Annotated in this window: 108 protein-coding genes and 2 pseudogenes; 61 read left to right on the forward strand and 49 right to left on the reverse strand. The window is 71.6% G+C overall.

Annotated elements, in window-relative coordinates; genetic code table 11:
- The first annotated feature begins 105 nt into the window (after positions 1-105).
- On the forward strand, positions 106-675 hold the full coding sequence (locus AB0E90_RS05235) for a GNAT family N-acetyltransferase (protein ID WP_360399522.1): 570 nt from the start codon (positions 106-108) through the stop codon (positions 673-675).
- Here the strand turns inward: AB0E90_RS05235 and AB0E90_RS05240 are convergent.
- Entirely contained in the window at positions 672-1,502 is an 831-nt protein-coding gene (locus tag AB0E90_RS05240; RefSeq protein ID WP_360399525.1) for a DUF1028 domain-containing protein, read from the reverse strand. The two genes, AB0E90_RS05235 and AB0E90_RS05240, sit on opposite strands and share 4 nt — an antisense overlap.
- A 39-nt stretch (positions 1,503-1,541) precedes the next feature.
- Between AB0E90_RS05240 and AB0E90_RS05245 the strand changes: the two genes are divergently transcribed.
- On the forward strand, positions 1,542-2,744 hold the full coding sequence (locus tag AB0E90_RS05245) for a Rieske 2Fe-2S domain-containing protein (protein ID WP_360399528.1): 1,203 nt from the start codon (positions 1,542-1,544) through the stop codon (positions 2,742-2,744).
- Between the two features lie 99 nt (positions 2,745-2,843).
- Here AB0E90_RS05245 and AB0E90_RS05250 read toward each other — a convergent pair whose 3' ends face one another.
- Positions 2,844-4,661: a nucleoside-diphosphate sugar epimerase/dehydratase gene (locus AB0E90_RS05250; RefSeq protein ID WP_360399531.1), complete on the reverse strand. Its 1,818-nt coding sequence runs from the start codon at positions 4,659-4,661 to the stop codon at positions 2,844-2,846.
- Between the two features lie 153 nt (positions 4,662-4,814).
- Here AB0E90_RS05250 and AB0E90_RS05255 point away from each other — a divergent pair, with 153 nt between their 5' ends.
- The 5 genes from AB0E90_RS05255 to AB0E90_RS05275 are packed head-to-tail and all read left to right on the forward strand — an operon-like array spanning position 4,815 to position 10,476.
- Positions 4,815-6,215, forward strand: coding sequence for a polysaccharide biosynthesis tyrosine autokinase (locus tag AB0E90_RS05255; protein ID WP_360399534.1), 1,401 nt, complete (start codon positions 4,815-4,817; stop codon positions 6,213-6,215).
- A complete protein-coding gene (locus AB0E90_RS05260; protein WP_360399537.1) occupies positions 6,212-7,222 on the forward strand; it encodes a glycosyltransferase family 2 protein in 1,011 nt (336 codons plus the stop codon). Before AB0E90_RS05255 ends, AB0E90_RS05260 begins: the two co-directional genes overlap by 4 nt.
- Positions 7,219-7,929 carry a sugar transferase gene (locus tag AB0E90_RS05265; protein WP_360399540.1) on the forward strand — a complete coding sequence of 237 codons (711 nt, stop codon included), beginning with the start codon at positions 7,219-7,221 and terminating at the stop codon, positions 7,927-7,929. The genes AB0E90_RS05260 and AB0E90_RS05265 overlap by 4 nt, the downstream gene beginning before the upstream one ends.
- A gap of 4 nt (positions 7,930-7,933) precedes the next feature.
- Positions 7,934-9,235 carry a hypothetical protein gene (locus AB0E90_RS05270; protein ID WP_360399543.1) on the forward strand — a complete coding sequence of 434 codons (1,302 nt, stop codon included), beginning with the start codon at positions 7,934-7,936 and terminating at the stop codon, positions 9,233-9,235.
- Complete coding sequence (locus AB0E90_RS05275; RefSeq protein WP_360399546.1) at positions 9,232-10,476, forward strand: O-antigen ligase family protein; 1,245 nt, start codon at positions 9,232-9,234, stop codon at positions 10,474-10,476. Before AB0E90_RS05270 ends, AB0E90_RS05275 begins: the two co-directional genes overlap by 4 nt.
- On the opposite strand, the gene AB0E90_RS05280 is transcribed toward AB0E90_RS05275, so the two are convergent.
- On the reverse strand, positions 10,400-11,041 hold the full coding sequence (locus AB0E90_RS05280; RefSeq protein WP_360399549.1) for a response regulator transcription factor: 642 nt from the start codon (positions 11,039-11,041) through the stop codon (positions 10,400-10,402). The two genes, AB0E90_RS05275 and AB0E90_RS05280, sit on opposite strands and share 77 nt — an antisense overlap.
- Before the next feature lie 94 nt (positions 11,042-11,135).
- Between AB0E90_RS05280 and AB0E90_RS05285 the strand changes: the two genes are divergently transcribed.
- Positions 11,136-11,720 carry a DUF6582 domain-containing protein gene (locus tag AB0E90_RS05285; RefSeq protein WP_360399552.1) on the forward strand — a complete coding sequence of 195 codons (585 nt, stop codon included), beginning with the start codon at positions 11,136-11,138 and terminating at the stop codon, positions 11,718-11,720.
- Here AB0E90_RS05285 and AB0E90_RS05290 read toward each other — a convergent pair.
- Both AB0E90_RS05290 and AB0E90_RS05295 read right to left on the reverse strand, forming a co-directional pair.
- Positions 11,698-12,387, reverse strand: a complete 690-nt coding sequence (locus AB0E90_RS05290) for a histidine kinase (RefSeq protein ID WP_360399555.1) — start codon at positions 12,385-12,387, stop codon at positions 11,698-11,700. The genes AB0E90_RS05285 and AB0E90_RS05290 overlap by 23 nt on opposite strands.
- Before the next feature lie 73 nt (positions 12,388-12,460).
- Positions 12,461-12,955 (reverse strand): annotated as a pseudogene (locus AB0E90_RS05295) (sensor domain-containing protein); the annotation flags it as partial.
- Between the two features lie 110 nt (positions 12,956-13,065).
- Here AB0E90_RS05295 and AB0E90_RS05300 point away from each other — a divergent pair.
- The 10 genes from AB0E90_RS05300 (at position 13,066) to AB0E90_RS05345 (ending at position 26,605) form a co-directional block, all read left to right on the forward strand.
- Entirely contained in the window at positions 13,066-13,857 is a 792-nt protein-coding gene (locus AB0E90_RS05300; protein ID WP_360399558.1) for an ABC transporter ATP-binding protein, read from the forward strand.
- Positions 13,854-16,184, forward strand: a complete 2,331-nt coding sequence (locus AB0E90_RS05305; RefSeq protein WP_360399561.1) for an ABC transporter permease — start codon at positions 13,854-13,856, stop codon at positions 16,182-16,184. The genes AB0E90_RS05300 and AB0E90_RS05305 overlap by 4 nt, the downstream gene beginning before the upstream one ends.
- A gap of 87 nt (positions 16,185-16,271) precedes the next feature.
- On the forward strand, positions 16,272-17,837 hold the full coding sequence (locus AB0E90_RS05310; RefSeq protein WP_360399564.1) for a long-chain fatty acid--CoA ligase: 1,566 nt from the start codon (positions 16,272-16,274) through the stop codon (positions 17,835-17,837).
- 175 nt (positions 17,838-18,012) lie between these two features.
- The gene (locus tag AB0E90_RS05315) at positions 18,013-19,338 is read left to right on the forward strand and encodes a hypothetical protein (RefSeq protein ID WP_360399567.1); all 1,326 of its coding nucleotides are present in this window, start codon (positions 18,013-18,015) and stop codon (positions 19,336-19,338) included.
- Positions 19,338-20,288 (forward strand): glutamate ABC transporter substrate-binding protein, encoded by a 951-nt coding sequence (locus AB0E90_RS05320; RefSeq protein ID WP_360399570.1) that lies wholly within the window; start codon positions 19,338-19,340, stop codon positions 20,286-20,288. The genes AB0E90_RS05315 and AB0E90_RS05320 overlap by 1 nt, the downstream gene beginning before the upstream one ends.
- Positions 20,285-21,469 (forward strand): hypothetical protein, encoded by a 1,185-nt coding sequence (locus tag AB0E90_RS05325; RefSeq protein ID WP_360399573.1) that lies wholly within the window; start codon positions 20,285-20,287, stop codon positions 21,467-21,469. The genes AB0E90_RS05320 and AB0E90_RS05325 overlap by 4 nt, the downstream gene beginning before the upstream one ends.
- Positions 21,466-23,631 carry a tetratricopeptide repeat protein gene (locus AB0E90_RS05330; RefSeq protein WP_360399576.1) on the forward strand — a complete coding sequence of 722 codons (2,166 nt, stop codon included), beginning with the start codon at positions 21,466-21,468 and terminating at the stop codon, positions 23,629-23,631. The genes AB0E90_RS05325 and AB0E90_RS05330 overlap by 4 nt, the downstream gene beginning before the upstream one ends.
- A 15-nt stretch (positions 23,632-23,646) precedes the next feature.
- A complete protein-coding gene (locus AB0E90_RS05335) occupies positions 23,647-24,681 on the forward strand; it encodes a PP2C family serine/threonine-protein phosphatase (protein ID WP_360399579.1) in 1,035 nt (344 codons plus the stop codon).
- Between the two features lie 2 nt (positions 24,682-24,683).
- The gene (locus tag AB0E90_RS05340) at positions 24,684-25,949 is read left to right on the forward strand and encodes a VWA domain-containing protein (RefSeq protein WP_360399582.1); all 1,266 of its coding nucleotides are present in this window, start codon (positions 24,684-24,686) and stop codon (positions 25,947-25,949) included.
- Positions 25,946-26,605 carry an FHA domain-containing protein gene (locus AB0E90_RS05345; RefSeq protein WP_360399585.1) on the forward strand — a complete coding sequence of 220 codons (660 nt, stop codon included), beginning with the start codon at positions 25,946-25,948 and terminating at the stop codon, positions 26,603-26,605. The genes AB0E90_RS05340 and AB0E90_RS05345 overlap by 4 nt, the downstream gene beginning before the upstream one ends.
- A 10-nt stretch (positions 26,606-26,615) precedes the next feature.
- On the opposite strand, the gene AB0E90_RS05350 is transcribed toward AB0E90_RS05345, so the two are convergent.
- Positions 26,616-27,221: a TetR/AcrR family transcriptional regulator gene (locus tag AB0E90_RS05350; protein ID WP_360399588.1), complete on the reverse strand. Its 606-nt coding sequence runs from the start codon at positions 27,219-27,221 to the stop codon at positions 26,616-26,618.
- A 47-nt stretch (positions 27,222-27,268) separates the two neighbouring features.
- On the opposite strand from AB0E90_RS05350, the gene AB0E90_RS05355 reads away from it, so the two are divergent.
- Positions 27,269-28,147, forward strand: coding sequence for an alpha/beta fold hydrolase (locus tag AB0E90_RS05355; RefSeq protein WP_360399590.1), 879 nt, complete (start codon positions 27,269-27,271; stop codon positions 28,145-28,147).
- A 47-nt stretch (positions 28,148-28,194) separates the two neighbouring features.
- On the opposite strand, the gene AB0E90_RS05360 is transcribed toward AB0E90_RS05355, so the two are convergent.
- From AB0E90_RS05360 to AB0E90_RS05370, 3 genes are all read right to left on the reverse strand, one after another.
- A complete protein-coding gene (locus tag AB0E90_RS05360; RefSeq protein WP_360399593.1) occupies positions 28,195-29,040 on the reverse strand; it encodes an inositol monophosphatase in 846 nt (281 codons plus the stop codon).
- A 76-nt stretch (positions 29,041-29,116) separates the two neighbouring features.
- Positions 29,117-29,386 carry a hypothetical protein gene (locus tag AB0E90_RS05365; RefSeq protein ID WP_360399596.1) on the reverse strand — a complete coding sequence of 90 codons (270 nt, stop codon included), beginning with the start codon at positions 29,384-29,386 and terminating at the stop codon, positions 29,117-29,119.
- 104 nt (positions 29,387-29,490) lie between these two features.
- The gene (locus AB0E90_RS05370) at positions 29,491-30,231 is read right to left on the reverse strand and encodes a dienelactone hydrolase family protein (protein ID WP_360399599.1); all 741 of its coding nucleotides are present in this window, start codon (positions 30,229-30,231) and stop codon (positions 29,491-29,493) included.
- 53 nt (positions 30,232-30,284) lie between these two features.
- Between AB0E90_RS05370 and AB0E90_RS05375 the strand changes: the two genes are divergently transcribed.
- Both AB0E90_RS05375 and AB0E90_RS05380 read left to right on the forward strand, forming a co-directional pair.
- Positions 30,285-31,058 (forward strand): alpha/beta hydrolase-fold protein, encoded by a 774-nt coding sequence (locus tag AB0E90_RS05375; protein ID WP_360399602.1) that lies wholly within the window; start codon positions 30,285-30,287, stop codon positions 31,056-31,058.
- A 57-nt stretch (positions 31,059-31,115) separates the two neighbouring features.
- Positions 31,116-31,487 (forward strand): hypothetical protein, encoded by a 372-nt coding sequence (locus AB0E90_RS05380; RefSeq protein ID WP_360399605.1) that lies wholly within the window; start codon positions 31,116-31,118, stop codon positions 31,485-31,487.
- Here AB0E90_RS05380 and AB0E90_RS05385 read toward each other — a convergent pair.
- On the reverse strand, positions 31,462-31,725 hold the full coding sequence (locus tag AB0E90_RS05385; protein WP_360399608.1) for a hypothetical protein: 264 nt from the start codon (positions 31,723-31,725) through the stop codon (positions 31,462-31,464). The genes AB0E90_RS05380 and AB0E90_RS05385 overlap by 26 nt on opposite strands.
- A gap of 191 nt (positions 31,726-31,916) precedes the next feature.
- Between AB0E90_RS05385 and AB0E90_RS05390 the strand changes: the two genes are divergently transcribed.
- On the forward strand, positions 31,917-32,789 hold the full coding sequence (locus tag AB0E90_RS05390) for an alpha/beta hydrolase (RefSeq protein ID WP_360399611.1): 873 nt from the start codon (positions 31,917-31,919) through the stop codon (positions 32,787-32,789).
- A 7-nt stretch (positions 32,790-32,796) separates the two neighbouring features.
- Here the strand turns inward: AB0E90_RS05390 and AB0E90_RS05395 are convergent, their stop codons facing one another.
- Entirely contained in the window at positions 32,797-33,408 is a 612-nt protein-coding gene (locus AB0E90_RS05395; protein WP_360399614.1) for a hypothetical protein, read from the reverse strand.
- Between the two features lie 219 nt (positions 33,409-33,627).
- On the opposite strand from AB0E90_RS05395, the gene AB0E90_RS05400 reads away from it, so the two are divergent.
- Positions 33,628-34,512: an ABC transporter substrate-binding protein gene (locus tag AB0E90_RS05400; protein WP_360399617.1), complete on the forward strand. Its 885-nt coding sequence runs from the start codon at positions 33,628-33,630 to the stop codon at positions 34,510-34,512.
- On the opposite strand, the gene AB0E90_RS05405 is transcribed toward AB0E90_RS05400, so the two are convergent.
- Both AB0E90_RS05405 and AB0E90_RS05410 read right to left on the reverse strand, forming a co-directional pair.
- Positions 34,509-37,724: a P-loop NTPase fold protein gene (locus AB0E90_RS05405; RefSeq protein ID WP_360399620.1), complete on the reverse strand. Its 3,216-nt coding sequence runs from the start codon at positions 37,722-37,724 to the stop codon at positions 34,509-34,511. The two genes, AB0E90_RS05400 and AB0E90_RS05405, sit on opposite strands and share 4 nt — an antisense overlap.
- A 363-nt stretch (positions 37,725-38,087) precedes the next feature.
- A complete protein-coding gene (locus AB0E90_RS05410; protein WP_360399623.1) occupies positions 38,088-38,855 on the reverse strand; it encodes a CDP-alcohol phosphatidyltransferase family protein in 768 nt (255 codons plus the stop codon).
- A gap of 97 nt (positions 38,856-38,952) precedes the next feature.
- On the opposite strand from AB0E90_RS05410, the gene AB0E90_RS05415 reads away from it, so the two are divergent.
- From AB0E90_RS05415 to AB0E90_RS05440, 6 genes and pseudogenes are all read left to right on the forward strand, one after another.
- Positions 38,953-39,927, forward strand: a complete 975-nt coding sequence (locus tag AB0E90_RS05415) for a zinc-binding alcohol dehydrogenase (RefSeq protein WP_360399626.1) — start codon at positions 38,953-38,955, stop codon at positions 39,925-39,927.
- Between the two features lie 5 nt (positions 39,928-39,932).
- Positions 39,933-40,331: a 6-carboxytetrahydropterin synthase gene (locus AB0E90_RS05420; protein ID WP_360399629.1), complete on the forward strand. Its 399-nt coding sequence runs from the start codon at positions 39,933-39,935 to the stop codon at positions 40,329-40,331.
- Positions 40,328-40,435 (forward strand): annotated as a pseudogene (locus AB0E90_RS05425) (glycosyltransferase family 1 protein); the annotation flags it as partial. The gene AB0E90_RS05420 and the pseudogene AB0E90_RS05425, both read left to right, overlap by 4 nt.
- A gap of 786 nt (positions 40,436-41,221) precedes the next feature.
- Positions 41,222-42,088 carry a glycosyltransferase gene (locus AB0E90_RS05430; protein ID WP_360401305.1) on the forward strand — a complete coding sequence of 289 codons (867 nt, stop codon included), beginning with the start codon at positions 41,222-41,224 and terminating at the stop codon, positions 42,086-42,088.
- A gap of 56 nt (positions 42,089-42,144) precedes the next feature.
- Positions 42,145-42,912 (forward strand): class I SAM-dependent methyltransferase, encoded by a 768-nt coding sequence (locus AB0E90_RS05435; RefSeq protein WP_360399632.1) that lies wholly within the window; start codon positions 42,145-42,147, stop codon positions 42,910-42,912.
- A gap of 60 nt (positions 42,913-42,972) precedes the next feature.
- Positions 42,973-43,998 (forward strand): lysylphosphatidylglycerol synthase transmembrane domain-containing protein, encoded by a 1,026-nt coding sequence (locus tag AB0E90_RS05440; protein WP_360399635.1) that lies wholly within the window; start codon positions 42,973-42,975, stop codon positions 43,996-43,998.
- Positions 43,999-44,010: 12 nt separating this feature from the next.
- Here AB0E90_RS05440 and AB0E90_RS05445 read toward each other — a convergent pair whose 3' ends face one another.
- Entirely contained in the window at positions 44,011-44,703 is a 693-nt protein-coding gene (locus AB0E90_RS05445; RefSeq protein ID WP_360399638.1) for a dihydrofolate reductase family protein, read from the reverse strand.
- 164 nt (positions 44,704-44,867) lie between these two features.
- Between AB0E90_RS05445 and ribA the strand changes: the two genes are divergently transcribed.
- The 4 genes from ribA to AB0E90_RS05465 are packed head-to-tail and all read left to right on the forward strand — an operon-like array spanning position 44,868 to position 50,021.
- Positions 44,868-45,509 (forward strand): GTP cyclohydrolase II, encoded by a 642-nt coding sequence (gene ribA, locus AB0E90_RS05450; RefSeq protein WP_360399641.1) that lies wholly within the window; start codon positions 44,868-44,870, stop codon positions 45,507-45,509.
- A gap of 33 nt (positions 45,510-45,542) precedes the next feature.
- Positions 45,543-47,474, forward strand: coding sequence for a SpoIIE family protein phosphatase (locus AB0E90_RS05455; RefSeq protein ID WP_360399644.1), 1,932 nt, complete (start codon positions 45,543-45,545; stop codon positions 47,472-47,474).
- A gap of 20 nt (positions 47,475-47,494) precedes the next feature.
- Complete coding sequence (gene recQ / locus AB0E90_RS05460; protein WP_360401308.1) at positions 47,495-49,546, forward strand: DNA helicase RecQ; 2,052 nt, start codon at positions 47,495-47,497, stop codon at positions 49,544-49,546.
- Between the two features lie 16 nt (positions 49,547-49,562).
- Positions 49,563-50,021, forward strand: coding sequence for a hypothetical protein (locus tag AB0E90_RS05465; protein ID WP_360399647.1), 459 nt, complete (start codon positions 49,563-49,565; stop codon positions 50,019-50,021).
- A gap of 10 nt (positions 50,022-50,031) precedes the next feature.
- On the opposite strand, the gene AB0E90_RS05470 is transcribed toward AB0E90_RS05465, so the two are convergent.
- The 9 genes from AB0E90_RS05470 to AB0E90_RS05510 all read right to left on the reverse strand — a co-directional run bounded on the left by AB0E90_RS05470 (position 50,032) and on the right by AB0E90_RS05510 (position 59,477).
- Positions 50,032-50,244, reverse strand: a complete 213-nt coding sequence (locus tag AB0E90_RS05470; RefSeq protein WP_360399650.1) for a hypothetical protein — start codon at positions 50,242-50,244, stop codon at positions 50,032-50,034.
- 234 nt (positions 50,245-50,478) lie between these two features.
- Positions 50,479-51,828: a hypothetical protein gene (locus AB0E90_RS05475; RefSeq protein ID WP_360401311.1), complete on the reverse strand. Its 1,350-nt coding sequence runs from the start codon at positions 51,826-51,828 to the stop codon at positions 50,479-50,481.
- A 62-nt stretch (positions 51,829-51,890) separates the two neighbouring features.
- Complete coding sequence (locus AB0E90_RS05480) at positions 51,891-52,940, reverse strand: DUF3500 domain-containing protein (protein WP_360399653.1); 1,050 nt, start codon at positions 52,938-52,940, stop codon at positions 51,891-51,893.
- Between the two features lie 279 nt (positions 52,941-53,219).
- The gene (locus AB0E90_RS05485; protein WP_360399656.1) at positions 53,220-54,545 is read right to left on the reverse strand and encodes an MATE family efflux transporter; all 1,326 of its coding nucleotides are present in this window, start codon (positions 54,543-54,545) and stop codon (positions 53,220-53,222) included.
- 40 nt (positions 54,546-54,585) lie between these two features.
- Positions 54,586-54,747, reverse strand: a complete 162-nt coding sequence (locus AB0E90_RS05490; protein ID WP_360399659.1) for a hypothetical protein — start codon at positions 54,745-54,747, stop codon at positions 54,586-54,588.
- 2 nt (positions 54,748-54,749) lie between these two features.
- Positions 54,750-56,252, reverse strand: coding sequence for a bifunctional 3-(3-hydroxy-phenyl)propionate/3-hydroxycinnamic acid hydroxylase (locus AB0E90_RS05495; RefSeq protein WP_360399662.1), 1,503 nt, complete (start codon positions 56,250-56,252; stop codon positions 54,750-54,752).
- On the reverse strand, positions 56,249-57,199 hold the full coding sequence (locus tag AB0E90_RS05500; RefSeq protein ID WP_360399665.1) for a fumarylacetoacetate hydrolase family protein: 951 nt from the start codon (positions 57,197-57,199) through the stop codon (positions 56,249-56,251). Before AB0E90_RS05500 ends, AB0E90_RS05495 begins: the two co-directional genes overlap by 4 nt.
- Entirely contained in the window at positions 57,196-58,350 is a 1,155-nt protein-coding gene (locus AB0E90_RS05505) for a VOC family protein (RefSeq protein WP_360399668.1), read from the reverse strand. Before AB0E90_RS05505 ends, AB0E90_RS05500 begins: the two co-directional genes overlap by 4 nt.
- The gene (locus AB0E90_RS05510; protein ID WP_360399671.1) at positions 58,347-59,477 is read right to left on the reverse strand and encodes an alpha/beta hydrolase; all 1,131 of its coding nucleotides are present in this window, start codon (positions 59,475-59,477) and stop codon (positions 58,347-58,349) included. Before AB0E90_RS05510 ends, AB0E90_RS05505 begins: the two co-directional genes overlap by 4 nt.
- Positions 59,478-59,606: 129 nt before the next feature.
- Between AB0E90_RS05510 and AB0E90_RS05515 the strand changes: the two genes are divergently transcribed.
- The 3 genes from AB0E90_RS05515 to AB0E90_RS05525 are packed head-to-tail and all read left to right on the forward strand — an operon-like array spanning position 59,607 to position 62,328.
- Positions 59,607-60,266, forward strand: a complete 660-nt coding sequence (locus AB0E90_RS05515; protein WP_360399674.1) for a GntR family transcriptional regulator — start codon at positions 59,607-59,609, stop codon at positions 60,264-60,266.
- A 14-nt stretch (positions 60,267-60,280) separates the two neighbouring features.
- Positions 60,281-61,384: an MBL fold metallo-hydrolase gene (locus tag AB0E90_RS05520; protein WP_360399677.1), complete on the forward strand. Its 1,104-nt coding sequence runs from the start codon at positions 60,281-60,283 to the stop codon at positions 61,382-61,384.
- On the forward strand, positions 61,381-62,328 hold the full coding sequence (locus AB0E90_RS05525; RefSeq protein ID WP_360399680.1) for an amidohydrolase family protein: 948 nt from the start codon (positions 61,381-61,383) through the stop codon (positions 62,326-62,328). Before AB0E90_RS05520 ends, AB0E90_RS05525 begins: the two co-directional genes overlap by 4 nt.
- A gap of 82 nt (positions 62,329-62,410) precedes the next feature.
- Here AB0E90_RS05525 and AB0E90_RS05530 read toward each other — a convergent pair whose 3' ends face one another.
- Positions 62,411-63,205 (reverse strand): GNAT family N-acetyltransferase, encoded by a 795-nt coding sequence (locus AB0E90_RS05530; RefSeq protein ID WP_360399683.1) that lies wholly within the window; start codon positions 63,203-63,205, stop codon positions 62,411-62,413.
- Positions 63,160-63,621 carry a carboxymuconolactone decarboxylase family protein gene (locus AB0E90_RS05535; RefSeq protein ID WP_360399686.1) on the reverse strand — a complete coding sequence of 154 codons (462 nt, stop codon included), beginning with the start codon at positions 63,619-63,621 and terminating at the stop codon, positions 63,160-63,162. The genes AB0E90_RS05530 and AB0E90_RS05535 overlap by 46 nt, the downstream gene beginning before the upstream one ends.
- Before the next feature lie 46 nt (positions 63,622-63,667).
- Here AB0E90_RS05535 and AB0E90_RS05540 point away from each other — a divergent pair, with 46 nt between their 5' ends.
- Positions 63,668-65,038, forward strand: a complete 1,371-nt coding sequence (locus tag AB0E90_RS05540) for a PLP-dependent aminotransferase family protein (protein WP_360399689.1) — start codon at positions 63,668-63,670, stop codon at positions 65,036-65,038.
- Positions 65,039-65,056: 18 nt separating this feature from the next.
- Here AB0E90_RS05540 and AB0E90_RS05545 read toward each other — a convergent pair whose 3' ends face one another.
- Both AB0E90_RS05545 and AB0E90_RS05550 read right to left on the reverse strand, forming a co-directional pair.
- Positions 65,057-65,383 (reverse strand): hypothetical protein, encoded by a 327-nt coding sequence (locus AB0E90_RS05545; protein WP_360399692.1) that lies wholly within the window; start codon positions 65,381-65,383, stop codon positions 65,057-65,059.
- Between the two features lie 307 nt (positions 65,384-65,690).
- Positions 65,691-68,285 carry an AAA family ATPase gene (locus AB0E90_RS05550; RefSeq protein ID WP_360399695.1) on the reverse strand — a complete coding sequence of 865 codons (2,595 nt, stop codon included), beginning with the start codon at positions 68,283-68,285 and terminating at the stop codon, positions 65,691-65,693.
- Between the two features lie 110 nt (positions 68,286-68,395).
- Here AB0E90_RS05550 and AB0E90_RS05555 point away from each other — a divergent pair, with 110 nt between their 5' ends.
- The 3 genes from AB0E90_RS05555 to AB0E90_RS05565 all read left to right on the forward strand — a co-directional run bounded on the left by AB0E90_RS05555 (position 68,396) and on the right by AB0E90_RS05565 (position 70,733).
- Positions 68,396-69,085 (forward strand): alpha/beta hydrolase, encoded by a 690-nt coding sequence (locus AB0E90_RS05555; protein WP_360399698.1) that lies wholly within the window; start codon positions 68,396-68,398, stop codon positions 69,083-69,085.
- A gap of 9 nt (positions 69,086-69,094) precedes the next feature.
- On the forward strand, positions 69,095-69,874 hold the full coding sequence (locus tag AB0E90_RS05560) for an LLM class F420-dependent oxidoreductase (protein ID WP_360399701.1): 780 nt from the start codon (positions 69,095-69,097) through the stop codon (positions 69,872-69,874).
- A gap of 64 nt (positions 69,875-69,938) precedes the next feature.
- Complete coding sequence (locus tag AB0E90_RS05565; RefSeq protein ID WP_360399704.1) at positions 69,939-70,733, forward strand: SAM-dependent methyltransferase; 795 nt, start codon at positions 69,939-69,941, stop codon at positions 70,731-70,733.
- Here the strand turns inward: AB0E90_RS05565 and AB0E90_RS05570 are convergent.
- From AB0E90_RS05570 to AB0E90_RS05615, 10 genes are all read right to left on the reverse strand, one after another.
- Positions 70,714-71,664 (reverse strand): Gfo/Idh/MocA family oxidoreductase, encoded by a 951-nt coding sequence (locus tag AB0E90_RS05570; protein WP_360399707.1) that lies wholly within the window; start codon positions 71,662-71,664, stop codon positions 70,714-70,716. The genes AB0E90_RS05565 and AB0E90_RS05570 overlap by 20 nt on opposite strands.
- A gap of 31 nt (positions 71,665-71,695) precedes the next feature.
- A complete protein-coding gene (locus AB0E90_RS05575) occupies positions 71,696-73,210 on the reverse strand; it encodes a HAMP domain-containing sensor histidine kinase (protein ID WP_360399709.1) in 1,515 nt (504 codons plus the stop codon).
- A gap of 123 nt (positions 73,211-73,333) precedes the next feature.
- Positions 73,334-74,821 (reverse strand): arabinofuranosidase catalytic domain-containing protein, encoded by a 1,488-nt coding sequence (locus AB0E90_RS05580; RefSeq protein WP_360399712.1) that lies wholly within the window; start codon positions 74,819-74,821, stop codon positions 73,334-73,336.
- A gap of 233 nt (positions 74,822-75,054) precedes the next feature.
- Positions 75,055-75,972, reverse strand: a complete 918-nt coding sequence (locus AB0E90_RS05585; protein WP_360399715.1) for a universal stress protein — start codon at positions 75,970-75,972, stop codon at positions 75,055-75,057.
- A gap of 70 nt (positions 75,973-76,042) precedes the next feature.
- Positions 76,043-76,345, reverse strand: a complete 303-nt coding sequence (locus AB0E90_RS05590; protein WP_360399718.1) for a hypothetical protein — start codon at positions 76,343-76,345, stop codon at positions 76,043-76,045.
- Positions 76,346-76,531: 186 nt separating this feature from the next.
- Positions 76,532-77,008: a CBS domain-containing protein gene (locus tag AB0E90_RS05595; RefSeq protein WP_360399721.1), complete on the reverse strand. Its 477-nt coding sequence runs from the start codon at positions 77,006-77,008 to the stop codon at positions 76,532-76,534.
- 25 nt (positions 77,009-77,033) lie between these two features.
- On the reverse strand, positions 77,034-77,990 hold the full coding sequence (locus AB0E90_RS05600; protein WP_360399724.1) for a nitroreductase family protein: 957 nt from the start codon (positions 77,988-77,990) through the stop codon (positions 77,034-77,036).
- Positions 77,991-78,103: 113 nt separating this feature from the next.
- Positions 78,104-78,583 carry an SRPBCC family protein gene (locus AB0E90_RS05605; protein ID WP_360399727.1) on the reverse strand — a complete coding sequence of 160 codons (480 nt, stop codon included), beginning with the start codon at positions 78,581-78,583 and terminating at the stop codon, positions 78,104-78,106.
- Between the two features lie 144 nt (positions 78,584-78,727).
- Positions 78,728-79,231, reverse strand: coding sequence for a pyridoxamine 5'-phosphate oxidase family protein (locus AB0E90_RS05610; protein ID WP_360399730.1), 504 nt, complete (start codon positions 79,229-79,231; stop codon positions 78,728-78,730).
- A gap of 2 nt (positions 79,232-79,233) precedes the next feature.
- Positions 79,234-80,115, reverse strand: coding sequence for a universal stress protein (locus AB0E90_RS05615; RefSeq protein ID WP_360399733.1), 882 nt, complete (start codon positions 80,113-80,115; stop codon positions 79,234-79,236).
- A gap of 309 nt (positions 80,116-80,424) precedes the next feature.
- Between AB0E90_RS05615 and AB0E90_RS05620 the strand changes: the two genes are divergently transcribed.
- Entirely contained in the window at positions 80,425-81,228 is an 804-nt protein-coding gene (locus AB0E90_RS05620) for an SGNH/GDSL hydrolase family protein (protein ID WP_360399736.1), read from the forward strand.
- 71 nt (positions 81,229-81,299) lie between these two features.
- Positions 81,300-81,665 (forward strand): nuclear transport factor 2 family protein, encoded by a 366-nt coding sequence (locus AB0E90_RS05625; protein WP_360399739.1) that lies wholly within the window; start codon positions 81,300-81,302, stop codon positions 81,663-81,665.
- Between the two features lie 39 nt (positions 81,666-81,704).
- Here the strand turns inward: AB0E90_RS05625 and AB0E90_RS05630 are convergent, their stop codons facing one another.
- Positions 81,705-82,112 carry a VOC family protein gene (locus tag AB0E90_RS05630; protein ID WP_360399742.1) on the reverse strand — a complete coding sequence of 136 codons (408 nt, stop codon included), beginning with the start codon at positions 82,110-82,112 and terminating at the stop codon, positions 81,705-81,707.
- Between the two features lie 69 nt (positions 82,113-82,181).
- Between AB0E90_RS05630 and AB0E90_RS05635 the strand changes: the two genes are divergently transcribed.
- Positions 82,182-82,622 (forward strand): hypothetical protein, encoded by a 441-nt coding sequence (locus tag AB0E90_RS05635; protein WP_360399745.1) that lies wholly within the window; start codon positions 82,182-82,184, stop codon positions 82,620-82,622.
- A gap of 88 nt (positions 82,623-82,710) precedes the next feature.
- Here the strand turns inward: AB0E90_RS05635 and ppdK are convergent, their stop codons facing one another.
- A complete protein-coding gene (gene ppdK / locus AB0E90_RS05640; RefSeq protein WP_360399748.1) occupies positions 82,711-85,392 on the reverse strand; it encodes a pyruvate, phosphate dikinase in 2,682 nt (893 codons plus the stop codon).
- Positions 85,393-85,581: 189 nt separating this feature from the next.
- Between ppdK and AB0E90_RS05645 the strand changes: the two genes are divergently transcribed.
- Positions 85,582-86,070 carry a hypothetical protein gene (locus AB0E90_RS05645; protein ID WP_360399751.1) on the forward strand — a complete coding sequence of 163 codons (489 nt, stop codon included), beginning with the start codon at positions 85,582-85,584 and terminating at the stop codon, positions 86,068-86,070.
- Entirely contained in the window at positions 86,070-87,140 is a 1,071-nt protein-coding gene (locus tag AB0E90_RS05650; protein ID WP_360399754.1) for an MAB_1171c family putative transporter, read from the forward strand. The genes AB0E90_RS05645 and AB0E90_RS05650 overlap by 1 nt, the downstream gene beginning before the upstream one ends.
- Here AB0E90_RS05650 and AB0E90_RS05655 read toward each other — a convergent pair.
- Positions 87,091-87,495 carry a helix-turn-helix domain-containing protein gene (locus tag AB0E90_RS05655; protein WP_360399757.1) on the reverse strand — a complete coding sequence of 135 codons (405 nt, stop codon included), beginning with the start codon at positions 87,493-87,495 and terminating at the stop codon, positions 87,091-87,093. The genes AB0E90_RS05650 and AB0E90_RS05655 overlap by 50 nt on opposite strands.
- 196 nt (positions 87,496-87,691) lie before the next feature.
- Here AB0E90_RS05655 and AB0E90_RS05660 point away from each other — a divergent pair, with 196 nt between their 5' ends.
- Positions 87,692-88,900 (forward strand): cytochrome P450, encoded by a 1,209-nt coding sequence (locus AB0E90_RS05660; protein ID WP_360399760.1) that lies wholly within the window; start codon positions 87,692-87,694, stop codon positions 88,898-88,900.
- Positions 88,901-88,977: 77 nt separating this feature from the next.
- On the opposite strand, the gene AB0E90_RS05665 is transcribed toward AB0E90_RS05660, so the two are convergent.
- Positions 88,978-89,661, reverse strand: a complete 684-nt coding sequence (locus AB0E90_RS05665; protein WP_360399763.1) for a hypothetical protein — start codon at positions 89,659-89,661, stop codon at positions 88,978-88,980.
- Between the two features lie 111 nt (positions 89,662-89,772).
- On the opposite strand from AB0E90_RS05665, the gene AB0E90_RS05670 reads away from it, so the two are divergent.
- Genes AB0E90_RS05670 through AB0E90_RS05680 form a run of 3 tightly spaced genes read left to right on the forward strand, consistent with a single transcriptional unit; the run spans position 89,773 to position 93,712 of the window.
- The gene (locus AB0E90_RS05670; RefSeq protein WP_360399766.1) at positions 89,773-91,227 is read left to right on the forward strand and encodes an FAD-linked oxidase C-terminal domain-containing protein; all 1,455 of its coding nucleotides are present in this window, start codon (positions 89,773-89,775) and stop codon (positions 91,225-91,227) included.
- A complete protein-coding gene (locus AB0E90_RS05675; RefSeq protein WP_360399769.1) occupies positions 91,227-92,345 on the forward strand; it encodes an FAD-binding protein in 1,119 nt (372 codons plus the stop codon). The genes AB0E90_RS05670 and AB0E90_RS05675 overlap by 1 nt, the downstream gene beginning before the upstream one ends.
- Positions 92,345-93,712, forward strand: coding sequence for a heterodisulfide reductase-related iron-sulfur binding cluster (locus AB0E90_RS05680; RefSeq protein ID WP_360399772.1), 1,368 nt, complete (start codon positions 92,345-92,347; stop codon positions 93,710-93,712). Before AB0E90_RS05675 ends, AB0E90_RS05680 begins: the two co-directional genes overlap by 1 nt.
- Here the strand turns inward: AB0E90_RS05680 and AB0E90_RS05685 are convergent.
- On the reverse strand, positions 93,706-94,815 hold the full coding sequence (locus AB0E90_RS05685) for a hypothetical protein (RefSeq protein WP_360399775.1): 1,110 nt from the start codon (positions 94,813-94,815) through the stop codon (positions 93,706-93,708). The two genes, AB0E90_RS05680 and AB0E90_RS05685, sit on opposite strands and share 7 nt — an antisense overlap.
- Before the next feature lie 226 nt (positions 94,816-95,041).
- Between AB0E90_RS05685 and AB0E90_RS05690 the strand changes: the two genes are divergently transcribed.
- Together AB0E90_RS05690 and AB0E90_RS05695 are read left to right on the forward strand one after the other, a co-directional pair.
- A complete protein-coding gene (locus AB0E90_RS05690; protein ID WP_360399778.1) occupies positions 95,042-96,046 on the forward strand; it encodes an SRPBCC family protein in 1,005 nt (334 codons plus the stop codon).
- Positions 96,043-97,218, forward strand: a complete 1,176-nt coding sequence (locus tag AB0E90_RS05695; RefSeq protein WP_360399780.1) for a zinc-dependent alcohol dehydrogenase — start codon at positions 96,043-96,045, stop codon at positions 97,216-97,218. Before AB0E90_RS05690 ends, AB0E90_RS05695 begins: the two co-directional genes overlap by 4 nt.
- Before the next feature lie 66 nt (positions 97,219-97,284).
- On the opposite strand, the gene AB0E90_RS05700 is transcribed toward AB0E90_RS05695, so the two are convergent.
- Positions 97,285-99,474: a cellulose binding domain-containing protein gene (locus tag AB0E90_RS05700; protein ID WP_360399783.1), complete on the reverse strand. Its 2,190-nt coding sequence runs from the start codon at positions 99,472-99,474 to the stop codon at positions 97,285-97,287.
- A 124-nt stretch (positions 99,475-99,598) separates the two neighbouring features.
- On the opposite strand from AB0E90_RS05700, the gene AB0E90_RS05705 reads away from it, so the two are divergent.
- Entirely contained in the window at positions 99,599-100,699 is a 1,101-nt protein-coding gene (locus tag AB0E90_RS05705) for a cellulose binding domain-containing protein (RefSeq protein WP_360399786.1), read from the forward strand.
- 134 nt (positions 100,700-100,833) lie between these two features.
- Positions 100,834-103,101 carry an EAL domain-containing protein gene (locus tag AB0E90_RS05710; protein WP_360399789.1) on the forward strand — a complete coding sequence of 756 codons (2,268 nt, stop codon included), beginning with the start codon at positions 100,834-100,836 and terminating at the stop codon, positions 103,099-103,101.
- Between the two features lie 2 nt (positions 103,102-103,103).
- On the opposite strand, the gene AB0E90_RS05715 is transcribed toward AB0E90_RS05710, so the two are convergent.
- A complete protein-coding gene (locus AB0E90_RS05715) occupies positions 103,104-103,295 on the reverse strand; it encodes a hypothetical protein (protein WP_360399792.1) in 192 nt (63 codons plus the stop codon).
- Between the two features lie 77 nt (positions 103,296-103,372).
- Between AB0E90_RS05715 and AB0E90_RS05720 the strand changes: the two genes are divergently transcribed.
- Entirely contained in the window at positions 103,373-104,125 is a 753-nt protein-coding gene (locus AB0E90_RS05720; protein WP_360399795.1) for a dienelactone hydrolase family protein, read from the forward strand.
- Between the two features lie 13 nt (positions 104,126-104,138).
- Here AB0E90_RS05720 and AB0E90_RS05725 read toward each other — a convergent pair whose 3' ends face one another.
- A complete protein-coding gene (locus AB0E90_RS05725) occupies positions 104,139-105,032 on the reverse strand; it encodes a LysR family transcriptional regulator (RefSeq protein WP_360399797.1) in 894 nt (297 codons plus the stop codon).
- A 70-nt stretch (positions 105,033-105,102) separates the two neighbouring features.
- Here AB0E90_RS05725 and AB0E90_RS05730 point away from each other — a divergent pair, with 70 nt between their 5' ends.
- The gene (locus AB0E90_RS05730) at positions 105,103-105,909 is read left to right on the forward strand and encodes an oxidoreductase (protein WP_360399800.1); all 807 of its coding nucleotides are present in this window, start codon (positions 105,103-105,105) and stop codon (positions 105,907-105,909) included.
- On the opposite strand, the gene AB0E90_RS05735 is transcribed toward AB0E90_RS05730, so the two are convergent.
- Complete coding sequence (locus AB0E90_RS05735) at positions 105,884-106,159, reverse strand: helix-turn-helix domain-containing protein (protein WP_360399803.1); 276 nt, start codon at positions 106,157-106,159, stop codon at positions 105,884-105,886. The genes AB0E90_RS05730 and AB0E90_RS05735 overlap by 26 nt on opposite strands.
- 68 nt (positions 106,160-106,227) lie before the next feature.
- Between AB0E90_RS05735 and AB0E90_RS05740 the strand changes: the two genes are divergently transcribed.
- Entirely contained in the window at positions 106,228-106,551 is a 324-nt protein-coding gene (locus AB0E90_RS05740) for a putative quinol monooxygenase (protein ID WP_360399806.1), read from the forward strand.
- Here AB0E90_RS05740 and AB0E90_RS05745 read toward each other — a convergent pair.
- A complete protein-coding gene (locus AB0E90_RS05745; protein ID WP_360399809.1) occupies positions 106,544-106,735 on the reverse strand; it encodes a hypothetical protein in 192 nt (63 codons plus the stop codon). The genes AB0E90_RS05740 and AB0E90_RS05745 overlap by 8 nt on opposite strands.
- A 180-nt stretch (positions 106,736-106,915) precedes the next feature.
- On the reverse strand, positions 106,916-109,033 hold the full coding sequence (locus tag AB0E90_RS05750; RefSeq protein WP_360399811.1) for an MMPL family transporter: 2,118 nt from the start codon (positions 109,031-109,033) through the stop codon (positions 106,916-106,918).
- 272 nt (positions 109,034-109,305) lie between these two features.
- On the opposite strand from AB0E90_RS05750, the gene AB0E90_RS05755 reads away from it, so the two are divergent.
- From AB0E90_RS05755 to AB0E90_RS05775, 5 genes are all read left to right on the forward strand, one after another.
- Entirely contained in the window at positions 109,306-109,506 is a 201-nt protein-coding gene (locus AB0E90_RS05755; RefSeq protein WP_360399814.1) for a hypothetical protein, read from the forward strand.
- A gap of 92 nt (positions 109,507-109,598) precedes the next feature.
- Entirely contained in the window at positions 109,599-109,862 is a 264-nt protein-coding gene (locus tag AB0E90_RS05760) for a hypothetical protein (protein ID WP_203810183.1), read from the forward strand.
- Positions 109,863-109,872: 10 nt separating this feature from the next.
- Complete coding sequence (smpB, locus tag AB0E90_RS05765; protein WP_360399817.1) at positions 109,873-110,355, forward strand: SsrA-binding protein SmpB; 483 nt, start codon at positions 109,873-109,875, stop codon at positions 110,353-110,355.
- A 27-nt stretch (positions 110,356-110,382) separates the two neighbouring features.
- Entirely contained in the window at positions 110,383-111,402 is a 1,020-nt protein-coding gene (locus tag AB0E90_RS05770; protein WP_360401314.1) for an LLM class flavin-dependent oxidoreductase, read from the forward strand.
- Positions 111,403-111,725: 323 nt separating this feature from the next.
- The gene (locus AB0E90_RS05775) at positions 111,726-111,926 is read left to right on the forward strand and encodes a VOC family protein (protein ID WP_360401317.1); all 201 of its coding nucleotides are present in this window, start codon (positions 111,726-111,728) and stop codon (positions 111,924-111,926) included.
- A gap of 10 nt (positions 111,927-111,936) precedes the next feature.
- On the opposite strand, the gene AB0E90_RS05780 is transcribed toward AB0E90_RS05775, so the two are convergent.
- Complete coding sequence (locus tag AB0E90_RS05780; protein WP_360399820.1) at positions 111,937-112,167, reverse strand: hypothetical protein; 231 nt, start codon at positions 112,165-112,167, stop codon at positions 111,937-111,939.
- Between the last annotated feature and the right edge of the window lie 72 nt (positions 112,168-112,239).

Consider the following 112,239-nt stretch of genomic DNA (forward strand, 5'->3'; position numbering starts at 1 on the left):
ACCGGACCAACACCCAGAACCTGGCCACCGCAGCGCCGTGGACCACACCCTGGCTACCCGAGGGTTACGGGAAAGAACACTGGCCAGGGGCTTAGGCTGAGCCCCATGCTCACCACGCCACCCACCATCGCCGCGGGCAGCCTCGCCGGCGGGCCGCAGCCGGTGCTGACCGCGCCGGGCCTGGTGCTGCGGCCCTGGCGGGACGACGACGCGGAGACCTTCCTGGACGCGTACGACGATCCGCAGATCCAGCGCTGGCACACCCGCCGGCCGGGCAGCGCCGCGGACGTGCTCGCCTGGTTCGGGCAGTACCGGCAGGACTGGGCCCAGGAAACCGGCGGCCACTGGGCGGTCACCGACGGCGAGCAGGTGCTCGGGCGCATCGCGATGCGCGGGTTCGACTTCGACGACGGGTTCGCCGGCTGCGCCTACTGGGTGCTCCCCCGTGCCCGCGGCGCCGGCGTGGCGACGCGGGCGCTGACGGCGCTGAGCGGGTGGGGGCTGGGCGCGGCTGGCTTCCACCGGTTGCACCTCGGCCACTCCACCCGCAACGACGCGTCCTGCCGGGTCGCCACCAAGGCCGGCTTCCGACTGGAGGGCACCATGCGCAGCGAGGCCGTGCATGCCGACGGCCGGCACGACATGCATCTGCACGCGCGCATCCGGGGTGATTAGGCGGCGCGGAGCTGGGCCAGCACGTGCGGGTCGATCGCGCCGGTGACCAGGCGCTCCTCCAGGTTCTCGATGCCCGCCCAGTCGGCCAGGGCGGCGTCCAGGTCGGCGGTGGTGTGGCCGGCTCGCTTCAGGCGGTCGCGGACCTCCTCGGCGACCGCGCCGGTGAGCGGGATCAGGGTGGCCGGATCGGGGCGCTCGAAGTACAGCGAGTGCATCTCCAGCAGGCGCAGCAGCTCGGCGACCGGGTCCGGGTGGTCGTCCACGCGCAGGTCGACCCACACGTCGCTGGTTCCGCCGTACCCCATGCCCTTGGCCACCACCAGCACCGCCGCGCTCTGCCGGCCCCGGCGGTCACCCCCGGCGAGATCGCCGGCGCGCAGCGCCGCGAGCAGCCGGTACGCCAGGCGCGGCTCGGCCGCGGACGCCTGCCAGGCCACCTCCATGCCGTCGACCACCTGTGGCCCGGCCAGCATGTTGCCCTGGATCGCATAGCCGTCGCCGGCGGTCCCACCGGCCCACGGATGGCAGTCCTCGCCGGTGAACGTGCCGCCGTCGCCCGCGGCGCCGACCACGCCGACCTGACGCTGCCCGACCGGGCCGGCGTCGCCCGCGATCAGGGCCCGCACCGCGAGCGGCGCGCTCACCCCGGTCTCCAGCAGGGTCAGCGCCTGCGGGCGGTAGGAAAGGTTGGCGTAGGACTGGGTAGCCACCGCGCCCACCGTGGCGAGGGCGGCCGGGACGGCCGCGCCGGCCCCGAGAAACTTGCTGGCCACGGCCACGCCGTGGGCGGCGCCGTCGGCGGAGCGAGCGACGATCGAGAAGGTCATGGGCGCATTCTGTAACACCGGGGGCGCAGACTGGTTGGCATGGAGTGGACTGCCATCGCCGCGGACGTCGACGTGAGCACGCGTCCGCTGGCCGTGACGGCCGGTGGCGTACCCCTCGTGGTGTTGCGGCCGTCGCCCGGCGCCGAGCCGGTCGTGTTCGCCGACCGGTGCCCGCACCGCCTGGTTCCGTTGTCCGCCGCCACCGTCGAGGGCGGGCGGATGCGCTGCGCCTATCACGGCTGGGAGTTCGACGCGGCCGGCAATTGCGTGTCGCTGCCGTCGCAGGAGGGCGCACCGCCGCCGCGAGCGAGTTTGCCGGCTGGGCCTAAGGTCCGCATAACAGACGGCATGGTGGAAATATCGGGTTTGCCGGCAAGCGATCCGGAAGATCTGTTCACGAACGAGGATCCGTCGCTGCGCAACGCGTGGCATCCGGTCGGCATCATCGGCATCGACGATATGTCCGAAGTGGAGCTGATGGGCCGCACCTACCGGCCGGCGGAGGAAAAGACTCAGGATCGCTGGGGGCTGCGGTGGCTCGCGCCGGAGACGCCGCTGGCCGAGCTGTTCGACGACCCCGATCACGACGACGCCAACTACGTCGGGGCCTGGCTGCCCACCGCGCGCAGCAACGCCTCGGCCGGGATCGTCGCCGACAATTTCCTCGATGTGGCACATTTCCCGTTCGTGCACGCCAAGACGTTCGGCGCGGCCGAGGAAAAACTGGTCGAACGCTACGAGGTGACCGACGAGCCCTGGGGTTGCCGCAGCGTGCAGGACCAGTGGTTCGACAACCCGGCCGACCCGGGCGTGGCCGCCGGAATCCGCCCGGTCCGGCAGAGACGCCGAGCGACCTATGTGTACCGAGCGCCGTTCCAGCTTATGCTGCGCCTCGAGGAGCTTGACGCGGGCTCGGTGAAGACGATCCTGTTCTTCGCCCAGCCGGAGTCGCTGTCCAGCACCCGGATCTACACGAAGATGCTGTTCCACGGGATCGGCGGGGTCGCCGATCCGCCGCCCGACGTGATCCGCTCCGAGGTCGCCTTCGAGGAGGCGGTCCTCGAGGAGGACCTCGAGCTGCAGCGGGCGCTGCGGCTGCCCGGCCTGCCGCTGCGCATGCGGGACGAGCTGCACGTCCGCGCCGACCTGCTCGGTGTGCACCTGCGCCGGGTGCTCGCCCAATTCAAGACGTCATCCCGGCCGTGCCCGCCGCCGCCCTCGGCTGGGCCGGCACTGGACTGAACACCGGAGGCATTGCAACGTCTCCGGCGCCGGTCCGAGAGTGCTGCGGACGAGGCGTGGTGGTTGCCGCGACCACCCTCGTCCGCAGCCTTTCCTGCCTTACGCCGCGCGGTTGAGCGCTTTCCGCGCGCAGAGGTCGGACAGGGCGGCGGCGATCTCGGCCGGATCGGCCTCGACGTCCAGGTCGAGCACCAGCGCCGGGTCCAGCGGCGGCACCTCGACGTGCGAGATCAGCGGGTGGAACGGCCGGTGGTCGCGCTCCCCCGCCCCGAACAGCACCTCGGCCAGCTTCTCCCCCGGCCGCAGCCCGGTGTAGCTGATCTCCACCGCTCCGGGCGCGAGCTGGATCATCTGGCGGGCGAGCTCGGCGATCCGCACCGGCTCACCCATCTCCAGCACCAGCGCCTCGCCGTCCCGGCCGATCGCGGCGGCCTGGATGACCAGCTGCACCGCCTCCTGGATGGTCATCAGGTAACGGGTGACGTCGGGATGGGTGACGGTGATCGGCCCGCCGTCGGCGATCTGGGTCGCGAACGTGGACAGCACCGAGCCGCGGCTGCCGAGGACGTTGCCGAACCGTACGCTCAGGAATGTTCCGGCACTTCGCCGTGCCTGGAAGGCGGTGAGCCGCTCGGTGATGCGCTTGGCGTAACCGAGCACGCTGACCGGATCGGCGGCCTTGTCGGTGGAGATGTTGACGAACCGTTCGACGTCGTCGCCGGCCGCCTCCAGCACCGCGAGGGTGCCCCAGATGTTGGTCGCCACCGCCTCGCCGGGAAAGCGCTGCAGCAGCGACAGGTGCTTGAGCGCAGCCGCGTGGAACACCACCTGCGGCTGCCGGGCGTGGAAGATCTGCCGCATCCGTCGGGCGTCGCGCACCGACGCGAGCACCACCGCCGGGTCGGTCAGCTGCGCCCGCGGGTCGAGCGACAGCAGCACCGCGAGCAGGGCCGACTCGTCCCGGTCCAGCATGATCAGCTCGGCCGGCCCGAACCGGTGGATCTGCCGGCACAGCTCCGACCCGATCGAGCCGCCCGCCCCGGTGACCAGCACCCGCTTGCCGGTCAGGTAGCCGGCGATCGCCTCGAGGTCGGTGTCGATCTGGTGCCGGCCGAGCAGGTCGGTCACGTCGGGTTCGCGCAGGTCACGCACGCCGAGCTCGTGGTCGAGCAGCTCGGCCACCGAGGGCACCACCAGGAACCGGGCGCCGGCCCCGGTGGTGATGTCGCGGATCGCGCGGACCAGCTCGGCGTCGGCATTCGCCACCGCGAAGACCACGGTGGTCGCGCCGGTGCGGTCCACCAGCGCCGGGATGTCCTCCCGCTTTCCCAGCACGGGTACGCCGTGCAGATGCTGCCGCCGAGCGCCCGGATCGTCGTCCACCACGCCGATCGGCAGGTAGCGCCCGGTGGGGTCGCCGAGCATCGACTGCAGCAGGTGCCGCCCCGCCGCGCCGGCCCCGAACACCAGCACCCGGGCGGCGACCCGCGCGTCGGGGCGGGAGTAGGCCGCCTCACGCAGGCGCCACACCAGCCGCGCGCCGAGCATCAGCAGGATCGCGGCGACGCCGCCGACGACCGGGGCGCCGGCCGGGATCGCCTGGTCGCGCGCCCACATGTCGGCCAGGAACAGGAAGGCCACGTCGAGCAGGGCGATCCGGATCAGGACGCGGATCTCCTCGATGGTGCCGAATTCGTAGCGGCCCCGATAGAGATGCATGGCCTGGCCGAGGGCGATCTGCACGGCGACGGCGACGATCAGGACCGGGGCGAGCGCCGCCAGATGGCGCAGCTCGAGATCGTATTCGTAGCGGGCGAGCATGGCGGCGTAGAGGCCGGCGACCCACGCGAGGCAGTCGACGGCGGGCGCCGCCACTCGCCGCGGAAAACGGCGCGCCTCCGCTTTCACATCAGTCACGGGGGCACCTCCCGTGTGCATTCGCATCCCGCCGCCGATTAATCAGCGTAATCGACCTGTTGTCCCCCGGAAGAAGTTTGGGATATCGCCGCGTACCGCTGCCCGGAAGCCTAGTTTGATCGGTGGGACACGGCGGGCGGGAGGGGAGCTTGCGTGGAGATACGCGACTACCTCCGGGTGGTGCAACGGCAATGGTGGGTGGTCGCCGCCATGGTGCTGGTCGCGCTCGGCGTCACCCAGGTGATCAACAAGCGAACGACGCCCGAGTACGCCGCGTCGGCCGTGTTCTTCCTGTCCAGCGCCCGTGACGGCGAGTCGTCGGTGCTCGAGGGATCGATGTTCGTGGCGGCCCGGCTGAAGACGTACACCGAATTGCTCACCGGCGAGCAAATGGTGGCGGACATCGTCCGGTCGGCGAATACCGGGCTCACTTCCGAGGAAATCGAGGATCGCATTGCGGTGGTCACCGACGGCGGCAGCGTATTGCTGACGATAACGGTTACCGACACCGTGCCGAGCCGGGCAGAAAAGATCGCGGACGTAATGGTCAGCCGATTCCCGGCGCTGGTGCAGACGCTCGAGAAGCGCACCGCGGCAGCCGGGCCGTCGGTGGTCGTGGAGACCGTCCAGCCGGTCACGCTCGATCCCGATCAGGTGTCGCCCCGCCCGCTGCACAACGACGCCCTCGCGGTCGCGGTCGGGCTGCTGGTCGGCGCGGCGATCGGGGTGATCCGGGAGATCTGCGACAACTCCATCCGGCTCGCCGGGGTGCTGCCCGATCTGACCGGCACGCCGGTGCTCGCGCTCATCCCGATCGACCGCAAGGCCCCGCGCACCGGCCCGTTCGTCTCGGACAGCCGGTCGGCCCGGGCCGAGGCGTTGCGCCAGTTGCGCACCAACATCCAGCACGCCGCCCACCCGGTGAAAATCCTGGCCGTGACCAGCGCGATGCCCGGCGAGGGCCGCTCGTCGGCCGCCTGCGGGCTGGCCATCCTGTTCGCCGAGGCCGGCCAGAAGGTGCTGATCGTCGACGCCGAGCTGCGCCGCCCCCGCCTGGCCGCGTTTCTGGGCCGGGAGGGCTCGGCCGGGCTGACCACCGTGCTGGTCGGCGCGGCCTCCCTCGACCAGGTGCTCCAGCCGTGGGGCGCCGGGCTGTGGCTGCTGGCCAGCGGGCACCGGCCGCCCAACCCCAGCGAGCTGCTCGACTCCCCCAAGATGGAGGAGCTGATCGCCGAGCTCCGCGGCCGCTTCGACAAGATCATTTTTGATTCGCCGCCGCTGCTGCCGGTCACCGACGGCGCGGTCGTCGCGGCCCGCGCCGACGGCGCGCTGCTGCTCGTGCGGGCCCGCAAGACCACCGGCGCGCAGGTCGCCGCGGCCGTGCGCGCCCTCTCCGCGGTCGACGCCCGGCTACTCGGCCCGGTGTTCAACATGGTCGCCGCCCCGCGCAGGCGGCTCGGTCTGCCGGTCAGCGCCGACACCGCCGGGCCGCCGCTGCCGCCCGCGCCCCGGCCCGGTGGCTGGCACGCCGTCGCCCTGAGCGGTGCGCTGTGACCCGACTGCCCTTCCTCAGCGTGGTCATCCCGTGCTGGAACGAGGCCGGGTTCGTGGCCGACTTCCTCGACTCGGTGCTGGCCAACGACTACCCGGCCGACCGCCTCGAGATCCTGCTGGTCGACGGGATGAGCGACGACGGCACCCGGGAGATCGTGCAGAAGTACGCGGAGGCCGAACCGCGGCTGCGCATGGTCGACAACCCCGGGCACAGCAAGCCGGTCGCCCTCAACCTCGGCATCATCGACTCCCGCGGCGACGTCATCATCCGGCTCGACGTGCACGCCGTCTATCAGAACGACTACCTGCGCCGGTGCGTGCAGGGGTTGATGGCGCACCCGGACGCCGACAACGTCGGTGGCACCCGCCGGGCCGAGCCGCGCGACGACCGGCTGCTCAGCCGGGCCGTCTCGCTGGCCAACACCCACCCGCTCGCGGCCGGCAACGCGAAATACCGGATCGGCGCGTCCAGCCCGAAGTGGGTCGACACCGTCTTCGGCGGCTGCTACCGCCGGGAGGTGTTCGACCGGATCGGGCTGTTCGACGAGCGCCTCGACCGCACCCAGGACCTCGAGCTCAACCAGCGGCTGCGGGCCTCCGGCGGGAAGATCCTGATGATCCCGGACATCGTCTGCACCTACTACCCGCGCGGTGACTGGCGGGAGTTCGTGACCTGGACCTACCGGTCGGCCTACTGGGCCTTCCGGGGCAGCCGCACGGTCGGCCGCTGGATCGGATCGTGGCGCAACTTCGTGCCGCTCGGATTCGTGGCCGGTCTCGCCGGCGCTACGGTCCTGGGGCCGGGCTCCAAGTTCGTCCGGCAGGTCGCGGGGACGGTCCTGGCGACGTACGGCGGCATCGTCCTGGTCTCCTCCGCGCGCATCGCGGCGCGGGAGAAGGACGCCCGGCTGCTCGTCGCCATGCCGGTGGTCTTCTTCGCGACGCACGTCGCCTACGGGATCGGCTCGGCCGTCGGCATCCTCGAGCCGGACGGTGAGCAGCCGTGACCGCCTCCGCGCTGAGGGGCACGTCGCACCGGGCCACGCGGCCGGTGTCCCCCTACGAGACCGCGAAGCGGGCCACCGACGTCGTGGTCAGTGCCGCGGCGCTGGTGGTCGCCGCCCCGATCGGCGCGGCCATCGCCTGGCGGGTCCACCGCGAGGACCGCGGGCCGGTCATCTTCCGCGGCCTGCGCGTCGGCCGCGGCGGCCGCACCTTCCACATCCTCAAGTTCCGCACCATGACGGTCGGCGCCGACCAGCTCGGCCTGCACGTCACGCCGGGCGACGACCCGAGCCTCACCGGCGCCGGCCGGTTCCTGCGCCGGTGGAAACTGGACGAGCTGCCGCAACTGGTCAACGTGCTGCTCGGCGACATGAGCCTGGTCGGCCCGCGCCCGCCGACGGTCTGGGACGCCGACCACTACGACGACGAGCAGCGCCACCTGCTCGACGTGCGGCCCGGCATCACCGACTGGGCGTCGATCCGCTACCGCAACCAGGACACCATGATCGAGGGCCGGGCCGACCCGCACGCCGCCTACTTCGATCTCATCCGGCCCGGCAAGATGGACCTGGCCCTGGCCTACCTGCGGCACCGCAGCTACGCCGTCGACCTGGGCATCCTCGGGCTGACCGCGCTGGCCCTGGTGCACTACCCGCGCACCGACGAGCTCCTGCAACGCATGGTGACGTCCGTCCGCGCCCGCGTGTGAGCCCGTGCCGGCAATCCGCCTGCTGTCCCGGGTGCCGTCCGCGGTCCGACGCGACTACATCGCCACGTCCGCCGCGCACTGGCTGACGCTCGCCTCCGGCCTGCTGCTGTTCCACCTGGTCGCCGGCCGCGCCGGGGTGGCCGGCTTCGCCTACTACCAGATCGCCCGCGGCGTCGTCTCGACCGTGCAGCCGCTGGCCCTGTTCGGGCTGGTCCCGGCCCTGCACCGCTATCTGCCGCGGGCCGGCGAGCGGGTCCGGGTGCTGGCCCGGCAGGCGGTGCTGCTGGAGGTGGCCGCGCTCAACGTGATCGGCCTGCTCACCCTCGCTCTCGCCGGCGACCTCGGCCGGCTGTTCCACATCGGCGGCGGCGCCGAGGTGCGCGCCGTGATGGTGCTGACCGCCGGGAACTGCCTGCTCACGGTCGCGGTGGCGGCGCTGCGCGGCAGCGGCCGGGTGCGGCTGTCCAACGTCGCCTCGCTCACCGGTTACGGCCTCCTGCCGATCGCCGCGTTCGTGGTGACCACCCGGATCGACCTGTTCCTGATTCTGCAGGGCGCCGCGATGGCCGGCCTGGCCTGGTGGGTCATCGCGATCACCGGCCCGCGGGACGCCGAACGCCGGCCGCACCTGCCCGGGCCCGCCCCACCGCTGCGCGCCCTGGTCCGTTACGGCCTGCGCCGCACGCCCGGCGACATCGCGCTGCCCGGCATGTTCGCCTTCCCGACCTTCTACGTCGCCGCCGCCTCGCACAACTCCACGGACGCCGGTTACATCGGGTTCGCCACCTCGGCGATCACGCTGATCTGCTCGGTCTTCGGCATGCTCGGCCCGGTCCTGCTGCCCCGGCTCAGCGGCCACGCGCACGCCACCGCCGGCCGCGGGTTCGGCGCCGAGCTGGCCCGCGGGCTGCGGCTGCTGCCGATCGCCGCGGCCACCATCGCCGCCGTGATCAGCCTCGGTCTCATCGTCACCGCCGGACCGGTGCTGCACTGGTTCCTCGGCGCCGAATTCAAGGGCGGAGACGACATCATCCGGTACGGCGTGACCGTCTCGATCCCGCTCGCCATGTTCTACGCCGCACGCCCGTCGATCGACGCCCTGCGAGAGGCGCCGGTGACCGCGTGGCTGCTGGTCGCCTGCCTCGGCGCGGAAATCGTCATCACCCTCGGCGCCGGACTGCTGATGCCCGCCTGGCCGGCCGCGCTGACCGGGTTCGCGGCGGCCGCCATCGGGCTCGCCGTCTCCTCCTACGTCGCTCTGCTGCACGCGATCCCGGCGCCGGCCACGAGGTCGACGCCCGCATGAGGCCGCCGCCGCCCAGTCCGATCATCATCGTCGCCTGCTTCGTGGCCACCCTCTCCGGGCACTTCACGCTGACCCGGATCGGGGTGTCGGTGCCGGTGCTCAACGACGTACGCGTGCTGTTCTTCTCGGCTGTTCTGATGGCGTTCGCGCTCGAGATCCACCACGCCGGGGTGCACCCGCTGCACACCGGGCCGGCCCGCCGTACCCTCCAGCCGGTTTTGATCCTGTTCGGTTATCAGATCCTGTCGGCGGCGTGGGCGCCCCGCAACGCGGTCATCAACGACGTGGTCGGCGACCTGGTGGCGATGGTGGTCCTGGTGATCGTCTACACCGCCCTGGCCGAGTGGGACCGGGACCGGGTGATCGTGGTGACCATGTACTGCCAGTACGCGGCGGCCTGGCTCTACTTCCTCTACTCGGCCTCGGGCCACGGCGCCACCGCGGCCGGCCGGTGGACGGCGTTCGGCGGCGGGCCCAACGTCTACGTGCGGGTCATGGTGCTCGGCATGGTCGCGGCGGCGTACTTCTACTTCCGCAGCGGCGGGAAGTTCGGCTGGCTGGCCGCCGCGCCGCTCTTCCTGGTCGGAGCGATCGCCTCCGGCTCACGGGGCGGCCTGGTCGCGTTCGCCGGGATCCTGGTGATGGGCGGGCGCAGCCTGGTGCGGTTCATGCGGCGGCACGGCGCGGTCAAGCCGCTGGCCGCGATCCCGATGGTCGGCGTGGTGGTGTGGCTGCTGTTCGGCGACCAGATCATGTTCCTGATCAACAACCGCTTCCTGGCCGGCACCATCCAGCAGCGCAACACCTCGGACCGCGACGTGCTCTACGAGAAGGGCTTCGGGTTGTTCGTGGAAAGCCCGGTGTTCGGGGTCGGGGTGCACGGCTTCTACGCCATCACCAACCTCGGGCCGGGCGAGAAGTACGTGCACAACCTGCCCCTCGCGGTGGCGGCCGAGGGCGGCGCGGTCGGCCTGATCATCCTGCTGGTGGCGTTGTGGGCGCTGCGTCACGAATATGCCCGGGTGCCGAAGAAGCAGCGGTCGCTGCCGAGCCGGGCGGCCGGCTACTCCGGCATCTTCATCCTGATCGCGAGCTTCTTCTCCGGCGACTACTACGACCACCGGCTGATGTGGATCTTCTTCCTGCTGGCCACCGCCGGTGCGGTCAGCCCCGCAGATAGGCCAGCACCGCTCGGACCCGCCGGTGGTCGTCCGAGCCGGGCGGCAGGTCGAGCTTGGTGAGGACGCTGCCGATGTGCTTGGCCACCGCCGCCTCGGTCACCACCAGCCGGCGGGCGATCGCCGTGTTGGACCGGCCCTCCGCCATCAGCGCGAGGACCTCCCGTTCCCGGGCGGTGAGCAGGCTGATCGGGTCCCTGCGGCGGCCCAGCATCTGCCGCACCACCTCGGGGTCGACCACCGTCTGGCCCTTGGCCACCGCGACCAGCACGTCGATGAACTCGGCCACGTCGCCGACCCGGTCCTTGAGCAGGTAGCCGACGCCGGCGCCGTTGCCGGAGTCGAGCAGCTCGGCCGCGTAGGTGGGCGCCACGAACTGGCTGAGAACGAGAACCGGCAGATCCGGGTCGGCGGTGCGCAGCGCGATCGCCGCCTGCAGCCCCTCGTCGCTGAACCCCGGCGGCATCCGCACGTCGGTGACGACGATGTCGGGCCGGTGCTCGGCCACCGCGGCCAGCAGCGCCGCCGCGTCACCCACGGCCGCGACCACCTCGTGCCCGAAGCGCCGCAGCATCCCGGCGACGCCTTCGCGCACCAGCAGCCCGTCCTCGGCGATCACCACCCGCAACTGAGGCCACTCCCCTTCCGATCCGCCCGTTAAGTTACCGGTCGGGCCCACTCGGTGGGGTTTCACCGCCTTGAACAGGGGAAATCCGCAGGTCATGGCCGTTAACGTGCTCATCCGGTCGGCTCTGCGCGGTGCGCCGATCGTCCTCGGCGCCGTCGCCGGCACCGTCTACGCCCGCCGTCATTTCACCGCCGCGGTCCGCTGGCTCACCGGTGTCGAACCGGATGAACGCGGGTATCAGGCAGACATGGCTACCAAGAAGCGCACCTCCAACGAATTGGATGCCGACAAGCGCAACGCCATGTCGGACCACACCTTCGCATTCCCGCGCGTCCGCAAGGAGCCGCTGAACGACGCCCGCCACGTGCGCAACGCGATCGCCCGCTTCGACCAGGTCAAGGACGTCTCCGACGCCGAGCGCGACGAGGCGTTCCGCCGGATCAAGAAGGCGGCCGCGAAGTTCGGCGTCGACCTGACCGAGAAGAGCTGGCACGAGCTGGGCAAGCCGTCTTCCTCTTCGCCGGCCAAGCGCAGCGCCCCGAAGAAGTCGACGTCAACCTCGGCCTCCTCGTCGGCGCCCAGCAAGAAGGAGCTTTACGCCGAGGCCCAGCGCCGCGGCGTCGAGGGCCGCTCGACGATGACGAAGTCCGAGCTGATCAGCGCGCTCGGCCACCGCTGACCTGGACCGGGATCTCCACGCGCAGCAGGGTGGGGCCGCCCGGCGGGCTGGACAGCGCGACCGCGCCGTCGACGGCCGCCACCCGGTCGGCGAGACCGGCCAGGCCGGAACCGTCGGCGGGCCGGGCGCCGCCGCGGCCGTCGTCGCGGACCTCCAGCACCAGGCGGTCGGCCGTCAGGTCGGCGGTCACCGACGCGCGGGCGGCGGCGCTGTGCCTCGCCACGTTGGTCAGCGCCTCGACCACCACGAAGTAGGCGGTCACCTCGACCGTCGACGGCAGCCGGCCCGGGAGCCGGATCTGCACGTCGACCGGCGTCGGCGCGGCACTCGCCACCTCGGCGACCGCGGCGGCGAGGCCCCGGTCGGTCAGCACCTTGGGGTGCACGCCGCGGATCAGCTCGCGCACATCGGTCAGGGCCTGTTTGGCCAGCTCGTGCGCATGCTCGACCTGGTCGGCGACGGCCGAGCCGGCGGGCAGCTCGAGCCGCGCCATGCCGAGCTGGATGGTCAGCGCGACCAGCCGCTGCTGCGCGCCGTCGTGCAGATCGCGCTCGATGCGCCGGCGCTCCAGCTCGAACGCGTCGACCAGCCGCGCCCGCGACCGGGTCACCTCGACCAGCTTGCCCTCGGCGTCGTGGATGCGCGGGGCCAGAATCGCCCGGGCCATCGCCGCGCGGGCCCCCGGCCCAGGCGGTCACCGGATAGGCCGCGACGATCGCGAGCAGGACGCCGCCGAGCGCGATCGGCACCGTGTAATAGAGCTGCACGTCGTCGATGTAGAAGGGGCCGCAGATCAGCATCAGCGGCAGATAGATGGCGGCGCCGACGACGATCGCGTCCATCCAGCAGAGCATCGAGGCGGACAGCATCGTGTAGCCGAACTCCCGCCAGGTGGCCTGCTCGCGCAGCCGCAACGCCACCCAGGCCCGCAGGCCGGCGCGCGGGGCCGGGCGGTGCGGATCGGGCAGCACGCTGTCGTCGACCAGCCGCATCCGCCAGCGCTCGAGACGCCCGACCGCCATGCCGGACAGCACGGTGGCGACATAACCGGCGACGCCGATCACCAGGACCGACAGGACGAGGCCGGCCACCAGCAGGCCGATGACCGCGAGGATCGTCGCGAACCCCAGCAGCGCGCCACCGGCCAGATAGGCCAGTGATCGCCACGGCCAGGACGAACGCAGGAATCGAGTCGGCCGCATGGTGAGCGCGTCGAGCGCGTTGCGAACCGGCATGGGGGCGAAGTTACCGTCTCCGCGCCCGCTTGTCGGTAGTGCTGGGTATACCTCCGAGACTCCATCCTGCACTACTGTTTTGCCGCTGCCGGGCCGGTTAGCTGGTCGCCATGACGAAGGCGCACATATCACCGGCGGTCGAGCTGCGCGGTGTCTCCAAGACGTACGGTTCCGGCGAGCGCGGGGTCACCGCGCTGGACTCGGTCGACGTGATCTTTCCGGCCGGCACGTTCACCGCGGTGATGGGCCCGTCCGGGTCCGGCAAGTCGACGCTGCTGCACTGCGCGGCCGGCCTCGACCGGGCCACCGGCGGTGAGGTGATCATCGACGGCACCGCGGTGGGCGGGCTGTCCGAGCGGGCGCTGACCCGGCTGCGCCGGGCCCGGGTGGGGTTCGTGTTCCAGGCGTTCAACCTGGTCGCGGCGCTCAGCGCGGCGCAGAACGTGGCTCTGCCGCTGCGCCTGGCCGGCCGCAAACCGGCGCCCGGCGAGGTGACCGCGATGCTGGCCGAGGTCGGGCTGGCCGACCGGGCCGGGCACCGGCCGAGCGAGATGTCCGGCGGCCAGCAGCAGCGGGTGGCGATTGCGCGGGCGCTGGTCACCCGCCCGGCGGTGCTGTTCGCCGACGAGCCGACCGGCGCGCTCGACGCCGCGTCCGGCCGGGAGGTGCTGCGGCTGCTGCGCGCCGCGGTCGACCGGCACGACCAGACCGTCGTGATGGTCACCCACGATCCGTTCGCGGCGGCACACGCCGACCGGGTCCTGTTCCTGGCCGACGGCCGGGTGGTGGACTCGCTGGCCGGGCCGGCCGGCGCGCAGGAGATCGCGGTCCGCACGGCCCGGCTCGAGGAGGGCCGCACGGCCCGGCTCGAGGAGGGCCGCACGGCGGAGGTGCGGTCATGAGCCTCGCCTGGCACATGGTGCGGCACCGGTTCGCCGGTTTCGCCGGCACGTTCGTGGCGATCGCCCTCGGGGTGGCGGTCGTGGCCGGCTCCACCACCATCTACCTGTCGTCCCGCCCCGAGGCGCCGGAGCGCTATGCGGCGTCACCGGTCCTGGTCCACTCGCCGTCGGTGGGCAAGAACAGCTACGGCGAGCCGGAGTACGCGTCGTGGACCAGCGCCGAGGCGGCGCAGCTCACCGCCCGGCTGGCCGCGCTGCCGGGAGTGACCGCGGCCGCCGCCGATCCGGTCTTCTACGTGCAGCGGGTCACCGGCGGGCGGCCGGCCGGTGATCCGGCGGCGGCGCTGCTCGACGGGCACGCCTGGTCGTCGGCGGCGCTGGGCGGTTACCGCCTGGCCGCGGGCTCGCCGCCGCGAAGCACGGGCGAGGTGGCGGTGGCCGGCGCGGCGCCCGGCAGCCGCATCGACGTGCTGACCGCGGCCGGCCCGGCCACCTGGACCGTGACCGGCACGGTGGACGGCCCCGGCTTCTACGTCGCCGACCCGGTCGCGCTGAGCATGTCCCCCGGGGTCCGGGTGATCGGGCTGACCGGCGGTGGTGACGTCGCGGCGATCCGTGCGGCGGTCGGCGACGCCGGCGCGGTGCTCACCGGCCGCGACCGCGACTCGCTCGAGCCGGCCGCCGTGACCCGCACCCGCTGGCTCGGCGCGCAGCTGCTGATCGCGATGGTCGGCCTGGGCATGTTCGTCGCGATCTTCGTGGTCGCTTCGACCTGCGCGCTCAGCGCCGCGCAGCGACGCCGCGAGATCGGCCTGCTGCGGGCGGTCGGCGCGACGCCCGGCCAGGTGCGCCGATTGATGTACGCGGAGACGCTCGTCGTCTCGGTCCTGGCCGGTCTCGCCGGCATTGCGCTCGGGGCGCTGACCGCGCCCCTGCTGGCCGGCCCGCTCGTCCGCGCGGGCCTGGAACCGGCCGGCTTCACCGTGACCGTGCAGCCGCTCGCCCTGGCCGGCTCGTTCCTGCTCGGCGTCGTCGTCGCGCTCGCCGGGGTGGGCGCCGCCGCCCGGCGGGCGAGCCGGGCCCCCGCCCTGGACGCCCTGCGCGAGGCGGCCGTGGAACGACGCGCGATGACGCCGGTGCGGTGGATCGCGGGCGCCGTGACCGCGGCGGGCGGCCTGGCGCTCCTGGCGAAGATGCCATCGATGCCGGTCACCGACCAGTCGACGGCCGGTCTCGGGGCCGCGATGCTGCTGCTCACCGCGGCCGCGCTGTTCTCGCCGGTGGTGATCGGGCCGCTGGTGCGCGCGGTGACCTGGCCGTGGCGGCGCGCGGCCACCGGCATGCTGGTCCGCGAGGGCACCCTGGTCGCGGTCCGCCGGGTCGCCTCCACGGCGGCGCCGGTGCTGCTCACGGTCGGTTTCACCATCCTGCTCACCGGCACGGTCGCCACGATCGAGGACGTCCAGGGCCAGGAGGAGGTCGAGAAGATCCCGGCCGCCACCGTCCTGACCACCGACGGCGCCCCCGGTCTGAGCGATGCCGCGGTCGCCGCCCAGACCGGCACGTCGCAGCTGCCGACCCGGGTGCTGATCACCGCCGCCGGCGGCACGGCCGGCCACGATGTCGCGGGCGCGCCACCGGCCGAGACCGGCGGCGCCGGCGTGGTGCTCTCCCAGGCGCTGGCCAGGGAGTTGGGCGCGCCCACCGGCACGACCCTCGAGCTGCGCTGGGTGGACGGCAGCACGTCCCGGCTGACCGTCCGCGCGGTCAAGGCCGAAGCCGGGCCCGGCATCCTCGTTCCCCGCGACCTGGTCCGGCAGCACGACCCGGCCGCGCTCACCGACAGCGTCCTGCTCAGCGGCGCCCCGGTCGCGGCGACCGGGGCACGGGCGATGTCGGCGCGGGCGTACGTGCAGGCCGACATCGACGAGGAGGGCGACCTGATCGACCTGTTCCTGCTGGTGCTGATCGGTCTGACCGTCGGCTACACCGGTCTCGCCGTCGCCAACACGCTGCTGATGGCGACCGCCGCCCGCCGCCCGGAGTTCCGCGCCCTGCGCCTGTCCGGCGCGACCGACGGCCAGATCCTCCGCGTCACCTCGGCCGAGGCGCTGCTGGCCGTGGCGGTCGGCACCGTCCTGGGCGCCGCGGTCGCGGCGATCTCCCTCGGCGGGGTGCGAGCGGCAGTCGAGGCGGAGCTGGACCGCACGGTCGCGCTGGTCATCCCGTGGGCCGCCGCCGCCGCGGTGATCACGGTCTGCGCCCTGGTGGCGCTGGCCGCGACCACCGTTCCGGTCCTGCGCCGGGTCCGGAGCGGCACGTCATAGTTCGACCGAACGTGAAACAAGACCGAAACGGAGGGTACTTCGAGGCTGCGTGGCGTGCTCGAATGAGGCTGGGGAGACACCTCGATCATGAAGGGGAACGACGGCATGCTCAACCTTTCCGTCCTGCTGGAGGACAGCGCTCGCAACTATCCGGAGCGGGCGGCGGTCGTTCTCGGGGAACAGCGGCTCAACTACGCGCAGGTGAACGCCGCGGCCAACCAGGTGGCGAACCTGCTGGTCGAGCGGGGCATCCGCCCCGGCGACAAGGTCGCGCTCTCCTGCCCGAACCTTCCGTACTTCCCGGTGGTCTATTACGGCATCCTCAAGGCGGGCGCCGTCGTGGTCCCGCTGAACGTGCTGCTCAAAGGCCGGGAGATCGCCTACCACCTGGCCGACTCCGACGCCAAGGCCTACTTCTGCTTCCAGGGCACGCCCGAGCTGCCGATCGGCGCCGAGGGCTTCACCGGGTTCGGGCAGGCCGAGGGGTGCGAGCACTTTTTCCTGATCACTGCCGACCCGGCGGCGGCGTCGCCGATCGAGGGTGCCGAGCCGCTCGGCCAGGCGCTGGCCGGCCAGGCGCCGGTCTTCGAGGCGGTGCTGCTGCCCGAGACCGACCCGGCCGTCATCCTCTACACCAGCGGCACCACCGGTCAGGCCAAGGGCGCCGAGCTCAGCCACTCGAACCTGGTGCTCAACGCGCTCACCTGCAACCGGCTGTTCCAGAGCAAGCCGGGCACCGACACGCACCTGCTGGTGCTGCCGCTGTTCCACTCGTTCGGGTCGACCGTCAACATGAACGCCGGCTTCGCCACCGCCGCCACCCTGGTGCTGCTGCCGCGGTTCGAGGCGGCGGCCGCGGTCAAGCTGCTCGAACAGGAGAGCGTGACGTTCTTCGCCGGCGTGCCGACGATGTGGTGGGGGCTGCTCAACGCGCTCACCGAGGGTGTCGACGTGGCGCGGATCGCGGCGAACATGCGGGTCGCGGTCTCCGGCGGCTCCAGCCTGCCGGTGGAGATCATCCGGGCGGTCAAGGAGCGGTTCGGGGTCACCATCCTCGAGGGGTACGGCTTGTCCGAGACCTCGCCGGTGGCGACGTTCAGCGACCCGAACGGCGAGCCGCGGCCCGGCTCGATCGGCATCCCGATCTGGGGCGTCGAGGTCAAGCTGATCGACGAGCAGTGGAACACGATCGACGGGGTCGACGAGATCGGCGAGATCGCGATCCGCGGGCACAACATCATGCGCGGCTACTACGGCCGGCCGGAGGCGACCGCCGAGGTCATCAAGGACGGCTGGTTCCGCAGCGGTGACCTCGGACGGCGGGACAAGGACGGTTTCTTCTACATCGTCGACCGGGCGAAGGACATGATCATCCGGGGCGGCTTCAACGTCTACCCCCGGGAGATCGAGGAGGTGCTGATGACGCACCCGGCCGTTTCGCTGGCCGCGGTCATCGGCATCCCGCACCAGTCGCACGGCGAGGAGGTCAAGGCGTTCGTGATCCTCAAGGAGGGCGCGACCGCCGGCGAGGACGAGCTGGTCGCGTGGGGCAAGGAGCAGATGGCGGCGTACAAATATCCGCGCGTCGTCGCCGTCGTCGAGTCCCTGCCGATGACCGCCACCGGCAAGCTCCTCAAGAGGGCGCTGAGCTGACCAGAAAGTCCTGCTGAAGAAGGCAGAACACACGTACCGCGAGAGGCGGCCGGTGGGGGGACCCCACCGGCCGCCGCCCATCCGTAGACTCGGCGGCCTCAGCGCGGCAGCCGATGATCACTTGCTTTGATGCAGCACAGTAGGACGGGCGGCGGCACGGCCCGACGGAGGAAGCTTGAGCACAGCGGTGGAGGCCCGGCCCGCGCCGGGCACGGGGGTAACGACCAGGACGACGGAGACGGCGGCGCGACGCGGGCCCGGATTGTTCCGGCGGCTGGGCGACCTGCGGCGCTCCTCACCCGGCCGGCTCCAGTTGCTCCTGGCCGCCCTCATCGCGGCCGGCCTGATCACCGGCCTGTTCGCCGGCATCACCGCCGCCGCGGCCAACTCGGGCACCACCGAGCTCGGCAACCGCGCTCAACCGCTGCTGGTGCAGGCCGAGGCGATCTATTACGGCCTGGCCGACGCCGACACCACCGCCGCGCAGGCGTTCCTGGCCGGCGGCCTGGAACCGGCGGCGCTGACCGATCGGTACAACAAGGATCTGGCGAAGGCGACAACCGCGCTGACCGAGGCGGCCCGGCTGGCCCCGGCGGACAGCGAGGCCGCGGCCGCCATCCAGCAGATCTCCGGCGGCGTGGCCCGTTACACGGCGCTGGTCGCCACCGCGCGGGCCGACAACCGGCAGGGCCTCCCGGTCGGAGCGTCCTACCTGTCGGCGGCCTCCACGCTCAACCGGGAGACGCTGCTCCCCCAGGCGAGCAGCCTGTTCGGCATCGCGCAGCAGGAGGTCGACCGCGGCTACGGCAGCGCGAAGAGCCCCGGGTGGATCACGCTGCTGACGTTCCTGATCCTGGGCCTGCTCGTCGCGTTGGTTCTCGCCCAGCGTTACCTGAGCCGGCACACCCACCGCACGTTCAACGTGCCGCTGGTGGCCGCCACCATCCTGACCATCCTGCTCGGCGTGGGCGCCGCCACGATCCTGATCACCCAGCACCGGCACCTCGCCGACGCCGAGGAGACCGGGTCGACGCCGATCGCCGAGCTGGCCGACGCCCGCATCCTCGCCCTGCAGGAACGCGGCGACGAGGCCCTGACGCTGGCCCTGCACGGCAGCAGCGACGAGCCCGAGCAGCGCTGGCAGAAGGCCGAGCCGGAGCTGACCGAGGCACTGAAAAACTCGTATCTGCCGGGCTCGGTCCTGACCGCGCACACCGCCTACGCCGACGCCCACAAGGAGGTCCGCCGGCTGGACGAGACGGTCGGCGACTACGACGGCGCGGTCAAGCTGGCGATCGGCACGGAGACGACGACCAGCTTCGAGACCGTCACCAATGCCATCGGCACCGCCCTCGACGAGCGCAAGGCGGCGTTCACCAGTGAGATCGACAAGGCCGGCAACGGCCTGACCGCCCTGACCATTCTCGGTCCGCTGGTCGCCCTGATCATCTGTGCGCTGGCGTTCGCCGGCATCCGGGCCCGTCTCGAGGAGTACCGCTGATGACGCGCACCAGAGCCGCACTCGCCATCGCCGCCGCCGGGCTGAGCCTCGCGCTGACCGCCTGCGCCGGCGATGCCTCGCCGCTGCCCGGCCGCTCCACCGCGCCGGCGCCCGACGCGAGCACCCCGACCGCCATCGCGCCGGACACCTCCTGCAACCCGCGCGCCAGCCGCCGGCCGTCCGGCGCGCTCCCCCAACCGGGGAAGATGCCCGCCGGCAGCTACATGGCGGAGATCCAGAAGAAGGGCCGGCTCGTCCTCGGCACCAGCCAGGACACCCTGCTGTTCTCCTCGCGCAACCCGCTCTCCGGCCAGGTCGAGGGCTTCGACGTGGACATGGGCCGGCAGATCGCCGCGGCCATCTTCGGCGACCCGAACAAGCTGCAGATCAAGGTCATCTCGTACGACAAGAGGGTGAGCTCCGCGGTAGACGGCAGCGTCGACGTCGTCGCCGACACGATGACCGCGAACTGCGCCCGCTGGAAGGACGTCGACTTCTCGTCGATCTACTACGAGGCCGGCCAGAAGGTTCTGGTCTCCACGGACTCGAAGGCCACCAGGATCGAGGACCTCGGCGGCAAGAAGGTGTGCGCGGCGGCGGGCTCCACGTCGTACGTCAATATCGGTCTGGTGAAGCCGAAGCCGGTGGCCGTCGCACTGCCGTCGTTCGGTGACTGCCTGGTCGCCTTCCAGCAGAACGAGGTCGACGCGATCTCCACCGACGACACGATCCTGGCCGGCATGGCCGCCCAGGACCCGTACGCGAAGGTGGTCGGCAAAAAGTTCACCGAGGAGCCGTACGGGATGGCGATCTCGCCGAAGCATCCCGAGTTCACCCAGTTCGTGAACGCGGTGCTGGAGAAGAACCGGGCGAACGGCACCTGGGCCGCCACCTACTCGAAGTGGCTGGGTGGCACCGCCCCGCAGCCACCCGCGGCGCAGTACAAATGACCGACATCGCGCCGGCCGACGCCGAGCTGCTCCGCCTCGAGACCGCCCTGACCGCGATCGCCGCGAACCTGGTCGATCTCGACGACAACCCGGCCCGCAAAGACCTCGATAAATCCACCTTGTCCGGGCAGACCGCCGCGAAGTGGGCGGACGCCACGGACGCGTTGTCCCAGTTGTGGGACGGCTACCGGATGCTGACGGACCTGACCGCGAAAGCGCGCGCGTTACGAGGCCAGCGCAAGCTCAGCGACACCGACCGCGCCGACTTCAGCCATCAGGTCCGCGGCCGGTCGATCACGCTGTCCACCACCACCGTCCCGCTCGCCCAGCGCGGCCTGCTCGGCAACAGCCAGATCCACACCACCTGCTCCCCCGCCGAGCTGCTGTCGGCGATGGAGGCCGCGTTCACCACCGCGGTCACCGTCGCCACCCAGGCCGGCGACGCCTGGCAGAAGATGCTGCCGGCCGCCGCCGACGCCGCCGCGGCCGTCGACAACGTGCGCACGCTGACCCGGCAGGCCGGCGCGAGCACCGCGACGATCGACGAGGCGGACCGGAAACTCGGCGTCTTCACCGCTCAGCTGGCTTCCGATCCGCTCGGGGCGGACGAGAGCGCGCTGATCGCCGTACGCCATCTGATCAGCCGGGCCGACGCGGAGCGCACGTCGGCCGCCGAGCTGCGCGAAGCCCTCACCCAGCGCCTCGCCGACGCCCGCGCCCTGGCCACGCAGCTCACCGAGGCGCAAGCCTCGGCCGGGCAGGCGGCCCAGGCCGCCGCGGACCGCTTCCGGGACACCGACATCATTGCGGTACGCGGACCCGACCTGCGCCCGGACCTGGCGGCCATCGACGCGCTCGCCGCCGCCGGGCACTGGGCGCTGATCAGCCCGAAGCTGGCCGACTGGACCCGGCAGGCCCGCGAGCGCCTGGCCGCGCTGCGCACCGCCGCCGCGCACAACGCCGGCCTGCTCACCGGCCGCAACGAGCTCCGCGGGCGGCTCGACGCCTACCGGGCGAAAGCCCTGCGGCGGGGGCTCGGCGAGAGCGGCGAGCTGACCCCGCTGGCCGACGCGGCCCGCGCCGCGTTGTACACCGCACCATGTGATCTCGATGCGGCCCGCGCGGCCGTCAACGCCTACCAGGATGCGCTCACCGCCACGATCGCGAGGGAAGGCCGATGAAGTGCGAACGTGACTGTCCCGGAACCATCGAGGACGGCTACTGCGACACCTGCGGAATGGCCCCGGCCGCCGGAGCCAAACCGACCAAGACCTCCACCCGGGCGACCGGGCCGTCACAGCGGACGGCGGCGCTCTCCACCCGTACCGGGGGAACTGGCCGGACCGGCAGCTCCCGGACCGGTTCCCGGCGGCGCCGGTTCGGCGGCGGCCTCGTCGACGTCGTGCCGATCGTGCAGGCCGACCCGGCCACCGCCGTGATGGCCAAGGCCGAGGTCCCGGAGGACAAGCGGTACTGCGCGAAGTGCGGCAACCCGGTCGGCCGGTCCCGCGGCGACCGCGAGGGGCGCCCGTCCGGCTTCTGCCCGTCCTGCGGCGAGCAGTTCAACTTCACGCCGAAGCTGGTCAAGGGCGACCTGATCGGCGGGCAGTACGAGGTGGTCGGCGCGCTCGCGCACGGCGGTCTCGGCTGGATCTACCTGGCCGTCGACAAGAACGTCTCGGACCGCTGGGTGGTGCTCAAGGGCCTGCTCAACTCCGGCGACGAGGACGCGCTGGCCGCGGCGGTGGCCGAGCGCCGCTTCCTGGCCGAGGTCGAGCACCCCAACATCGTCAAGATCTACAACTTCGTCGAGCACGAGGGCGCCGGCTACATCGTGATGGAGTATGTGGGCGGTCAGTCGCTCAAGGACATGCTCAAGAAACGGCGCCCCGAGCCGCTTCCGGTCGACCAGGCCCTCGCGTTCGTCCTCGAGATCATGCCCGCGTTCGGCTACCTGCACGACCGCGGCCTGATCTTCTGCGACTTCAAGCCGGACAACGTGATCCAGTCCGGCGACCAGATGAAACTGATCGACCTCGGCGGTGTCGTGCACATCGACGACATGGACGCCGCGCTCTACGGCACGGTCGGTTACCAGGCGCCGGAGATGGCCACCGAGGGCCCGTCGATCGCCTCCGACCTCTACACGATCGGCCGCACCCTGGCCGTGCTCACCACCGACTTCCGCGGCTACCAGACCACGTTCAAGGACAGCCTGCCCGACCGCGGCGAGTTCGAGATCTACCAGAAGTACGAGTCGTTCTACCGGCTGCTGCTGCGGGCCACCATGCTCAACCCGGCCGACCGGTTCATCGACTCCGGCGAGATGACCGAGCAGATGCTCGGCGTGCTCCGGCAGATCCTGGCCACCGGCGGCGAACCGCACCCGGCGACGTCCCGGCAGTTCACCGGCGAGCTGCGCACCGATCTGAAGTCGGACGCCCCGCGCTGGCAGGACCTGCCCACCCCGATGATCGACCTCGCCGACCCGTCCGCCGCGTTCCTCGCCTCGGTCACGGTCACCGACCCGGCCGAGGTCCTCACCCTGCTGGCGAAGGCGCCGGCCGAGACCGTCGAGGTCAAACTCCGAGCGCTGCGCGCCCACATCGATCTGGGTGTACGCGATAACGACTTCCGCCCGGCGGCCGCAGCTCGCGACGCGTTGCTCGCCACCGAGGGCGCGGACTGGCGGGTGGCCTGGTACGACGGCCTGCTCTCGCTGGCCACCGGCCGGCTCGCCGAGGCGCGTCAGCAGTTCGACGCGGTCTACTCCGCACTGCCCGGCGAACTCGCGCCGCAGCTCGCGCTCGGCCTGGCCGCCGAGCTCGCGGGAGACCCGGCCGCGGCCGGCTACTACGACGTGGTCAGCCGCACCGACCCGGCGTACACGACCGCCGCCGCCGGGCTGGCCCGCTGCCGCCTCACCGCCGGCGACCGCAGCGGCGCGGTGGAGGCGTACAACCGGGTGCCCGGCACCTCGTCGGCCTACCGCAGCTCGCAGGTCGGCGCGGTCCGCGCCCTGGTGCGGGCACACCCGTCGGCCGCCGCCGACGTCACCTCCCTCGCCGCCGCGGCCGCGCTGATCGAGCGCCTCGAGATCGAGGCCGCCCAGCTCGCGGCGCTGCGTGCCGAGCTGCTCGAACAGGCCCTGCGCTCGGTCACCGGCGGCAAGTCGCTGCCGGCCGCCGTGCTGGGCGCGGCCCGCAGCGGCGAGGTCCGCGAACGAGACATCCGATTCGCCCTGGAGAGCGCCTACCGCGAGATGGCCCAGGCCGTGCACGGCCCGGAACGGATCCGCCTGGTGGATCTCGCAAACGCGTCCCGCCCCCGGACGCGCACGTAACAGAGACGAGGCACCATGACCACGACCTCAGCTGACTGCGCCTCCTGCGCCGACGAACGGGCGGCCGGCGCGGCGTTCTGCGAGGCCTGCGGGCGACCGCTCGCCGGGCAGACACCGTGCCCGAACTGCGGCTTCCCGGGCGGCGTCGGCGCCGACGGCTACTGCGAGCGCTGCGGCATGCTCGCCGGCCGGCCCCGCGACCACATCGAGGCCGACGGCGGCGAGATCGCGGCCGCGGTCACCGACCGGGGCAAACGGCACCACCGCAACGAGGACGCCATGTGGCTGGCCCTCCGCGGCGCCGACATCGACGTGGTGGTCTGCGACGGCGTGTCCGCCTCGTTCGACCCCGACGTCGCGTCGGAGACCGCGGCCACCACGGCCGGCGCTCTCCTCGCGCTGGACCCGGACGTCGCCAAGGCGATCACCACCGCCAAGGACGCGGTCGCCGAGCTCGCCAAATCCGGCGACCCGCGCCGGCTCTCGTCCAACCCGGCCTGCACGATCGTCGCGGCCACGGTGCGCGGCACCGAGATCAACGTCGGGTGGCTCGGGGACAGCCGGGCCTATTGGCTGCCCGCCGAGGGGCCGGCCGAGCAGCTCACCGAGGACGACTCGTGGGCCACCCACGCCATCTCGATGGGGGCCGATCCGCAGGCCGCGATGCGTGACCCGAAGGCGCACGCGATCACCGCGTGGCTCGGCGCCGACGCCGGGCCGGTGGTGCCGCGGGTCGGCGCGTTCACCGTGGTCGGGCCCGGCCACCTGATCCTGTGCAGCGACGGCCTGTGGAACTACCTCACCGACCCGGCCGAGTTCGCCGCCGTCGTGCGGGAGAGGTTGCACGCGGGCGGCACTCTGATCGATGTCGCCCGTGGACTGACCGAGTTCGCCAACGCCGCGGGCGGCGCCGACAACATCACCGTCGCCGTCGTGCCGGTGACCAACGCGCCCGTCGCCGTCGTGCCGGTGGCCACCGCGCCCGTCGCCGTCGTGCCGGTGGCCACCGCGCCCGTCGCCGAGATGCCCACCGCCGAGATCAAGGAGTAGGAATGCCGTACACCGCCGAGGCCTTCCAGAACGAGTTCCTCGCGCTGGGCGCGACCGAGGTCAACGCGATCATCACGGTCACCTCGTCCGGTGCCGAGGGCGGCCGCCGCACCTCCGGCGCCACCGAGATCATCATCGTGGACGCGTCCGGCTCGATGCAGGCCGAGGGGCGGATCAGCGCCGCCCGGCAGGCCGCCAAGGCCGCCGTCGAGTGCATCGACGACGGGGTCAACTTCGCGATCATCGCCGGCGTCTCGACCGCCCAGCAGCTCTACCCCGGGCCCGGCCAGCTCGCCGTCTCCTCGCCGCAGTCGCGGGCCGAGGCGATCCGCAACATCGACCGGCTGCAGGCCAGCGGCGGCACCGCGATGGGCGCGTGGCTGCTGCTCGCCGCCCAACTGTTCGCCCAGCGGCCCGGCGACATCGCGCACGCCATCCTGCTCACCGACGGCGACAACGGCGAGCGGGTCGGCTATCTCGAGACGGTGCTCGACTCGATCGCCGGCAAGTTCACCTGCGACAGCCGCGGCGTCGGCGTCAACTGGAAGGTCTCCGAGCTCCGCAAGATCGCGAACGCGATGCTCGGCACCGTCGACATCGTCGCCCAGCCGTCCGGGCTGACCGCCGCGTTCGAGCAGATGATGACCAAGGCGATGGGCAAGACCAGCGCCGACGTGCAGCTCAAGGTGTGGACGCCGGTCAACTCCACGGTCCGGTTCGTCAAGCAGGTCGAGCCCGAGGTGATGGACCTGACCGGCAAGCGCGTCGAGGACGGCCCGCGCGCCGCCCGCTACCCGCTCGGCTCGTGGGGCGCGGAGAGCCGCGACTACCACGTCTGCATCGACGTGGCCCCCGGCGCGGCCGGCGACGAGATGCTCGCCGCCCGGGTCTCGGTCGTCGAGGGCGACACCGTGCACTCGCAGTCGCTGGTCCGCGCGGTGTGGACCGAGGACACCGCGCTGTCGACCCGGATCAACCGGCAGGTGGCCCACTACACCGGGCAGGCCGAGCTGGCCGACGCGATCCAGGAAGGCATCGAGGCCCGCAAGTCCGGCGACGACCGCACCGCGACCATCAAGTTCGGCCGGGCCGCGCAGCTCGCCCACGCCAGCGGCAACAAGGCCACCGAGGAGCTGCTGGCCACCGTGGTCGACATCGAGGACGCGGCGACCGGCACCGTGCGGCTGCGGCGCAAGGTCGAGGCCGCCGACGAGATGGCCCTGGACACCCGCTCGACGAAGACGGTCCGGGTCGGGCGGGGCCAGTGACCACGTACACCTGCCCGAAGGGGCACTCCTCCAGCACCGACGACTTCTGCGACGAATGCGGCGCCAAGATCGGCGGCGCCTCGACGGCCCCGGCGCCGGTGGTCACCGCCCCCGCGACCGCGACACCTTCGGCCCCCGCGGCTGACTGCCCCAACTGCGGGGCGCCGCACGCGGCCGGCTCCCGCTTCTGCGAGGACTGCGGTTACGACCACAGCACCGGCAAGGTCCCGACGCTGACCGCGCCACCGGTGGTGTCCACCCCGGCCGCCGGGCAGTGGACCGCGACGCTCGCGGCCGACCGGGCCTACTTCGAGGAGAACGCGATCGAGGGCGTCGAGTTCCCGGCCGACGCCCCGTCCCGCACGGTCGACCTGCCCGCGCCGCAGGTGCGCATCGGCCGGCGCAGCTCGTCGAAGGGCACCAACCCGGAGATCGACCTGGCCGACGACGACCCCGGGGTCTCGCACAGCCACGCCCTGCTGACACTCAGCGTGGACGGGGTGTGGCTGGTCTCCGACCTCGGCTCGACCAACGGCACCTGGGTCAACGACGAGCAGCAGCGACTGTCCGCCGGCCAGACCCGCCAGCTCAAGGACGGCGACCAGGTGCACGTCGGCGCCTGGACCACGATCACCCTGCACGCGCCCGCGGTCTGATCCCCTTCGGTCAGCTCGGCCGGTGGAACAGCCGGCCGAGTTGATCCTCGAGGACCCGCAGGGCGGCCGCGCCGTCGCGCTGCCCGCCCAGCACACTCGAGCCCAGCCCGTTGGTCAGCGCGAGCAGCGCGGCCGCGGCGAGCGCCGGGTCCACATCGGCCGCGACCTCGCCCGTCTCCTGGGCCGCGGCGATGTTCCTGGCCAGCAGTGACTCCAGCTTGTCGGGATAGGTCGCGCCGTGCCGCTCGGCCAGCTCCGGATCGCTGAACACCAGCGTGTAGAAACCGGTGTAGGCCCGGGTCAGCCGCACGCTCTCCTCGTCCGTCGGCAGGACGGCGGTGAGCGTGCCGTGGACGACGCTGCGCGCGGTGACCGGGCCGAGCGCCCGGATGCTCGCCGACACCCGCTCGGTGAGCTGCTCGCCGAGATAGGCGAGCGCGGCCACCAGCAGCTCCTCCTTGGTGTGGAAGTAGTACTGCACCAGGCGGAGCGAGACACCGGCCTCGGCCGCCACCTCGCGCATGGTCGCCGACTGCAGGCCGCGGGTGCTCGCGATCCGCAGCAGGGCCTCACCGATCTGCCGCCGTCGCTGCTCATGGTCCACCCGTTTCGGCACGGCTTTGATGATACGCTTGTATCATCAAAATGTTGGACGGAGGCCCGATGCCAGTCGGCGAGTTTCGGAACGACAAGGCCCGCGACCGCTTCTTCACCGCCTACGAGGAGGCCGCCGGGCGTCTCTGGCCGTCCTCGTCGGCCGACTCCGATGTGGTCACCAGCTTCGGCACGACGCGCGTCCACCGGCTCGGCGCCGGCGACGAGACGCCGTTCGTGCTGCTGCCGGGCTCGGGCGGCCCGGCCCTGATGTGGCATGCCTATGTCGGCCGGCTCGCCGCGTCCCGCCCGGTGATCGCGATCGACCCGGTCGGCGAGCCCGGCCCGTCCGTGCAGACCCGCGCCATCGACAGCGGTGACGAATGGTCGCGGTGGCTCGACGAGGTGTTCGCGGCGCTCGGCGTCGGCCGGGCCCACCTGGTCGGCACGTCCTACGGCGGGTGGGTCGCCCTGCGTCACGCACTGCGCTCACCGCAGTCGGTGGCGAGCCTCACGCTGGTCGACCCGGGCGGTTTCGGCACCGTCAGCCGCAAGTTCATCGCCTGGATGATCGCCTGCGGCCTGGCCGGCTTCACGCCCCGGCCGATCCGGCACGCGCTGGCCGGGCGGCTGCGCAACGTGGCACTGCGCGACGACGATGCCATGCGGCTGGTCAAGGCGACGTTCGGCTTCCGGCGCCGGCACATCCTGCCCCCGCCGCTCACCGACGACGAGCTCGGCCGGGTCACGGCGCCTGCGCTGGTTCTGCTCGGCGGCCACAGCCAGCTGTTCGACGCCGCGGAGGTCGCGGCCCGGGTCACCGCCCGGATGCCGCACGCGGTCGCCGAGATCGTCCCCGAGGCCGGCCACGACCTGGTCCTGTGGCATCCCGGCGAGATGGCCGAGCAGATCGTCACCTTCGCCGCGGACGCCAGGACCAGCGCCTGACATTCCCCCGGCCGTCCGGCCGGCCCGCGAGAGGCGGCGTGGGGCCGTCAGGTGCGGGAGGCGGCGTGCCGGGCGTCGGCCAGCACGTCGAGCGTGGCCACCCGCAGGGCGTCGCTGCGGGTGTAGAGGGAAGCGCCCGGGCCCGGGCGGGTGCGGCCGCTGAGACCGCTGAACGAGCCGCCCGCCTCGGTGAGGATCAGCGACGTGGCCGCGAAGTCCCAGATCTGCCCGCCGGTCTGGATGGCGAGGTCGAGATCGCCGCGGGCGACCAGCAGGCCGGGGTGGATCGGCCACGGCAGCGCGGGCGTGACCTCCTCGATCGGGGCGACCAGGTGGGGCGCCCACGACTCCGGCACCGCGGCGAACCGGGCGCCCTCGAGCGCATCCGGCCCGCCCGCCGTCACGTGCAGCGGGGTGGCTGCCACCACCCGGCCGCCGACGACCCGGCCCTCGAAGGCGCCGCCGCCGCGCACCGCCCAGAAGATGCTGCCCTGCGCCGGGTGGGCGGCCACGCCGGCCACGATCTCGCCGTCCTCCTCGAGCGCGACCAGGATGAGCCAGCGGTCGTCGCCGCGCACGAACAGCGCGGTGCCGTCGATCGGGTCGATGATCCAGCGGCGGGACGTGTCCGGGCCGGCGCTCTGCCCGTGCTCCTCGCCGAGGACGGCGTCGTGCGGGCGGGCGGCGGCCAGCACGTCCCGGATCGCGGTCTCCACGGCCCGGTCGGCCTCGGTGACCACGCTGCCGTCGGCTTTGAGCTCCTGGGGCAGGTCGGCCAGGGCGTTGAAGTGCGGCAACGCCACCGCGGCGCCGGTGAGCACGGCGCGGTGGGCGAGCTGAAGATCCGTCTCCACCAGGTCATCCTGCACGTTTTGCCCGAGCTCCACCGGCATGTCGTCCTCCCCGATCGCTGCGTGTCTCCCCAGGACAGCGCAGCCGGGCGTCGGGCAGATGTCGCCGGCGCGAACATCAGCAGCCGGGACCGGCCGCCACCCCGCCGGCGATCGAGTACGCGGTGATGTCGCCCTTCACGTAGCCGGCCAGCTCGGTGATCGTGGCCGGCGCCTCGCCGTTGATGCCGACGTACGCCACGATGGCCGAGTCGACCGTGCGGCACGAGGCCCGGTCCGCAACGACTCGCGCCTGGCTCTCCAGCTTCGCCGGATCTAACGCTGAGTAAGAAACGCCGGCGACACTTACCGTTACTGCTGCGGCCATTGCTACGTGGGTCAGGTGCACCGATGCAGCCTACGCAAGATCACGCTGAGTGCAGGACTGCCCGATCGGGCGAGAATTTCGACCGCGAGGGCCACTCTGCGTAAGAGTTCTAATCCACGCCTTCGTCACTCAGCCGCCAGTGTGACGCGCAGGAAGGCCAGGATCCGGGCGGCCACCGCCGGGTAACCGGGGCGGCCCGCCTTGAGGTAGTCGCCGTGCCGGCCGCCCGGGACGGTCACCCAGGTTTTCGGCCACGGCACCGCCTCGTACGCCCGCTTGCCCGCGCTGAGCGGAACCGTCGGATCGCGATCGCCGTGCACGAAGAGCACCGCGACCCCGGCCCCGCCGAAGGCCGACGGTGGCCGCCGGCCGGCCACCGACACCGCCGCCCGGATGCCCGGGTCGTGCCCGGCCCGCAGCAACCCGAGGGTCGTGGTGCCACCCGCCGAGAAACCGACCGCGGCCACCCGCGCCGCATCCAGGCGCGGGTCCATCCGCTCGACAGCGTGCAGCACGTAGGCGGCGTCGGCCGGCTGGTTGCCGATGTCGGCGCGGTCCACCCGCACCCGGGCGTTGGTGTGCGGATAGGCCGGCGCGACCACGATGAAGCCGGCCTGCGCCCAGCTGGTGGCGAGCGGCGCGAAGTGCTCGGGCAGGCCGCCGAGCCCGTGACTGAACAACACGACCGGGTGTTTTCCGGTCAACCCGGTGAGCGACCAGATCATCGTCGGCAGCGGGCGGTCCTTCCCGCGGGCGAGAAGGACGATCCGGGTGGTCACGCGTGGGCGGGCCTGGGCCTCGGCGGCGCTGGCGCCGCAACCGGCAAGCAACGCCAACAGCATGACGAATGCTCCCCACCTGCGCATGCGGTCAGCCTAGAAACGTCACGCCAACGGACATATCACCGTTATGGGGGACGATGAGACGACGAATATTGCTCGGGGGCGGCGCGGCGGTGGCCACGCTCGCGACGATCGCCGGCTACCGGCGCCGAATGGCGGAGGAGGGCCTGGCGATACCGGCCGCGCCGGCCGGCGAACAGCGGCTGCTGCATCTGCCGTCCGAAGCCCGGGGCCGGACGGTCGACGTCTACACGGCGGTCCCGGCCGGTTACGGCGGCGGCCACGGCCTGCCGGTCTGCCTGATCCTGCACGGCGGCAGCAAACGGCCGGCCGACTTCGCCGCGCTCGGTCTCGGCCGGTTCCTCACCGATGCGGTACGCCGTGGAGCACCCCCGTTCGTGCTGGTCGGCGCGGACGGCGACCGGCTGTCCTGGCGGCCGACCGGTGGCGACGACCCGCAGCGGATGGTCCGCGAGGAGATCCCGGCGTGGTGCCGCAAGCTCGGTTACGACGCCGACCGGCTCGCCGCCTGGGGCTGGTCGATGGGCGGCTACGGCGCGCTGCTGCTGGCCGAGGCGTACCCCGGCTTCGTCCGCGCGGTGGCCGCCTTCTCCCCCGCCGTGCAGCCCGACGACGACGTGACCCGGTCGGCCGGCCTGCTGCGCGGCACCCCGGTCGGGCTGTGGTGCGGCAAGCAGGACGGCCTGTACTTCGACGTCCGCACGCTGGAAAAACAACTTCCCGAGCCCAAGGCGGCCGGCTCGTACGCCGATGGCCGGCACAACTTCGGCTACTGGTCCCGATGTGTGCCTAATGCCTTCGACTTCGTCGCCGGGGCTTTACGGCACTGATGACCGTTCCGTACCGTGGTTACCCAGAGCAACGGTCAACTCACGCTGGAGGATCCCATGCGTCGTGCCGCTGTCCTCGTCGCCGCCCTGGTCGCGGCCCTCTGGATCGCCTCGCCCGCCCAGGCGTTCGCCCACAACAACGTCCACAACACCTACCTGCACGCCGTTCTCGACGCGTTCACGCTGGTCGTGGTGTCCGCGCCGATCTGGACGGCCCTGCTGTGGAGCGGTGCCAGCCGATGGTGGCTGGCCGCCCTGATCGCCGTCGTCCAGGTCCCGGTCGCGATCATCGGGTTCGTGCCGATCGCCAACCCATGGCTCCACCTGACACTCTTCGTGATCGCGATCGGCCTCACGGCGGTGTCGCTGCGCGTGGTGCGTCAGCAGGCCCGCGCGGCCGCGCTCAGGCCCGCACCCACTCGCCGTTAGGCGTCCGGACGGTCAGGCCGACGACGTCGCCGGCCTGACCGTCCCGCACCACGTCGGCGACCGGGCAGCCGTCGCTCGCCGGATGCCAGCCGCCGCCGGGCTCGCGAACAGCGTGATGCCGGCAGTGCTCCTCGTCGGCCCAGCCCCAGGCGCGCAGGATCTCCCGGTCGCCGAGGTAGTAGCAGCCGACCGTCGCGGTGCGGCCCCCCTCGTCACGCCGGAAGAACCGGGCTCGCAACCCGGGGACCGCGATACCGTCGAGCGTCGCGGGCGACCGCGTTCGATGAACGTCAAAATCCGAAATATCCGGAATCACGGCAGTATCTAACCACTTGCGGACCAAGCGGTTAAGAAAATCCCAAGCATCCCGTACGTGTCGGTGATCGATAATTAACGCAGCCGACAACTCTGATGCCGGAGAATGGCCGGATGGTGGCCGAGACCCTGCCGGTCAACGGGATCGACATTTGTGTCGAGTCGTTCGGCGAGCCCTCCGACCCCGCCCTGCTGTTGATCGCGGGCGGTGCCAGCTCGATGGACTGGTGGGAGGACGAGTTCTGCCGACGCCTGGCCGCCGCCGGGCGGCACGTGATCCGTTACGACCATCGCGACACCGGCCGCTCCACGTCGTTCCCGCCCGGCGAACCACCGTATTCCGGTGTGGACCTGGCCCACGACGCCCTCGGTGTGCTGGACGCCCTCGGCATCCACAAGGCACACGTGGTCGGCCTGTCGATGGGCGGCGCCCTGGCTCAGCGGATCGCCGCCGAGCGCCCGCACCGAGTCCTGTCGCTGACCCTGATGTCGACCACCCTCGGCGCGCCGTCGCCCGGCGCGCCGGAGGCCCCCGATTCGCCCGGCTCGCCCGCCGCGGTGGCCCCGGAGGCGGAAAACGCCCCCGACTGGTCCCACCGCAAGACCGCGGTCAACCGGATGATCGAGGCGACCCGGGAGCTGGGCGGCCCGTTCACCGCCGACGACGCGCACCTGCGCCGGCTGGCCGAGCGCGTCTTCGACCGCACCCACGACATGGCCGCCACCCAGCTCAACCACTGGTGCTGCCCGACCGGGCCGGGGTTCCGGCAGCCGCTGTCGAGCATCAGCGCACCCACCCTGGTCCTGCACGGCACCCTGGACCCGCTGTTCCCGCCCGAGCACGCGCATGCTCTGGCCGCCGAGATCCCCGGCGCCCGCCTGGTCTGGCTCGACGGGGTGGGTCACGAGTTCCCCCCGGCGGCAGTCTGGCAGCAGGTGATCAACGAGATCGTCGACCAGTCGGCGCGCGGCCGTCAGCCCGCCTGACCAGCCTTTACCGGTTGCGGAGGCCGGCCAGCAGCACCGCGCCGGCGGCGAGTGATCCGCCCAGCATCGCCAGGTAGAGCAGGACCAGGACGAAATCGTGCGAGTACGGCAGCACGGTCGACACGGCCAGCGCCAGGAAGAAGGCGCCGCCGATCGAGCCCAGGGTGAGGACCCAGCCGGCCGACTTCTGCGCCGGCGTCCAGTGCGGCGACGCCGAGGCCAGCAGCATCCCGGCCACCGGCGCGACCACCGGCAGCACGAACGCGCCGGCCGACAGCATGCCGAGCGCGGTGTATTCCGCCGGTCCCCCGCTGGTGCGCACGGGCGGCATGGGCGGCAGCGGGGGCGGCGGGAGCAGGGCCGGCAGGCGTACGTGCGGGGGCAGCGCCCCTCTTCGCATCGCTGCGACCAGGTCCTCCGGCGGCCCTAACCGCCGCACGATCGCGGCCGCGTCTTCCAGTGGATCGACCGCCGCCACCCGGCGGGCGGCGATGTAGTCGGCCACCGTGGTCATCAGCGAATCGCGCTGGTCGGGTGACAGGTCGTCGCTCTGTGCCCACAGCGCGGCCAGGTAGTCCAGGACGACGATGTCGGTGTGGGCAAGCGGTGCGGTGCTCATCTGTTCCCCCATGCTGGTCCGGCGGGTAGGCACAGCATCGGCGTCAGACGATCAGTGGCACATCCGCCCCCGGGCGGAATCCGCGAACCCGTCTGCAACTTTCGGCCGATTCCCCTCATGACTGCCCGCACCCCGCCGACGTGTTCCGGCCGTAAGGGAAAGAGCGCCGACGGCGATCGCGGTGGGGGCTGCGATCGCCGTCCGGGGCAGGATGGGGACATGCGCCTGGTCTCCCTGCTCCCGTCCGCGACCGAGATCGTCTACGCCCTCGGCCTGGGCGACGACCTGGTCGGGGTGACGTTCGAATGCGACGAGCCGCCGCAGGCCCGCACCGAGAAGACGGTGGTGGTCGGCGGCCGCGACACCCACGACATGGCCCCGGCGGAGATCGACGCCTACGTGAAGGAGCAGATGGCGGCGGGTGGCGACCTCTACACGCTGCACGCGGGCGCCCTGGCCGGCCTCGAGCCCGATCTGATCCTCACGCAGGACCTGTGCCGGGTCTGCGCGCTGCCGTCCGGCCACGTCGATCGGGCTCTCGACCATCTTGGTTGCCGGGCCGACGTGCTGTCGCTCGACCCGTACTCGCTCGACCAGGTCCTCGACACGTTCCTGCAGGTGGGTGCGGCGGCCGGCGTACCTCATCGGGCCGTTGACCTGGTTGCGGCGCTGCGTGGCCGGCTGGCCGCGGTGGCGTCGGCGGTGGCCGGTCGCCGGCGTCCCCGGGTGGCCGTGGTCGAATGGGTCGATCCGCCTTTCACCGCCGGGCACTGGGTGCCCGACCTGGTGAAAGCCGCGGGCGGCGAGCCGGTTGCGGCCCATGCGGGCGAGCGCTCGGTGCAGATTGCGTACGCCGATCTGGCCGCCCCCGACCCCGACGTCGTCGTGGTCACCCCGTGCGGTTTCCACCTCGCCGGCGCCGCCGCTCAGGCCGCCGCCGTGGTGCCGCACTTCCCGCGCGCCCAGGTCTGGGCGATCGACGGCGACTCCCTGGTGGTCCGGCCGGGCCCGCGCCTGATCGCCGGCGTGGAGGCCCTGGCCGCGATCTTCCACCCGGACGCGGTCCCGGCCCCGCCACCGGGCACGATCGCCCGGATCGCCTAGAAACTGAACCGCGCCACCTCGGGCGCCCACGCGGCGAACCGGTGGCGGGGCGCGTTGCCGTAGCGAGGATTGGCCGCCAGCCACAGCCGCACCGCGTCGAGTTCCGGCCGGTTCGGCGCGACGGCCGTGCACAGCGGCCCGGCCGGCTCCCGCCGCAGCGTGTCGAACAGCTGCTTGGCCGCCTCGGCCGGCTGCCCGGTCACGACGGCGAGCAGGAACGCCACCACCTCGTGATCGCCGACCCCCTCGCGCGGGTGGTCGAAGTTGTCGAGGTCGCGCACCCGCGCTTTGAGCAGCCGGTACGTGTTCACAAAGCGTTTGACCGTGCGTGGCGTCGACCCGACCAGAGGCGCCACGTCCGCCATCGCCGCGCCCTCGTCCGGCGTGGTCTCGAGGTGCTCGGCCGGCGGGCGCCCGCGCGCCAGCCGGGGTGTGCGGCCGGCTCGCGGCGCCGTCCGCAGCTCCGCCACGTCGGCGCTCCCACCCTCATCGTGCGCGACGGGCCGGCCGGCCGCGGCGGGCTCCACTTTCGCCGGTGCGGGCGCCGGCTCCGGGCGGTGCCCGGCCACTCCGGTCAGCCCGGCGATCATCCGCCGCACCAGGTCGTCGCCGAGCGGCACGAGCCGCATCGGGACCTGGATGATCTTCTCGAGGTAGTCGGACGGGTGGGCGCTGTCCACGCCGAGCAACTGGGCGTAGCGGATCCGCAGCGACTGCTCCAGCCATCGGGTGTCCACGGCCAGCACGACCACGAACATCTCGAAGTTGAACAGCAGGTGCACCGCCTCGAGGACCTGCACCACCTTCGTGGCCTCGCACCGGTCCAGGTCGTCGATGGCGATCACCACCCGGCGGCCCTGGGCCGCGAACTGCTTGTCCAGGGCCTTGAACCGGTCCCGGGTGCGGGTCACGAGACTGAGCTGGTCGCGGTACTCGGACACCGTCGACAGTTGACCGACGACCGACGCCATCCGGTCGTCCCCGGCCTGCTCGGTGAGCTGCTGCGCCCGGGCGACGAGCCGCTCATGCGCGCTGTGCGCCGCCCGCGCCTGTTCGGCGACCTCCTCATGGTGGGCGACCGCGGCGCGCGCGGCGTCCGCGTCGGCGCGGGTGCTGAACCGGGTCGCCGCCGCGAGCCCGGCCTGCCCCGTCGCCGCGATCTCGGCGGCCTGGCTGCGGGCCGCCTTCACCTGACCGAGCGCGGTGGTGAGGTAGCCGGCCACGACGGTGGCCGCGCTGAGCACGGTCGCCGCCATCGCGGACCCGCCGAGCACGACCGTGACCACCGCGGCCGCCCCGCCCAGCACCACCACGCCGCCGGTGATCCAGGCGTTGCGCCGCCGCTTGACCAGGCGTTCGGTGGCCGTCGTGACCGCCGCCAGCGCCTTGGACTCCTCACCCGCGAGCCGCTCCTGCTCGGTGTCGGCCTCGGCCACCAGCCGCTGCGCCTCCTGCACCTCGGGCAGATCAGCGGCCGGGCGCGGCGCCACCTTGCGAAGCACCGCGTCGACGAGGCTGGCCCACAGGTTGGTCTCGGCGTAATGCCACGCGTTGAACGGCACGTCCACGACGTCGTTGACGAACCCGTCGTCGTGCGAGCCGGCCAGCTCCCGCAGCGTGCCGATGATCCGATCCAGCACGAACGTCTTGCCCGAACCCCACTCGCCGAACAATCCGACGGCCAGCGGCGGCCGCAGCCGGCGCGAGGCGATCAGCGCGGCCAGCGCGACCGCGTCCCGGTCGGCCTCCAGCAGGTCGGTGCCGTGCATGCTGTCCGGGTCGTAGCCGGCCACCGACCGGGACACGACGGTGGCGATCGGCCAGACCTCGACCTGGTCACCGAACGCGACGGCGAGATAGTTGCCGGCCCCGCCGGTGGCGATCGCGTCGACCGGCCGCCCACCGGTGAGGATCTCGGCGATCGGCGGACCACCCGGCTCGGACACGACGATCCGATCGTCCTCGGTCACCTCCGCCACCGCGACGGCGTCACCGAGATCGACCAGCGCATACGGCCCCTCCGGGAACGGGATCCGGGCCAGTGTCACGGCCGGGTCGTTCGTCGGCGGGTCGTTCGTCGGGTGGTCGTTCGTCGGCGGGTCGTTCCTCGCCGGGTCGATCGTCGGCGGGAACCGGAGCCGGTCGGCCGGAAGCGTGCTGACCAGCACCGCGTCCTCGCCCACCCGGAGCAGCCCGCGATGCCCGGTATCGTCGACGGCGAGCACCTCGGTCGCGCCGGGCAGCACCACGTCCTCGGCCGGACCGCCGCGCCCCCACCACCGCGTGACGCCGGACGTCCGGGCGAGCCACGCCGGTGGTCCACCGGCGAGCAGACCCTCAGCCGGCTCGGTGATCCCGCTCGGTGGGTCATTATCAGCCGGATTGCCCTGCTCCGGCCGATGCAGATGGAGACCGGCGCTGTCGTTGCGCAGCACCAGGATGCCGTCGTAGTCCCAGCCCAGCGAGATCGCTTCGGCGTCCGGGCCGCCGACCCGGCCGACCTCACCGTCCCGCTCCGCCCGAAACAGGCCGGCTTCGCCGAGAACCGCAACCCGATCTCCGTACGGCGAGAACGCGATCAGCCGAGTCGGCCCGGGAAAGTGCACCGTGCGTTCGGCCGGCGCACCGAGCGCGGCGGCCAGCAGCGGCTGGTTCTCGGCCCGGGTACGGCCCTCGTCGCTGAGCGCGTCCCAATAGGTCTCGCCGCCGTCGGCCAGCCGGGCCGTCGAGCATTCCTGGATCAGCCCGGTGCGCAGCAGAATCCGTCCGACCACCCCGTCCAGGGCCAGCCCGATCGCGACGGCGGCCACGTCGATCTCGGCCAGCCGTTTCCGGTCCCACTGCTCCTCCACCACGGCGAGCAGGTGCTCCGGGTCGGCCACACTCTTGCCCAGCCCGTCGAGCCCACCCGGCCGCTCGCTCCCGGTGGCCGCAGCGATCGCATCGGCCGCCAAGCCCCCGGCCGACATCTGCGCCGGCTGTCCGCCCGCGCCGGCCTTCGCCGGATCCCGGCCCAGCAACCGGCGGACCGCTTCCGTGCGGGGCCAGGGCGGCTCGGCGGTGGCCTGCTCGCCGGTGGCAGGTGCCTCCGCCTCGGGCGGATGGCGCAGCGAATCCATGAAACCGCGCGCCGCGGCGCTGGGGAGCGGCTCTTCCGGCGCTTTCCCGGCGGTGTCGTCGTGAGTCTCGGCCGGATTCGGTAACTGGGTCATGGTGGCCACCTCCGCAGCTGCGGCCACTCAGTCTGAGTCGGCCGCCTCAGCGAAGCGGTCGGTAACCCGACTACCCCCGGACGCTGCGTAAACCGGCAGCGGATCGCCGATGTGGGGCGACGCGTTTCACGAATACCGGCACGGCCCATCGACGACCTCAGCCATCAGCGCCCACCCGGCCGGCCGGCGGTCGCGCCACGGCCCGGACCCAGCGCGGAAGCCGGCGCATGCGGCAGCGGCGGAGCCGGGGGCTGACTTTCGTGCGGTTGTGGGAGTCGCGTCGCGTACAGCTGGCGGAATGTGGTGGGCGGAAGTGGGTCGGTCGGGGTGACCGGAGGCGGGGGTTGGCCCGGCCTGGGATCGTCAGGCGGCCAGGGCCGGCTGCGGGGTGGGGGCCGCCCAGCGTTCGCGGGCGGCGGCGCGCACCCGGGAAGCTCGGTAGAGCCAGAGGGAATCGCGGCCGAAGGACCAGGTCAGGGTACCGAGGGCGACCACCAGGGCGGCCAGCGCGGCGTAGTGCGGGAGCAGGTTCGCGGTGACCAGGGCCAGGACGATGCCCTGCAGCGCGGCCACGACCTTGCGGGAGAAGCGGGGCGGCAGGGCGGCGTTGAGCCACGGGAGCGCCCATGAAGCGGCCACGAAGGCGTAGCGGTAGGCGCCCAGCGCTACCGTCCACCAGCCGAAGCGGTCGCCGGCGTAGACGCTCAGGACCAGGATCAGGAAGGCGTCGATCTCCATGTCGAAGCGGGCGCCCAGCGCGCTCGTGGTGCCGGTGCGGCGGGCCACCTGGCCGTCGACGCCGTCCAGGGCCAGCGCCACGCCGGCGATCGTGACCAGCGCCGGAATGCTGATCGGGTGCGAGAACGACGTCACCACCAGGGCCGTCACCCCGCCGACCAGGATCGCGCGGCTGAACGTGACCACGTTCGCGGCGCCCATCCGGGTGCGGCCGGCGCGGATCAGGCCCGCGGCCAGCAGCGTGCAGAGCACCAGGCCGTAGATGACGCCGGCCGCGAGACCGGCCGGGGTGAGACCGAGCGTCACGGCGAGGGCGGCCAGCAAGGCGAGCTGGGCGGCCAAGCCGGTCATCGGGCCCTTCGGGGGCGCCGACGGGGTCGCTGCGAGTGTCACCGTGCCTCCAGTGCAAGATCGGCTGCGTATGGTTGCCGCTGTCAGGGGTTAACACGACCAGCGGCGGCTTTCGGTTCACTGGGTTAGGAGACTGCCGATGTCGGGTGACGCACGGGCGTTCTGGCTCGCTGCCCCCGGACGGGGAGAGATCCGCACGTCACGGGTGCCGGCGCCGGCGCGGGACGAAGTTCTGGTCCGCACTCTGCACACCGGAGTGAGCCGCGGCACCGAGACGCTCGTCTTCGGCGGGCGGGTGCCGGAGAGCCAGTGGCCGGAGATGCGCGCCCCCTTCCAGGAGGGCGAATTCCCGGCCCCGGTGAAGTACGGCTACCTGAACGTCGGCGTGGTCGAACACGGCCCCTCCTCGCTCCTGGGTCAGACCGTATTCTCCCTATACCCACATCAGACCCGTTTTGTCGTTCCGGCGTCGGCGGTCACGGTCGTGCCGCCCGCGGTCCCGGCGCACCGGGCGGTGCTCGCCGGCACGATCGAGACCGCGGTCAATGCGCTCTGGGATGCGGCCCCGCTGATCGGCGACAAGATCGCGGTGGTCGGGGGCGGCATGGTCGGCTGTTCGGTCGCGGCCATCGCCGCGACGATCCCGGGTGTACGCGTCGAGCTCGTCGACGTGGATCCCTCGCGCGCCGCCATCGCCTCGGCCCTGGGCGCGTCCTTCGCGCATCCGTCCGACGCCCTCGGCGATTGCGACATCGTCATCCACGCCAGCGCGACGTCCGCCGGCCTGACCCGGTCGCTCGAGCTCCTCGCGCCCGAGGGCACCGTCGTCGAGCTCAGTTGGTACGGCGACAAGCAGGTCAGCGTGCCGCTCGGAGAGTTCTTCCACGCCCGCCGCCTGACGATTCGAAGCAGCCAGGTGGGGAACATCGTTCCCGGGCGGCGCCGCACCTACGCCGACCGGCTGGCTCTTTCGCTTTCGCTGCTCGAGAACCCCGCGTTCGAGACATTGATCACCGGACGATCGCCCTTCGATGATCTTCCGCAGGTGCTGCCGCGCCTTGCGGACGGTAGCCTTCCCGCCCTCTGCCACGTGATCGACTACCCCGAGGAGTAGCTCCCTTGTTCAGCGTCACCGTCCGCGACCACATCATGGTCGCCCACAGCTTCACCGGCGAGGTCTTCGGCCCGGCGCAGAAACTCCACGGCGCCACGTTCGTGGTCGACGCCACCTTCCGCCGCCCCGAGCTGGACGACGACAACATCGTGGTCGACATCGGCCTCGCGCTGGAGGAGCTGCGCGCCATCTGCGGCGGCCTGAGCTATCGCAACCTCGACGACGAGAGCGACTTCGCCGGCATCAACACGTCGACCGAGTTCCTCGCCAAGGTGATCGCCGACCGCCTCGCCGACAAGGTGGCGTCGGGCGGCCTCGGCGCGGGCGCGGCCGGGCTGACCGGCATCTCGGTGACCCTGCACGAGTCGCACGTGGCGTGGGCGAGCTACGAGCGAGCGCTGTGACGAAGCCGCTCTGGGCAGTGCTGCCGTCCGGCATCGACGACCCGGCAGCCCCCAGCGGCGGCAACCTGTACGACCGAAAAGTCCTAACCCTCCTGTCGGGCGCGCCGCCCCTTTCCGCCGATCTTGGAGAGTTCGCGTTCCCTGCGAACACGAACTCACCAAGATCGGCTGACGATGGCGGCGCACCCGCACCCGCGCCCACTCCCGCGCCCGCGCCCGCGCCCGCGCCCGCGCCCGATCTTGGAAAGTTCGCGCTCGCTGCGGACACCAACTCGCCAAGATCGGCTGAAGGTGGCGGCGGGCCCGCGCCCTCTCCCGATCTTGGAAACTTCGCGTTCCCTGCGGACACCAACTCGCCAAGATCGGCTGAAGGTGGCGGCGGGCCCGCGCCCTCCCCCGATCTTGGAAACTTCACGCTCGACGCGGACACCAACTCGCCAAGATCGGCTGAAGGTGGCGGCGGGCCCGCGCCCTTCCCCGATCTTGGAGACTTCACGCTCGACGCGGACACCAACTCGCCAAGATCGGGTAACGGTGGCGGCGCGGCCGGCAGCGGGATCGTTGGGCGCGATGTGCACGAGATTGCCGTCGCCGGGTCGTGGCCGACGCCGGCGGCGGTCGCTCGCGCCGCCCTGAGCAGCGCACTCGGCAACATTCCGGATAAGTCCGATGTGCTCATCGACGGGCTCGTGGCGTGCGGTGTTCCGGAGTTGCTCGAGCCGCACCGGGAGCGCTTGCGGCTGATCGTGCTGGTCCACCTGCCGCTCAGCGACGAGACCGGCCTGAGCGCGAGCGAGGCCGCCCGGCTGCGCGCCCAGGAGCGGGCGACGCTCCACCTGGCATCCGCCGTGATCGCCACGAGCGAGGCCGCCGCTCGCCGCATTTCGGAAATGCACGACTTGCCGCTCGTGGCGGACGGCAGCCTCGCCCTTCGCACCGCCTCGACGGCGCCGGCCAACGCCGGCCCACGCGTCGCGGTGCCCGGAGTTGACACCGGGCCTCGGGTCGCGGTTGCGGCGCCTGGCGTTGGCGCCGGGCCGCCGGTTGCGGCGCCTGGCGTTGGCACCGGGCCGCCGGTTGCGGCGCCTGGCGTTGGCACCGGGCCGCCGGTTGCGGCGCCTGGCGTTGGCACCGGGCCTCGGGTCGCGGTTGCGGTGCCTGGCGTTGGCGCCGGGCCGCCGGTTGCGGTTGCGGTGCCTGGCGTGGACGCTGCTCCCCTAGCTGTGCCGTCGGTGGGTGGGGGGCGGCTGCTCTGCGTGGCGGCGGTTACGCCGCGTAAGGGGCAGGATCTGCTGGTTGCGGCGTTGGAGCGGGACCTTGCCGACCTCGACTGGAGCTGCACGTTTGTCGGGGCAGTGAGGACGCCGGTTTCGCATGCCGGCGGGAACATTCGCTTCACCGGGCCGAAGGCGGGGGCGGAGCTGGATGCTGCCTACGCCGACGCGGATCTTTTCGTGCTTCCGTCGCGCGCCGAGACGTACGGCATGGTGGTGACCGAAGCCCTGGCCCGCGGCCTGCCGGTGCTCGCCACCGACGTCGGCGGCGTCTCCGAGGCCCTCGGCCTCGCCCCCGACGGCACCCGCCCCGGCCTGCTGATCCCCCCGGACGATCCGGCGGCGCTGGCCGCCGCGCTGCGCCGCTGGCTCACGGACCCCCCACTGCGCGAACGATGGCGTGCTTCCGCCGAGGGCCGCCGTGGAGGCCTTCCCACCTGGACCGAAACGGCGCGCCGGATAGCCGCCGTGCTCGACGCGTGACACGCCGCGCCGTGGGCACAGTCAAACATGTATCGCCGATCCGAGAAGGGCATCGCATGACCGGAGAGTTCAGTGAGACCTGGCTGGGGCTTCGTGAGCCGGCCGATGCGGCCGCCCGCGCCGCCGATCTCGTCGGGCTGCTGCCGGGGCCGGTGCGGACCATCCGGGACCTCGGGTGCGGGACCGGGTCGCTCGGCCGGTGGCTCGCGCCGCAACTGCCGGCGCCGCAGCACTGGGTGATGGCCGACCGGGACCCGGCGCTGCTGACCTACGCCGCGGCCAACATGCCGTTCGACGACGTGACTGTGGAGGTGGCGCTCGGCGACGTCACCGATCTGACCGCCGACGATCTCGCCGAGGCCGACCTGGTCACCTGCTCGGCGCTGCTCGACCTGCTCACCGAGGTGGAGGTCGGGAGTCTGGCCGCGGCCTGCGCGGCCTCGAAGACGCCGGCGCTGTTCACGCTGTCGGTCGCGGGCGAGGTCACCCTCGAACCGGCGCAGCCGGCGGACAAATCCGTCGAAGCTGCCTTCAATGCGCATCAGCGCCGGGTCGAGGGCGGCCGCCGGCTGCTGGGGCCGGACGCCCCGGAGGCGGCGAAGGTGGCGTTCGAGAAAGCCGGCGCGACCGTCTTCACCCGGCCGAGCGCTTGGCGCCTTGGACCGGATATGCCGGAACTCACTGCCGAGTGGTTGCGCGGATGGGTGGCCGCGGCCCGGGAACAGAGCCCTGACCTGCAGCTCGATGATTATTTGCGGGGGCGGCTGGCCGATCTGCCGCGCGCCACGGTCGGACATGTGGATCTTTTAGCGATCTTCGACTGAACCCTTTCGGCCCGTCCCGGCGTACTAGGGGAAAGACGGGCAAACGAAGGGGACTGGGACGTGACGCGTTCGATCTGGCCATGGTTGCGCCTGCTCGGCGGTGCGGCGATCCTCGCGGTGCTGTTGTGGCGGCTCGGGACCGGCGCGTTCCTCGACGGGCTGCGGGTCATCGACGCGCCCGCTCTGGTGGCCGCGTTCCTGATCGGGGTCACCACCACGGTGTTCAGCGCCTGGCGCTGGTGCCTGGTCGCCCGCGGGCTCGGCCTCACGCTGTCGATCCGCACCGCGATCGCCGATTACTACAAGGCGCTGTTCCTCAACGCGGCTCTGCCGGGCGGAGTGATCGGCGACGTCGACCGGGCGGTCAAGCACGGCCGCGACGAGGGTGACGTCGCCCGCAGTGTCCGGGCCGTGGTCCTGGAGCGGACGGCGGGCCAGATCGTCCTCATCGGTGTCGGCGTGACGGTGCTGGTCACCGTACCCTCGCCGGTCTTGACCGCTCTTGATGCGCATGGCGCGGTGGCCGCGACGGTCGCCGCCGCCGTCGCCCTGGCCGTCGTTCTCGTGCTGGTCGCCTGCCGCCGGTTGCGGCAGGGCGGATCGCGGGTGGCGAGCGCCGTCCGCACCACGCTCGGCGAGATCCGCACCGGCCTGTTCTCCCGGCGTAACTGGCCGGGCATCACGCTCGCCTCGACGGTGGTGCTCGGCGGTCACCTGGCGACGTTCGTGGTGGCGGCCCGTTCGGCCGGCTCGCAGGCGACGATCGGAAAACTTATCCCGCTGATGCTGCTCGCGCTGCTGGCGATGTCGCTGCCGCTGAACGTCGGCGGCTGGGGCCCGCGTGAGGCGGTTACCGCCTGGGCGTTCGGCGCGGCCGGCCTCAGCGCCTCGCAGGGCCTGACCATCGCCGTCGTCTACGGTGTCTTCGCCTTCGTCGCGGCCCTGCCGGGCGTGGTCGTCGTGCTGGTCCGGGCGGTCACCCGGGTCAAGGTCGTGGCGACCGCCCAGGCTGTCCGGGCGGTGGCGCCGGTCTCGCCCGCCGTCGGTTACGCGCCACCGCGTGAGCTCGCCCGCACCGGCGCGTGATCGCTGGTGTCGTTACACATCACCGAACCGGTCCGAGAGCGCGTAACGCAGGAGCACCACGTCGCCGATCTGCCGCACCTCGGCCAGGGTCGCGCGGTGGGCGGGGCCCCACGGGAAGTCGCCGTCGCTGACGAACCGTGGCGCCCGCGAGTCGCCGACGAAGAACGGGGCCACGACCAGCTGCAACTCGTCGGCAAGCCCGGCCGTGAGGAACTGGGTGTGCATCGAGCCGCCGCCCTCGACCATCAGCCGGCGCACGCCGCGGGCGGCCAGGTCGGCGACGACGAAGGACAGGTCGACCGGGTCGCCGCCGTCGACGATGGTGGCGACCTTGCCGAGCCGCTCGCCGGCCGCGGGGACGGCGCCGGAGGCGCAGTAGACGAGCTTCTCCACGTCACCGAGGCTGAAGAACTTGGCGGCCGGGTCGATGCCGCAGCTGCCGGTCACGGTCACTTTCAGTGGGTGTGGCGGCTCGCCACGCGCCACTCGCGCCTGCTGCCGCGCCGCGGAGCGGACCATCAGCCGCGGATCGTCCTGTCGGATCGTGTTCGATCCGACCAGGATTGCGTCGCAACCGGCCCGCTCCTGGTCAACTCGGTCGAAATCGGCCTCGTTGGACAGCAGCAGGCGCTCCTGCTCGGCGTCGTCGAGGTAGCCGTCGATCGACATTCCGCAGCTCAGAAGCGTATAAGGACGCTCAACCATTGATGACGCCTCCAGTCGAGCGACGATCGTCACCCTGGTCGAACAGTTGCGTCCAAGATAATCCGGGCGACGATTACAGGCACATTCGCGTTCTGTTGCGTTGTGGTCACCTCGACCGGGGGCATAGCGAATCAGCGGGGATTCAACGAGGAGGACCGATACCGATGATGAAGGCAACGGTGCGCCAACAGGTCACTGTTCCGCTGCGTTTTACCGATGGTTACACCACGCCGGCGCGGGTGATGACCTTCGACGGGCTCATCGACGGCAAGGAGCACATCGCTCTCGGCCTGGGTGACTGGCAGCGCGCCCTTACGAAGTCGGCAGCCGGAGGCCGGGCGCCGCTGGTGCGACCGCACAGCGAATGCCTGACCGGGGATGTGTTCGGGTCGCTGCGCTGCGACTGCGGGCCTCAGCTGCGCGAGGCGGTGGAGCGGATCGCCGAGCAGGGCGGCTTCCTGCTCTACCTGCGGCAGGAGGGCCGCGGCATCGGGCTCTACGCGAAGCTGGACGCCTATGCGCTGCAGGACTCGGGCCTGGACACCTACGAGGCGAACGTGGCGCTCGGGCACGGCGAGGACGAGCGGGACTACTCGGCGGCGGCGCAGATGCTGTTCGCCCTGGGTGCCGACCGCCTGCGCCTGCTGTCCAACAACCCGGACAAGGCCAAGCAGCTCGAGGCGTGCGGGATCGACGTGACCCAGCGGATCCCGACCGGCGTGCACATGTCGCCGGCGAACGTGCGTTACCTCGCGACCAAGGCGACGCACACGTCTCACACCATCGAGCTACCCCTCGCCGAGTAGGAGAGTCCGGGTGCCGTCCGGCAACATGTGCTGATGAGCGACGATTCGCGCCGGTTGCTGGCGGCACTCGACCAGGTGCCGTTCATCCTCGTCGTGTGCGAGGGGCCGGAGCTGCTGGTTCGCTGGCTGAGCGGGCCGACGCGGGCCGTCCTGCCCGGGCGGCCGACCGTCGGCGTGCCGATCCGCGACATGATCAGCGATCTGATCGGGCAGCAGTTCGTGGACGCGTACTACGAGGTGTACCGGACCGGGGTGCCGGTGACCGGGCAGGAGTGGCGCGCGCACCTGGACATGCCGGACGGCTCGGTGCACGAGATGTACGCCAATTTCACGATTTCACCATGGTTTTCTGCCATGAACGACACGACGGATAAACCGGATGGCGTCATCGGGGTCGGCTTCGACGTCACCGAGATGGTCCGCCGGCGGCAGGCCGCGGAGCTGCTCGAACAGCGGTACCAGGAGACCCGGCAGGTCATCACCGCCCTCCAGCGGGAGCTGCTGCCGGCCGGGCTCCCGGTTCTGCCGGGGCTGCAGGTGGCGGCCAGCTACCTGCTCGCCGACGCGGACACCGCGGCCGGCGGCGACTGGTTCGACGTGGTTCCGCAGCGCGACGGGCGGGTCGCGCTGATCGCCGGCGACGTGGTCGGCCACGGCGTTGCCGCGTCCGGCGTGATGGGGCAGCTGCGCGCGGTGCTGCGCGACCGGCTCGACGACGGCGCCGGGATCATCGAGGCGCTCAGCGCCGCGGACCGCTTCGCGAGCCGGTCGCTGGGCGCGCACGCGACGACGATCTGCATGGCGGTGCTCGATCCGGTCACCGGGGAGCTGGCCTACTGCACGGCCGGCCATCCGGCCCCGCTGCTGGTCACCCCGGGCGGTCCGACCCGATATTTGCGGAGTACGGGTGGGAAGCCGCTGGCCACCGGCGGGTCGTTCCCGATCGGCACGGACCGGGTGCGGCCCGGGGAGCTGCTGCTGCTCTACACCGACGGCATCCTCGAGCGGCCCGGGCGCGACCACGTCTCCGGGGCCGCCGAGCTGGCCCAGGTCGCGGCGGACAGCGCGGCCGGCCGGGCGCTGCGGGATCCGGCAGCGACCCCGGCCGAGCGGGTCTGCAGCCACACCGTCGAGCTGCTCGTGCGGGCGACCGGGCACAGCGACGACATCACGCTGCTCGCCGCGCAACGGGTGCCGCTGCCGCCGGCTCTCACCCTGGATCTGCCGGCCGACCCCACCGTGCTGCAGGAAACCAGAGCGAAGATCCAGGCTTGGTTGTACGCGGTGGGCGCGACCGCCACCGACACGTTCGCCGTCCAGCACGCACTGGGCGAGTTCCTGGCGAATGCCATGGAGCACGCTTCCACGCCGTACGCCATCGAGGTCCGTGGGGTTCTCGGCGCAGCCGGGCAGGTGGAGATCTCGGTGCGTGACCGGGGCGCCTGGCGTGAGCCGACGCCCCAGCCGAACCGGGGTCGTGGTCTGGCGCTCGCCGCCCAGCTGGTGGAGACGGTGCAGGTGGAGCCGTCGGCGAAGGGCACGATCGCCCGGCTGCGGCACACCCTGGTGCGGCCGGCCCGGCTGCTGTCGGAACGCGGGCCGTCGAGTGAGATGTCGCACTTGTTCACGATCGTGGAGGAGCCCGGCGGGGACGAGACGCGGGTGCGGATCGAGGGCGACATCGACGCGGTGACCGCCGAACGAGTGCGCACCGAGCTGTTGCGGCGCAGCCGGGGCGGGACCGTGCCGCTGCATGTCGATCTCTCCGCGGTCACCCATCTGGCCAGCGCCGGGGTGTCGGCGCTGCATCACGTGGCCGCGCAGCACGCCGAGCAGAAGGCCGCGCTCGAGCTGCACGCGGCGGACGGCACACCCGTGCGGGTGATACTCGACCTGGTCGGCCTGCCGGGGTTATCCACAGGCCGCGACAGAATGTCGGCCGGTCCCTCTACCATCGCGGGGTGACTTCGGCCCTCTCCCCCGCCATGGACGTCCTCAACCGCGTGTTCGGCTACCCGGATTTCCGCGGCAGCCAGCGCGACATCATCGAGCACGTGATCGGCGGCGGCGACGCCCTGGTGCTGATGCCCACCGGCGGCGGCAAGTCGCTGTGTTACCAGATCCCCGCCCTGGTCCGCCCGGGCACCGGCGTGGTGGTCTCCCCGCTGATCGCCCTGATGCAGGACCAGGTCGACGCGTTGCGCACGGCCGGGGTGCGGGCCAACTTCCTCAACTCCACCCAGGATTTCGAGGAGCGCCGCATAGTCGAGGCCGAGTTCGTCAACGGCGATCTCGACCTGCTCTACGTCGCGCCCGAGGGCCTCGGTGTGCCGAGCACGCAGCGGCTGCTGGAGCGGGGCAAGATCTCGCTGTTCGCGATCGACGAGGCGCACTGCGTGTCGCAGTGGGGCCACGACTTCCGCCCCGATTACCTCAACCTGTCGATGCTGCACGAGCGCTGGCCCGACGTTCCGCGCATCGCCCTGACCGCCACCGCCACCAGCGCCACCCGGGAAGAGATCGCGACACGGCTGCAGCTGACCGGCGCGCGCCACTTCACGCAGAGCTTCGACCGGCCCAACATCCAATACCGCATCGCCCCGAAGAACGAGCCGCGCCGGCAACTGCTCTCCCTGCTGCGCAGCGAGCACACCGGCGACTCCGGCATCGTCTACTGCCTGTCCCGGGCCTCGGTGGAGAAGACCGCCGAGTTCCTGTCCGAAAACGGGGTGCCCGCGTTGCCTTATCACGCCGGCCTCGACTCCCGGGTGCGCGCCGCCAACCAGTCCCGCTTCCTGCGCGAGGACGGCCTGGTCATGGTGGCCACGATCGCCTTCGGCATGGGCATCGACAAGCCCGACGTCCGGTTCGTCGCCCACCTCGACCTGCCCAAGTCGGTGGAGGGCTATTACCAGGAGACCGGCCGGGCGGGCCGCGACGGCCAGCCGTCCACCGCCTGGCTGGCGTACGGATTGCAGGACGTCGTGCAGCAACGCAAGATGATCGAAGGCTCGGACGGCGACGCCGCGCACCGCCGCAACGCCTCCCAGCACCTCGACGCGATGCTCGCCCTCTGCGAGACGGTGTCGTGCCGGCGCGCTCAGCTGCTCGCCTATTTCGGCCAGCGCAGCGACGTCGCCTGCGGCAACTGCGACACGTGCCTGGCCCCGCCGGAGTCCTGGGACGGCACGGTGCCGGCCCAGAAACTGCTGTCCACGGTGCTGCGGCTGCAGCGCGAGCGCGGCCAGAAGTTCGGCGCCGGCCAGTCCATCGACATCCTGCTCGGCAAGCAGACCGACAAGGTGCAGCAGTTCCGCCACCACGAGCTGAAGGTCTTCGGCATCGGCGCCGACCTGCGCGACCAGGAGTGGCGCGGGGTCGTGCGGCAACTCCTGGCGGCGGGTTACCTGGCGGTCGAGGGCGAATACGGCACGCTCGTGCTCACCGAGACCAGCACCGAGGTCCTGCGCGGCGGCGTCCAGGTGATGATGCGGCGCGAGGCCCCGCAGCAGAAGCTCAAGGCGCCGCGCACCCGGTCGGCCGCCGCGCCCGCTCCTGACCTGCCGGCTTCGGCGGCGCCCGACTTCGAGCGGCTGCGGGCCTGGCGGGCGGCGACGGCCAAGGAGCAGGGCGTCCCGGCCTACGTCATCTTCCACGACGCCACGCTCAAGGCGATCGCGACGCTGCGCCCGGCGACGCTGGCCCAGCTCGGGCAGGTCAGCGGTGTCGGGCAGAGCAAGCTGACGAAGTTCGGACAGCAGGTCCTCGACCTCTTCGAGGGCGCCGACCCGGCTGCTCTCGCCGCCGCCACGCCCGCCGCCACGCCGCCCGCTGCCGCCCCACCGCCGGCCGCCGCCCCGCCGGCTCGGAGGCCTGCGGCCGCGTCTCGGACCGCCGCGCCCGCCAGGGCCGCCGCCGCGACCGCCGCGCCGGCGAGGCCCGCTCCTGCGCAGCGTCCCGCGGACGAGCCGCTTTTCTTCGGTGACGAGGAACCGCCGGAGGAGGAACCGGCGTATGACCCCTACTACGACGAATAGGCCTTAACCTGGCCACATGCCTGGCAAGATCGGCTCCTCGCTGTCCGAGTTGTACCTCGTGCGGCTCGTGCTGCCGACCGTGTCGGGCTACGCGCTGTGGGGCGGCAACATCGACGGCGAGTTCGACATCTTCCTGGCCGAGGGCGGGCGCATCCTGCTCTACGGCGACGGAGCCACGATCGACCACGGCGAGAGCGACGTGATCGACTTCCGGGCCGCCGCGCAACTGCTCGAGGAGGGTCACGAGCAGTCGAGCGAGGACGGCGGCACGATCCTCGACTGCCTCAACGCCTCCACCGACCTGGCGAAACAGCTCGGCGACGACCGCATGCGCGACCGGCTCACCGGCACGGACGCTCCGCTGAGCATCCTCTACCAGTTCCTCTGGGAAGAGGCGGACGTGCCGCCGTGGCAGGCCGTGAAGGACGAGTTCCGTGTCCTGGGCCGGTGGTTCCAGGAGCGGGTGCGGGTCTGAGCGGCCGCGCTCAGATGAGGGTGGCCGGCTGACAGAGCAGCTCGCCGCTCTCGCGGTCGCGGCACAGGTATTCACCGTTGTCGTGCACCCAGCCCCACAGATCGTCCAGCACCAACTGCTCGGCGCAATGCAGGCAGCGCGGCGTCGCGCGCTCCGCGTGGTCGCCCGCCGCCACCACGCCGGAAGCCGCCGCGTCGCTTGATTTGTCTGCCAGCTCCTGCATTCTGAGCGCCCCCTTGTCCCCGCGTCGAAACCGTCCCTGGCCTCGCACGCTACGTCAGGCGCTAACAAGTACCGGGGTGGTCAACAACCCGCCAACCCCTGAAAGAACATTTCTTTCCGTCCACCGTGGTCCACATTCCCCCGGTCGGGTGTCGTCTCGACGGACAGGCGAGGTGTGCGGAAAGGACGATCGCGAGCGTGACACCACCTCGGCCGACCTCCCTGGACAGCCCCGCTAGGCGGTTCCGCTCACCGTGCGGACGATCAGGCCGGCGCCGAGCAGCACGACTACGACCGCGCTGATCAGGGGCAGCAGGCGGGCCCAGCGGGCTGGGGCGCCGGTCTGGAAACGGCCGGCCAGGAGCGTGCGGGCTCGGACGAGCAGGATGCCGATGCCGATCAGGACGGCGGCCAGGCCGACGCTGAACGAGACGATCAGGAGCATGCCGACCGCGATGTGGCCGAGGCCGACGGCCAGGATCATCACGCCGAGGGCCTCGGGGCACGGCACCAGTCCGCCGGAGATGCCGAGCGCCACCACCGAGCCGAGCCCCACCCGCCGGCCGGCCGGGCCGTGGTCGTGGTCGTGCGGGTGGTCGTGGTCATGGCTGTGGTCGTGGTCGTGGTCGTGGTCGTGGTCGTGGTCGTGAGGGTGGTGGGTGGCGAACCATGGGAGGGCGGTGCGGCGCTGCCACAGCAGGCGCAGGCCCAGGCCGAGGACCAGCAGCCCGGAGATCAGCTCCAGGGCCGGGACCAGCAGGTCCGGTACGGCGAAGTGGCTCGCCAGCAACGCGACCGCCCCGATCGCCAGCACCGACGACGTGTGCGTCACCGTCACCGAGGCGCCCAGGGCGAGGGCGTCGCGGACGCGGCCGCCGCTGCCGACCAGGTAGGCCGCCATCATCGTCTTGCCGTGGCCGGGGGTCAGGGCGTGGAAGGCGCCGAGCACCATCGCCAGCCCGAGTGCGACCACGGTCAGCCAGACCGAGCGGTTCGGGTCCTGCAGCATGGCGAGCAGGCGCTCGATGCCGCCGCCGGACGACGGCTCGGCCGATGCCGCCGGCGCGGTGTCGCCGTGGACGGTGAACACCGCCGCGACCTGCCGCTGCTCGTCGTCGTGCTGCTGGGAGGCGACCGTGATGGTGGACTTCTTCGGGGTCAGCACGACCACCTCGTACACCGGTTTCGCCGGGGTGAAGTCGTTGCGGTAGAACACGTTGTGGTCGCCGGCCGACGGCGCGAGCGGGGCGGTGGCGGTGACGTGCAGAACGCCGTACCCGGCCTGGGTCTGTGGGAAGGTCGGCAGTTCCACACCGCTCAGGGTGAGCGGCATCGGGGTTTCGTCGATCCGCAGGGTCAGCTTCGCGAGCAGCCTCGACGCGTAGGAGCTGCCCTCGGCCGCGCTGAACGCCTGGTCGTGGTCGGTGTCGAGGGCGGCGATGAAGTCGGGCGCGACCAGCACGCCGGCGGCGAGATCGACCTCGACCGTGACCGCGCCTTCGGAGACCGTCACGTAGGTGGTCTGGCGGGAGATGTCCAGCGGGTGCGCCCAGGCGGCGCTCGCCGGCAGCAGGATGAGGGCCATTGCCACGAAGGGCGCCAGGAGCAGGACTGGCGCCCTCCGCGAACGGCCCGAGGCCGTCGTCATCATCCGGTGATCGCTGCCCCGTAGTCGTTCTGCGGGTCGCGGTAGATGCCGTGGATGTGGTTCGCGGCGGTGCCGCCCATCGCCTGCGGCGAGTACTCGATGATCACCCGCGGGCCGGTGAGCCGGAAGTACGCGTTACCGGCGTTCGTGGTCGGCCCGTACCAGGCGAAATAGGTCTGGTCCAGGGTGGACGAGATCTCCGCCAGCCGGGTGGCCGCGTCCTCGGCGTTGACCAGGTTGCCGTACAGGCTGATCAGGTTGAGCAGTTGGGTCTTCTGCGCGGCGGTGAGCGCCGAGCCGGCAATGCCCTGGTAGGACGGCGCCCGGCTGTCCTGACCGGGTCCGTAGAGCAGGTCGATGTAGCTGCTGCCCAGCACCGCCTTGGTCTTCTGCGCCGCGGTGAACGAGCTGAGCAGGGTGTACGCCGCGGTCCAGATGTCGCCGAGCGGCTTCACCGTGCTGGTGCCGCTGGTGTAGCTGGCCGGCTGCGCGCCGATGAAGCTCGGGTAGAGGGCGACCTCGGTGCCCTTGATCGTGGCGTTGACGGTGACGTGGTGGCCGCCCCACTGCCACTGCCAGGGGGTGGTCTCGGACGGGGTGCCGATCAGGGCGATCCAGTAGTACTGCTGGCCGTACTGCAGTCCCCCGCCGCCGGCCAGTTTGTCGTCGGCGGCCCACTCCTGACGGACCCGGGTGTAGCCCGCCGGGCTGAGGGTGACCTGCATGACCGCCAGCCAGGCGTTCTGCTGGGCCGTGGTCAGGTTGCCCCACATCAGGCCGGACCGGGTGTAGAGGCCCTGGGGCAGGTTGGACCACTTCTTCTTCTGGGTGGTGTTGGTCCAGGCGAACTGCACGGACGTCTTCTGGGCGGCGGTGAGCGTGGCGAGGAAGGCGTTCGTGGCGGCGACGATCGCCGGGGTGGTGTCGGCGACCGCCGCCACCGGGGCGGCCCCGGGGGTCGAGCTGGCGGCGAACGCGCTGGTAGTGGCCCCGCCGGCCACCAGCGCGAGGGCCACGCCGGTGGCGACGAGAGTGGATCTCGTTCTCACGTGGGCAGACCTTTCCTGTCGGACATTCATGGAAGTGAATGCGTTTGACAATAGGCGACGAGACCCGAGAACCTGCCATAGCAGGATGTACATATTTTCTGCGCGCCCGGAGCGCTGACCTGCTGTTTTACCGGAACATTCACCAACGGAAAACCATTCTTTCGTACGCCGTGAATTGCGCCCGAAAGGCTCTCGATAATTGCCGTTCACCCATTCACGCCCCGGGCGTGACCTGCGCACACGCTGCTGTGGGCGACAAGATTGTCAATAATCTCGGCGTCAATTTTGGGGCAGCGGTAAACGGCGCAGAAGAAGCAACGCGGCGAGCGCTGAGACGCCCTCGCCGACGGCCAGGCCGACCCAGATGCCGGTGACGCCGGCCCGACTGAACGCCAGCACGAGCGGCGCCTTGATCAGCAGCAGCGTGCCGGCGGAGATCAAGTAGGACGGAGCGGCCCGCCCGACCGACTGGAAGTAGGCGGAGACGAGCGGCGCCACCCCCGCCACCGCGACCCCGGCGGCGATGATGCGCAGGGCGTGCACGGCGGCCGGCCCGACCACCGCGTCGTCGGTGAACACCGCGACGAGCGGCCCGGCGAGCAGGACGAGGGCGAGCGCGGCGAGAGTGCCGTACCCGATGGTGGCCCGCAGCCCGAGCACCCGCACCCGGCGCACCCGGCCGGTGAGGCCGCGCCCGGCGTTGAAGCCGGCGATCGGTTGCAACCCCTGGCTGATGCCGAGTTGCGGCATGGCCACGAAGGTCCGCAGGCGCGAGCAGACGGCGTAGGCGGCGAGCGTGGCGGCGCCGGCCAGGAGATTATTGACGAGTACGGCGAGCAGAGTCGCCCCGAAGCCGGCCAGGAACGAGGGCGCGCCGACGGCCAGCAGGGCTCGCAGGGTCGGGCCGTGCGGGCGCAGGTCGGCGGCATCAATCCGGTAGGGCCGCGGTCGCGACCTCGGGCGTGACCCGAAGAAGAACCAGAGGCTCATGGCCGCGGAGACGGACTGCCCGCCGACCGTGCCGAGCGCCGCCCCGCGCACGCCGAGATCGAGCCCGAAGATCAGCAGCGGGTCGAGGACGATCTGCACCAGGATCGCGACGACCCAGATCAAGGTGGCGTAGCGCATGCTGCCCTCGGCCCGCACCAGGCTGGAGAAACCGGTGCCGACCAGCGCGCCGGCCAGCAGCACGACCAGGTAGGCCCGGGTGTCGCCGCGGGTGGCCGGATCGGCGCCGAGCACGGTGAGCAGCGGCTCCAGGCCGAGCAGCCCGGCGACGGTGATCACGGCGGCGGTCAGCCAGAACAGGCTGAACGCGTTGCCGGCCGCGCGGGCGGCCCCGGCCGGGTCACCCGCGCCGAGCCGCCGGGACACCAGCGATGCCCCGCCCGCGCCCACGGTGGTGGCCACCGCACCGACCACGAGCAGGACCGGCGCCGCCAGATTGACCGCTGCCATCGCACCGGGCCCGACGCCACGGGCGACGAACCAGGCGTTGGTGAGCGCATAGATGCCGTAGACCCCGACCGACAGCGTGGTCTGCGTGCAGTTGTGCCACAGCAACCGCCCGACCGGCCGGGTGCCGAGTGCCTCGGCGCCGCTCATGACCCTCCACGACTTCCACGACTTCCACGTGGGAGCGCTCTCAGTGGGCCGTAACTGTAGCGAGCCGCGCGTAGACGTCGAGCAGCGCCGGATCGTCGGCCGTGTCGCGGGCCATCGATCTTCCGACACGCGACTCGGCCGGGCGCGTGAACGACGTGATCGACGCCCGCGCGCCGGGATCCGGCCGCCAGATCGGGTCCACCGTCACAGGGAAGCTCCGAGCTTGGCGAGCGCCGGGGCCAGCTCGGCGGTCGACCGGCCGACTGCGTACACGGTGCGATCGGGGCGGATCAGCGCCCAGGAAGCATTTACCTCGTCGAGCCAGGCCCCGAGCGGCGCGCCGGGATCGACGAACACCCGGTTCAGCGGCAGCCGGCCGGCCCGTTCCGGAAGATCGGTCCCGGTGATCGCCAGGAAGGCGAATCCGTGCCCCAGGAGCCGGTCGACCAGGACGCCGCCGGGGCCGATGCGCGCCGGTGGCACCAGGGTGCCGCGGGCCTTGCCGGCCAGCCGCCTGTCCACCAGTGGACCCTCGAGCCGGGGTGAGGTGGCATCGAGGACCTTCGCGGCGACGGCCGGCACGTTGCGGACCACGGCCAGAATCGCGCGCCTGGCCACAGCGGCCACCGCGCCGCCGCCGGTCATCGCCCGCCCGAGAACGACGGCGAGCCTGATCAGGGACTCGGCGTGCGGCCGGCGCTCGGCCTGGTAGCTGTCCAGCAGCGTGGCGGAGGCCTGGCCGTCGACGACGGCGGCGAGTTTCCACGCCAGGTTCACGGCGTCGCGCAGCCCCGCACACATGCCCTGGCCGATGAACGGCGGCGTCAGGTGCGCGGCGTCGCCGGCGATCAGGATGCGGCGGTCCCGCCAGGTGTCGGCGATGCAGGCGCGGAAGGTGTATTCGGTGGCGCGCAGGATCTCCAGCTGGTCGTCGCGGGCGGCGCCGGCCCAGGGGTCGAGGAGCACGCGCAGCCGGGCCAGGCCGGCGAAGTCCTCGGGGCTCTCGTCGTCATGGAGGCGGATCTCGAAGCGGTAGCGGTCGCGCCCGATCCGCATGTACGTCGCCGCGCGTTTCGGATCGCAGACCTGGTGCACGCCGTCCCAGGCGCCGAACTCGACCGGGGAGCGCACGTCGACCACGAGCCACCGCTGCTCGAAGCCGAGCGGGCGCTGGGCGGAGCCGATGATCCGGCGCACCATGCTGTTGGCGCCGTCGCAGCCCACGGCGTACGCCGCAATGATGTGGTCTTCGGAATTTCCGCCGGCCCGGCGGACGACGGCCGTGACCCGATCGGCATCCTGGGTCAGATCGGTGACCTCGTAGCCGCTGAGCAGGGTGACCGCGGGCAGCTCGGCCAGGTTCTTCCGCAGCAGCTCCTCCAGTTCGGGCTGGTCGAAGAGGTTGGCCTCGGGCAGTCCGGTCGCGGTCGCCGAGTCGCGTTCGAACCGGGCGAGCACCCGATGGCGGGCGTCGACCAGCTGGAGCCCGCGGGTGGAGCGGCTGACCTCGGCGAAGGCGTCGCCGACACCGGCGTCGTGCAGGATGCGGAGGACCTCGCCGTCCAGGTGCACCGCTCGCGGCAGCGGGTAGACGTCGGGGTGGCGTTCGACGACGCAGACGCTTCGGCCCCGCTGGGCGAGCAGGGTGGCCAGGGTGAGGCCGGTGGGGCCGGCCCCGACGATGAGGACGTCGACCGCGTTCATCATTTTGCCCGGACGACGTTGGTCTGCCTGCCGAGGTCGAGCCCGCGGCCCGGCAGCGTGATCGATGCCGAGACGACGTCGCCGTCCTGGAGGTAGTTCGGGTTCGTGGCCTGCCGCTTGAAGAAGAGCTCCAGCCGTCTGGCCGGCGAGAGCAGGCCGGCGAGCCGGGTCACCAGTGGCGGCGGCGACTTGAGCGCGGTGCCGCCGGGCGTGCCGGTGAGCAGCAGGTCGCCGGCCTCCATGGTCTGGAAGCGGGCCAGCGCGGTGAGGGCCGCGGCCGGTTTGACGAGCATGTCGGCCAGTGTGCTGTCCTGGCGCGTCGCACCGTTGACCGAGAGCGTCAGGCGAACCTCGTCGAGTGCGGCGAGGTCGTCGGCGTCGACCAGGGTGAGGTAGGGGCCGACCGGGGTGAACGTCGGGTACGACTTCGCCTCGTAGAACTGCGTCTTGGTCAGTTGTACGTCGCGGGCGCTGACATCGTTGGTGACGACCAGCCCGGCGACGTACCGGGCGAGGAGCGCCGGGTCACCGGGCTCGATGACGGTGCCGATCTCGAGCCGCCGGGCGAAGACGAGGCCGAGTTCGACCTCGTAGTCGAGGAACCCGACGTGCCCGGGACGGACGATGTCCTCCCCCGGCGCGCTGACCGAGCCGGACGCCTTGCGGAAGAACGCGGCCGGCACCCGGTCCGGGTCGAACCCGGAGTCCTGTGCGTGCGAGCGGTAGTTGACCATCTGCGCCACGACACGTGCCGGCGTGGTGACCGGCGAGAGCAGCACCTCGGCATCCGCCGACGGGCCGTCCGGGTCCGGGGTCGAGGCGGCCGCTTCGACGGCGGCGCGGTCGGCCAGCAGCTCCCGCGTCGTGCCGGCCGAGGTCGCGACCCGGGTGAGGCGGCCGTTGCTCTCGACCCACCATCCGCCGACCGTACGAGCAACGTTGACGCTCACGAACTCATCGCCTTCATCAGCGCGCGTGCAACGTCGAGATCGAACTCGTTGCCGCTGTCGGCGAGGGCCGTGACCAGGGCTTTGGCCAGGGCGGGGCTGGGCTTGGCGCCGAGGAAGTCCCGGCTCACCGGTGGCCCCCACTGGGACAGGCCGCTGGCGTTCATGGTGGCCCAGCCCGGCTCGGCGGTGCAGTCGAAGACGTCGCCGTCGGCGTAGTGCTCGAACATCATCCGGTCCGGATCGCGCCAGTAGTCGAAGATCTGGCTGCCCTGGATGTGCCGGCCGATGCCCCAGACGCGGTGGTAGCCCCGATCGCGCAGGAACTCCCCGCCCACTGCCACCGCATCCAGATCGGTGACCTGGTAGGCGGAGTGGACGTAGCCGGTGTGCATCCCCAGATGCATGGCCAGGGTGTGGTGGTCCGACGGCACCGAGCCCAGGTCGCACCGCATGAAGGCCATCGTCGGCCCGCGGTCGCGCAGGCCGTCCAGGTAGAGGAAGTCCGACACGATCATGCCGAGGTTCTCCAGGTACCAGTTCAGCGTGGCGCGGAACCGGGTGGTCTCCAGGACGACGTGCCCGAGCTTCTGCACCTGTGCCGGCCCCTCGGGCGTCCGTTGCGTCGCGTTGACCCGCACCGGCTCGACGCCGAAGTTGAACTCGTGCCGGGCCCGTTCCGGCACCGCCGCGAGCGCGGAGACGCCGGCCACGACCTGGACCGGGAACCCGCTGGGATCGCGCAGCCGCACCGCGGCGCCGCCCGGCGTTGCCGTGGTGGTGGCGCCGGTCTTGCGGGCGAGCCGCTCGACGTCGGCGACCGACTCGGCGAGGAAGGCCAGGCCGACGAATCGGGGCCGCGGGCCGCGGCGGATCACCAGGCACGGCGCGGCCGACCAGGTGCCGCGCAGCTTGATCACGTCCGGCGAGCGCTCGGCGACCTGGAAGCCGAAGTCGGTCGCGAACTTCTCCGCCCGGGCCAGGTCGGGTTTGACGAACTCCAGCCAGGCCAGCTCCACCACCTTGATCACCGGGTCCTTGGCACGCCCCGGGTGCTCGTGGTGCAGACCGCCGAGCTCACTGTGGAGCCCTCGATGGGTGTCCACCGTCCGGTCGGTGTCGGAGCGCTCGACCTCGGCGCGAATCGCGGTCATCGGAAGAACCCCTCCAGGGCGGTGACGAACTGCTGCGGCTCGTCCAGGTTGATCACGTGAGTGGCGTCGACCTTCTGGTAGGTGCCGTCGGCCAGGAGCGACATCGCCGTGTCGGCGTCCTCCTCGGACATGGCGCCGTTGAGGATGTCGCCGTCGACCCAGGAGTAGTTCGCCTGCAGGAGAAGTGCGGGACAGGTGATCTTCCGGAGCGCCGTGGCGTGGTCGAAGCCAGCGTTCCACGTGCCGTCATAGAACGCCTTGCCGAATCGGGGATCGCTTTCGTTCAAGCCTCTCAGGAAGAGCCGGACGGTGTCGTCGGTGATCAGCCCGAGGTCGATCGGCTGGCCGGGGTGCAGCAGCCGGTAGGCGATGACGGCCTGAGCGAGGAGAGCGGCCACCCCCGGGCCGACGTTCTCGTCGAAGAAGGCCTTGTTGTCCTGGATCCAGAACAGCAGGAAGTCGCGCACGTTCCCGTCCACCGCGGTGGCGCAGCTCGCGAAGTCGCGGTAGGCAATGGTCTTCTTGATCCGCGGGTATTCCGAGGCGAACAGCGGCGGGTCCTCCAGCAGCACCGAGATCACCTGCTGGGGCTGGTTCGCCGCGAGCCAGGCCGTCAGCAGCCCGCCCGAGGAGTTGCCGGTCACGAACGCCGGTTGCCCGATCCTGGCCTGCATGAAGGCCGCCAGGTCGGCGCCGATCCGGTTCGCCGTCATCGGGTAGCCGGCCGGGGTGATGGTGTTGCCGTGCCCCGGATAGTCGATGTCGAAGACGTGGAACTTCTTCGACAGCTCCGGCAGCACCCGGCTGTAGCCGAACCAGTCCAGCTGCTGGGCGTGCAGGAGAACCAGCGGCGGCCCGTTGTCGGGACCCTCGACATAGCTGAAGTCGACCTGATTGATGCGGGCCGACCTCGTGACGTAACCGGCCGCTCTGACCTTGGCCTGCCACGGGTCGGCGACGATCCCCATCGTCGCGATCAGCTGGCTGCCACCGGCGGTGGGGCGGGGTATCTGTCCCAGATCCGGGCCGGCGACGGCCTTGCCGAATCCGCCGACCGTCCCGACGGTGGCCAGGCCTGCGCCGAGGGCGAGCAGCCGGCGCCGACTCAGTGCAGGTGTTGCCTTCACGTTCGAAACCTCCTCGGGTTGAACCGACCCGAGGTTGACACAGGGCTTGCGGGCGGAGCAACATTTTTTCGAAATTATTTAGAAACATCGAGAAGACAAAGAATTTCGACTATCGGGTACGGTGCACCGGTGACCATCGACGCCAGCACCCGCAGCAACGCGGTGTTCGACCAACTCCGGGCCGACCTGCTCGCCGGCCGGTTCGAGCCCGGCTCCAAGCTCAAGCTCGCCGTCCTCGGCGGGCGTTACACGGCCAGCCTGTCGGTGGTGCGCGAGGCCCTGAGCCGACTCGCCGAGCAGGGGCTGGTCGTCGCCCACCCGCAGCGCGGCTTCAGCGTGGTCGCGCTCAGCGCCGAGGACCTGACCGACCTGACCAACACCCGCATCGACGTCGAGACCCTCGCCGCCCGGCGATCGGTCGAGCGCGGCGACCTCGCGTGGGAGGCCGCGCTGGTGGCCGCCCACCACACCCTGGCCCGCACCCCGCTGGGCGAGGACTGGATCCGGGCCCACCAGGCCTTCCACCAGGCTCTCGTGGCCGGCTGCGGCAGCCCCCGGCTCGAGGCGATCGCCAACGGGCTGCGCGACGCCAGCGAGCTCTACCGGATCTGGTCCCGTTCGCTCGCTCACGACGACGACCGCGACATCGCGGGCGAGCACAGTCGCCTGCTGTCGCTGGCCGTGGCCCGCGACGCCGACGACGTGGCTGCCGCGCTGGCCGCACACATCCAACACACCACCGACGCGCTGCTGCGCTACGCCGCGCTGGCGGAGCTCGACAACGACTGACTTCCGGAGGACAGATGGACCGCAGAAGCGTGCTTCGCAACACCGCGATCGGGCTCCCGGCCGTCGCGCTCTCGCAAACACTCGCGCCCGGCGCCGCAACCGCCGCCGCCGCACCCGCCGCCGCCGCGGCACCCGCCGCTGCGGCCGAGGTCGTGCTGCTCGGCACGGCGGGCGGCCCGCTGCTCGGTCCCGGCCGGACCGGGGTGTCGTCGGCCCTGGTGGTCGACGGCTTCGTCTATCTGGTCGACGTGGGGCACGGCGCCGTCGACCAGTTCGTCCGGGCGGGCCTACCGCTCGCCGGCCTGACCGGGATCTTCGTGACCCACCTGCACTCCGACCACATCACCGATCTGTACAACCTGCTCTGGCTCACCACCGGCGGGATCGGCACGGTCGGACACCCGGTCGACATCTACGGCCCCGGGCGGGCCGGTTACCTGCCCGAACCGTTCCCGGCCGGGCGGACGGTCCCCACGGTCAGCGGCCGGGATCCGACTCCGGGGCTCGCCGATCTGATCCGCCTCCAGATCGAGGCGACCGCCTACGACATCAACATCCGGATGCGGGACGAGGCGTGGCCGGACCCGCGACCGCTGATCCGGCCACATGAGATCAGACTCCCCCGGGTCGGCGCGTCGGCCCGTGGACCCGTCGCCCCGCCGATGCGGCCCTTCCCGGTCATGTCGGACGATCGGGTCCGGGTCACCGCGACGCTGGTCGACCATGCGCCGGTGTTCCCGTCGTTCGCCTATCGCTTCGACACCGCGTACGGCTCGGTCGTCTTCAGTGGCGACACCGCACCGACGAAGAACCTGACCACGCTCGCCCGCGGCGCCGGCATCCTGGTGCACGAGGCGATAGACGCCGATGTCGTACGGGCGTCGGGGCTGGACGAGGCGAAGTTCCGCCACCTGCTGAGCAGCCACACCGACTCCACCGTGGTCGGCTCGATCGCGGCCGAGGCCGGCGTCGGCACCCTGGTCCTCAATCACCTAGCCCCGGGCAATCCGGCCGTGGTCCCGGACGCCACCTGGCTCCGCAAGGCCGCCACCGGTTACGCCGGCACCGTCCTGGTGGGCAACGACCAGCAGCGGGTGCCTCTGGGCGGCGGGCGATGAGCCGCATCGACGTACACGCGCACTTCGTCCCCGACTTCTACCGGGCGGCCGCCTCCGCCGCCGGGCACGACCACCCCGACGGCATGCCGGCGATCCCGGCCTGGAGCGCCGGCACTGCGCTGACCACGATGGACGGGCTGGACATCACGACCGCGCTGCTCTCGATCTCCTCCCCCGGAGTGCACTTCGGCGCCGACGCGGCCGCGCGCGACCTCGCCCGCGCGGTCAACCGCTTCGGGGCCGGCCTGGTGGCCGCCCGTCCGGACCGGTTCGCGGTGCTGGCCTCGCTCCCGCTGCCCGACGTCGCCGGGGCAATCAACGAGATCACCTTCGCCTACGACGAGCTCGGGCTCGACGGCGTGGTCCTGGAGACCAATGCCGGCGGCGTCTACCCGGGTGACCCGGCGTTCGAACCGGTCTGGGACGCGCTCGACGAACGCTCCGCGCTGGTGGTCCTGCACCCGACGTCGCCGCCCGGCTGGGAGCTGGTGGCCCGGGGCCGCCCCCGGCCGATGCTGGAGTTCCCGATCGACACCGCCCGCGCCGTCACCGACCTGCTCCTGACCGGAACACTGCAACGGCATCCCCGGGTCACGATCGTCGTCCCGCACGGCGGTGGCGTCCTGGCCTCGGTCGCCGACCGGATCGCCACGTTCGCCGTCGGCCTGCCGGAGGCCCAGGGCGTCGATGTTATGGCCCAGTTGCGGCGGCTCTACTTCGACCTCGCCGGCATGCCGCTGCCGCATCAGCTGCCCTCGCTGCTCGCCCTGGCCGGCGCCGACCGGCTGCTATACGGCAGCGACTGGCCGTTCACCCCGGAGCCGCTGGTGACGCGCCTGGCCGCCGCCCTCGACGGCACCCCGCTGCTCGACGCCGAAGCCCAGCACGCGATGCGCTCCGGCAACGCCGCCCACCTGCTTCCACGACTCACCCCAGCTGACTGAATTCCGGCATGCCGGCTGTCGAGGCGGCCGAGATGGTGGACGCCCGGCTGGTGAAGAAAGAGTCTTGTAACGGGACGGGTCTTTATCCACCACGACCTCCCGGATCGGGGGAGGCCCACCAGGTGGCCATGGTTGTGGCGGTGAAGCCCAGCGATTCGTACAGGGGCCGGCCCAGCCGGGACGCGGTGAGCGTGACCGGCAGCTGCGCCAGGGCGGCGAGGGAGCCGAGCATGACCGCCCGGCCCACCCCGCGCGACCGGTACGCGGGCGGGGTGGCGACCCAGTAGTGGCTGCCGACATCGCCGGCCACCACGGTGACGCAGGCACCGGCGGGAACCCCGTCGACCAGTGCCAGGAAGACGTCCACCCCCGGCTGGTCGAGCAACGGTGCGGGAAAGAGCTCGCCCGGCCGGTACGGCTCGAACCTGGTCAGGTCGAAGCCGGCGATCACCGTACGTTCGGCGGCGCGCAGGCCGTGCTCGTCGCGTACGCGGATGATCTCGATCGCCGGCGTGGCGACGGCGCCCGGCCGGCGCAGCATCACCGGCATCTGCCAACTGCGCAGGCCGAGGTGGCGCAGATCGGTGGCGCTGAACGGATCCTCCACGTTGACCCGGCCCCGGGCAGCGCGGGTCAGCGCGGCGATCTCGGCGGCCTCCTCCGCGCCGAGGGCCGGCTCCTGGATCAGGATGCGCAGGCCCGCGCGTTCGTCACCGGCGACGGCGAGGAAGCCGGCGCGGCGGATCAGCCGGTGGCCGCGGGTCAGGCCGGTCGCCGCCCAGTAGACGGCCGAGTTGCGGGCCCGACGAAGCGGCGCCTCGCCGGTCCGGGTCAGGACAGTGGCCAGGGGCGGGCGGTGGCGCCGAGCAGGTTCCACGCGTTGATGACGGTGATCGACCAGATGAGCTCGGCCAGCTCCACCTCGGTGAAGTGCCCTGCCGTACGGGCGATCGTGTCGTCGCCGACCGGCGCCTCGCTGAGCCGGGTCATCGCCTCGGTGAGCTCCAGGGCGGCCCGCTCGCGCGGGGTGAAGAACGGCGTCTCGCGCCAGACCGGCAGCGCGTAGAGGCGGCGCGGGTCGTCGCCGCCCTCGACCGCGTCGCGGGTGTGCGTGTCGACGCAGTAGGCACAGCCGTTGATCTGCGAGGCGCGGGCCCGGACGAGATCCAGCAGGCCGGCCTCCAGCCGGGTGTTCCGCGTCGCGGCGTCGAGAGCGTTCAGGGCCTTGCTCATGTGCGGGGCGAGGTCGGTGACGGCGACCCGGACGGGAGTTTCGGTGATCATGTGGGACATAGGACGACCGTAGGGCCGGAATGGAGCCTTGCTAAGGTCCATTATCGTGCCGGAATATTGGGCCAATCTTGGCGTCGACCTTCACCTCGATCTCGGTGCGGCCGGGAGCCGGCGCGCCCGCGTGGAGCTGGCCCTGCGCGACGCCATCCGCTCCGGCCGGCTCGCCCCGGGCACCCGGCTGCCCTCGACCAGGGCGCTGGCCGGCGAGCTGAGCCTCGCCCGCAACACCATCGCCGCCGCCTACGAGCAACTGATCGCCGAGGGCTTCCTCGCCGCGCGCACCGGCTCGGGCACCACCGTGGCCGTCCTGCCGGACCGGCCGGCACCGGCGGCCCGGCCGGTGCGAACGCCCGCGCCCCGCCACGACCTGCGGCCGGGCAGCCCCGACGTGACCACGTTCCCGGTCGAGGCGTGGATCCGGGCCACCCGCCGGGCGCTCACCCGGGCACCCGCCTCGGCGTACGACTACGGGGAGCCGGCCGGTCGAACCGAGCTGCGTGCCGCACTGGCGACCTACCTCGGCCGGACCCGCGGCGTACTGGCCGCCCCGGAGCACATCGTCGTCTGCTCCGGCTACGTCCAGGCCCTGTCGCTGCTGTCCCGCGTCATCGGCGGAACGATCGCGATGGAAGACCCCTGCCTCCCGTTCCACCGGGACGTCGTCCGCCACGCCGGCGCCGGTGTGATGGCCCTGCCGGTGGACGAGGACGGCGCGCGCACCGATCTGCTCACCGGCGCCGTCCGGGCCGCGGTGCTGACCCCGGCACACCAGTACCCGACCGGCGTGACGTTGCAGCCGGGCCGCCGGCATGCCGCCGTCTCCTGGGCGCGGGACGGCGGCGGACTGCTGATCGAGGACGACTACGACGGCGAGTTCCGCTACGACCGGCAGCCGGTCGGCACCCTGCAGGGCATGGCGCCCGGCCAGGTCGCCTATATCGGCACGGCCGCCAAGAGCCTCGGCCCGGCGCTGCGCCTGGCCTGGATGGTGCTGCCCGATCACCTCGTCGAGCCGGTCATCGAGGCCAAACGGCTCACCGACCTGCACACCGAGAGCATCGGCCAGCTCGCGCTGGCCGACATGATCGACAGCCACGCGTACGACCGGCACATCCGCGCCCGCCGCCTGGACTACCGGCGGCGGCGCGATCTGCTCGTCGACCGGATCGGCGGCCGGTACCGGTTGCTCGGCATCGCGGCCGGCCTGCACGCACTGCTCCAGTTGCCGGGCGGCGGGCCGGGCGAGGACGACATCGCCGCCCGCGCCGCCGGCGACGGCCTCGCCCTCACCACGCTCGGCCCGCAGTGGCACGCCCCGGGGACTCCGGGCCTGGAGGGCCTCGTACTGGGGTACGCCACCCCGCGGCCGGCCGGCTATCCCGCCGCGCTCGACGCACTCGCCAGGGCGCTCGCCTGACGCGAGCGCCCGGTCAGCTCAGGCGAGGTCGCGATCCGCTTCGGTGACCAGGTGGGCGGCCAGCGGCCGAATCTTGGCGGCCTCGGCGGCCCGGGCGCCGGCGGCCGCGTCGTCGCCGGCGGCGGTGTGGATGCGGGTCATGGCCTCCAGGGCGAGCAGCTCCACCTCGTGGTCGCCGGCGGCGCGGGCGGCCGCCAGCACCGCGGTCAGCGCCGGCAGGTCGGCGTCGAGGGAGGCGATCTGCTGGGCCGAGAGCAGGTCGCCGCCACCCGCGGTCTCGTAGTAGCCGCGGGCGGTCCGCAGCTCGGCCCGGCATTCGTCGAGGCGGCCGAGTGCGCGCAGCACCCGCGCGCGGCGGGTGTGGGCGAACGCGGCGCCGCGCAGTTCGCCGACCGTGTGGGCGGTGACGGCCGCCCGGTCCAGGGTCTCCAGGGCCGTCTCCAGCAGACCGCCCTGCTGCTGTGCGCGGCCCGGATTGGCCAGGTGCAGCGACTCCGCGGCGGCGAAGCCGAGCCGGTGCGCGCCGTCGGCGGCCCGGGTCAGGTGGGCGACCGCGGGCTACCTCTCGATCGGCGTCGCCGACCCCGAGTCGGGGGTGCCGGCGACCGTGCTCCAGCTGCTGGTTCTCTGACGCTGGACGGGCGGCACCGGCTCACCCCTCGTCCGGGATGAGGTCACGCAGCTGGTGCCGGCCGGCCACGCCGAGTTTCGGGTAGGAGCGATAGAGGTGGGAGGCGACCGTCCGCGGCGAGAGGAACAGGTGGTCGGCGATCTCGGCGTTGGTCAGTCCGCGGCCGGCCAGGATGACGATCTCGCGTTGCTGGGCGGTCAGGGCGGCGAGGGCGTCGGGGGCCGCGGCCGATCCCTGGACGCCGCAGGCCCGTAACTCCGCCTCGGCGCGCCGGGCCCACGGGGCCGACCGCAGCCGGTGGAACGTCTCCAGCGCCTCCACCAGCACCGGTTTCGCGTCGTTGATGCGGCGCCGGCGGCGCAGCCATTCGCCGTGGTCGAGCAGGGTCTGGGCCCGCTCGAACGGCCACTGACCGGGCTCCGCGAGGGCCTGCTCGAAGTGGCCGCCGGCGGCCTCCGGGTCGGCGAGCAGGCCGCGGGTCCGGCACACCAGGTGGCGCAGTCGCGGGCCGCAGTCGCCGGTCAGCCCGGCGAGGACCCGCTCGACCAGGTGGCGGCCCGGTTCCGGCGACTCGAGGCGGGCGACGGCCGCGGCCAGGTCGGCGATGCCCAGGTAGGACACCCGATGGTGAAGCGGCTCGCCGTCGTCCCCGAACAGGCGCCGCAACTGGGCGTAGGCGGCGGGGAAGTCGCCCCGGGCGAAGGCGGACAGGCCGGCCACGTGGCGGGCCTGGGCGGCCGCGGCGCGGTACTCCGTCGTGTCCGCTGCCGCCAGCATTCCGGCCAGCAGCGAAGCCGCCACCTCGTCGTTGCCGCGTAACGCGTGCACCGCCGCGGCGCAGAGGTCGGCCGAGGCGGCCACCGGCTCCATCCGGTACGCGGCGGCCAGGTCCCGTGCCTCCCGGCTCACCGCCAGGGCCTCGTCCCACCGGCCGCTGTCGAAACAGGACCATTGCAGCGCGTTCATCGCCCCGCCGCTGCCACCGCGCAGACCGGGCGCGCGCAGCCGGGCCAGGGCGTCGCGGAGCAGCCGTACGGCCAGGTCGGTCTCGTCCAGCAGCCAGGCCGCCGAGCCCAGGATGGTCGTGCCGGCCGCGATCCGGTGCAGATCGCCGACTGTTGCCGCCCGGCCGGCCGGGGTCTCGGCGCAGGCCCGCACCCAGACCTGCTGCTCCTCGTCGACCGGCTCCGGCATCCGGGCCAGGGTGTCCAGCACCGCGTCGCGATCACGGCGTGTGCCGGTGCGGTGGGCGATCGTGGCGGCGAAGCCGAGGGCGGCCCAGGACGGCGCCTCGGCGGCGACGCCGAGCAGGGTGGTCAGCGCGGCGGCGTGGTCGCCCGACCAGACCAGCGACCATCCGAGGCGCTGCCGGGCGGCGAGCAGCAGGCGCGGATCAGTGGTCAGCGCGAGGACCCGGGTGGCCAGTTCGCGCACCCAGTCGGCCTGCCCGGCGGTCTGCGCGAGCCCGGCCGCGGCCAGCAGCCGGCGGGCCTGATCCGCCTCGGCCGGGCTCAGCGCGGCCGCGCGTTCCAGGACCCGGGCGGCCGCGGCGGCGCCGCCTCGGCGCTGGGCCTGGGTCGCGGTCTGCTCCAACTGCGCGGCCACCTGCTCGTCGGGTTCCAGGGCCGCGGCTGCGAGATGCCAGGAGTGCCGGTCCGGCTGGTCGTGCAGGGCCGCGGCGATCCGCCGGTGCGCGGCGGCGCGCTCGGCGTACGGAACGGCGTGGTAGATCGCGGACCGCACCAGCGGGTGGGTGAACCGCGGACCGGTCTGGTCCACCCGGACCAGACCGGCGTGCTCGGCGGGCGCCAGGGCGGCCGCCTCCAGGCCGGGCACGCGGGCGCTGTCGGCCACCGCCACCAGCAACAACGCAGCCCGCGTCGGCGCCGGCAGGGCGCCGAACTGGGCGGTCATCACCGCGGTGAGCCGGTCGGTCAGCGGCAGCGGCTCGGTGTCGGCGTAGCGGCCGGTCGCCTTGGACAATTCGATCAGGCCCAGCGGATTGCCGGCGGCCTGGCTGAGGACCCGCTCCCGGGCCGGGCCGTGCGGCGGCCGCGGCAAGGTGTCGAGGAGCTGGGCGGCCTCGGGCACGCCGAGCGGGCGCAGGCGCAGCTCCGGGAACCCGTCGAAGCCGGCCGGGGCGGTGACGCCACGCGCGGCGAGCAGCAGCGCGACCGGTTCGGCGTCCAGGCGCCGGGCGGCGAACGCCAGCGCGCCCAGCGACGGCGCGTCCAGCCACTGCGCATCGTCCACCGTGACCAGCACCGGGCCGGCCTCGGCCACCGCGGACAGCAGGGTGAGCACGGCGAGCCCGGTCAGCAGCGCGTCCGGCGGCTCCGGGTCGGTGGCCAGGCCGACCGCGCCGAGCAGCGCTCGCGCCTGCCGGTCGGGCAGGCGCGGCACCCGGTCGAGGACCGGCCGCACGAGCTGATCCAGGCCGGCGAAGTCGAGGTCACGCTCCGACTCGCGGCCGGTCACCCGCAGCACCCGGGCCCGGGCGGTGCGGACGACCTCGTCCAGCAGGGTGGTCTTGCCGAGACCCGGATCACCGAGCAGGAGGCGGACCCCGCTGACCAGCGCACGGAGCTGCGCCAACTCAGTGTCGCGCCCGATCATGTGCAGCTCCCCCGCGGCAGTGCAGTCAACATGCGGATACCTCTGCCGTCCGCGGCACGGCCAGCATGACTCTGCAACACCGCGATCCCCGGACGGAAGGAAGTACGCAGATGAGTGCTCTAGCCAACATCGTGCTCGTGCACGGAGCGTGGGCGGACGGATCCTCGTGGAGCGGGGTCATCGAACGCCTGCAGGCGGACGGCTACCGGGTGACCGCACCGCAGTTCCCGCTCACCTCGCTCGCCGACGACGTGACCCGGCTGCGCCACGTGCTGGAACAGCAGGACGGCCCGACGATCGTCGCCGGGCACTCGTACGGCGGGCAGATCCTCACCGCGCTGGGCGCCGACGCGCCGAACGTCACCGGCCTGGTGTACATCGCCGCGTTCGGGATCGACGAGGGCGAGTCGCTCGGCGCTCTGCTGTCGCAGGGCCCGACGCCGCCCGCCCTGGCCAACCAGGTCACCGACAAGCAGGGCTTCGTCTGGCTGCCCGAGGACGGCTTCGTGACGCACTTCGCCTCGGGCGTCGACCCGGCGAAGGCTCGCGTGCTGCACGCGGTGCAGCAGCCGATCGCCGGCTCCGCGTTCGGTGACGTGATGGGCGTACCGGCCTGGAAATCTCTGCCTTCCTGGTTCTTGGTCGCCCAGAGTGACCAGGCGATCCCGGCGGACGCCGAGCGGCTGTTCGCGAGCCGCATGGGCGCCACCACCGTCGAGGTGCCGGCCGGCCACCTGGCGATGGTCTCGCACCCGGCCGAGGTCGCCGACCTGATCAGGACGGCCGCCGGAGCCGTCTAGGCTTGGATCATGACTTCGAGGCCTGTCCGGATCGGTGTGCAGATCCAGCCGCAGCACGCCGACTACAAGACCATCCGCCGTGCCGCCGCCGAGGCGGAGGAGATCGGCGCGGACATCCTGTTCAACTGGGACCACTTCTATCCGCTGTACGGCGAGCCCGAGGGCCTGCATTTCGAGTGCTGGACGATGCTCGCCGCCTGGGCCGAGCAGACCTCCCAGGTCGAGATCGGCGCCCTGGTCACCTGCAACAGCTACCGCAATCCGGAACTGCTCGCCGACATGGCCCGCACCGTCGACCACATCGGCGACGGCCGGCTCATCCTCGGCATCGGCTCGGGGTGGTTCGAGAAGGACTATCAGGAGTACGGGTACGAGTTCGGCACCGCGGGCGGGCGCCTCGACAAGCTGGCCGAGGACCTGCCCCGGATCGAGTCGCGGCTGGCCAAGCTCAACCCGGCGCCGACCCGCAAGATCCCGGTGCTGATCGGCGGCGGCGGCGAGAAGAAGACGCTGCGGCTGGTCGCCAAGCACGCCGACATCTGGCACAGCTTCGGCGACGCGGAGACGGTCGAACGCAAGACCGGCATCCTGCGCGAGCATTGCGCGCGGGAGGGCCGCGACCCGGCCGAGATCGAGATCTCGGCGGGCGTCGGCGGCAAGCCGGCCGACAAGGGACAAGCCCTGCTGGACCTGGGGGTCACGATGTTCACCGTCGGCACCGGCGGCCCGGACTACGACTTCAGCGAACTTCGTGATTGGGTCGCGTGGCGCGACCAGGTCAACGCCTGACATCAGTGATGCCCCCGGCCCCCGCGGCCGGGGGCATCGATGATTCGACCACTATGATCGTGTCGTGGACGAACTCGACACCACCGTCGCGCACCCCGCCCGCCGTTACAACTACTGGCTGGGCGGCAAGGATCACTTCGCCGCCGACCGCGAGTCCGGCGATCAGCTCGAGGCCCTCTTCCCCAAGGTGCGGCTGGGCGCAATCGCCAACCGGGCCCTGCTGCGGCGCGCGGTGGGCTTCCTGGCCGGCGAGGCCGGTATCCGGCAGTTCCTCGACATCGGCACCGGCCTGCCGACCGCCGACAACACCCACGAGGTCGCGCAGCGCATCGCCCCGGACAGCCGGATCGTCTACGTCGACAACGACCCGATGGTCATGGTGCACGCGCGCGCGTTGCTGACCAGCAGCCCGCAGGGCCGCACGGCGTACATCGAGGCCGACCTGAACGAGCCCGGCAAGATCCTGGCCGACCCGGTGGTGCGCGACACCCTCGATTTCACCCAGCCGATCGGGCTGATGCTGATCGCGGTGCTGCACTTCGTGCGCGGTCACGGCGCGGCGAAACCGATCGTGCGAGAGCTGATGGACGCGCTGCCCCGGGGCAGCTACCTGGTCGCCACCCACGCCACCAGCGACTTCGGCACGCCCGAGCAGCAGCGGCTCTACCAGCAGTTGATCGACGAGGGCAAGTCCGACGTGTGGACCCGGCCCAAGGACGAGTTCGCCGAGCTCTTCGAGGGCCTCGAGCTGGTCGAGCCGGGCATCGCGCCGCCGAGCGAGTGGCGCCCCGAGCCGGGCGCCGACATCCCGGCCCGCTCCGACATCAACGTCTGGACGGCTACCGCCCGCAAGCCCTGAGCACCGTCTCGATCGCCGCGGCCTGGGCGACGGCGTCGGCTCGGCCGAAGGCGGGTTCGGCGCCGCCCTCGATGGCCCGCGAGGCGACCTCGAACTCGAGGCGGTAGGGGTCGAGGGCCTCGACGGTGAGCCGCTCGGCCTTGCCGTCGCGTTCCAGCGTCACGTGGGCCTGCCGGCAGATCCATGGGTCCGGGATGGTGATCTTCCCGGCGGTGCCGACCAGTTCGAGCTCGTCGCGGCGCGGGAAGTCCAGGGCCACGTCGAACTGGGCGATGACGTCGTCCGGCAGCGCGAGCGTGGCGGCCAGCCGCAGGTCGACCCCGCCGTCGCCGTCCGGCACTCCGAAGCCGGTCACCCGCAGCGGCTCGCCGCCGAACAGGCGGATCCCACTGATGCAGTAACAGCCGAGGTCGAACATCGCTCCGCCGCCGAGGCGGCCGGAGCGGCGGATGTCTCCCGGCGGAACATCGACGGTCAGGGCCGCGCGGATGTACGCGAGTTTCCCGATCGCGCCTTCCGCCAGCAGGCGCTGGGCCAGCCGGGTCTGCGGATGATGCCGCCACATGAGACCTTCGATGCACAGCCGCCCGGCCTCGTCGGCCGCGTCGAAACAGGCAGCCGCGTCGGCGGCGGTCATCGCGAACGGCTTCTCGCAGAGCACATGCTTGCCGGCCCGCAGCGCCTTGATGGTCCATTCCGTGTGCATGGCGAGAGGCAGCGGGATGTAGACCGCATCGACATCGTCGTCGGCGAGCACCTCGGCGTAGGAACCGTAGCTGCGCCCGATGCCCAGCGACTCGGCGTAGGCCGCGGCCCGCCCGGCATCACGCCCGCCGACCGCGACGAACGTGGCCTCGGCGGAGTCCCGGACGGCATCGGCCACGACGCGGCCGTGCCCAGCAGTCGAAAGCATTCCCCATCGGACGGTCATGCCCTGATGATGCGGTGAAGCCTTCGCCGGTTCACCCCGCCGGACCCGTCAAAAACACCTCACCCGGCCCGAGGTGCTCCGGGAACTCGGCGACCAGGGTGGCCCCGCCGGTGGAGTCGGCCGCGAACAGCGTGCCGCCATGGCGAACCGCGATGTCGCGGGCGATGGCCAGCCCGAGACCGGCGCCGCCGTGGCCTCGATCGCGGGCCTCGTCGACACGTGCGAACCGTTCGAAGATCCGTTCCCGCTCGGCGGCCTGGATGCCGGGGCCGTCGTCGCGAACCTCCACGCGCACGATGCCCGGCTCGGGTTTCGCGACGGTCACGGTGATCCGGTCGCGGGCGTACCGGGACGCGTTGTCCAGGAGATTGCCCAGCAGCCGGGCCAACTCGTCCTCGCGCCCCAGCACCAGCGCGGGTTCCCCGGCCACCACGACGAACCGCTCGTCCGGTGGCACCCGGTAGCCCCGTTCGCCGACCAGTTCCTCCGCGACCGCGGCCATGTCGATCGCCTTTCCGCTGGCCGGCGCGGTCGGTTCGAGGCGCGCGAGCAGCAGCAGGTCGTCGGTCAGCCGCTGCAACCGCTCGGTCGTGGCATCCAGGGTGTCCAGGTCGACGGCGTCGCCGTGCGCGATGGCGACCTCGACGGTGTTACGCAGGCCGGCGAGCGGGCTGCGCAGCTCGTGCGCGGCGTCGGCAACGAACCGGCGCTGTCGCTCCGCGGCGTCGGCGAGCCGGTCGAGGGTCTCGTTCATCGTGACGGCCAGCCGAGCGATCTCGTCACCGGTGTGCGGCTGGGGCACCCGGCGGCTCATGTCCGCCGCGGTGATCCGGGCGAGCTCGGCACGCATCCGTTCCACCGGGCGCAGCGCGCGTCCGGCCGCCCACCAGGCGACGACGGCGACCAGCAGGACGGCGGCGGGCAGACCCGGGAACAGCCACCGGTCGACCGCGTTCACCGCGTTCTCCGCGGGGAGCGGTGTGGCGAGCACGTAGACGGTCGCTGTTTCGCGGCCGGTATCGCCGATGTTGCGCGCCGCCAGCGTGACCTCGCGGCCGTCGAGCTTGTGCCCGCGTTCGCCGCTGAGCGCGGGCTGCAGGAAAACGCGGATCTGGCCGGTCCAGCCCTCGGTCATCTCCGGCGGTTCGGAAGGGAAGGCAAGACCGCTTTCCCGTACGTAGTAGGCCAAGCGGTCCTGAGCCAGCAGTAACTTGCCGTTGCCGTCGACGACCGCGTACGACTCCGTGTAGTAGGGGAACTGCATTCCCGCGCCCAGCGCACCCCACCCCTGTTCCAGCTGTTTCTTGGCCAGCGCGCCGATGTCCGCGGAGGCCCTCGCCTCGGAGGTGTCATAGGTCGCCGCGATGCCCCGGGCCTGCATCTGGGCGGTCTCCATGGACGCCGCCATGCGGCTGGTATAGATCACATGACGCAGCCACAACGCGCCGCCGCCGAAGCAGAGCGCGGCCGCCAGCGCCGCCGCGAACGCCGCCCGGACACGCACCGAGGCCAGTTTCGGCAGCCGGCCGACTCGCTCATCCTTCACCCTCAGCACCCGCACCGGGTCATCGTGCCAGCAGCGCGGCTCCGGACGCTGAAGCCGATTTCAGCTTGACGGGAAGGGGCCCGCCGGATCGTCCCGGCGGACCCCTCGAAGACCGTCAGCGAGTTACGACGAGAACGACCACAGCTGGCAGTTGTTGTTGACCCACATCCACAGCTGCGCCTTGGTGCCGTTGGCGGTGCCGCAGTTCAGGTTGTCCAGGACCATGCCGCTGTTCTCGACGACCAGCTCGTAGCGGCCGTTGCCGGCCGGGATGACCGCCCACTGCTGGCACAGGTTGCCCAGCGACGACCACAGGTCGACCGCGGTGCCGAGCGCCAGGCCGCAGTTGACCGCATCGAGCACCTTGTTGGCGTTCACATTCGTGATCGTCCACTTGTTCGCGCCAACATTCGTGAACTTCCACTGCTGGCAGGAGTTGCTCAGGTTCTGCCACTGATCGATCGCGGTGCCGTCGGCGGTGCCGCAGTTGACCGCGTCGAGCAGCTTGCCGCTCTGCAGGTTGGTCAGCCGGTAGGTGGAGCCGCTGACCGGGAAGGTCACGCTCTTGGAGTAGCCGACCGACACGATGTTGGACTGCACCGAGTTCTCGGTGGCGTCGGTCGGGTAACCGCTGGTCATCACGCCCTCGAAGAACGAGCCGACCGAGCCGTTGCTGTTGTCGCCGCCGATGCCCAGGATGATCGCGCCCTGCTTGGTCATCGGGTTGTAGCCGGACTGCGTCGGCAACGCCCCGTTGTACCGGGTGGCGAGACTGCCGGACTGTGAGTTGCCGTCCTTGATGGCGTACGCCGAGGTGCCGTTGTTCTTGGTCATTGCCGTGACGAAGGCGCTGTTGCGCCCGGTGTTGGCGGTGTTCGAGCCGTTCCCGCCGGCGAACAGGCCGTTCTCGAGGTCGGCCATGACCTTGGGATTGGAGCCGGAGCAGGGCGTGAACCAGCACAGGGTGCCGAAGTAGATGGCGTCCATGTCACCGTTGCCGGTGTCGTTGTTGCTGGTCTCGGCGTTGCCGTAGTCGAAGCAGCACCGGTCGTTGACGTGCGTGCCCTCGGTGACCATGTACATGCCCTCGGGCGAGCTGCCGGTGGCGATCCCGTTGGTCGCGTTGTTGCGGTAGCCGTTGCCGGCCGAGATGTACACGCCGTACACCTTGTGCCCGCCCGCCGTGATCGGCAGCGCCGCGGCGTTCGAACCCTGGTCGGCGGTGGGGTTGGCGCCGCCGCCGGGCGCGATGGTCAGGTCGTTGTGCCGCGACGTCTGGTCGTAGATCTTGACGATCGTGCAGTAGGTGCCGGAGCAGAACGAGTCCTGCGTGGCCGCGTTGGCGTAGCCGCCGGCGGCGAGCACGCCGATGTTGGTCGTCGCGCTGTCGGACCAGCGTTTGACCTGGTAGAGCGAGCCCGAGTAGGAGCCGAACAGGGCTCGGGTGGTGCTGTGCGCGGCGACGCAGGGGGTGCTGCCGCTGGCGTAGATGTCACAGGGGCCGGTGGTGGCGGCGCTCGCCGTGCCGGTGACGGCGAAGAACGTCGCGGCGGCGATGAGGGCGGTGGCGCCGAGAGCGAGCGCGGTTCGCCAGGGGGATCTCAAACGCATGTGGGTGCCTTTCGCAGGCAGGCGAAACAGCGCCGGATCGGCCGGCACTGCTGGGGAGTCACCCGGATGTGAACGTTAACAAGACATTGCACGGCAGTTTCACGGTTGTCAATAAGGGCCCGCGACGGGTCGATCGGCCCTGGCTGGACATTTCGGCCCGGCCGACGCTGGAAACACCGCTCGCGGAAGAAGGAGGCACGGTCATGCGCTGCCCGAACGACGCGGTGCGTTCTTCAACGCGGTCCGGCGGCGCCGACCGGCTGGGCCGGCCCGGGAGCGACCGGCCAGCCGGTCGGCACCAGCAGCGCCGGGCACGTCGCCGAGCGCAACCCGACCGGGGCCGGCCCGACCGAACCGTAGAGCAGCTCGGCGAACCGGCCGGTCCGGCCGATGCCGGCGACGAGCAGCCGGCTGCGGACCGAGGCCCGCTCGATCGTGTACGGCAGATCCAGATCGGACACCAGCAACTGTTCCACCGGCACGTCCGGGAACTGGCCGGACCAGCCCTCCAGGGCCTCCCCGAGCCGCTCGGTGGCGGCGGCCCGCTCGGTCGCGAAACCACCCGGCCGCACCACCGGCACCGCGCCGTCGTGGCCGCCCGGACGGGCCCACATGTGCACCGCGACCAGGCACGATCCGCGCAGAGCGGCCTCGGTGAACGCGTATCCCATGGTGGCCGAACCGGAGGCCCGCGCCGATGACGCGACCACCACCGGGCCGTCGTGCGCGCTCCCCCGGTTGACCAGAAGCGGACAGGCGCTGTGGTGGGCCAGATAGGCGGCGGTCGAACCCCAGCTGGGCCGGGTGAACGGGTTGTCGCGATGGCCGACCACGAGCAGCTCGGCCTCGTGGGAGCACTGGGTCAACACGTTCGCGGCGCCGCCCTCGAGCAGCTCGGTGGTGATCGGCAGCTCCGGCGCGGCCAGCTCGGCGCGCCGGGCGGTCACCTCGAGCAGGCGGCTCGCGTCGGCCCGGGTCGGCACCACGCTGCGGCCCTTGAAGACTCCGGTGTAACGGCCGGGCCAGACGTGGACGATCCGCAGCGGCGCTCGATGACGAACCGCCTCCGCGACGGCCAGGTCGACCGTGGCGGGAGCGTTGCGGGAACCGTCGACACCGGCCACCACGGGCCGGATTGCTTCTCTGCCCATACCCGAACGCTAGGCGTGATCCGCATCGCCCGGCACCGCCGATGGACCGCCGGGACCGGGCCGTTGGTCCCTACGCGTTCTCCGGCGGCACCGCCATCGGGTGGCGGTCCTCGTCGCGGGCGGCCAGTCCCTCGACCGCACGACGGTACTGCTCGGTGTTGATCTCGCCGGCCACCAGCTGGGCGACCAGCACGCCCTCCAGGCTGAGCGACGGCTTGATCGCCGGCTCGGGCTCCGGCGCCGTCTCCGGCTTCGGACTGGCGGCCGCCGACGCCCGCTCGACCTCCTGCTCGAGGCCGGGCCAGGTCCACGCGGCGAGGGCCAGCACCGTGATGACGATCGCGCAGAACAGGATCAGGAAAAACATCCTCATCGCCTCCCACCGGTCATGTTCGTCAATGGTCACGCCGACGGGCAGGGACTTTCGGCCCGGGCCGCGGGGCCGTGCCGCACTGCCTCGCACGGGCCCACCGGTCGACGATCGAAGTATGACGATCATCGTCCACACGGACGGCACCGGGCAGGGCACGACGGCGGCGCGGCGCCTGCCCGGTTCTGATCAGCCGATCCTGACGGCCGCGACACCGGGCACCGGGCGGGCCAGGACCAGCACTATTCCCTGCTCGGTGTCGTCGGCGAAGGTGCCACTGAGGTGGATGCCGACCACCCGGCCGTCGCGCAGCACCGGCATGCTGCGGACGTCGTGGGCCAGCATCGTCTCGGCCACCTCGGCGACGTCGGCGTCCGGACGGGTGGTGATCGGGTCGGGCGACATCACCTCGACGACGATGCCGGGCCGCTGCGCCGGATCGTTTTCGGGCAGCCGGTGGATGTGCGCGGTCGGGTCGGCCGGCACCCGGTGCCGCAGCAGATCGCCCTCGCTGACGATGCCGACCAGGCGCCCGTCCGGATCGAGGACCGGTAGCGCCGTCACCGCCTTCGTGGTGAGCAGGTGGGCGGCGCTCTCCACTGACGCAGTCTCCACCACCGTGTGCACCGGACTGCTCATCATGTCTCTCGCCCGCACGACCCTCACGCCCACCCCCTTCAAAACCAGAATCTCAATGCGCCGGATCGAGTACGTCGGAGACGGGCCGCCGTGGTGACGAGCCGGGCGCCCGCCGTCCATAGCCGACCCGCAACACCAACTGGGCATACGGGCCGGCCAGCACCTCCCGGACCGCCGGGATCTCGACCGGCTGACTGATCGGCGTGGTGGCCAGGTCGAGCCAGGTGGCCGTGAGCAGCGCCCGCTGGAGAGCCTGACCGGCGCGCACCCAGTCGGCCGGCCGATCGCCGTGGGTGGCCAGCGTGAGCAGGGTCGGGTAGGGCTCGAAGCTCGCGGTGCGGCGCGGCAACGTCGCCCCGAAGTCCCGCACCGGCATCGACTCGAGCGCGTCCCACGGCCCCGCGACCTGGGCCGGCACCCCGTCGTAACGCACCGCGTCACCGGTCCACCGGGCCAGCTCGGCACGGTATCCGGGCAGTTCGTGCAGCCGTCGTTCGGCCTCCTGGGCCAGCCCGAGGATCGCGTTGCGGGCAGTCGGGCCGGCCACCGCCAGCGTTGCGCCCTCCCGCCGGGCGGCGTCGGCGAGATGCTCGAGCGCGTCGGCCGGGACGGCGGTCTGCGCGAACGGCCATCGGTTCGTGTGCCGGTGCGGAATCGCCGCGTAGAGCGCCTCGACCGCCGGGTTGGCGGCGGCCGGGTGCGACACGACCACCCGGGCCACCAGATCGGGCACACCCGGCTCCGGGAACAGCGCCGATTCCGTGCGGTAACCGGCCTGCCGGATCGCCAGCCGCAACGTGAACACGGCGGCGCCGACACTCATCAGCTGCTCGCGGCCGAGCGGGTCGATGACCTGCAGGCGGCGGCCCGGCTCGGCGAACACGTCGATGGCGGGGCCGTCGATGCGGAACCGCCAAGGCTGGCTGTTGTGCAGCGAGGGCGCGGCGGTCGCGGCCCGGACGCAGTCGGCGAGGACTTTCCTGGCCGGCCTCACGACGGTGGTGGTCATCGGTTCCTCCTTCACAAGCGGGCGCTCTTCACGCTTGGGCGCTCTCCACACTTGGGCACTCTCCGCACCTGGGTGTTCTCCGCACCTGGGTGTTCTCCACACTTTGGCGCTCCTCACATCAGGGCGTTCCGTTCGGCTCGTTCCTTGATGCCGAGCAGGGTGCGGCGTTCCGTCGCGAGCCGGACCGGCTCCTGCGCGAGCCGGCGCAGGCCGCCCGGCGCGACCCGGGTGCGGCTGATCAGCCGGGCGTTCAGCCAGTAGGTGCTCAGATGCAGGCTCCAGACCCGGTCGCCGGCGGCCGAGCGCAGCACCAGGGTCTGCCCCGGGTCGCAGCGCTCCACCCGCATCCCCGGCGCCGCCGGGCCGGCCATCTCGACCAGCCACGGCCATACCGACGACAGCGCCGCCGTGATCGTCACCGCCCGGGTCGACACCATGGCCGGCGCCGCAATCAGCTCGTCGCCGGGCAGCGCCCGGCTGTTCTCGTCTGCGGTCGCTCCCAACGTCAGATGCCGCCGGCGGGCCGGTGACGCGGCGACCACCGCAGCCGCCAGCGCGGCGCCGCCCATCGCCTTCCAGGCCGCCGGTGTCATGGTTCGACCTTCATGGCACAGCCCTTCATGGCACAGCCCTTCACGACGCGACCCTCCACGACGCGACGCCTCACGGCACGACCCCTCACAGCGCGACCCCTCACAGCGCGACCCCACACAGCGCGACCCCACACGACGCGACCCTCATTGCTCGATGGAGAGGCGGGCGCGGGACGCGGCGTGGTCGCTCATCCGCATCAGAGGTACGCCTACGCCGTAGGTGACGAAGTGGCCGGCCGGGGTGATCTCGACGACCGCGAACCGGTCGCGCCGCTCCGGCGGGGCGAGGCGGGCCAGCTCCGGCCGGTCGGCGAGCATCGCGCCCGGGTGCACGAGCGCGGTGGCCGGGAAACTGATCGTGGCCGGCGGGATGTGGACCAGCAGCGACATGACGCCGCCGCGGCGGATCGGCACGGTGACGGCCACCGACTCGTTGGCCGTGATCTGCCGGGCCTTCCAGCTGTCCTGGGCGACGACCACGTACATCCGGTTGCCCGACATCACGTAGACGACCCCGCTGGAGCGCGGCTCGCCGCCCGGCGTCACGTGGCTGAGCACCGCGAACGAGGCATGCGACAGCGCGCGCCACACCTCGTCGACGGTCAGTTGCCGCACGACGCCGGGACCGGCCGGATGGGTGCCGGACATCGTCATTCCTGGCTGTCGGCCGGGCGGCGGACGATGTAGACCGGGCATTCGGCGTGGTGCAGCAGCTGCAACCCGGTCGAGCCGAGCAGCGTGCCGGTGACCACCCCGTGCCCGCGGCTGCCCACGACCACCAGCTGGGCGCCGGCCGAGGCGGTGACCAGCACGGAGGCGACGTTCGTCTCGGTGACGAGCATCCCGACCGGCACGTCGGCGAACTTGTTGCGCCACGGGGCCAGCTGCTCCTCGAGCTTGGCGTACGCCTCCAGCTCGGCCATCGGCATCTGCAGGTCGACGCCCGCCATGCCGGCCATCCACAGCGGGACGGGCGGCGGACAGCCACGGATGATCTTGAGGGTGGCGCCCCGGGCCGCGGCCGCCTCGAACGCCGCCTCGAGCACCATGTCGGCGGCCGGCGAGTCGTCGACCCCGGCCACGACCGGCCCCTCGGTGTTGTCGGCGCGCCCGCGGATCACCACCACCGAGCACTTCGCATGCGTCGCCACCCGCTGGCTGACCGAGCCCAGCAGCAGACTGCCGAACCCACCGCGCCCGCGGCTGCCGAGCACCATCAGACGGGCGTCCTCGCTGTCGGCGAGCAGCCGCGGCGCCGGGTTGCCGACCACCGGGTCGCCCTCGACCTCCAGGTCATCGACGGCAATGCGCGCCTCGTAGACCGCGTTGGACGTGATCCCCTCGGCCATCGTGCGGGCGTGGTCGAGGTAGTCGTGGCTCATGTCGTAGCGGGCCTCGCGCCACTCCCAGTCGAAGGCATGCGTGACCCGAAGCGGCAGTCCTAGCCGGTTCGCTTCGCGCGCCGCCCACCGCACCGCAGCCTTGCTGCAGTCGGTGCCGTCGGCGCCGACAATGACGGGATTGACTCTCATGGTCCGCTCCTTTGCGTCTCACCCGAGCCTGCGCCGGGCCCGTCCGTCGCGGCAGAGCGTGAGGTCCCATCAGGACGGTCCGAAGGTCCCGCACCCCACCAAATCCGGCAGATCGCCCGCGGCCCTCGGCGGCGGCCATCTCAGCCGACAGCAGCTCCCCGAGACGGTCCAGATCCGGGCAACGGCCCGGATCGGGCGGGCCCGCACCGTCGAGCACATCGACGACCCCGGATAGCTGCGGCCCTGAACGGACCCTAAGCTGGCCGAATTCCGCCCCCACATTGGAGATCGTCGATGCACTCCAGGACCTTGAGACGGGTCGTCCTGACCACCTCCGCCCTATTTGCCACCATCGCTGCCCCGGGCCTGGCCACGCCGGCCGCGGCGGCCACCGCGACGGCGGTTGACTACGTTGCGCTTGGGGATTCCTACTCGGCGGGCGTCGGCACGCCCGACGAGAGTGGCTCCTGCGGGCGCAGCCCCAGCAGCTATCCGTCACTGTGGGCGGTCAACCACCCGGCCGCGACGCTGCACTTCGTGGCGTGCGGCGGGGCCACCACCGACACCGTGCGTGCCTCGCAGCTGGCCGAGCTGAGCAGTGCCACCACCCTGGTCAGCATCACGGTCGGCGGCAACGACGTCGGCTTCTCGCCCACTCTGTCGGTGTGCACGGCCGGCACCGACGACGCCTGCCGCCGACAGGTCGAGTCGGCTCGCGCCGCGATGGCTGCCACGCTGCCCGCCAAGCTCGATGCGACTTACCAGGCGATCCGGCAGAAGGCTCCGGCAGCGACCGTGGTCGTGCTCGGCTACCCCCGCCTTTTCGACCCGGCGGTGTCCTGCCCGGGCGGCGGGCTGAGCGCCGTCAAGCAGAACCTGCTCAACGCCGCCGCCGACGACCTGAACGCGGTCGTGCGGGACCGGGCGACGGCGGCCGGGGCGGCCTTCGCCGACGTGCGCACCCTGTTCACCGGGCACGAGATCTGCACCGCGGTGACCTGGATCAACAACGTGTCCGCGACCAGGCCGTCCGACTCCTATCACCCGAACAGCGGTGGTTACGCCCAGGTCTATCTGCCGCTGCTGAACGCCGCCGCCGGCATCGGGGTCTGAATCTCGGATGCGCCGCCCGGCCCCGGATGGAATGCTGCGCTTCTTGACGGGGGACGAAAGGGCGCTACAACGTGGATTTCAATACAGCGGTGGACCGGCATCTGGCCGCCGTGACCGGGCGTGACCTGGACGGTTATCTCGCGACCGTGCACGACGACGTCACGCTGGTGATGCTCAACGGGCGGGTCATCGAGGGCCGGGCGGCCATCGGCGAGTTTCACCGCGATTGGTTCGCCGACCCGGACTGGAGCTGGCGCCTGACCCGGCTCAGCAGTGTCGAGACCGGCGGCACCGGCGTGGTGGTCCTCGCCGTCGATTACGACGACCTCGACCAGCACGGCAAGCCCTACTCGATGCATTACCTGCTCGGCCTCACCTTCACCCGGCACGGCGAGGCCTGGCTGCTGGTGCACGACCAGAACACGCCGAAGCCGTGACGAAGGCTGGGCGGCGGTTGCCGCCCAGCCCCGGCCGGGTCAGGAACCGAGGACGTCGACCATCCACTGGATGCCGAACTTGTCCTTGCACTGGCCGAACGTGTCGCCCCACATCTGCTTCTCGAACGGCACGTGCACCTCGCCGCCGTCGGCGAGCTTGTCCCACACGTCTTCGAGACCCTCGCCCGGGTCGCCGCTGAGGCTGACCGTGACGTTGTTGCCCGGGTTGAGCGTCATGCCCGGCGCCGAGTCGGACGCCATCAGGTGATAGCCCTTGGGCGACAGCAGATTCGCGTGCATCACCAGGTCGGCCACCGCGGGATCGGGGTTGCCGAACTCGCCGAACGTATTGATCTTGAGCTCGCCGCCGAAGACGGATTGGTAGAACTCCATGGCTTCGCGAGCGTTGCCACCGAAGGTCAGGTATGGGTTGAGCTGAGACGCCATCGCAGGCTCCCTTGACTGTGACTTGTCCTGTCACCGCTCGACGCTAGACCTCGGGTCCGACAAAAATCAGTGGTCGGCGGACGGTTGCCCCGGTTGAGTGTGAACATGGCGCTTCGGCTCACTGACAACATCGGCAACGGCTTCATGATCGCCGGACGAGCGATCGTGATCGAGATTCCGGTTCGTCCTTTCCCGGCTGCTCCCCCGTTCGGCATCGGAACCCACCCAGCGGGCGAGGCAGCCCACCCGGCGGGCGAGGCAGCCCACCCGGCGGGCGAGGCAGCCCTCCAGCTGGTGGACACGGACCGGCCCGACGACCAGCGGATCTACGTGATCGCCCCCGGCGGCGAGCACGGAGAAGCACGGCAACGGCGGGTTCGGTCGAGGCCCGGCAATCCCCGCCCTTTCGCCCGGCACGGGCGGTTCTCGCGCCGATCCGCACGACACTGGCCGGCCACGGCCGGCCGCCGATCGGTGTCCGGCCTGGCGCTGTATCGACGGCGTCACTGATCTGATAGCGGAAAGGCCAGGCCCGCCTGGGTGGCTCACGCGAACCGCGTGAGGACGCCGGGCGGGCCTGGGATCCGGAAGGGACGGGTCAGCGGTGGTCGGAGCCGGTCGACTCGATCGCGGCGCGACCGGCCTCCAGCCGCGCCACCGGCACGCGGAACGGCGAGCAGGACACGTAGTCGAGGCCGACCTCGTGGAAGAAGTGCACCGACTCGGGGTCGCCGCCGTGTTCGCCGCAGACGCCCAGCTTCAGGCCGGGCCGCGCCGCCCGGCCCTCCTCGGCAGCGATGCGGACCAGCCGGCCGACCCCGTCGCGGTCGATCGACTCGAACGGGCTGATGCCGAAGATGCCGAGCTCCAGGTAGCGCCAGAAGAACGCCCCCTCGACGTCGTCGCGGGAGAAACCCCAGCCCATCTGGGTCAGGTCGTTGGTGCCGAAGGAGAAGAACTGGGCGGCCTCGGCGATCTGCCCGGCGGTCAGCGCCGCGCGCGGCACCTCGATCATGGTGCCGATCAGGATCTCGACGCCGGAGTCACCGACCACTTCGGCGATGATCTTCTCGGCCTCCGCGCGTACCGTCTCCAGCTCCTGGACCGCGCCGACCAGCGGTACCATGATCTCGGGTTTGGGTGAGCCGCCCTCGGCGGCGAGCGCGACGGCGGCCTCGGTGATCGCCCGCACCTGCATCGCGAACAGACCGGGAATGACCAGGCCGAGGCGTACGCCGCGCAGGCCGAGCATCGGGTTCGACTCGTGCATGCGGCGCACCGCGGCGAGCATCCGCTCGTCCTGCTCGGACTCCTCGCCCCGGGCCTTGGCCACCGCGACCTGCACGGCGAGTTCCTCGAGCGAGGGCAGGAACTCGTGCAGCGGCGGGTCGATGAGCCGCACGGTGACCGGCAGCCCGTTCATCTCCCGGAAGATCTCCAGGAAATCGGCCCGCTGCAGCGGCTGCAGGGCGGCGAGAGCGTCGTCGCGTTCGGTCTTGCTGTGCGCCAGGATCAGCCGTTCGACCAGCTCACGCCGGTCGCCGAGGAACATGTGCTCGGTGCGGCAGAGACCGATGCCGTGCGCCCCGAACCGCCGCGCACGCGCGGCGTCCGGGCCGGTGTCGGCATTCGTGCGAACCTTCAGCGAAGCGACGGAGTCGGCATGCGACATGAGCTGGTGTACGGCGGCGACGAGCGGCTCGTTGGCGAGCGCCGGGTCGAGGTCGCCCTCGAAGTACTGCACCACTTCGGACGGCCGGACCGGCACCTCGCCGAGGTAGACCCGGCCGGTGGTGCCGTCGATGGAGATCACGTCGCCCTCGTGCACCACGTGCCCGCCGACGGTGAACTGATCACGCCCGATCTCGAGCTCGTCGGCGCCGCACACGCAGGTCTTGCCCATGCCGCGGGCGACGACGGCCGCGTGCGACGTCTTGCCGCCGCGCGAGGTCAGGATGCCCTGCGCCGCGATCATGCCGGACAGGTCGTCGGGGTTGGTCTCCCGGCGAACGAGGATGACCTGTCGGCCGGCCGCAGCCGCGGCGACGGCGTCGGCCGCCGAGAAGACCACCTCACCGAAGGCGGCGCCGGGTGAGGCGCCCACGCCGCGGGTGATCGGCGAGGGGTCGCCGGCCAGGTCGAAGCGGGGGAACATCAGCTGGGCGAGCTGGGCGCCGTTGACCCGGATGAGCGCCTCGTCGAGGTCGATCATGCCTTCCTCGATGAGCTGCGCCGCGATCGTGAAGGCGGCCGCGGCGGTGCGCTTGCCGACCCGGGTCTGCAGCATCCACAGCTTGCCGCGCTCGATGGTGAACTCGATGTCGCACAGGTCGTGGTAATGCCCTTCGAGCTTGGCCATGATGGCGAGCAGCTCGTCGTACGACTTCTTGTCGATCTTTTCCAGATCGGCCAGGGCCAGGGTGTTCCGGATGCCGGCGACGACGTCCTCGCCCTGCGCGTTCTGCAGGTAGTCGCCGTAGATGCCGGTCTCGCCGGTGGCCGGGTCACGGGTGAAGGCGACGCCGGTGCCGGAGTCGGAGCCGAGGTTGCCGAAGACCATGGCGACGACGTTGACCGCGGTGCCGAGATCGGCCGGGATGCGCTCCTGGCGGCGGTAGAGCACCGCCCGGTCGGCGTTCCACGACCGGAAGACCGCCTCGACGGCGAGGTCGAGCTGCTCCCGCGGCTCTTGCGGGAAGTCATGGCCGGTGTGCTTGGCGAAGACTTTCTTGTACGCCGTGACCAGCACCCGCAGATCGTCGGCGTCGAGCTGGACGTCGTCCTTCACGCCCTTGTCGACCTTGGCCTTGTGCAGCGCGTCCTCGAACTCCTCGCCGGGCACGTCGCAGACGGTCTTGCCGAACATCTGGATGAGCCGCCGGTAGGAGTCCCACGCGAAGCGGTCGTTGCCGCCGGCCTGGCGGGACAGCCCTGCCACGGATTCGTCGTTGAGCCCGACGTTGAGGACGGTCTCCATCATGCCGGGCATGGAGAACTTCGCCCCGGAACGGACCGATACGAGCAGCGGGTCGGCCGGGTCGCCGAGCTTGCGGCCCATGGTGGACTCGAGCGCGGCCAGGTGGGAATCGACCTCGGCGGCGAGACCGTCGGCGTGGTGACCGTCGGCCAGGTAGCGCTGGCAGGCGTCGGTGGTGATGGTGAAACCGCCGGGCACCGGCAGGCCGAGGTTGGTCATCTCGGCGAGATTCGCGCCCTTGCCACCGAGCAGGTCTTTCATGTCCCTGTTGCCCTCGGCGAAGTCGTACACGAACTTACTCATCCCAGCCACCTCCGGTTTCGATTCCGCGGCCAGACTGGTTTCTGCCCCGAGATTCGTAAGGCTAAGCAGACCTTGGCCGAATAGTTAACGCTCCGTGGGGTTTTCCACACGCGTTCGCACCCTCGTGTTCGGGAAGCGCTCTCTCCGCGCAGTTCCGCGCAAACACCCCGGCGGGTAGCCTGGTCGGCAATGAAGGGTCTACGGCAGCGATCCGAGCAGCGCCTGCGCGGCATTCGGGTTCCTGCACCCTTCGACCTCGATGCATTCTGCGGCGAGGTGGCGGCCCGTCGCGGCCGCCCGCTGATCCGCCGGCCGGTCCCGGGGCTCAGCGCCGAGGCGCCCTGCGGCCTGTGGGTCGCCACCGACCGGGCCGACCACGTCTTCTACGACCCGGGCACGTCGCCGCTGCACGCCGAGCACATCGTGCTGCACGAGCTCGCGCACATCCTGAGCGGCCATTCCGGCGTGGACGGCTCGATCGGCCGGCTCTTCCCCGACCTCGATCCGGCCACCGTGCGGCGGGTGCTCGGCCGGGTCAGTTACACCACCGCCCAGGAACGTGAGGCCGAGATGATGGCCTCGCTGATCCGCGGCCGCTCGGCGCCACCCCCGCCCACCGTCCTCGGCCGGGTGGCCGACGCGTTCGGATTCATGGAGACCGAGGGCGAAGCGGGCTGATGGTCCTCCAGGTCGCCCTGCTGGTCCTGCTCTGGGGCGTGGTGGTGGCCCGGCTGCCGACCCTGTGGCGAGATGCCCGACAACGAGCATTCTGGGCGACGATCTTCGTCCTGGCGCTGATCAAGACGAGCCTGCTGTTCCCGGAGACGCCGCCGATCCTGCCGAACCTGCTCGGCGTGCTCACCGCGTACTTCCTCCTGCGGTTTCTGTCCCTGCTGACCGGCCGGGGCGGCCACCGGTGGCACCTGGCCCTGACTGCCGCCGTGCTCGTTGCGCTGGCCGGCCTCGCGGCAAACGGCAGCGTCACCCTCGACCGCGACCCCTTCCCGCTCACGGTCGCCTACTGGCTGGTGCCGGAGGGGTTCATCGGCTGGGCCCTGATCACCGCCGCGGTGCTGTTCTGGCCGGTGGCCCGGGACGTGCCGGCCGGTCTCCCCCGGCTCGGGCTGCGGGCGATCTCGGCCGGCTGCGCCATGGTCGCGGCCTACGGGGCGGCGAAGGCGGTGCTGATCATCCTGCGGGGCGCCGGGCTCACCGACGTCGACTTCGCCGAGTTCGAGCGGGCCGCCCCCTACCTGCAAGGCGGCGGCACGCTGATCGCGGTGGCGGGCGCCAGCGTGCCGGCCGCCCGGCGATCGCGGGCGATCATCGAGGCGTACTGGTCGCTGCTGGTCCTGCGGCCGCTCTGGAAGGCGATGCGGGACGCGTTTCCGGAGGTCATCCTGTTCTCGCCGCGGCGGGCGGTGTTCGAGCTGGCCGGCGTCGACGACGTGCACCTGCGCGTCTACCGGCGGGTGATCGAGATCCGGGACGGGATGCTGGCGCTGCGTCCCTACCTCCCGGCCGAGCCGGTTGCGACGACCGACCCGGCGCAGGCGGAGGCCGAGGCGATCGCGGCGGCGCTGCGGCGCCACGCGGACGGCGCCGGTCCGGCCGACAACGCTGACGGATTCGCCAAGATCGGCCCGGAGATGTCCGACGAGGTGGCCTGGCTGAGCCGGGTGAGCAGCGCTTACCGCGTCAGGACGGCCGCTGCTCGGACTCCCAGACCTTCCGGATCAGCTCGCTGATCGTCTCGCGGCCGCGCGGCGACACGTCGGCCGCGCGCAACGCGATCTCGGTGACCCCGGCGTCGCGGATGGTCTGCAGCAGCGCGAGCTGGGCATCGACCCGCCGGGTCTGCTCGTCGTCGAGGAAATAGGCGACCGGCACCCCGAAGTACGTCGCCAGGGCGGTCAGGTGCGCGACCGTCGGGTTGTCACGCCGGCCGGTGCGCAGCTGCCAGATATACGTGTGTGAGATCGGCACGCCCTGGCTCGCGCGGATCGTCTCGGCAACCGCCATGTAGCTCGGCTCCGCCTGGCCCGTGGCGCGGACCTGGCGGAACAACCGGTCAAGCTTCTCGGCGATGGAGAAGGCGCCCACCACGCCCTCCTCCCCCGTTTTCCTGGCCCCGTATCGGCAGTGTTGCCACATTCTGGCGTCCATGAGCAGGAAGCGCGACCCCGCGCCCATGCACATCCCCCGATGTAGGACGTCATAAACTGTGGTTGATGAGACCGAGCTGAGCCTATGCGAAGGGTCCCCGCCGCTCATCCCCCGAACGGGTAGGGTCGGCCGAGTGGTGGACATTGTGGATGGACCCGAGGTTTCGGCCCTGCTCGGCGAGCTGACCACCATGGTCGGCCGAGACGACCCCTATCCGAGGTATGCGCGATTGCGGGAGATCTCCCCGATGGTGCGCGCCGACGACAACGCACTCGTCGTGACCAGGCACGCGGACTGCGCGGCGGTCACCCGCGACGCCAAGCTGGGCCATATGCCGTCGCACATGCTGGCCTTCGTCGGCCTGAGCGACTGGGCCGAGCATCCGGCGCTGCATCAGTTGTTCACCAGCATTCTCGCGCTCAACCCGCCCGATCACACCCGGCTGCGGCGGCTCGTCAGCTCAGGTTTCACGCCGCGGCGGGTGCAGGCGCTGCGGCCGGCGATCGAGCGGATGGTGGAGGAACTGCTCGACCGGGTTGACGGCCCGGCCGACTTCATCGAGGCGTTCGCGTTCCCGTTGCCGGTCAACGTGATCGGCGAGCTGCTCGGCGTCCCCGAGCCGGACCGCGCCCAGTTCCAGGGCCTGGTCCGCGACTGGTCCCAGCTGCTCGACGTGATCACGCCGGAGGTGATCGCCAAGGCCGATCCGGCCGCGGCGACGATGCGGGCCTACCTGGCCGGCCTGGTCGCGGAGCGCCGCGCCGATCCGCGCGACGATCTGATCAGCGCGCTGGTCGCGGCGGAGGAGGACGGCGACCGGCTCACCGAGGACGAGCTGCTGACGATGGCGGCGCTGCTGTTCGCGGCCGGTTTCGAGACCACCACGAACCTGCTGGCCAACGGCCTGGTGACGCTGCTGGAGCACCCCGATCAGATCCCGGCCCTGCACGCCGACCCGGCGGCCGCGGTCGAGGAGTTGCTGCGGTTCGACTCACCGGTGCAGCTGGTCGGCCGGGTGGCGTGGGACGAGACGACGATCGGCGGGGTGCCGATCGAGCCGGGTGAGCGGGTGGTGGCCTACCTCGGCGCCGGCAACCGCGACCCGGAGCGTTTCGAACGGCCGGACCGGCTCGATCTGTCCAGGAAGGACAACGCGCCGCTGTCGTTCGGCGGCGGGATCCATTACTGCCTCGGTGCGCCGCTGGCGCGGCTCGAGGCCCAGGTGGCCTTCCCGGCGCTGCTGTCGCGCTTCCCTGGCTTACGCCTCGACGGCGCACCCGGACGACGGGACAGCTTGACGATCCGCGGTTACACCAGCCTGCCTGTGAGGCTGGAAAAATAAGGGCGCCGCTGCGAATTCCACGGGGGAAGAACTCGCAACGGCGCATGTCGAACATTAGTGGAAGCGGCGGCGGCTGTCTATCCCACGCGCTGCACGACCGAGCCGACGAGCTTCTTCCAGTCCGCGTCGAACTGCGATCCGGTGCTCGCGTTGCTCAGCTGATAGATCGCGTACGCGTCCACGAGCACCACATTTGTCCGCTGGACGATGGTCACGGCGGTGTCGGCCGTGCCCGGGTGGGCCGGGTCATATTTTTTGTGCCGGATCACCACGAACCCGGACCAGCCGCTCTCGTCGACGGTCTCCTGCTGCACCGTCTCGGTGTAGGCGGGCTCGCTGCGCTCGTCGTTGATGACCGCCGCCACGTTCTGGGTCGCCGGGCAGCCGTCCGCGATCGCCTTGAGGCCGGTCAGCGCCGCGTCGGCGCCGCTCTTGTCGCCGTAGACGAGGGCGATCTGCTCGAGCGTCTGCGCGCCCTTCTCTCCCTCGTCGGCCAGCGGCGCCGCGACGACGCTGCCACCCGGCGGCACCTGAGGCGGCGCGGTGGTGCCGCCACAGATGCTGATCAGCTGGTTGGGGTCGGCGCTCTCGTCGGGCGCCTTCCAGGTCGGCCCGACCTCGGTCGCCTGCAGCAGCGCGCCCCGCATGACGGTCACGGAGATGAGCGAGTTGTCCGGCTTCTCGCCGTCGTCGGAGCTGCAGCCGGCGGCCATCGCGAGGACGCAGAGGGCGGTGACGGCAACTCTCCCGGTCCTGAACATCGGGCCATCCTTGCAGAAGATCACTCTCCTGCCGACTTGCTCTACCCACGGTGACCTGGTGACCGGCGGACCGTCAGCGATTAGGGTCAGGTTGAGGCGAGGAGGGCGAGCGTGATCGACGGACTTGCCGAGCGGCTGCGGCGCGAGCTGGGCCCGGGCCGGGTGATCACCGACCGGCAGGAGCTGCGGACGTACGAGTGTGACGGCCTCGCCCACCACAAGGTCATCCCCGCCCTCGCGGTCCTCGCCCAGAGCACGGCGCAGGTCGCCGCGACGGTCCGGGCGTGCGCCGAGGCCGGGGTTCCGTTCGTGGCGCGCGGCTCGGGCACCGGCCTGTCCGGCGGCGCGCTCCCGCACGCCGACGGGGTGCTGATCGTGATGGCGCAGATGCGCGACATTCTCGACATCTCGCCGGCGGACGAGCGAGCCGTCGTCCAGCCCGGCGTGATCAACCTGCAGCTGACCCGGGCCACCACCCCGTCCGGTTACTACTACGCGCCCGACCCGTCCAGCCAGCAGATCTGCTCGATCGGCGGCAACGTTGCGGAGAACTCGGGCGGCGCGCACTGCCTGAAATACGGCTTCACCGTCAACCACGTGACCGGCCTTCAGGTGGTCACGCCGGACGGCGCGGTGGTCGAGCTCGGCGGCCGCGCGCTCGATCCGCCCGGTTACGACCTGATCGGCGCGTTCGTCGGGTCGGAGGGCACGCTCGGCGTGGCCACCGAGGTCACGGTGAAACTGACCCGGCTGCCGGAGACGGTCCGCACCCTGCTCGCCGCGTTCCACGGCATCGACCAGGCCGGCGCGGCCACCAGCGCGATCATCGCCGCGGGGGTGGTGCCGGCCGCGATCGAGATGATGGACGCGCTGGCCATCGAGGCGGCCGAGGCCGCCGTCGCCTGCGGTTACCCGCCGGGCGCCGGGGCGGTGCTGATCGTCGAGCTGGACGGCCCGGCCGCCGAGGTGGGCGCCCAGTTCGACGAGGTGGTCGTTCTGTGCCGGGAGAACGGCGCCTTCGAGATCCGGATCGCCGCCGACGACGCCGAGCGGGCCCTGTTCTGGAAGGGCCGCAAGTCGGCGTTCGCCGCGGTCGGCCGGATCAGCCCCGATTACATCGTGCAGGACGGCGTGATCCCGCGCACCGCGCTGGGCGAGGTGCTGAGCCGCATCGACGACCTGGCCAGCGCGAACGGCGTGCGCGTCGCCAACGTCTTCCACGCCGGCGACGGCAATCTGCATCCGCTGGTTCTGTTCGACGACGCGGTGCCGGGCGAGGCCGAGCGCGCCGAGACGACCTCCGGCGCGATCATCGACCTGTGCATCGAGTACGGCGGCTCGATCACCGGTGAGCACGGCGTCGGCGCGGACAAGGCGAAATACATGCCCCGCATGTTCGGCCCCGACGACCTCGACACGATGCAGCTGCTGCGCTGCGCGTTCGACCCGGCCGGCCTGGCCAATCCCGGCAAGATCTATCCGACGCCCCGGCTGTGCGGCGAGCGCCCCGGCCGGCACCGCGCGGAAGACCAGCGGCACGACACCGGCGTGGCGGAGATCTTCTGATGACCGCGCTCGACGAGCTGACCCGCCCGGCCGGTGCCGACGACGTGGTCGGCGGCGTGCCGGCCCGCCTGGTCGCGGCGCCGCGGAGCACGGCCGAGGCGGCCGCCCTGCTGGCCGCGACGCAGGATCTCACCGTCGTGGTGCGGGGCGCGGGCACGAAACTCGACTGGGGCCCGCCGCCGCGCTCCCTCGACCTGATCATCGACACCGGCAATCTGTCCGGTGTCGTCGAGCACGCGGCCGGCGACCTGATCACGATCGTCCGGGCCGGCACGCCCCTGCAGGCGCTCGACCTCGGCGATCAGCTGCTGGCGCTGGACGGCCCTGAGGGGGCCACCATCGGCGGGACGGTCGCGACCGCCACCAGCGGGCCCCGGCGCCTGCACTACGGCGGCGTGCGCGACCTGCTGATCGGGATCACCGTGGTGCGGGCGGACGGGAAGGTCGCGAAGTCGGGCGGCAAGGTCGTCAAGAACGTCGCCGGCTACGACCTGGGCAAGCTCTACACCGGCTCCTACGGGACGCTCGGCCTGATCACCGAGTGCGCGTTCCGCCTGCACCCGCGCCCGCAGCGGGCTCTGTTCGTCCGGGCCGTCGCGCCGCCCGCCGACGCGGCCCGGATCCGGGCGGCCGCGGTGGCGCCGGCGGCGATCGAGATCGACTCGGCGTGCGGTGAACTGGCCACGCTGCTTGAGGGGACGCCCGACGGCGTACGGGAAAGGGCTCGGATCTTGGAAAAGCTCCTCGGCGGTGAGATTTCCGATGAAGCTCCCGCCTGGTGGGGTGTGGCGCCGTGGGCGCCGGGTGGGATCGGGGTCAAGCTTTCCGTGCCGCTGTCGGCCGTGCCGGCAATTGCTTCCGGCCCCGATCCGGTACGCGGTTCGGCCGGAACCGGAATTCTCTACGCGGGCGCGGCCGGCATCACCGGGGTGGAACGGTTGCGGGCCGCCTGTGTGCGCCTCGGCGGGCATGCCGTCGTCCTGACCGCCCCGCCCGAGGTGCGCGACATCCTGGACATGTGGGGCCCGACGCCGGGCCTGCCGCTGATGCGCCGGGTGAAGGACCAGTTCGACCCGGGCCACCGCTTCGCACCCGGCCGATTCGTGGGAGGCATCTGATGGTCGACGCCACCTGGGGCACCGGCGAACCACCGCGGGACGTGCTCGGCCCGGTCGCCGGCGGGCCGGCCTTCGATGCCGATCATCCGCCCGCCCCGGAGCTGATCGCCGACTGCGTCCACTGTGGTTTCTGCCTGCCGACCTGCCCGACCTACGTGCTGTGGGGCGCCGAGGCCGACTCACCGCGCGGCCGCATCTACCTGATGAACCAGGGCGTCGGCGGCGAACCGCTCAGCGACTCCATGGTGGAGCACTTCGACAATTGCCTGGGTTGCATGTCGTGCGTGACCGCGTGCCCGTCCGGCGTGAAGTACGACCGCCTGATCGAGGACACCCGCGCCCAGGTAGAGCGCCGGCACACCCGCACCCCGCGCGAGCGGGCCCTGCGGGCGGCCATCTTCGCCCTGTTCCCCTACCCCCGCCGGCTGCGTCTGCTGCGCGGCCCGCTCCGCGCCTACCAGGCCTCCGGCCTGCAGAAACTGGTCGCTCGCAGCGGCCTGCTCCCCCGCCTGGCCCCCACCCTGGCCACCCTGGAATCGCTCGCGCCCCGGCTGCGCAGCGTGCCGCGGCCGCCGCGCCGGGTGCCGGCGCGAGGCGCCCGCCGGGCCGTCGTGGGCATGCTGACCGGTTGCGTGCAGAGCGCGTTCTTCCCCGACGTCAATTCCGCGACGGTACGCGTTCTGGCCGCCGAGGGCTGTGAGGTGCTGATCCCGCCGGCGCAGGGCTGTTGCGGCGCGCTGAGCGTGCACAACGGCCGCCGTTCCGAGGCCCAGCAGTTCGCCCGCCGGCTGATCGACACGTTCGAGTCGACCGGCATGGACTACTTCGTGGTCAACGCGGCCGGCTGCGGTTCGTCCCTGAAGGAATACGACGCCCTGCTGGCCGACGACCCGTCGTATGCCACCCGGGCGGCGACGTTCACGGCCAAGGTCCGCGATCTCGCCGAGCTGCTGCACGAGCTGGGCCCGGTGGCCACCCGCCACCCGCTGGACGTGACCGTGGCCTATCACGACGCGTGCCACCTGGGTCATGCGCAGGGAGTCCGCGCGCAGCCCCGATCACTGCTGCGCGACATCCCGGGCCTGACGCTGCGCGAGATCGCCGACCCGGAGATCTGCTGCGGCTCGGCCGGCATCTGGAACGTCCTCAACCCCGAGCCGGCCGCCGAACTGGGTGCCCGCAAGGCGCGCACCGTCCTGGCCACCGAGGCATCGCTGCTGGTCACGGCCAACCCGGGTTGCCTCATGCAGATCGCCGCGGCCGCTCAGCGGCAAGGCGGCCGGATCGCCCTCGCGCACACCGCCCAGGTCCTGGACGCCTCGATCCGCAACCGGGGCGCCTCCGAACTTCTACGCCCGGCTCATTGAGCTTTCTGGTCCTGCCAGCCGTCGGGTTCCGGGTGATATCCGTAGGCGGCGGCCCGTACCGTTTCCTCGTCCTCGAGCCCGGAGCCGATCGCGCCGCCGACGGTGGCCAGGGAGCTGATGATCCAGGCGAGGGTCAGGTAGTCGGTGGCATGGACCGGTCGTTGCAGGGTCTCTCCCAGCACGGAGGTGTCGATCAGCAGCGCCGCGACGAATGCCGTTCCGACGAGAAGCACGACGTAGGACACCGCCGTGGCCAGGGCGAGGGTGAGGGTGGTGCCCCAGTTGAACATCCGGGCCAGCTCGGGCGGCGTGTCCTGGTCCGGCTTCTGCCACAGGTCATGAGCGATGATCAGCCAGGCCACCAGCGCGGTCAGCCCGAGCAGCATGATCACCGTGAGCCGGAGGGGGCCGAGGGAGTCGCCCATCTTCCAGATCGTCTCGGTGGTGAGCGCGAACGCGGCCGTTCCGAAGGCGCCGACCAACAGCTTGGACAGGCCCAGCAGGGCACGTCCGGGACGGTTCGCCCGGACCATTCCGGTCAGCAGCCGCACCCGGCCGGTCAGCCGCGAGGCGACATAACGCCACTCGCCGGGGTCGCCCCCGCCGTCCACCCGGTGCACGGCGGTGACCCGGCTCGCCAGCTCAGCCGGTTCCCGGCCAACCGGCGGCACCCGCTCATCGGAGGCATCGGCAAGCAGCCGGCCCACGAGGTCCGGGACGACCGCGCGCACGGCCGGCAACTGGCGCAGCCCGAGCGCGGGCAACGATACGAGCGCGGCCCGGCGCTGGGCCGAGGTCTGCGCGACAAGCGGCACCCGGTCGCTGTGCAGCGGCAGATCGGTGAGACAGACCGCGACGTCCCAGCGGTCGTCGGTGCGCCGGCGGGCGAGGTCGTCGAGCAGCGCGCCGGCGCCGCCGTCGCGGTGCGGTGCCACGTCACCCCAGCCTTCCCGGACGGTCCATCGCACATCGGCGTTCACCCGCTCGGCGAGCCGGTCGGCCAGCTCGGCGCATAGCCGAGCGGTGACCCGGGCCGGATGGTCCGGCGGGGTTGCCACCAGTCCGACGACGATCTCCGGACGCTGCGGTTCACCGTGGGTCATCATCGCTCCTGTCCGTCAGCTGGTCATCGTCAGGCAGCGGCGGTCCCGGTCCGGGTGCTCATGCCTCGGTCTACTCGGGGATTTCGCCGCGGTCAACCAGAAGCGTCAAGGCTAAATGCATCCGTTTCGGCGGTATTCCGATGGGTACGCCCTGTTACATCAGACGCGCCCCGGGTCACGGAGCACCGGGACGCCGGCAAGGGTGCGATCGGATACGGAGACTGCCATGACGCAACTGGCAACTCACGAAATAGGGAACCAGCAGGACGAGGTGCAGCGGCGCGGCCGCGGGCTGGGCTGGATGAGTCTGGGACTGGGCGTGGCACAGCTGGCGGCACCGGACGCGGTGCGCCGGATCAGCGGTGTCGACGACTCCCGGACCTCACGGACTGTCGTACCGCTGGTCGGAGCCCGGGAACTGGTTCACGCGGCCGGACTCCTGACGAGCCGGCGCAAAGGAGTCTGGGCCTGGACCCGGGTCGCCGGCGACGCGATGGACCTGACCGCGCTCGCCATGGCCATCGCCCACCGCGGCGGGAACCGTCGGCGACGGCTGGTCGCGGTCACCGGCGCCATCGCCGGAATCACGGCGCTGGACCTGCTGACGGCCGTACAGGCCACCCGGGCGAAGAAGATCAGCTCCGCGCCGACCGTGCGGAGAGCACGCAGGGCAAGCAAAGGAGGATCCATGGAACTGACGGCCACGACAACCATCCGCAGCCCCGCATCGGAGGTGTACGCGTTCTGGCGCAACCTGGAAAACCTTCCGACGTTCATGGCGCACCTCGAGCAGGTCCGCACCACCGGTGACCGCACGAGCCACTGGTCGGCCGCCGCCCCGTTCGGCAAGAACGTCCAGTGGGACGCGGAGATCGTCGAGGAGACGCCGGGCGAGAAGATCGTGTGGCGCTCGACCGGCAACGCCGACGTGCCCAACGCCGGCACGGTCCGGTTCGTGCCCGCCCCGGACGGGGTGAGCACCGAGGTGCACGTCGTGCTGGTGTACGACATCCCGGGCGGCACCATCGGCAAGGCGGTCGCCAAATATTTCGGCGAGGAACCGCACCAGCAGCTCGACGACGACCTGCGCCGGCTCAAGCAGGTGCTGGAGACCGGCGAGGTGGTGCGCTCCGACGGCGCCCCGTGGGGCAAGCGGGCCCGCAAGGAGTTCCCGCAGCGCCCGGCCCAGCCGCTGTCGGACGCCGAGCTCGAGAAGGGAGCAGACGCATGAGGGCGAACACCTGGGCCGGCCGTAACTCGGTCGAGGTCCGCGACGTGCCGGATCCGAGGATCCTGAACAGCCGCGACGCGATCGTACGGATCACGTCCACCGCGATCTGCGGCTCGGACCTGCACCTGGTCGACGGGTACGTGCCGACTATGCAGGACGGCGACATCCTGGGTCACGAGTTCATGGGTGAGGTGATCGAGGTCGGGGCCGGGGTGTCCGCGGACAAGCTGCGGGTCGGCGACCGGGTCGTCGTGCCGTTCCCGATCGCCTGCGGCGCGTGCGCCGCCTGCGCCGCCGAGCTGTACTCCTGCTGCGAGAACACCAACCCCAACGCCGGGATCGCGGAGAAGATGTTCGGCCACCCGGTCGCCGGGATCTTCGGTTATTCGCATCTGACCGGTGGTTTCGCGGGCGGTCAAGCGCAGTACGCGCGGGTCCCGTTCGCCGACGTCGGCCCGCTGAAGATCGAGTCCGACCTGAGTGACGAGCAGGTGCTGTTCCTGTCCGACATCCTGCCCACCGGTTACATGGGCGCCGAGATGTGCGACATCCAGCCGTCCGACGTGGTGGCGGTGTGGGGCGCCGGTCCGGTCGGCCAGTTCGCCATGGACAGTGCCCGGGTCCTGGGCGCGGCGAAGGTCATCGCCATCGACAAGGAGCCGTACCGGCTGCAGATGGCCGAACGAGCCGGCCACATCCCGGTGAACTTCGACGAGGTCGACGTCCGCTCGACGCTGCTGGAACTGACCGGCGGCCGCGGCCCGGACAAGTGCATCGACGCGGTCGGCCTGGAAGCCACCCACGGGAGCGCGCACATCGCCGCGTACGACCGGGTAAAGCAGGCCGTCCGCTCCGAGACCGAACGCCCGCACGCCCTGCGCCAGGCGATCATGTCGTGCCGCAGCGGCGGCGTGGTCTCGGTGATCGGCGTGTACGGCGGCCTGCTCGACAAGTTCCCGGCCGGCGCCTGGATGAACCGGGCGCTGACCCTGCGCACCGGGCAGTGCCACGTGCAGCGCTACATGAAGCCCTTGCTGCAGCGCATCGAACGCGGCGAGATCGACCCGACCCGGATCATCACCCACAGGCTGCCGCTCGACCAGGCCGAACACGGCTTCGACATCTTCAAGAACAAGCAGGACAACTGCGAGAAGATCGTCCTCAAGCCCTGACCGACCCAGCCGCATCCGGCCACCGCGAGCTCTCCGGTGGCCGGATGCTGGCCCGGGCCCGGCGGCCTACCGGATCGCGAAGCTCGGGTGCGGTGGCTGGTTGTAGGCGGTGTTCTGCCAGGCGATCGCCTCGCGGTACTGGACGTCGTGCAGCAGCGTCACCACGCGGCGGTCGGTCGGTGTCGGGGTCGAGTAGATCCGCAGGGCGTTATTCGCGGTCGTCGGCCAGATCACCTCCTCGCGCCAGTCGCCCAGCAGGTCGCCGGACAACGAAGGGGTCGACTTGGTGCTGTTGTTCGAGTGCACGTCGGCCGCGGTGAGCAGGCGAGTGTCGGACGACGTGCCGTACTTGTCGATGTGGGTGCCGTCGAGCAGTTCGCGGGTGGCGTCGCCGTCCCACCAGACCAGGAAGTTCGTCGAGCCCGGTTTGCGGGCGGCCACCACCGCGCCGGACGGGCTGCGCACCCCGTCGACCGCCGACGACCAGGACTCGGCGCCGGGGCTGCCGGCCCAGATGTCGTCCGAGACGCCACGTCCGTTGTCGCCGTTCGCCGGGGTCGACCAGATGATCTGGCCGGTCTTGGCGTCGGCGAACCAGGACGACGGCTTGGTGCCGTCCTCGTCGACCTTGAACTCCTCCAGGCCCGGCCGGGACGGGTCGAGGTCACCGACGTGCATGGTGTCGCCGTGGCCGTTGCCGGTGTTCCACAGTTTCGCGCCGTTGTCGTCGATTGCCATCGACCCGTACACGATCTCGTCCTTGCCGTCCTGATCGACATCGGCCACCGAGAGCTGGTGGTTGCCCTGGCCGGCGTAGCCGCTGTTGCCACTGGTGTTCGAGTCGAACGTCCAGCGGCGGGTCAGCGCGCCGTTGCGGAAGTCCCACGCCACGATCACGCTTCGCGTGTAGTAGCCGCGGGCCATGATCAGGCTGGGGCGGCTGCCGTCCAGGTAGGCGGTGCCGGCCAGGAAGCGGTCGACCCGGTTGCCGTAGGAGTCGCCCCAGCTGGAGACGGTGCCGCGGGCCGGCTCGTAGTTGACGGTGGAGACGGCGGCGCCGGTCCGGCCGTCGAACATGGTCAGGTATTCCGGACCGGTCAGGATGTAGCCGGACGAGTTGCGGTAATCAGCGTTCGCGTCGCCGATCACCCGGCCGGCGCCGTCGGTGGTCGCGTCGGCGGTCTTCATGGCTACTTCGGCATCTCCGTCGCCGTCGTAGTCGTACACCTGGAACTGGGTGTAATGGGCGCCGGCCCGGATGTTACGGCCGAGGTTGATCCGCCACAGCCGGGTGCCGTCGAGCTTGTAGCCGTCGACGTAGACCGGGTCGGTGACGCCGGACTGCGAGTTGTCCTTCGAGGTGGTCGGGTCCCATTTGAGGACGATGTCGAGTTTGCCGTCGCCGTCGAGGTCACCGGTGCTGGCATCGTTCGCGACGTAGAGCGCGCTGTTCGGGTTCTGGATCGGCACGTCCAGATAGCCGTTCGCGAAATTCAGGGCGGGCCCTTCGGCCGCCTGCTCGACCCCACCGACAACAGCTTTGACGGTGTACGCCTGACCGGCCGCCGCCGCCGGGTCGAGATAGTTGGTCGACGCGGTGATCGGGGCGGCGTTCAGTTTCGCCGTCCCGCGGTAGACGTTGAACGCGACGCCGCTCGGGTCGGTGCCGAGCAGCCGCCAGCTGACCAGGTTCCCGCTGGTGGAGTGGACGCTGACCACCCCGCGATCGAGCTTCTCGACCTGCTTGCCGTTGACGGTCGAGGTGCCGCCCGCGGGTGCCGGGGTGGTCGTCGGCGGAGTGGCCGGGGTCGTCGGAGTGGCCGGCGTGGCCGTCGGTGACGAAGTGGGCGTGGTCGTCCCGCCGGTGCACGCGGTTCCGTTGAGACTGAACGACGCCGGGGTGCCGGCCGTCCCGCTGCCGTTGAACCCGAAGCTGGTTCTCGCGTTGGTGGCGAGCGCCGCGTTGTAGCCGGCGTCCTTCACCGAGACGTTCGCCCCGGACTGGGTGACCACGCCGTTCCACAGCTGGGACATCGTCTGGTCGCCCGGGAAGGCGAACGTCAGCGTCCATCCGCTGATCGCGTCGCCGAGGTTGGTGACGTCCACGGCGACGCCGAAGCCGCCCGACCACGTATTGGTCACGGCGTATTTCACCGAGCAGCCGGCGGCCGCGTCGGCCCGGGCCGCCAGCGCCAGCCCCGCGCCGGCGGTGGCGACGGCGAGAGCGGCGACGGCAATCTTCTTCGATCTGGCCACGTACGGCCCCTTAGATTTACAGTCATGGATTGGGAGCGCTCCCAAGACTGCGACGTGCCATCGCGTTCGTCAAGCTCCTGACACCGTTCCGCACCCACGTCCCGCGTCCTCCGGGAGGAACCCCATGCACCGACGAAGAATGGCCTTACTCGCCACCGCGGCCACCGTCCTGGCCTCCGCCGCCGTGGTCACCGCGAGCCGTGCCGACGCCGCGGCCGGCTGCACGGTGAAGTACACGATCTCCAACCAATGGCAGGGCGGGTTCGGCGCCGCCGTCGACGTCACCAACCTCGGCGACGCGATAAACGGCTGGTCGCTCGCCTTCACGTTCGCCGCCGGACAGACCGTCACGCAGCTGTGGAACGGCTCGGTGACCCAGTCCGGCACCGCGGTCACCGTGCGTAACGCCGCCTGGAACTCGGCGATCGCCGCCGGGGGAACCGCGTCGTTCGGCTTCAACGGCTCGTGGACCAGCAGCAACCCGGTGCCGTCGGCGTTCACCCTCAACGGCGTGGCCTGCACCGGCGCGGTGGCCACCACGCCGCCGACGACCACCCCGACCACCAGCGTGCCGACCTCGTCCCCCACGACCTCGCCGACCACCACACCGCCCGCCGGCACCCCGGTCAAAGTGATGGCGCTGGGCGACTCGATCACCGGCTCTCCCGGCTGCTGGCGGGCCCTGCTCTGGCAGAAACTGCCCGCCGCCCAGGTCGACTTCGTCGGCACACTGCCCGCCCAGGGCTGCGGCTTCACCTACGACGGCGAGAACGAGGGACACGGCGGCTACCTGGCCGTCAATGTCGCCAACCAGGACCTGCTCGTCGGCTGGCTGGCCGCCACCGACCCGGACGTCGTGATGATGCACTTCGGCACCAACGACGTCTGGTCGAGCCTGCCGACGGACACCATCCTCGCCGCGTACACCCGGATGGTGTCGCAGATGCGCGCCTCGAACCCGAGCATGAAGATCCTGGTCGCGCAGATCATCCCGATGAACCCGAGCACCTGCGCCACGTGCGCGGCCGGGGTGGTCGCCCTCAACGCCGCGATTCCGGCCTGGGCGGCCGGCCTGACCTCGGCGGCCTCACCGATCACGGTCGTCGACCAGTGGACCGGCTTCGACACGGCCACCGACACCGGCGACGGCGTCCACCCGAACGACGCGGGCAACGTCAAGATCGCCAACCGCTGGTATCCGTACGTCTCGGCCGCCATCTCCTGATCTTCGAGGTTGCCCGGCCCGCACTGCGGCCGGGCAACCTCACCCGGGCCGAACTCTCAGGTCCGGGCCCGTGACGCCGATCTCCACCAAGTCCCGAGCTTCCGGTTCAGCCGCCGGTCGGACTGGAGATCCTCATGCCCGCAACATCAGGTGACCTCGTCACCGTGCCACGCCCCAGCCGGGCGTGGTTGTGGTTCCTGCTGGCCGGATCAGTCGTCGCGGTCGCCTACATCCTGCTGCCCGACGACCAGTTCACCAATTGGATCTTCCCGCTGGTCAACACCAGCGGCGCGGTGGCGGCGATCATCGGCGTGCACCGCAACCGGCCGCGCAACCGGTCGGCCTGGCGGATGCTCGCGGTCGCGCTGTCGCTGTCGGCGGCCGGCGACATCATCTTCGCCGGCTACGACCTGTTCCACGCGGATCCGCCGTTCCCGTCGGTCGCCGACATCCTCTACATCGCCGCGCACCTGCTCGCGGCGGCCGCGGTCGTGCGGTTGAGCCACCATGCCGGCCGGGACAGCATGCTCGAGGCCGGGGTGCTGACCGTCCCGCTCGCCCTGCAGTACTGGATTCACATCATCAGCCCCACCCTGCGCGACCAGGACGGCAGCAACGCTCTCGCCGTACTCGTCGCGGTCGTCACCCCGATCGGCACGCTGATCGTGCTGTTCGGCGCGTTGCGCGCCGGCCTGTCCATGGAGATGCGCAAGTGGCCGGCCCGGCTGCTGGTCGCCGGCATGGTCGCCTGGTTCGTCCCGGACGCCTACTACGCCACCGCCAGCCTCAACGGCACCTACAACGCCGGCGGCTGGATGGACCTGGGCTGGATGCTGATGCCGCTGCTGCTCGGCGCGGCCGCGCTGCACCCGCAGATGCCGCAGCTCAACGTGCCGCTGCACGTCTCCACGAACATCCTCAGCGTCCGCCGCTACCTGATGGTCATCGCCGGGGTGCTCGTCCTCGACGGCTACGCCGCGTTCACCACCCACGGGCCGCACCGGCTGGTCTCCTTCGCCGTGCTGGTCTCCGGCATCCTGGCCGCCGTCCGCATCCGCCGCCCGCTGAGCGACATGGGCCGGCGCGCCACCCGCGACGGGCTGACCGGCCTGCCGAACCGCACCGAGCTGATCCGCCGGCTCACCTTCGCCCTGGCCGAGCTGCCCGCCGACGGCAGCAGCAAGGTCGCCCTGCTCTTCTGCGACCTCGACCGCTTCAAGGACGTCAATGACAGCCTCGGCCACGAGGCCGGCGACCAGATGCTCATCACGATCGCCCAGCGCATCGTCGCCTCGGTCCGCGACGACCGGGACGTGGTGGCCCGCCTCGGCGGCGACGAGTTCGTCATCCTCATGCCGGACGCCACCGACGAGGCCACCGACCTGGTCGCCGAGCGGCTGGTCACGACGTTCACCGACCCGATCATGATCGACGGCACCGAGGTGTTCCCGTCGGTCTCGGTCGGCGTGCGCACCACCGACGACTACCGGGCCGAACCGGCCGCCCTGCTGCGCGAGGCGGACGCCGCGATGTACCGGGCGAAGAGCGGCGGCCGCGGCCGCGCCGAACGCTACGACGACCGGTACGCGGCGGAGGCGAGCGCCCGGCTGAAGCTGGACGCCGAGCTACGCCACGCCCTCGCCAACGACCAGCTGATCTGCGTCTACCACCCGGAGATCGACCTGGCCGGCGGCGGCCTCTACGCCCTCGAGGCGCTGGTCCGCTGGCAGCACCCGTCGCGCGGCCTGCTCTCCCCGGACGACTTCGTGCCGCACGCCGAAGCCGTCGGCCTGATCGGCCTCCTCTTCGAGCAGGTACTCGACCAGGTGCTGACCGCGCAGGACGGCTGGCTGGCCGAATTCGGCTGGCGGCCCACGGTCGCGGTCAACGTCTCACCGCGCCAGCTCACCGACGCCCGCCTGGTGCAGATCGTGCTGACCGCCCTGGAGAAGCACGACGCCCCGGCCTCGGCCCTGATCCTCGAGGTCACCGAGACCGCCCTGGTCGACGACACGGTGATGACCGGCACCCTGGCCGAACTGCGCCGGCACGGGGTGGCGGTGGCCGTCGACGACTTCGGCACCGGCTATTCGTCGGTGTCGCGCCTCGCCGACCGGCACTGGGACGCCCTGAAGATCGACCGCAGCTTCGTCTCCGGCATCAACGACGACCAGGCCCGCGAGGGCGTCGTGCACGCCATGATCGCCCTGGCCCACGCCCTGCAACTGCGGGCGATCGCCGAGGGCGTCGAGGACGAGCCCACCCTGTCGAAGCTGCGCGAACTGGGCTGCGACGCCGCCCAGGGCTACCTGTTCACCCGCCCGGTCGACGCCGCCGAGATCACCAAGATGATCGCCAGGTCCCCGGAGTGGCACGCCGGCTCGGTCCCGTCGGCGGCCTAGGCCTAGCCTTCATCCCGCTCAGCTATCCCGTTCAGCAGGACAGTCAGGTAGCGGCGGGCGTTCGCCGCGCGGTCCCCCGGGTGCACGCTCGCCGCGAACATCACCCCGCACATCAGCGGAACCATGTCCTCCCGGCTCACCGCCGGATCGACCGCGCCGGCCGCGTGCGCCCGGTCGAGGAGCTCCCCGAACATGTGAGCTGGATCGGCGTGCCCTCGTCCACCAGCCGGCGGCCGACGTCGACGATGCGCTGCCAGTCACCTGCACCGTGGTGAACGAGGGCCGGGACGACCTGGTGCTGATCTTCCACGGGTCGAAGCAGACCGGGCGCAAGCACCGGGACTTCACCGGCCGGATCTTCGACGCGCTTCCGGCCACCGTCGTCTACCTCGACGGCTACCGCACCAACTGGAACGACGCGCGCGCCGCGAGCTCGTTCCCGGCCCGCCGGGAGAACATCGACGACGTCGGCTTCGCGCGGGCGGTGATCGAGAAACTGCGCCCTGCGGGCCGCGTCTTCGTGATCGGCTACTCCAACGGCGGCCAGATGGCGATGCGTCTGGCCCACGAGACACCCGAGCTGCTCGCCGGGGCCGCGGTGATCGCCGCGACGATGCCCGCGCCGGAAAACTTCCTCCTGGCCGCCGCCGATCCGGCACCGATGCCGATGCTGCTGATCCACGGAACCAAAGATCCGATCATCGCGTACGGCGGTGGCGAGCTGAGCTGGTGGGCGCGCAAGATGTTCAAGGTCGGCGGCCGCTCGCTGTCGATGCCGGAGGCCGCGGCCTATTTCGCGGCCCGCAACGGCATCGACACCGCCCCGGTCGCCACGAGGGTGTCGGCGCAGGTCGAGCGCACCGACTATCGGCAGGCCGACCACCCACCGGTGGCCCTGTTCACGGTCCACGGCGGCGGCCACACCATCCCGGGCCCACGCCGGGCCCCGTTCATCCTGGGCCGAACCGCCCAGGACGTGAACACCGCATCGCTGGTCAGCGAGTTCTTCGGCCTGGCCCGATAGACCGCGGCCGGGGTCAGCCGAGGTCGGTCAGGTCGACGGTGGCCGCCAGGGCGGCTACCAGCTCCCGGAGCTGCGGGAGGGCGGCCGGCTCGTGGCTGGGGTTCCAGGCCATCACCGTCTCGGCCTGGTCGCCCTCGAGCGGCACGAAGGCGACGCCGGTGCGCCGGATGCTCTGCGCCGACCGCGCCAGCCGGGTGACCCCCACGCCGGCGGCGACCAGGCCCAGGAGGCTCGGCACGCCGGCCGCCCGCTGCACCACCCGCGGCTCGAAGCCGGCGGCGGCGAATTCCTGGTCGTACCGTTCGTGCCAGGGCGGCCAGGAGTCGCGCGGAGTCAGCACCCAGCCCTCGCCGGCGAGCTCGGCCAGACGCACCGAGGCCCGGCCGGCGAGCGGGTGCCCGGCCGGCAGCACGGCGCAGACCGGCTCGGTGGCGATCGCCGCGGTGGCCAGGCCGGGCACGAGCGGCGGCCGGGTGAAGGCCACGTCCAGCCGGCCGTCGCGCAGGCCCGCGACGAGGTCGCCGATCGCCAGGTCGTGGGTGGTGAGGGTCAGCTCCGGCAGCCGTTCGCGGATGGCCCGCACGATCGCCGGCAGCATGTAGTTCGCGGTGGACGAGAGAAACCCCAGGTCGAGGTGGCCGTGCCCGGCCCGGCGCGCGACCGCGACGGCCGCCTCGGCTCGTTCCAGCACCGCGCGGGCCTCGGGCAGGAACGCGGCGCCGGCCGGGGCCAGCCGGGTGCCGCGGGTGTCCCGGTCGAACAGCCGCACCCCGAGCTGCCGTTCCAGGGCGCCGATCTGCTGGGACAGCGACTGCTGGGCGAGGTGCAGGTCGCGGGCGGCGCGGGTGAAGCTGAGGTGCTCCGCCACGGCGACGAAGTATCGCAACTGGCGCAGCTCGACGGTCACAGTCCCTGACTGTAACCGCCACCGGAAGCCGGTGTTGGCCACGGTGCCCCGGCCCCGGCAGGCTGGAGCCATGACAAAGGTTTGGCTGATCACGGGTTGTTCCGCGGGCTTCGGCCGGGAGTTGGCGACGGCGGCGCTGGCGGCCGGTGACCAGGTGATGGCTACGGCGCGCGATCCCCGGCGGATCGATCTGCCGACGAGCACGGCGGCGCTGGACGTGACCGACGAACGGCAGGTGGAGGCGGCGGTGGCCGCGACGATCGCGGAGTTCGGCCGGATCGACGTGGTGGTCAACAACGCCGGCCACGGCAGCGTCGGGGCGGTCGAGGAGCTCGACCTCGGCGATCTGCGTTCCTTGATGGACGTGATGTTCTTCGGCGCGGTCGCGGTCACCAAGGCCGTCCTGCCGCACCTGCGCGCGCAGGGCAGCGGCACGATCGTGCAGATGAGCTCGATGGGCGGCCAGCTGAGCATGCCCGGGTTCGGCGCCTACTGCGCCGCCAAGTTCGCGCTGGAGGGAGTGTCCGAGGCGCTCGCCGCCGAGGTCGCGCCGTTCGGGGTCCGGGTGCTGATCGTCGAGCCGGGCGCGTTCCGCACCGAGTTCGGCGGCACCCGGATGCACCGTTCGCCGGTCATCGACGCCTACGCCGGATCGGTAGGCCCGACCCGGGCCGCCGTCGACGCGATGGACGCCTCGCAGCCCGGCGATCCACGCAAGGCGGCCCGCGCGATCCTGGAGACGATCGACAGCCCGGAACCGCCACTGCGCCTGGCCCTCGGCAACGACGCGGTCGACGCCATCGCCGCCCACCACGAACAACTGCGCACCGACCTGGCCGCCGGGGAGAAGCTCAGCCGCTCGACGGACCACGACTGATCTGCCGGTGCAGGCCGCGTGCGAGGTCGTCGACGCGCGCGCCGAGCGCGTACGCCTTCTCCTCGGGAAGATGAACCACGTACCCGCCGGTGACCAAAGTGGTCAGCAGGTGGTAAGTGGTAGGGAGGGTGAGGCCGAGCGACCGGGCCACGTCCCGGGCCGCGACCGGGCCGGGCGAGGCGGCGATGTGGTCGAGCACGCGCATCGCCCGCTCGACCGACTGCAACAGACCAGCGCCCTTGCCGCTCATGACCCCAGCCTCGTCCGGGCCGGGCGTGAGGGAAGGGCGATGACTGATCGCGCGAAAGGCGGAGACTGATGATCTTCATTACCGCGAAGTTCCTGATCAAGCCGGAGCACGCCGAGTCATGGCCGGAGATCGCCGGCCCGTTCACCCGGGCCACCCTCGCCGAGCCGGGCTGCCTCTGGTTCGAGTGGTCCCGGAGCCTGGCCAACCCGCAGGAGTACGTCCTGGTCGAGGCCTTCCGGGACGGCGAGGCGGGCGCGGCCCACGTCGGCTCGGCGCACTTCAAGCAGGCCCAGCTGGACCTGCCGCCGTACCTGGTGGCCACCCCGAAGATCGTGAGCCAGGCGGTCGACCAGGACGACTGGTCCGAGCTGGGCGAGCTTGCCGTCAAGTAACCGGTGCCTTCCGCTCGAACACGGCCCGCAAGGAGGCCAGCTCGGCGTCGGCCTGCTCACCGTCGAACGATGCGGCGAAATCGGATACCGCCGCCACTCCCGCATTGATCTCGTCGGCGGCGAAATGGTCGAGCAGGACCACCGAGGCCCCGGCGAATGCCAGTGCGTCCCGCGCGTCGGCCACGCGAAATTGGGGGCGCAGAAATACTGGACCAGCACGTCGAGCGGCCCGGTCTCCCGTGGTTCGGGCACCTCGTCGACGGTCGGTCGCTTTCCGTAGGAATGAACCCGGACGGCTTTCATACGGCCTCGCTTCCTCGCAGGATCGGTTGTCCCCGACAACCGACCCTGCGAGGAGGAGACGTCAGTGCGTAAGTTCGGGTTCAGATGCTGACAACGGGGTTTCTTCCTCCTGCGTCTCGTCCGGCACGTGGGTCAGCTTGCTCGGCCACCACATCCACCGGCCGATGTCCAGGTTGAGCGAGGTGACCAGCACCGACCGGACGATCAGCGTGTCGAGCAGCACGCCGAACGCGACCGTGAACCCGATCTCGGCGAACGCGACCAGCGGCAGGCTGGCGAGCGCCGCGAACGTGCCGGCGAGCACGATGCCGGCCGAGGTGATCACGCCGCCGGTGGCGCCGAGCCCGATCAGCGCGCCGCGGCGGGTGCCGTGCTGGGCGGCTTCCTCCCGCACCCGGGTCATCAGGAAGATGTTGTAGTCGATGCCGAGCGCGACCAGGAACACGAACACGAACAGCGGGAACGACGTGTCCTCGCCGGGCCAGCCGAAGACGTGCCGGAACACCAGCGCGCTGACCCCGAGCGCGGCCCCGAAGGACAGCACCACGGTGGCGATGAGGATCACCGGCGCGACGATCGCCCGCAGCAGCAGCCCCAGGATGACCAGCACGACCAGCAGGACGAGCGGAATGATCAGCCGGTTGTCGTGCCGGTTGGCGGCGTTGATGTCGACCAGCATCGCGGTCGCGCCGCCGACCTTGGCGTCCGCGCCGGGCACCTGATGCACCGCGGCACGCACCCGCTCCACGGTGTCCTGGGCGGTTTTGCTGTCCGGCGCCGCGGTGAGCGTGCCGTCCAGCTGGACCAGGCCGTCCTTCTCGACCGGATCGGCCACCGCGCTGATGCCCCGGACTCCGGCGAACACCTGTTTCACCTGGCCGGCCTGGGCCGCCTTGGCGATGACCGTGACCGGCTGGCCACCACCGGCCGGGAAGTGCCGCGCGAGCGCTTCCTCACCGGTGACCGACGGCTGTTTCGTGGTGAAGCTGTCGGCCGTGGACAGCCCGTTGGCGTTGAGTTGCAGCAGGCCGAGCGCCATCGCGCCGAGCACCACCGCGGTGCCGATCCAGACCGAGCGGGGCCGCTTGGAGATGCGGCCGCCGAGCCGGGCCCAGAAGCCGGTCGCGGTCGGCTCCGCGGTGCCGTATTTCGGCCGGACCGGCCAGAACAACCACCGGCCGAAGATCACCAGCAGCGCCGGGAGCAACGTCACCATGGCGGCCAGGCCGACCACGATGCCGAGCGCGGCGACCGGGCCGAGGCCGCTGGTCGAGTTGAGGTCGGCGAGGGTGAGGCAGGACATGCCGATCGCGACGGTCGCGGAACTGGCGATGATCGCCGGCCCGGACCGGTGCAGGGCGAACGACATCGCCTCGTGCCGGTCCTGATGCCGGCGCAGCTCCTCCCGGTAACGCGCGACCAGCAGCAGCGCGTAGTCGGTGCCGGCGCCGAAGACCAGCACGGTGAGGATGCCGGCGCTCTGCGCGTTGACCACCAGACCGGCGTGTTTGGCGAGAAGGTAGATCACCGCCTGCGCGCCGAACAGCGCCACGCCCGCCGTGACGATCGGGAAGAGCCAGAGCACCGGGCTCCGGTACGTGATGAGCAGGATGATCGCCACCACGATCAGGGTCGTGTAGAGAAGCGTCCCGTCGATGCCCTCGAACGCGCCCGCGGAGTCGGCCGCATTGCCGGCCGGCCCGGTCAGGTAGACCCCCAGACCGTCCGCCCCCGGACCGGCGATCGCCTTGAGGTTGTCCACGATCGTGGCGATCTGCTCCCAGCCGTCCGCGTCGATCTTGATCGGCACGATCGTCGACAGCGCCGCCTTGTCCTGCGCCGGAATCGGGCCGGTGATCTGCCCCGACACGCCCTGAACCTTGGCGAACGCGGCCGCGTCGGAGGTGGCCTTGGCCAGGTCCGCGCTGGTGATCGCGCCGGAGCGCTCGTAGACGATGATGGCCGGCGCGATGTCGTCCGGCTGGAACTGTTTTTGCAGGTCGACGACCTGCGTCGCCTCAGCGCCCGAGGGCAGCCAGGCGGAGTTGTCGTTCTTCTCGACGCCGCTCAGCTTCCCCGCAAGGGGAGCGGCCAGCGCCACCACGACGATCCAGAGCGCGAGCACGATCCACTTGGACCATCGCCCGCACACCAGTCGCGCTATTCCACCCGTAGCCATCCCGTCTCCCCCCGAAGACCCCGAAGTCTGACCGGCGAAGGGTAAGCCGCGGGTGTTTCCGAACCCAACCCTGATTTCCGTCTCCTCAGGGTTATCTCAGGGTCCGACTGGCTGGATGCCGATCAACGCTCTCGGAAGGGCTTGGCGACGTTGCGCGGCTCGCCGGGTCTGGGATTGTCGTACCCCCGGTCGATACTGCGTTCGTTCGGCGGGCCGCGGAACGCTCCTACGACATCGCCGACGATCTCCTGACGCCTGTTCAGGGTTGGTCGTTGGCGGCGCTTCGCAAGGTGTGGAACGTCGCGAAAAGTGAGGTTGCGCCGTGGTGGCCGCAGGTGTCCAAGGAAGCGTTCAACACCGGTCTCGACGCGTTGGCGCGCGGATTGAAGAACTGGTCGGATTCCCGCAGCGGCAAGCGTGTCCTGTCGGCGACGGTCCGACGGGACCGCCCTACCGCAAGGCAGGGCAGCTGAATGAGGGCTATTGAGCGCTCGACGGCGACGGTCCACAGTCATCTGCCGGTACCGGACAGCAGTTCCTTGCGGGTGACGGCATAATCGAACGGGTGACCAATTGGGAATTTGCGCGGCTGGAGTACCGCGCGGCGGGCACGCTCGGCGCGGACCGATTCATGGACTGGACAGCCACCTTCCACCACCCCGGCGGGGTCTTGCGGTGGGGCACCGATGAGCGGTTCGACGATCTCCGCCATCTCAACCGGGCCGGCGCCGCGGGCTGGCAGGCGTACGACCGGGCCGCCATCCACGTGCACAACGAGCCGCACCGGCTCTCCAGCGTCACGTACTCGATGCGCAGGCCCGTCCCGTAACCTCGGAACCGTGGCGAAAGAGACCGGCCGGAAGCTGATCGCGTCGAGCAAGAAGGCGCGGCACGACTACGAGATCCTCAAGACGTACGAGGCCGGTCTCGTCCTCGCCGGCACCGAGGTCAAGTCGCTGCGCGAGGGCCGGGCGTCGCTGGTCGACGCGTTCGCGCAGGAGCATGAGGGCGAGATCATGCTGTACGGGCTGCACATCGCCCAGTACGGCTACGGCAGCTGGACGAATCACGTCCCACGGCGTACCCGCAAGCTTCTTTTGCATCGTGTGGAAATTGCCAAGATCCTCAGCCAGCTCCGCGACGGCAACGGCCTGACGCTGGTGCCGCTGTCGATGTACTTCAGTGATGGCTGGGCCAAGGTCGAGATCGGCATGGCGCGCGGCCTCAAGTCGTACGACAAGAGGCAGGTCCTCGCCGCCCGCGACGCGCAGAAGGAGATCCAGCGCGAGATGGGCAGGCGGCTGAAGGGCCGCAGGCCCTGACCCGGTCGCCGGTAAGGTGATCATGTGATTTTCGGTCTGGACACCTTCGGTGACGTAACCACCGGCAGCGACGGCAAGCGACTCCCCTACGCCCAAGTGATCCGCAACGTGGTCGACCAGGCCGTGCTGGCCGAGCGCTCGGGCGTGGACGCCTTCAGCGTCGGCGAGCACCACCGCGACGACTTCGCCGTGTCCGCCCCCGAGATCGTGCTGGCCGCGATCGCCGCCCGCACGTCACGCATCACGCTCGGCACCGCGGTCACGGTGCTGAGCTCGGACGACCCGGTGCGCGTCTTCGAACGCTTCGCCACGCTCGACGCCGTCTCGGCCGGCCGGGCCGAGATCACCCTGGGCCGGGGCTCGTTCACCGAGTCGTTCCCGCTGTTCGGCTACGAGCTGACCGACTACGACCGCCTCTTCGAGGAGAAGGCCGGCCTGATGGCCGAGCTGCTCACCGAAGGCCCGGTGACCTGGGAAGGAACGGTCCGGGCGGCGCTGAAGGACCAGCAGGTCTACCCGAAGACCGAAAACGGTCACATCCCCACCTGGATCGGCGTGGGCGGCAGCCCCGAGTCGGTGATCCGCGCCGCGTCGTACGGCTTCCCCCTGGTCCTGGCCATCATCGGCGGCGCACCGGCCCGCTTCGCCCCGTATGTCGACCTGTACCGCCGCGCCCTGAAGGAGATGGACCGCCCCGGCGACCTGCCGGTCGCCGCGCACTGCCCCGGCTTCGTCGCCGACACCGACGAGGAGGCCATCGAGATCCTGTGGCCGCACGTCCGCGTGATGATGAACCGCATCGGCCGCGAACGCGGCTGGCCACCGCTGACCCGCGACCGCTTCGAGGCCGACATCCACGAGGGCGCCTGGCACGCCGGCTCCCCCGAAACGGTCGCCCAGAAGATCGCCCAGACGATCAGGGACCTGGGCATCCAGCGCTTCGACATGAAGTACTCGGCCGGCACCCTCCCGCACGACGCCATGATGAAGGCCATCGAGCTGTACGGCACCCAGGTCATCCCCCGCGTGAAGGAGCTCCTGGCGTAGGTGCGACCTGTTCACGTCAACATCAAGGCCGTCGATCACTCGGCGGTGGGCCGGTTCTGGGCAGAGGCGCTCGGCTGGGTTGCCTATCCCACCAGCTCCGGCGCGACCACCTACGTCGGACCGGCCGGCGGACTGATCTGGCCGAACCCGGCCGCCGTCGGCATCGACGTCGTCGGCGTCCCGGCGGCCAAGACGGCAATGAAGAACCGGACGCACCTCGACCTCGCCACCACCTCGGTGGCGCATCAGGCGGAGCTGGTCGCTCGCCTGCGGGAGGCCGGCGCTACGCCTACCGACGTGGTTCCGGTCCGTTCCTCGAGTTCATCCGCACGCCGGGCACGAAGACCGCACCGGACCGCGTCCACCTCGACCTGCTGCCCGAACCCGGCGACGGCCAGGTGGCGGAGGTCGCTCGGTTGCGTGGCCTCGGCGCGACCGACCTGGACCTCGGCCAGGGCAACGCCCCATGGACTTGCCTGACCGACCCGGACGGCCACGAGTTCTGCGTCCTGGCCCTGGGCTGACGCGTCTGGGCTAATGCGTCCAGCGGATGAACCTCTCGAAGAGCTCGGAGGCCGGCCCCTGCGGAATGTCTCCGCAGGCCTCCTCCAGGTTGGCCCACATGTAGACGGCAAGCTGTGTGCGGTCCATTTCGCCGCGTAAACGTTCGCGTGCAGGCTCGCAGGGCCAGCTCTTGCGGCAGGATCGGCAGTCCCACGAGGGTCGCTCGGCGATGTGATCTTCGGCTTCAACCACGGCGGTCACGGATATGAGCCCCTTCGAGCAACACATCCCTGGGAGTCAGGCCCCTTCATCGCTGGAAGCATGTGGCCAGCG

Source organism: Actinoplanes sp. NPDC026619 (genome assembly GCF_040638295.1).
Classification (GTDB): domain Bacteria; phylum Actinomycetota; class Actinomycetes; order Mycobacteriales; family Micromonosporaceae; genus Actinoplanes.

Coding starts and splice junctions, on each gene's coding strand:
- AB0E90_RS05570 (WP_360399707.1), bottom strand. CDS start 71,664: ATGACCGTCCGATGGGGAATGCTTTCGACTGCTGGGCACGGCCGCGTC.
- AB0E90_RS05285 (WP_360399552.1), top strand. CDS start 11,136: ATGGCCGTTAACGTGCTCATCCGGTCGGCTCTGCGCGGTGCGCCGATC.
- AB0E90_RS05710 (WP_360399789.1), top strand. CDS start 100,834: ATGCCCGCAACATCAGGTGACCTCGTCACCGTGCCACGCCCCAGCCGG.
- AB0E90_RS05405 (WP_360399620.1), bottom strand. CDS start 37,724: ATGACCCAGTTACCGAATCCGGCCGAGACTCACGACGACACCGCCGGG.
- AB0E90_RS05290 (WP_360399555.1), bottom strand. CDS start 12,387: ATGGCCCGGGCGATTCTGGCCCCGCGCATCCACGACGCCGAGGGCAAG.
- AB0E90_RS05240 (WP_360399525.1), bottom strand. CDS start 1,502: ATGACCTTCTCGATCGTCGCTCGCTCCGCCGACGGCGCCGCCCACGGC.
- AB0E90_RS05275 (WP_360399546.1), top strand. CDS start 9,232: ATGAGGCCGCCGCCGCCCAGTCCGATCATCATCGTCGCCTGCTTCGTG.
- AB0E90_RS05395 (WP_360399614.1), bottom strand. CDS start 33,408: ATGAGCACCGCACCGCTTGCCCACACCGACATCGTCGTCCTGGACTAC.
- AB0E90_RS05645 (WP_360399751.1), top strand. CDS start 85,582: ATGAAGGGTCTACGGCAGCGATCCGAGCAGCGCCTGCGCGGCATTCGG.
- AB0E90_RS05520 (WP_360399677.1), top strand. CDS start 60,281: ATGGACCGCAGAAGCGTGCTTCGCAACACCGCGATCGGGCTCCCGGCC.
- AB0E90_RS05360 (WP_360399593.1), bottom strand. CDS start 29,040: ATGCCGGTGGAGCTCGGGCAAAACGTGCAGGATGACCTGGTGGAGACG.
- AB0E90_RS05680 (WP_360399772.1), top strand. CDS start 92,345: ATGGTCGACGCCACCTGGGGCACCGGCGAACCACCGCGGGACGTGCTC.
- AB0E90_RS05715 (WP_360399792.1), bottom strand. CDS start 103,295: ATGTTCGGGGAGCTCCTCGACCGGGCGCACGCGGCCGGCGCGGTCGAT.
- AB0E90_RS05590 (WP_360399718.1), bottom strand. CDS start 76,345: ATGAGGATGTTTTTCCTGATCCTGTTCTGCGCGATCGTCATCACGGTG.
- AB0E90_RS05430 (WP_360401305.1), top strand. CDS start 41,222: ATGCACGACTTGCCGCTCGTGGCGGACGGCAGCCTCGCCCTTCGCACC.
- AB0E90_RS05415 (WP_360399626.1), top strand. CDS start 38,953: ATGTCGGGTGACGCACGGGCGTTCTGGCTCGCTGCCCCCGGACGGGGA.
- AB0E90_RS05380 (WP_360399605.1), top strand. CDS start 31,116: ATGCGTCGTGCCGCTGTCCTCGTCGCCGCCCTGGTCGCGGCCCTCTGG.
- AB0E90_RS05470 (WP_360399650.1), bottom strand. CDS start 50,244: ATGCAGGAGCTGGCAGACAAATCAAGCGACGCGGCGGCTTCCGGCGTG.
- AB0E90_RS05445 (WP_360399638.1), bottom strand. CDS start 44,703: ATGGTTGAGCGTCCTTATACGCTTCTGAGCTGCGGAATGTCGATCGAC.
- AB0E90_RS05750 (WP_360399811.1), bottom strand. CDS start 109,033: ATGGCTACGGGTGGAATAGCGCGACTGGTGTGCGGGCGATGGTCCAAG.
- AB0E90_RS05475 (WP_360401311.1), bottom strand. CDS start 51,828: ATGGCCCTCATCCTGCTGCCGGCGAGCGCCGCCTGGGCGCACCCGCTG.
- AB0E90_RS05505 (WP_360399668.1), bottom strand. CDS start 58,350: ATGACCGCGATTCGCGCCGAGGTCGAGCGCTCCGACACCGACCGGACG.
- AB0E90_RS05525 (WP_360399680.1), top strand. CDS start 61,381: ATGAGCCGCATCGACGTACACGCGCACTTCGTCCCCGACTTCTACCGG.
- AB0E90_RS05560 (WP_360399701.1), top strand. CDS start 69,095: ATGACTTCGAGGCCTGTCCGGATCGGTGTGCAGATCCAGCCGCAGCAC.
- AB0E90_RS05370 (WP_360399599.1), bottom strand. CDS start 30,231: ATGCGCAGGTGGGGAGCATTCGTCATGCTGTTGGCGTTGCTTGCCGGT.
- AB0E90_RS05605 (WP_360399727.1), bottom strand. CDS start 78,583: ATGACACCGGCGGCCTGGAAGGCGATGGGCGGCGCCGCGCTGGCGGCT.
- AB0E90_RS05455 (WP_360399644.1), top strand. CDS start 45,543: ATGAGCGACGATTCGCGCCGGTTGCTGGCGGCACTCGACCAGGTGCCG.
- ppdK (WP_360399748.1), bottom strand. CDS start 85,392: ATGAGTAAGTTCGTGTACGACTTCGCCGAGGGCAACAGGGACATGAAA.
- AB0E90_RS05485 (WP_360399656.1), bottom strand. CDS start 54,545: ATGAGCGGCGCCGAGGCACTCGGCACCCGGCCGGTCGGGCGGTTGCTG.
- AB0E90_RS05705 (WP_360399786.1), top strand. CDS start 99,599: ATGCACCGACGAAGAATGGCCTTACTCGCCACCGCGGCCACCGTCCTG.
- AB0E90_RS05245 (WP_360399528.1), top strand. CDS start 1,542: ATGGAGTGGACTGCCATCGCCGCGGACGTCGACGTGAGCACGCGTCCG.
- recQ (WP_360401308.1), top strand. CDS start 47,495: ATGGACGTCCTCAACCGCGTGTTCGGCTACCCGGATTTCCGCGGCAGC.
- AB0E90_RS05695 (WP_360399780.1), top strand. CDS start 96,043: ATGAGGGCGAACACCTGGGCCGGCCGTAACTCGGTCGAGGTCCGCGAC.
- AB0E90_RS05465 (WP_360399647.1), top strand. CDS start 49,563: ATGCCTGGCAAGATCGGCTCCTCGCTGTCCGAGTTGTACCTCGTGCGG.
- AB0E90_RS05330 (WP_360399576.1), top strand. CDS start 21,466: ATGAAGTGCGAACGTGACTGTCCCGGAACCATCGAGGACGGCTACTGC.
- AB0E90_RS05735 (WP_360399803.1), bottom strand. CDS start 106,159: ATGAGCGGCAAGGGCGCTGGTCTGTTGCAGTCGGTCGAGCGGGCGATG.
- AB0E90_RS05690 (WP_360399778.1), top strand. CDS start 95,042: ATGACGCAACTGGCAACTCACGAAATAGGGAACCAGCAGGACGAGGTG.
- AB0E90_RS05320 (WP_360399570.1), top strand. CDS start 19,338: ATGACGCGCACCAGAGCCGCACTCGCCATCGCCGCCGCCGGGCTGAGC.
- AB0E90_RS05550 (WP_360399695.1), bottom strand. CDS start 68,285: ATGATCGGGCGCGACACTGAGTTGGCGCAGCTCCGTGCGCTGGTCAGC.
- AB0E90_RS05600 (WP_360399724.1), bottom strand. CDS start 77,990: ATGACCACCACCGTCGTGAGGCCGGCCAGGAAAGTCCTCGCCGACTGC.
- AB0E90_RS05610 (WP_360399730.1), bottom strand. CDS start 79,231: ATGTCCGGCACCCATCCGGCCGGTCCCGGCGTCGTGCGGCAACTGACC.
- AB0E90_RS05630 (WP_360399742.1), bottom strand. CDS start 82,112: ATGGCGTCTCAGCTCAACCCATACCTGACCTTCGGTGGCAACGCTCGC.
- AB0E90_RS05580 (WP_360399712.1), bottom strand. CDS start 74,821: ATGCGTTTGAGATCCCCCTGGCGAACCGCGCTCGCTCTCGGCGCCACC.
- AB0E90_RS05535 (WP_360399686.1), bottom strand. CDS start 63,621: ATGTCCCACATGATCACCGAAACTCCCGTCCGGGTCGCCGTCACCGAC.
- AB0E90_RS05650 (WP_360399754.1), top strand. CDS start 86,070: ATGGTCCTCCAGGTCGCCCTGCTGGTCCTGCTCTGGGGCGTGGTGGTG.
- AB0E90_RS05555 (WP_360399698.1), top strand. CDS start 68,396: ATGAGTGCTCTAGCCAACATCGTGCTCGTGCACGGAGCGTGGGCGGAC.
- AB0E90_RS05400 (WP_360399617.1), top strand. CDS start 33,628: ATGCGCCTGGTCTCCCTGCTCCCGTCCGCGACCGAGATCGTCTACGCC.
- AB0E90_RS05235 (WP_360399522.1), top strand. CDS start 106: ATGCTCACCACGCCACCCACCATCGCCGCGGGCAGCCTCGCCGGCGGG.
- AB0E90_RS05585 (WP_360399715.1), bottom strand. CDS start 75,972: ATGGGCAGAGAAGCAATCCGGCCCGTGGTGGCCGGTGTCGACGGTTCC.
- AB0E90_RS05665 (WP_360399763.1), bottom strand. CDS start 89,661: ATGTTCAGGACCGGGAGAGTTGCCGTCACCGCCCTCTGCGTCCTCGCG.
- AB0E90_RS05300 (WP_360399558.1), top strand. CDS start 13,066: ATGACGAAGGCGCACATATCACCGGCGGTCGAGCTGCGCGGTGTCTCC.
- AB0E90_RS05435 (WP_360399632.1), top strand. CDS start 42,145: ATGACCGGAGAGTTCAGTGAGACCTGGCTGGGGCTTCGTGAGCCGGCC.
- AB0E90_RS05340 (WP_360399582.1), top strand. CDS start 24,684: ATGCCGTACACCGCCGAGGCCTTCCAGAACGAGTTCCTCGCGCTGGGC.
- AB0E90_RS05305 (WP_360399561.1), top strand. CDS start 13,854: ATGAGCCTCGCCTGGCACATGGTGCGGCACCGGTTCGCCGGTTTCGCC.
- AB0E90_RS05740 (WP_360399806.1), top strand. CDS start 106,228: ATGATCTTCATTACCGCGAAGTTCCTGATCAAGCCGGAGCACGCCGAG.
- AB0E90_RS05310 (WP_360399564.1), top strand. CDS start 16,272: ATGAAGGGGAACGACGGCATGCTCAACCTTTCCGTCCTGCTGGAGGAC.
- AB0E90_RS05335 (WP_360399579.1), top strand. CDS start 23,647: ATGACCACGACCTCAGCTGACTGCGCCTCCTGCGCCGACGAACGGGCG.
- AB0E90_RS05325 (WP_360399573.1), top strand. CDS start 20,285: ATGACCGACATCGCGCCGGCCGACGCCGAGCTGCTCCGCCTCGAGACC.
- AB0E90_RS05675 (WP_360399769.1), top strand. CDS start 91,227: ATGACCGCGCTCGACGAGCTGACCCGCCCGGCCGGTGCCGACGACGTG.
- ribA (WP_360399641.1), top strand. CDS start 44,868: ATGATGAAGGCAACGGTGCGCCAACAGGTCACTGTTCCGCTGCGTTTT.
- AB0E90_RS05355 (WP_360399590.1), top strand. CDS start 27,269: ATGCCAGTCGGCGAGTTTCGGAACGACAAGGCCCGCGACCGCTTCTTC.
- AB0E90_RS05615 (WP_360399733.1), bottom strand. CDS start 80,115: ATGAGAGTCAATCCCGTCATTGTCGGCGCCGACGGCACCGACTGCAGC.
- AB0E90_RS05685 (WP_360399775.1), bottom strand. CDS start 94,815: ATGACCCACGGTGAACCGCAGCGTCCGGAGATCGTCGTCGGACTGGTG.
- AB0E90_RS05730 (WP_360399800.1), top strand. CDS start 105,103: ATGACAAAGGTTTGGCTGATCACGGGTTGTTCCGCGGGCTTCGGCCGG.
- AB0E90_RS05390 (WP_360399611.1), top strand. CDS start 31,917: ATGGTGGCCGAGACCCTGCCGGTCAACGGGATCGACATTTGTGTCGAG.
- AB0E90_RS05495 (WP_360399662.1), bottom strand. CDS start 56,252: ATGATGAACGCGGTCGACGTCCTCATCGTCGGGGCCGGCCCCACCGGC.
- AB0E90_RS05375 (WP_360399602.1), top strand. CDS start 30,285: ATGAGACGACGAATATTGCTCGGGGGCGGCGCGGCGGTGGCCACGCTC.